Source organism: Vibrio tapetis subsp. tapetis (assembly GCF_900233005.1).
GTDB classification, from domain to species: domain Bacteria; phylum Pseudomonadota; class Gammaproteobacteria; order Enterobacterales; family Vibrionaceae; genus Vibrio; species Vibrio tapetis.
Genome location: NZ_LT960612.1, coordinates 980,415 through 1,095,757 on the forward strand (window position 1 = coordinate 980,415; position 115,343 = coordinate 1,095,757).

A 115,343-nucleotide genomic window follows, 5' to 3' on the forward strand; every position below is an offset into this window, starting at 1 on the left:
TGATTTTATTAGCAAACCGTTTCAGTTTCCTGAACTAGAAGCTCGCTTAACAGCCTTGATCAAGCGTTACAGAGGACAAGTAGCGCAGACGCTGTTGAGCTTTGGTGAACTTTCTATTGATCAAAAAACGCATCAAGTTAAACGAGCAGGTTGCCCCATCGTTGTTGCTCCAGCCTTGTATCAAATACTACTTACCTTAGTGAAGGCGCAGGGGGAAATCGTCTCCCGAGATGTGTTGATTCATCTGCTATGGGGAGAAGACATTCCCGATAAGGATGTGTTGCGTAGCCATATTTATTTACTAAGGAACGTGCTCGATAAACCGTTTGAGCACTCAATGTTAGTGACGGTGCCAAAATATGGTTTCAGGCTGGTGAAATCATGATGTGGTTGAAAGGGCATTATCTAGAACGCGGCAGCAATTCCATAAAAGATGTTAAGTCGAGGTTGCTGACGACTTTTTCTGTCATCGCTCTTTCTTCTTCATTTTTGGTGTTTTTGATTTTTTCTTTGTATTTGGTTTACAACGAGGATGTACAAATTCAGCAACACTTGAAAAGTTTTAAGCAGGTAGCCATTGAGTACTACTCTCTGAATAAGACGGATTCCGCTCAGATTAGCCCCAACATTATGGCCTTTTATACGGCTGAATCATTGCCTACTGCCTTAAAATCGGAGTTACCTTACGACGTAAACGTCGTGACTCGCTTTCGTGCGTTTTCTGAAGGTGGTTTTATGGTATACCACACAAATTTCGTTGACGACTCGGGAGAAGAACGCGCTTTATATTTGAGTGTAGGGTCAAGAGATCTGGATTTTGGTGATGACAATTGGGATACATTATTACTCACAGCAATGACGCTGATGTTATTGTTGATCGCCTTTTTACGGTTTTCGTTACAACGTATGTTTGACGGGGTCATGTCACCTATATCTAATCTTAGCAGTCAGCTTGCGAATCAAACCGCACATAGTTTTTCGGTTCCACATTGGGCGATTGACGAAGTTAAATTGTTGTCAGAGCGATTGAATGATTATAACCAAATGAAAGATCGTCTGATGAAACAAGAGCGTATGTTTGCCAATTATGCGAGTCACGAGTTAAAGACGCCCATTGCTATTGTATTGGGCGCGGCTAACTTGCAAGGCATGAAGGACGATCAAGACTTTCAGCTTAAACAGCGGAATCGAATTATTAATGCAGCAACAGGTATGCAAGATACGGTCGAAGTGTTGCTCAATATTGTGAAGCAAGAAAATGCTCACGACACAAGCTCCTCGTATCCTTATTCAGCCGGTAATATTCTGTTAGATAAATCAATCAGTAAACTGGCACAGGGCGTGACGTTTACTCTTGATATCGCCGATAGTACCCGGTTGAACCTGCCGTACACAGTGACGAATATCTTGCTGAAGAACTTAGTTGAAAACGCAATTCGCTTCACACAGTCTGGACACGTTCGCGTTTCTATAGCGCCTGATTTAATTGAAGTGTGTGATAGTGGCATTGGGCTACACGAATTGAGCGAGCAGGATACCGAACATGGACTCGGGCTGCTCATTGTTCGCCGTTTATGTGACAGTTATGGTTGGTCGTTTTCGTTAGAGAATCGGGAGCAAGGTGGCTGTGTGGCGCAGTTGGTACGATCAAACCCGGAGACAACAAATCCCACCGTTTAGTCTTTGCAATCCTACGATGATGGGCGATTAAGATAAGGTCAGTATTGCGTGGCTTGGGCGCTGGTAACGATTTCGATAATGCGACTTAAAGATGTTGGATAAATAAGCAATGTGGGCTACAAATTAGACCTAACGCCCGAAATTGTCATAATTTTTTAGTAACCTGAGTGTATAAGTTTGAGCTTTGGTTTACTCTAATGCCAGTTTGAGGTTTGGATGTATTGGGAGACAGTCATGTCCAATGAGTGGGGCGACTACGCAGAAACGTGGGAGCAGAACCCTGCCACCGCGGTATTCGCAGAGCGTGCATTTAATGAGTTAAACAAACTTGTTAGTTTGAAAGGATTAAAAGTTCTCGATTTTGGGTGTGGCACCGGATTGCTGGCTCAACAATTATCACCGATAGTGAAAGAAATCGTAGCGCTGGATACGTCAGAGCAAATGATTGAGCAGCTAGACGCAAAAGAACTGCCTAACGTAGAACCGGTCGTCGATAGCCTAAGCCGGGGCCTTGTGGCGTATCATCCTGCGTTCCGCAGTCAGTTTGATTTGATTGTTGCCTCTTCCGTATGTGGTTTCGTTGACAACTTCGATGAAATTGCCAAGGTAGCAAACTCGCTGCTTAATGAAGGTGGGCTGTTTGTTCACTGGGATTGGCTTGCTGAAAATGACAAAGCGGGTGGCCTAACAGTCAAACGTGCTAAGAAAGCCCTTGATGGAGCATTATTTAGTGCTGTGGATGTGAATACACCATTTAGCGTAGAGATGGAACACGGAGCACAGACTGTATTAATGGGTGTTGCTCAAAAGTAGTGAGTTTCTCTTTAATCATGAGTAAAAGGCGAGTAAATGGCTCGCTTTTTTGTTTGCCCAGCGAAGCTGGCAAACCCATTAGGCTGAAAGAAGCCTAAATCACCCTGATTGAGGGGAAGATAATCCGAATCGCAAGGGCGTTGCTGGTCAACGGCAGGGTTTGAAGGAAGCGATAGGAAGTTAACAGTACACAACGAAAGTGAACCTGATTCGGCAATTTAGGTGGGTAAGCGTGCAAAATAGCGTGAAGCCCGATACTCAATCAGACCTAGATTGTGCTTGAGGGTGGCATTGTTAACAGGGAGCCAGTGCAGTAACTGGGGAAGCCTGACACCACATCCGAGCAAACGTCGGAAGCATAAACTCAAGGCGAGAGCCAAGATCTATGTTGGTGCGAGGTGGCAGATGAATCCGTAGTAGTGAGTAAAGCTCGGCCGGTGAAGCCCAGTAATGGTGTGGAGGATAAAACTGAGCTGACCATCAGTAACACGTCTGATGGGACAACATTTTGCCAAAAGCAATCTGGTGTTGCGAAGGGATGAAGTACATTTTAAGTCTGTGATGAGCAGATGTTTTTTTTTTCAGTGGTATACAAGTTGATTAGCTATCGAGGTATTCCGTCTCGGTCTTTGTGAAAGCAAAGCACTGAAGCGAGAAACCGTACAAGGGAGTAACTCTGACTCACTCTAGTAAATTGCCATTGAGCTAGAAGGCTAGAGAGTGGAGTGAAATACACCAACACTGTGAGAGAGCATTTGTCCCCACACGGCACACAATCTAAAGGAAAAAGTTGAGAGTTTACTACAGTTTATATGGTCACTTGCTCCACAAAGAGCGACTCTATAAAGGATTTAAAAAAGTGTGGAAAGCGAAAGGCGCGGCCGGAATAGATAGGCAGAGCCTAAGCGACTACGCCCAAAATCTGAGTGATAACCTAGATCAACTTCTTCTGGAACTCAAAACCAAGCGATACACCCCTCAACCCGTCAGACGGGTAGAAATACCGAAAGATGATGGTGGGGTGCGATTACTTGGGATCCCAACAGTACGGGATAGAGTTGTCCAACAAGCTCTAAATGATCTATTAACCCCAATCTTCGAAGAGCAGTTTCACCCATCCAGCTTTGGGTATAGACCGAATCGAAGTTGTCACGATGCTATAAACAAAGCGACGATGTTCATCCGTCGATACGGAATGCAACACGTCGTAGATATGGACTTATCGAAGTGCTTCGATAAGCTCGATCATGAGCTTATTCTAAAAAGCATTAAGAAACGAGTCACAGACAGTAGCGTACTGGAGCTCATCAAACAGTTCCTGAAAAGTGGCGTAATAGTTGATGGAGAGTGGCAGCATACCGAGATAGGTAGTCCGCAAGGTGGAGTAATAAGCCCACTGATAGCGAACATCTATCTGGATGCGTTTGATCAAGAGATGCGAAAGCGAGGACATCGAATAGTCCGTTATGCCGACGACATACTGATCTTCTGTCGCAGCCGTAAAGGTGCAGAAAATGCGCAAGTACAGGCAACGAAGGTCCTGGAAAAACAGCTCAAGTTAACGGTGAACGAAACCAAATCACACATAGCGCACAGCGGCGAAGGTGTGAAATTCCTTGGAATAGAAATCGGTAGCCATTATAGCCGTATTCAGCCAAAGAAAATGTCGACGTTCAAAGGAAAGTTGAAGCGAGTGACAAGACGCAATGGCGGTAAGCCATTGTTAGAAGTCATTAAACAACTGAATCCACTTCTGAGAGGGTTCAGCCAGTACTTTCGAATAGCGAATGCCAACAGGGAGTTTAAGAAACTGGCCGCGTGGTTAAGGCGAAGACTTCGCAGCGTCCAATTACGATTATGGAAAAAACCGACCCGACTCCACCGCAGGCTAAGACAGCTAGGTTACGAAGGGTCATTCAGGTATATCTGTATGGATAGTTGGAGAAATGCTGCGAGTCCATTAGCCAGTTACTCGATGCCAAATCAATGGTTTAACGACCTTGGATTAGTGAATCTTGAACACGTTAGGACAGGATATGTGTTCAGCCATTATGCTGAATGGAAATGTGCATGAGCCGTATACGAGGTCCGTACGTACGGTTCTGTGAGAGGGATGAGGCGGAGACGCCTCACCCTACTCGATGTTGCCTGTTAACTAGAGTTCAAGGCCATATCTTTGGTATAAATTGGCCATAAAGCCATCTCGATGCATGCTGATCATTGCAAGTTTCAATCGTAGTATTTTGTGTTCACTAATCTTAAGATTACAGGCTAAGCCGCCGAGTGAAGTATAAAATACTAACTTAGGCTTTAGCATCAGTTGGTCAGTGAGCATGTAGTGTTCAGCGTTGATGAGCTCAGATGCCCATAGCTCTATTCTATTCTTCTGTAACTTCCAAAAGCTTTGTTGATTGGTTGAAGACATTTCTACTTGAAAGCCATGACTAATCAAGTATTCACTAATGCCCGCCCCTCGGTAACTGCCTACGACATACGGTTTCGCGTCTTCCATTGTTTTGATTTCAATATTGTTATCCGGGTGCGCAAACAAACCAAAACGCGACACCAACACAGGACTTATCCATTGAAAGCGTGCTTCTCTCTCTTGAGAGCGGGCAAGGGGAATGATGCACTGGGTGTTATTACGCTCTACCGACAACAAGGCTCGCTTTAATGGCACAAACTTAAGTTCGTAGTTGATGTTGGTTCGGCTGAACATTTCATGAACAATATCCACCAAGAGGCCAGTGATCGCATCGCCCTTTTTTATGGCAAAAGGAGGGGCTTCATAGGTGAGTACTTGGATCGTCGTCGCGCCGCTACAAGGATATACAATCATGGTAAGCAGAAGGGTGAGGGCTTTCCAATTAACGCCAAGCATTGATAGATTCCTCGAATGTCTTGGTGATGCCTTTTACGGCTTTATCATTGCGTGGTTTTGGTGAACCTGGCTGGTTTAACCAGTATTCAGCTCCCCTTATTTCATTAAGCTTTGGGCTGCATGAGTGTGAATTGCTGATGGATAATGACAGTAAGTGATTGTCGACATCATAGGCAAAATTGTCTAACCCATCTTGTGTGGTGACGCCCCCTTCGATTATTTTTGAAATGTGTTGCCACCACATATTCGAAAGCCCCGGATAATCGGGTACGTTTGTGCCGGTTGGTGTCCAGATATCTCGGCCTGAGCTTCGATAAAATTCCACTAGGCCGCCTAGAAAAGGAGCCTGTTCAGTCATAAATACCGAATCAATATCTGATTTTCTGATCGGAGTTAGGCCAACTAGCGTTTTACGCAGTGAGACCGTTTTTGATACGACGAATTGAGCATAAAGCCAGGCCGCTTGCTGTCGTTTTAGTGGCGTGTTTTTGAGGAGTGTCCACGCGCCCGTATCTTGATATCCAGATTTCATTCCTTTTTGCCAATATTTTCCCAAAGGAGAGGGGGCAACGCGCCATTTTGGCGTTCCGTCGAGATTCACAACAGGTAGGCTAGGGTGAGTTAAATCAGAAACAAACGCGGTATACCAAAAAATTTGCTGAGCAATCACGCCTTTCGCGGGCCATTCGCCTGCTTGGCTAAAGTTTAGAGTAACGGCTTCTTCTGGGGCGTATTGTAACCATTCAATATACTTATCAATAGCGTAGACAGCGGCTGGGCTGTTGAGTGCTCCACCTCTAGAAATGCTGGCTCCAGAAGGTCGGCAACCAGTGACTCTGATCCCCCATTCATCAACGGGAACGCCATTGGGTAGCCCTTTGTCGCCAACACCTGCCATTGATAACCATGCATCGGACAATCGCCAACCGAGAGATGGGTCGGTTTTGGCATAGTCCATATGGCCATAAATCCGTTGTCCGTCGATCTCGGCAATGTCTTCTGAAAAAAAGGCGGCGATGTCTTCATAGGCCTGCCAGTTTTGAGGTACACCGAGTTCGTAACCGTAGATTTCTCTAAACCTATCTTGAAAATCTTTGCGGCTAAACCAGTCGTGACGATACCAATAAAGGTTCGCAAATTGTTGATCCGGAAGTTGGTAGAGCTCACCATCTGGAGCGGTAGTAAATTTTAGGCCGATAAAGTCGTCGAGATCTAGCGTCGGTGAGGTGACAGATTTGCCTTCATTCGCCATAAATTGAGTTAAGGAAACGACGTTTTCTGAGCGAAAGTGAGTCCCAATTAAATCGCTGTCGTTGATGTAAGCATCGTATAGATTTTGTTTGGTAATTTGTTGAGCCTCGAGTTTCTTAAGAACATCGTCTTCACCCGTTAGTTCATGGATTACTTTTATTCCCGTTATGTCATAGAAGGATTTGGCCAACACGCTGGCCTCATACCAATGAGTGGTAATACGCTCTGAAGTGACTCTGATTTCTAGTCCTTTAAAGGGTTCTGCTGCTTTGGCAAACCAGCGTAATTCTTGTCTTTGTTCTTCTCTAGATAAGGTTGACGGGTAGAATTCATTTAACCAAGGTTCAATAGCGGTATCGTTCGCAAAAAGTGCAAATGGACTGAATGCGAAAGCTACCGCAAAGAATTGGCGCGCTCCAAACATCAACGGTTTACCTCTAAGATCTGATAACATTAACTATGGCTCAGATATGTGAATTTGCCAATATGCGGTGCTTATCTGATGTCGCTCGTTTCTCGAAATACTATTGAGGTCGTATCGTTGGTAATGTTTGCGTGATGAACTTATTGGCGAATACAGAGGGTAACAAGAAGCGATGAAACTAACCTTGTGGTAGCCTTTTTAACGTCGCAGGCACAATGAGCTTATGCACAGGGGCCACAAAGAACATATACACTTTACCAAAGGTGTTCTTTACATGAACAACGCTGCTTGCATGAAGAGTGGCGGTGTCTCCGTTCGGGTCAATGAAAAACGAGAGTCTTACGTCTAAGTGCTTGTCCCTGTCTTCGAGGATCACTTCTTCATGATTGAGTGAGTAGATGGAAAAGATCCCGAGTTGATCTCCAACTTGATATTCATTGCTTGGTTTATCGACACTAAAGTCAGCCATTTTTCCGAGATGTTTTAGCCCAAGTCTAGAAACAATCTGATTTCGCAATGTCATCAGCCTATTGACCCAGCTTGGGGTTTCTTGTGCCATTCGCATGTAAAGCTCTAACGCCGATTGACCTTCGTAATGGATATTCACGTGATGAGTATCAGAAAAATAAGCATTTTCAGTGAGTTTACTGATCATTGTGTTCTCAGGAATTGCCATAATACGTCCTTTGTATGTACTTCCTATTGTTATTGTGAGGCTATGTCTGACTTTAGAAAGTGAATGGTAATGAATTAAGTACATCAAATATTAGCATTTGAGCATTAACTAAAAAACAAATTAAATGATAATTATTTGCATTGTTAGACTTGAACGTTATGATTCACCACATGAATTAATTCAGCCTTCCTAGTGCTCTTGTTTTATTGAAGATGGGCGTACGATAAGAGGGCCAATAGTGACTATGTTTAAAAAATCATTAATTATCATGAGCTGTGCTTTGGTTAGTTTCTCAAGTGCAGCTAAATTAGAGTTGGTTGCAGAGTATCAAGACTGGCAGCGCTTTGAAGCGAAGAGCTTTGACGGAAAAAATACGGTTATGCTTGGGGTTGCGGAGCCTAGTCAATCAGATCATACCGAAACTATTGCACTTCGTTGTACCACCGAGGGGGTCAATCTGTTGTTTTTCCATTCTGTCAGTCGTGATGAACTTGGCTATGAGGTAAAAGCACAAATCGATTCGAATGCCTCGTTTACAATGGATGTCTGGATTAAGGGATCGACTCATTGGGCGACAGTGCCAGATGAGCACCTCAAACAGTTCCAAACTGGTAGTCAGCTTAATATTGAATTGTTAGGGGATGCTAGTAATGATGGGGTAACACTATCACTCAAAGGATTTGCAAAAATGCACCAAGTGTTAGTCCCGACCTGTATTGAGTGACTTAGGATAAGACAATCTACTTAAAAGGATCGTAAGTGGAATCAGCAAAAATATGGAAAAGCGAGCACTTTTCAGGGATTGAATTGTTGTCTGCCAGTTACAACAAATTTGAATTTGCCAAGCATTGGCATGATGAACTGGCAATTGGTTTGATCGAGGAAGGCGCCGAAGGGTTACTTTATCGTGGTCGGGACATTGTCGTGCCGAAAAATCACATTATTGCTATCAACCCTTCAGAGATTCATACGGGTTACGTAAGTTGTCATGAAGGCTGGCGTTATCGTATGTTTTATTTTGATTTGCATACGATTTACCAACAATTTGAGCAGTCCGGAATTCCAGTTGATCCGATTATAGATAAACCAGTAATAGATGATATCAATTTATTTTCCGAGCTTAAGCAGCTTCACATGGCGCTTGAAAATAGCAGCTTTAATCTGACCAAAGATTCATTGCTGGCCGTCGTACTCGAAAAATTGTTTACCCGTTATGGCTCAGTAAAAGCGAGCCGATGTTCAAGAAGTCACGACGACAAAAGTGCGCTTCAAACCAAAGAGTATCTGCTTGATAACTGGCAGTTGAATGTTTCGTTAGAAGAGTTAGAAGGAGAAACTGGCCGGTCGAAGTTTCAATTAATCAGAGCCTTCAAACTTGCCTATGGGATCACGCCCCATCAGTTTCTTCTTTTGGTTAAGGCTCAGAAAGCGAAATACTTGTTAGCCAAGGGAAACAGCTGTGTAGAAACATCGCTTACTTGTGGGTTTTACGATCAAAGTCACTTCAACAGAAACTTCAAACGGGCTTTTGGCATCACTCCCACAAACTACCTTTCTCGTTAATTTCAATTTTGTACAAGAGACTTAAAATACGATGAATTATTCTTCTTTCAACATGTTAGAGGAGAGAAAGTATGAGTCTATTTTTTGTTTGGTTAGGGGTTATGTTCCCACTGGTTTTTAGCCCAGGCCCTGCCAATATCATTTTTGCAGCATCCGGCGCGAGAGTCGGCGTTCGACAATCATTACCGCTTTTATTCGGAGTGGATCTTGTCTTTATAATCAAGTCGTTACTCATTGGGTTTGGATTAGGACAAGTTCTTCAAGGTTACCCAAATGTCATGAATGTGATGCAGTTTCTTGGCGCAAGCTATCTTATTTATATGGCTGTCTCCTTCTTAAAAAGTGCGAATAAAACGTCAGAAAGTGAGCAAAAAGTGTTTGGTTTCGTCGATGGTGTATTTGTGCAATTACTGAATAGCAAAGGCTGGTTAATGGTCTTGCTGATGTTTTCGCTTTTTAGTGAGCAGGCTCAGGATACCTTTGGAAACCAAGGGGTTTTTGTTTTAGTGCTCTGGCTTGCGTTACTGAATGTTTCGATGCATCTGCTATGGATTAAGATGGGTTTTTGGTTATCAAAAATCAGTAGTAGCCCGCAATATGCCAAGGGTTTGAATTGTTTTTATGCCAGTTGTTTGCTTTTGGTGTCATTTGGCTTAATCATAAATAATCCAATGTGGCTTTGATTTAAGAGCCCAAATGATGTGGATTTGAAACGCATCTATCGATCTAAGCGTGGTTAAACATGGTCGCACAAGAATGCCGATAGGGTTCATTGTGCGCCAGTATTAAAAAGGAAGTGGCAGATTGGGACGTAGCATTCCGATCAGACAATATTGCTAAGTTCTCCTCCTTCTCAAAAAAACAGCAAAGAAAATGAGAATCATTTGTAAGTGAGGGTGGGTTTATTTATGCTCTCACCACGAATTGATCAGAATAAGAATGAACACAATGAGTGGGCAACCGTTTTATGAGCACCTTTTTGAGCACTCAGTACAAGTGACTCCGTACTTGAAAGGGGCCATTAATTTCTCACCTAATGAGACGTTAGCCGGATCCACTATCCACGTTGATCTTCCTAGTTCCGAATGCATTCGTGAGCTTTATGAAAGTTTGAAGCGTTCTCACCCGGAAGCAGGGGCGCCATACTGGCTCACTCGGACATGGACTTTGCTTTGCTGGCAACCCGTCTATGTAGCATTCATTGCGATCTATGCGTGTCGGGGCCTACCACCACTTTCTACAATGGGTCAGCAGGTTCATCCTAACTTTGTAGCCGGATATCAGTTTGACTCTGATCACTACACGCAAGGTAGTGAACAAGAACTGATCTTACAAGCTGGTCGGGAGCTCGGTATTCTGTTCGAATATTACCAAAAAGAGATGAGTGAGTGGGTTCGGATTCGGCCGGGCTTTACTCGTCATCTTATCGCTGACGGGATACTCGGCTGTCTGGTTAAATTGAGCCAATTTTCTTCCAACTTACCCAAAGACTATCTGTTTGAACAAGCTAAACAATGGTTGATTGCCTGCAACTTACCAGAAAAGCTGATGGCTTCTTTGACTTACAACGAAGAATCAAAGCAGCTCAGCCTAGTGCGAACGAGTTGCTGTTTGGTGATTAAATGTAACGGCAGGAAGTTGTGCTTAGACTGCCCACGGCACCCAGACAATAAACGTTAAGGCAGCCCGCTTGTTTTGGTTGTTTCGGTATTTTCTGATAAGTAGCCAGTAGCAAGAATGAGAACAGAAAACGCGATGCATAGGTAGATAGGGTAAAGTGGGCTAAGCGTTGACGTAAATGCCAGCAGTGATGCTAGTCCATATCCTATGGTATGAGACATAGAAATGTAACCGGCGACGGTAGCTGGAGCATCGTTATGTTTTTCCGTTGCCGATGATGTGTAGGCGGGAACAAGTAGCGCTGCGCCAACAGAGGTCACAGCCATCGCAATTCCAAACCCCCAGATGCTAGGTAACAAGAAAAGCGCAAATCCTACGACCAAAAATATCCCACCAAAGCGATACATAACAAAGGGCGTTAACTTCTTCTTTTTTATCACCAAAGCCTGAGTGATGAACGTACACGCTGCACTTATCGTCAGCAATAGGCCAATGCCGTTGCTTAATTGTCCCGTAGACCAGCTCGTTACCGCTAAAATCAGTGGAGAAAAACTGTACTGAAGTAAGGCGATTGCGGCGCACAGCAATAGACCACTCATTAAGAAAGGCGCTAGCGTTCTTTGGGGAAGCCAAGGTGTTGGCAACGTTTGATCTTGAGGTGCACCGTTCTTGTTAGGTGCGGGCAATAATAGTGTGGTGGCTAACGCAATACAGGGCAGCAGGATCATAATGATCAAAGGTGCGAACGGCGAGATCTTGAGTGCCAAGAGAGAAATGATTGGCCCAACTAAGCGACCAGCACTTAAGCCGATACTGATTGACGTAATTGCTTGAATACGGGCTTTATCACCACAAAGAAGGATCGCCCAATGCTGGCTTGCAGGAACCATCCCCGAAACCGTGCAGCCATAGATAATTCGAGCAACGATTAGCCCTATGAAGCATAGAAAGTAAGAAGCTTCGCCATTTTTACTGGTGATCGCAAACCAGCACAGCAATGAAAAGCTGACCGCCATGCCAATAAGAGCCTGAATGATCACCTTTTTGGGGCCATGCTTGTCACTATAGCGCCCCCATAAGGGGGCTGATGGTAAAAACAGCACGCTGCCTATCGCGATGAAAATTGACCAAGTGGGCAAACTGAATGCCGAATGTTCAACAAGAAAAGGCAAAGAGATCAGTAGGCCGTTTTGGCCGATTCCCATCAATGCGGAAACCAGGCTGATGGCGATTAAGTGAAACCGTTTATTTTTTATAACTGACATAGGTTGTGGGTGCTACAAAGTGTAAGAAAGCTCATTTATGATTATTTTAGGGTAATGATAAGCTTATTGATTATGTGAATTATTATCATTATAATTTTAATGTGGTAACATTAACGTCTATTAGCCGATAACTCAACTTCATATTTGATATGTACCAGCTTACCAATACATCTTTCGATATCGACGGCAAGACGATTCTTGCTCCGACGAACCTGACGTTTGAACCAAACCAGATAACGACCTTACTGGGTCATAATGGCTGTGGGAAATCCACATTGGTTAAGCTGTTAAGTCGACAAAATACGCCGACTCAAGGCCAAGTATTCTTCGATAATCAGTTAGTTTCTTCGTACAGTCATCTTGAGTTTGCGCATCGTGTTGCTTACTTGCCACAACACCCACCCATCACTGATGGTGTGACGGTTAGAGAGTTGGCGTGCTTTGGTCGGTATCCTTGGAAAGGGGCTTTTGGGCGTTACAGTAAAAATGATTACGCCATTGTCGATGACGCCATTGAAAAAGTAGGCCTAAGCGCGTTCGCGAATCGATTTGTCGCAACTTTGTCGGGCGGTGAAAGACAAAGAGCTTGGGTTGCGATGTTACTGGCTCAACAAAGCCAATGCATTTTGCTTGATGAGCCGACTTCCGCATTGGATGTGGCTCACCAACACGAATTGTTAGCATTAATCCGAGATCTCAATCAGTCACTAGGCTTAACGGTCATCATGGTGCTTCATGATGTCAACATGGCCGCCAAATTCAGCGATCAGTTGGTTGCGCTTCATTCCGGAAATGTGATTGCCTCTGGCACCCCGAAAGAAATGATGACCCCCGACACGCTGATGCAAATCTACGGTATGGAACTCGCTCTATTTGAGCACCCCAAAACTGGGCAACCGATTAGCTACATCTCCTAAATCCACACTCTTAAATCAAAAGGAATTTGTTGTGAATAAGCTTATTACGGCGCTGTGTGCCGTGTTCACTTTCAATGCTTATGCGCTTGAGGTAACACATGAAATGGGCACGGTTTCTTTCGATACGACGCCACAAAAAGTGGTGGCGTTAGACTGGGCTCTCACCGAAACCGTGTTGAGCCTTGGGGTTGAACTTGAGGGCGTTGCAGACGCAAAAGGTTATCAACAATGGGTTGTTGAGCCTGCGCTCGATGCTGGCGTCATCGATGTGGGTTCTCGACGTGAGCCAAATCTTGAATTGCTGACAGAGCTTAAGCCAGATGTAATCTTAATTAGCGCCCATATGGCGGCTGCATATAATCAACTAAACAGCATTGCTCCTGTTCTGGTGTTTAGTATCTACAGTGAAAAGAAACAGCCGTTAGAATCAGCCAAATCAGTCACTTTATCGTTAGGTAAACTGTTCAACAAAGAGAAGCAAGCCGAACAAGTGATTGCACTAACCAATCAGCGCCTGAAAGACAATGGCGCGAAAGTGCGAGCATCAGAAACGTCCAACAAACCACTGTTGTTTGCCCGTTTTATTAATGATAAAACTCTGCGTATTCACAGCCAAGGCTCCTTAGCTCAAGCCACTGTTGATATTATGGGGCTTAAAAATGACTGGCAAGAACCAACAAATTTATGGGGCTTTAGCGCCGCTGGAACCGAGAAGTTGGCGGAGCACCAACAGACAAACGTGATGATTTTTGGCCCCCTTAAAGATGAACAACGTGAGCAGTTGACTCAGTCACCATTATGGCAGCTTATGGAGTTTACTCGTACGGACTCGGTCTATGAGCTTCCTGCTATTTGGACTTTTGGTGGACTTATCGCTGCGCAAAGATTCAGTGATCACATAGCACAACAACTTACCGGACAAATCACAAAATAATAATGACAACCTCATCGCTCTCAATCCCATCATCTGGGCGGGTCAATTTAAAAACAGCAGCGCTATTATGCGCTGCTGTTTTGGTCATCGGCTCATTACTTCATATTACGGCACCTTACTCTCAAGGGATTGGGCTCATTTGGGATACCCTTTTTCATTTCGACGGGTCAAATTATCAACATCTCATTACTCAGTTAACCTATTTACCTAGGCTGACCGTGGCCTTAATTTGTGGCTTTGCATTAGCGGTAGCCGGGTGTGTGATGCAGTTCGTACTGCGTAACCCTATTGCATCACCGACGACCTTGGGCGTTTCTGCCGGGGCCGAGCTTGGCATGGTATTGGGCATTCTATTGTTGCCTGCCAACGTGATTATTCCCGGGTTTGTTCCTGCTTTTATTGGAGGCTGCCTTGCTACCGGCTTGGTCTTTGTCTTGAGTTCGGCAAGAGGTTTTTCTCCTTTACACATGGTGCTTGCAGGCATGGTGGTTAGCTTATTTTTGGGGTCGTTAAATACCATGTTGCTTATGCTGCATGAACAACGCTTAACTAGCCTCTTTGTTTGGGGGGCGGGGGCTCTGAACCAGAATGATTGGTCGAGTACTCAGGTTTTACTGCCGTTGGTTTTTGTTCCTACAGCTTTACTGCTGGTGCTGCAGCGTCCGTTAGCGGCGTTACAGTTTGGTGATAACGTCGCCACGTCACTTGGCGTCAATATTAAACAAGTGAAACTGTTGTGTTTATCATTGGCTATTTTTATTACCGCCGCCGTGGTCAGTGAAGTGGGTTTGATTGGCTTTGTTGGTATTGTTGCGCCAGCCATTGCTAGGATGTTGGGCGCGCGAACTTTGGCGAAACAAATCATGATCAGTGGTTGTGTAGGCAGCCTAATGCTATTGCTGGTCGATTTGGTGATTCAGCCATTTTCCGGTGTTGGGGGTGAGCTGTTACCGACCGGAGCAATGACCGCACTGCTAGGGGCGCCATTCCTCTTGTGGTTGCTCCAAAGAACAAAGCTGCATTCAGATTTAAAAAGTCGCACGGAGCACACAGAGCAATACAAATGTGTTGATGCACCCAAAGTACTTATTGCTATGTCAGCACTGCTTGGGGTTGTGTCTGTCCTTGCCGTGACGTTGGGCAAGAATCAATACGGATGGAGTCTGGATCTTAACCAGCATTTATTTGACTTGCGTATACCACGCGTCATGGTCGCGTTGCTCGCCGGTGTGGGGCTTGCGTTTGCAGGCACAATCATTCAACGAATTTCAAATAACCCAATGGCAAGCCCAGAAATTTTAGGGATTAGCTCTGGTGCTGCGTTGGCCTTGGTTCTGGGCACCATGTTTGGCACAGCTGTTGGCCGAGAGCAGCAAATGTTGCTCGGCACGTGTGGCGCGGTGGTGGTCACCGCGTTGGTGTGGTTAATGGGCAGGAAACACAATTTCGCCCCGACACAAACCTTGTTAACCGGTATCGCATTGAGCGCTGGCTTAGACGCTGTGCTTCGAATTGTAATGAGTTCGGGAAATGACAATGCGACCGCGTTGTTGACTTGGCTCTCTGGTTCAACTTACTTAGTGGCTAACCAAGATGTGGTCTTGTTGGCGATAGGCGTTACCATTGTGGGGGCGCTCGCCCTGTCTTTACACCGCTGGATTGAGCTTATTGGATTAGGTGACGTTACAACGACCAGCATTGGCATGAACACCACCGCGGTGCGTTTGGTGTTGCTTTTGTTAGTCGCAGCGCTCACCACATTGTGTACTATTGTTATCGGCCCTCTGAGTTTTATTGGCTTGTTAGCTCCTCATATAGCCCGCTCACTTCATCAATATCGAGCCATTCCGCAAATGCTCACAGCCGCCTTGTTAGGAGCCATCATCATAGTCGCGGCAGACTGGATTGGTCGAACCTTGTGGTTTCCTTGGCAATTCCCAGCAGGGTTATTGGCATCGTTGATCGGTGGCGGTTACTTCTTATACCTCATGAGGCGTTAAGCCTTGGCGATCGTTGTATTGATACCTGCGTTTATTGTGTTTTCATGGCAAAAACACAATGTATAGCAATGCACAGCGTTTGTGTTTACCATGGGGTTAAGAGCAATAACTATATTTAAGAATTTCATGGACATGACCGCAATTACCCAACTTCAACAAGATCTGTTATTCAAGGTTGTTGCCAGGCTGAAAGCAGAAAATGCCAGCGCCGGAAGCAGCTTGAACGAGTCCTCATTAGCGCAAGAATTTGAAGTGTCTAGAACACCGTTACGAGCGATGTTAACTCACTTATCTGCACAGGGTATTTGTAAGGCCGTTCCGTATAAAGGCTTTGTTTTGCAGGTTAATGCTGCCGACATCAACATTGAAAGTGGCGGCAGTAATGAGCAAGCTCGCCAAGAGCAGTTGTATCTACGCGTGCTGATGGATCTATTTTTTGGAGAACTTGGTGCGTCATTTTCTGAAAAAGACCTACAACAACGTTATCAAGCTAATCGAGGGGAAATACAGAGTGTATTGCGTCTGTTAGAAAGCGATGCCATTTTTCGCCGCAGTCCAGGCTACAAGTGGCAACTCGACGGTGTGTTGAACACACAGGAAAGACACGCAGAGAGTTACCGATGTCGGTTAATCTTTGAGCCCGCAGGCTTACTAGAGCCCACTTGGAAGCTAGATCTCGTCAAACTTGAACATTGTCGAGATAGGCACATAAAGGCAATAGCCGAGCCGGAGTCCGTTACTGCAAGTCAACTGTTTAGCTTGAGCGCCGACTTCCATGAACTTCTGGCAAGCTGTTCGGGAAACCGATTCCTATTGGGTGTGATGCAGCAGCAAAATCGCCTTAGAAAAGCGACGGACTTAGTTTCAATGCACATTCAGTCGTCGGTGAGTCGTTCTTGCCAACGTCGGTTAGACATCATGGAATTGGTGTTTGATGGCGATAATCAAGCCGCTGCAACCAAATTGGCAGAGTTGCTCGAAAATGACATCCGAGTGATGAAACGCACCTATAAGGATGTGATGAATATTTCACAGCAACAACGTGAGAGCCTCATTAATAGTATTGCTGAAAAGTTAAATTAGTCTTAGTCAGTCAAGCGCTAGAAGCAGCCGAAATCAGGCTGCTTTCTTTCTCTCCAAGATCATTCGTTGATTTACTTTCTTTTAAAGAACATCACGTACCTTTAAATTAATTCTTTATAAACAATTGTTTATTATCATATAGCCCTCTTCGAATACCGCTCCAAAATCTATAACTCTGGCTTTATAAAATAAAACTGTATTTTCATATTGTTTTTTCGATACGAAAAAGCAATAATAATGATTCTTATTTAGAATAAGATTAAAGCAAAGTCTCTCAGAGCGATATCCAAACCATTGACGAGGTGCCTCGCACGCTAATGGGGTAGGTATTTAAAGTTAGAGCACAATCAAATGGTGTTGTGCCGCCTTTTATTGATCAATATAGAGAATAAAATGAAAACCGAAAAAGGACGTTTCAAGCTATCCACTGTTGCCCTCGCCGTTGCCGCAGTAAGCACTGTATTCACAGCTCAAGCGCAAGAGTCGGTATCTGAAGACAAAATGGTGGTCGTCTCTAGCCGAACTCCTAAAGCCATCAGTGATATACCTGGCACAGTCTGGTACATCGACTCTGAAAAAATCGAACAAGAATACCGTGGTGGCAAGTCATTGGGAGAAATTCTTGCTGCAACGATCCCGTCTTTGGACATTAGCAGCGGTGGACGCACCAACTACGGCCAGAACTTACGTGGTCGAAAAATGTTGGTTATGATTGATGGTGTGTCACTGCAATCATCTCGCCAAATTAGCCGTCATTTAGATTCAATTGACCCATTTAACATTGAGCGTGTTGAAGTCTTGTCCGGCGCGACCTCTATTTACGGTGCAGGTGCGTCTGGTGGTGTGATTAATATCATTACCAAAAAAGCACAAAGCGATGATTTAGAGTTTGAGTCATTTGTTGGTGGTACGTCTGGGTTTAACTCCAGCGAAGATCTGGACTATAAAATCGGTCAGTCGATTGCGGGTGGCAACGAGCGTGTTCAAGCGCGTACATCGATTGTGTATACCGAAAACCAAGGTTTCTTTGATGCCAATGGCACCATTGTTACCCCTGATATTTCGCAAGGTTCGCTGCAATTTAACAAAACCGTTGATTTCCTGACGACGGTCGGCGTTAATGTTTCGGATACGAAAAAGCTGAGCTTTTTGGCGCAATACTACGACAGCCAACAAGATTCTCCATATGGGCTTTATATTGTGGGTCGTAACTTTGTGGATGTTCGTAAAGGGTTTGATTCCGATCGTGAACACGGAACAGAGCGAATCATGCTGAGTGCGTCATACGTGGATGAAGAGTTCCTTGGACACCAACTGATTGCCGAAGCGTCTTATCGTAAAGAAGACCAAACTTACACACCTTATTTCCAATCTTCTGGTCAGCAAATTACCGATGTCATTTCGTTAAAAGCAGCGCTTGCTAAAAACTTTGATAAGTTAAGCATCGTTTACGGTGTGGATGCGTATCAAGACAACCTTGATAGCAATCAAGCGCTTTATGATCCAACAATTGCCAATAACTCCGGTAATTTAACCAACAGGATCTATGCGAAAACTGGGCGCTATCCAGGTATTAGCGTGAGTTCCGTTGCTAGCTTTATTCAAGCTGATTACGCGCTTACAGATGATTGGTCTGTTGAAGGTGGGGTTCGCTACCAATACATGACGAATAAGATCGATGACTTTGTCGGTTATACGCAACAGAAGAACATCGCAAAGGGAAGTGGAAAAACCGCAGACGCCGTTCCCGGTGGTGAGACCAGCTATAGCGTTGGTTTATTTAACTTAGGCACGATTTATCATTTGAATAGTGATTCACAAGTGTGGGCTAATTTCTCCCAAGGTTTTGATCTTGCGGATCCGGCCAAATACTATGGCCAAGGGAGTTACACGCTCGTTGGCGATCATTGGAAACTCAACGACAGCATCAACGTAAAAGACTCGAAGATGTCGGGCATTAAAACCAACAGTTTCGAGCTGGGTTACCGTCTTGATTCTGGTGATTTAAGTGTGCAGTCCGCGGCTTATTACTCTCAATCTGATAAGTCTGTAGAGTACGATAAAAATACATTACTTATTAAAGAAATTGACGCTAAGAAACGCGTTTACGGCGTAGAGGCTATGGCGTCTTACTGGGTGAATAATAACATTCAGGTGGGGGCATCGGGTCATTACGTTATTTCTGAAGTCAAAGGGGATAGCGGCTGGGAAGATTTCACAGCAGGCAAGGCAAGTACGTCAAAAGCGAGTGCGTGGGCTGGTTGGTCTGATTCAGATCTTGCCGTCAAGTTACAAAGCCAGACGATGTTCAGTTATGAAGATGCCGCTAAGAAAAAATTGGATGGCTATACGGTTTTCGACTTGGTCGGAAGTTACCAATTACCTGTGGGCAGTTTAGGTTTCGGTATTCAAAACTTGTTTAATCAAGATTACACCACCATTTGGGGTCAGCGTGCTCAAATCGTTTACGCTGCTCACTATGACGCGGCAGCATACGATTATAAAGGCCGTGGCCGAACCTATACGTTGAACTATCAGGTTAAGTACTAAGAATACGCAGTAAAATGTAGACGAACAGAAAAGACACAAAACCCACCGATGCTGGTGGGTTTTGTTGTTTTAGGCCTTTTTATTAATGTTCACCACTGAATACACCACCAGAGCCATGCCGAGCCCATGCCAGATGGTGAAAGCTTCACCCAGCAGGGTGATGGCAAATAAGGCGGTGACCGCAGGCCCTATGTTGCTCGTTAGACTTAACACGGATGGCGTTAAACGTGCCATCGCCGCTGCGACAAAGTAGGAAGGCAATACCGTACAGAACAGACCGATTGCGATGCCCATCCAAATTAACTCAGTAGACATGTCGGTAAATTGCACGCCTTTTATTTGGTATTGAGCCATGATCACTATACCGGCACTGCCCATTCCAACGCTGGTAAATAATTGCGGCCCTATATTGCCGATGACTTTTTTGCTCAGCACAAGGTAAACGGCAAACACTAACGCAGAGCCAATCGCCATAATGCTCCCTAGCCACACCTGATAACCAAATGAGCTGAAATCATGCAACACGATCATGGCAACACCCGCATAACCAAGCGAAATAGACGCGAACGTACCTTTCCGTGGTGTTTCTTTCATGACTATCCAACTAATGAATACCACGAAAGAAGGAAACAAGAAGATCAACAGTCGCTCTAATTGTGCTGAGATGTATTCAAGCGCCAAAATATCGAGTAATGAGGCAAAGTAGTAGCCTAAAATACCAACAAGTGCAGCTTGCCAACCGTATTGTTGCAGTTTGTTTCGGTGGCCTATGTCTTTACACAGCCAAAGCAAAATTGCGACATAGAGGGGGAGGGACGACGCGGCGCGAAGACTCATTATCGTTGTAGCGTCACCACCTGCGGCATAGGCGAGCTTGACCAGTACCGGTTTGATGGAAAACAGCATGGTGCCGATCAAGGCGTAGATGATCCCTGTTCGATAATCGGATGATTCTTGTGAGGTTGCCGTTGTGTCGTTCATTTATTACTTCCTTGAATGTATTTATTTTACTGGGTTCAAGGCTGTGAGATAAACGAAGTCCGGCTGTTCACTCACAGCCGGGTAGGAGTCACTCTACCGACTGATGGGCATAAGGAGGAGTAGCCAGAGTTGTAGAGGTTGAACGTTCATAGGTGACTCTTTTTGGTGATGAATTTTTACACTAATGGATTGTAACGGATGAAGCAACCACTATTTTTGGCATCATCATGCGATTAAAATTGCTAGGAATGGATACGTTGTTTTGCATGCTATCGGCTTATTTTATCGATCCATTTGTCTGTGGGTTGTCTTGTGACAAATAGGTATGCCAGACTCTACTGGCATTTCTACGGGTCAAAGACTTAACCGATAACCCAATCGGTAAGTTCTTCTTTAGCTGGCATTTTTTTATCAATTTGTCTACCCGTAGCGCAGTGGTAAGCCAAGCCTGCGAGTTGATTTTTAAACACACTTTTCATCATTGGTCGCATTAAAAATTGCCCCAATAACCAGCCTAACGGTCCAGCTTTTACTTCAAATTCCGTGCTCATGAATAATTCACTTTGCTTGTCATCGATGGCTGTCACTTTTATTTCAGCTTGCATGCTTTTTAGTGGCAGCGTGTAATCTGAAAGTCGCAGTGCGATCTTTTCGTTTTGTCGGTATTCGATGATTTCTTCAACGAGGCTAGATCCATCATGAAAGGTGCACTTTCGCTTGGTTCCAAGCCCTGATGTAATGTCGCCAATGATAGGAGAAGATTGAATGGTTGCGGCGAAACGCTCGACGCTGCTGAAATCGTCTAGCACCTGCCAAATTTTGTCGGCGGGTAAGTTAACTGTGATGGTTTTTTCCGTGTAATGTGCCATGTTGATATTCCTTTGTTTATGAGTGATGCGGTGTTAGTCGGCGGTTAAGCCTTTGATAATGACCTCAATCGAGCTTGTAAGATCTCGCTTAAAGTCTGGTCTGAGGGCTTGAAATTCTTCAAGCTGATAAATTTTTAAAAGTGCTTCATTGTGGGAGCCTGCTGCCCAAGAGTTTGCGGTGTCTGCATAACTCAGAGTTAAGAATTTAAACGCCTTTTCTCCTGCTATTTTTGGGTAGATTCTTGTGATCTCTTCGGCCAGTTGGAAAAGCAGTGCCATGGATAATCGCTTAAATTCAAGCAGTTGATCATAGGCGCTGTTTTTTTCAAGTGAGGTGAACATCAAGGGGGTTAGATCTAAAAACCTTGGATGTGCAACCAGAGTATTAACCCAATGAGATGCGAAAGTTTCTGGCTCTGCATTGGTCGTTAATGTTTTTAAACTTGTCATACAGTCTGTAAACCAATCATTAAAAAGCTCTGCGAATATGGATAAGAATATTTCGTCTTTCGAGCTGAAATAACGGTACATATTTGATTTCGTGAACCCTGCTTCCGCAGCAATATTATTAAAGCTGACGCCGTCATAGCCGTTTTGTTTAAAAAGCGTGAAAGCAGCCTGCGTGATGGCTTCTCGTCTTTGGTGTTTGGTTTCGTCGGTTCTTGCTCTTTGCCAGTTCATTATTGTAAGTGTCCAGTGGTCTCTTATTGTTAATTTAAGAGACCGATGGTCTTTTGTCAATGATGAATTAGAAATTTAGTGGGTATAAAGTACGCTTGTTAAAACTAGTTATGTGCCGTAAATTAGAAAAAACAATAATATCTCTATTATTATCAATGTATTAATTGCTCTTGGTTAATGAGGACGAAGGTTCTTGGTTATTGTTGTTATATGTCTAAAGGAATAAACGACGGTCTATGGTGGAGGGCTAGGATGAACGTAGAATGCATTAATAAAGGGTTGGATCAACACGGATACATTGCGAATACTTGCTCTGTCGAGCATATTCAAACCGAATTTAAGGGCGTACTAGGTGCCGTGATCAAGACGTTATTGGCGGAATTTACGGGGGAAATCCATAGTATTTATCTGTATGGCAGTATTGCTCGTGGAACGGCGGTAAAAAATCGTTCTGATATGGATATCTCCGTGGTATTTCTTCGCCCGTTGACCGACGAAAATAAACGAAAGCTTGCTGTGATTTCTGCACGCATTCCAGAGCAATATTCCATCATCACTAAACTCGATTTGGATCCAGGGCATAAAATGGAAGTGCTCCAGCCCCAAGAGAAGTACCGTTGGCAATTCTGGCTTAAACACTGCTGCTGTTGCATCTGGGGTGACGATTTGTCGAAAGAATTTACACTTCTTAAGCCAAACATCAAGATTGCGTTCGCATTGAATTCTGATTTGGAATCATGGGTGAATAGCATCCATTGCGATGCCTTTGAGTCGACGTCCGATCAACGAGGAAAAATCATCGCTAAGAAGATCTTGCGAACGGCTTATTACTTGATCGCAGAGCAAGATCGCAGTTGGTATGTTGACTTAAATCAGTGCGGTGAGGTAGCGATACGCTATTACCCAGAAAGCGTAGAGCACATTCACCAAGCGTTGGCGCTTTGCCAGTCTGATGAGGCATCGCTTGCCCAAGGGATGGCGTTATATCAAGCATTTGGCCAAAAGCTGGCTCTGATTATGAAAAATGCTAACTAGCAACTAGCAACTAGCAACTAGTATTTAGCGGTTAGTAAAAGAGTCGCGGCATCAAAGCAGCGTCGATTGCTGCTGCTTTGATCTTTGCGCTTTGATTTTGGTGCTCGATGGCAGACTATCTACTCAATTAATGTCTTTATAACCTGAAAAACGCCAGCATCGCGATTACTTGGAGCACCAAAGCGCGCATGTTGTTTAACGCCTTCGTGTGCGTTTTCCATCGCATAGGAGTGGTAACTCGCTTTTAGCATCTCTACATCATTGAAGTAATCGCCAAAGCTCATGGTGTGCTCATAATCAAACCCCAACGATGTTTGCAAATGTTTAATGGCTGCCCCTTTTGACGCTTCAGCGTTCATGACATCGAGCCAGATCTTGGCGCTGATCACTACTTGATGGATTTGCCCGAATTTTTCATTAATGCTTGGGTGTACGTGTTCAGCTGAACCCTCAAAATGACAAATGGCCACTTTAATGAAATCGTCGTCTACCGAGATCAAGTCTTCTACGTATTGGCGGCGGTGGTAATACTTAGATATTTCGGCTAATGCTTGCGGATCTTGCGTTTCAATGTATGCAGACTTCTTACCACACAAGACAATATGAGCGCCTTTAACGAGTCGGGCTTGTTCGACGATGTCATAAATAGCACTTTTTTCTAGCTCACAGCTGTACAGTTCTTTACCTTGGTGCATGACTAAGGTGCCGTTATTCTGCAATAAACATCATCTCGTCTTTGAGCGGTGAAAATGTCTCTAGCAAACTATGATATTGACGCCCAGAAGCGGCGGCGAAGATGATGCCTTGTTGCTTCAGTTTTGGGTAAATCTCGAAGAATTCAGGGTTGAGTTGGCTGTGTTCGTCTAATAATGTGCCATCCATGTCGGCGGCAATGAACTTGATGGTGTGTTGCGACATTTAATCACTCTCTAAACAAAGGCCATTCCATTGTTTGAATAGCCAGCAGCAAAGATCACATAGTAACGACACTGACAAAAATTGCCATCATCAAGAATTCACGCCAAGCAGAGCACTTGTCGCTAGAAGAAAGTAAAAGGGTAAGTTTAGGCTGGGGGTTAAGTCGTGCAAAGCGCTACTTTATGCCCAGTGACCTATAGAGTAAATTAAAGAAGTAACTCAACAAACCGTTCAAAAGGAAAAAAGATGATTTTTACTACGACAGAAAATATTCCAAATCGTGAAATTGAAGCAATTCTCGGTGTGGTCACCGGAAATGTAGTTCAATCAAAGCATGTTGGTCGAGACATTATGGCTGGTTTGAAAAGTATCGTAGGTGGTGAATTAAAAGGGTATACGGAAATGCTTGGAGAGGCGAGGGATACTGCTATTCAACGACTTGTATCTGACGCTACCGATTTGGGAGCCGACGCGATAGTGGGTATTCGGTTTTCAACGAGTGCAATAACGGATGGTTCATCAGAAATCATGGCTTTCGGAACTGCGGTAAAATTACGAACTTAATGTAAACATCCCTTTCGTAGTGACACTCAATTTCTCAATTTGCCAAAAGAAACAGGCACCGATTTAAGATGCCTGTTTTGATTTGCGTTGCCTATCTAGTTTATCTTTACTAGAAGAAGCCTAGCGGGTTGACGTCGTAGCTGATTAATAGGTTTTTAGTATTTTGATAATGATCTAACATCATTTTGTGGGTTTCTCGGCCGATACCTGATTTTTTGTACCCGCCAAATGCGGCGTGTGCAGGGTAGGCGTGGTAACAGTTTATCCAGATTCGGCCCGCTTCAATATTGCGGCCCATACGATAAGCAAGGTTAGCATCTCGAGTCCACAGCCCTGCGCCTAATCCGTATTCGGTATCATTGGCAATGGCGAGCGCTTCTGCTTCATCTTTAAAAGTAGTGACGGCGATAACGGGGCCAAAAATTTCTTCTTGGAAAACGCGCATCTTGTTGTTGCCTTCAAGCACGGTTGGTTGAATGTAGAAACCACTGCCAAGCTCTTCAGGTTGTTGTGCAACTTCACCACCAGTCAGTACTTTTGCTCCTTCTTTACGTCCGATTTCTAGGTAGCTTAAGATCTTATCAAACTGCTCTTTAGAAGCTTGAGCCCCAACTTGGGTTTCAGTATCTAACGGGTTACCTTGTTTGATGGTTTGCGCACGTTCTATGACCTTAGCGATAAACTTATCGTAAATGGACTCATGAACCAAAACGCGAGATGGGCAAGTGCATACCTCTCCTTGGTTAAAGAATGCCAGTAACATGCCTTCAATACATTTACTCAGGTATTCGTCTTCATGATCAAATACGTCTGGGAAGTAGATGTTTGGTGATTTACCACCAAGTTCAACGGTAGATGGAATTAAACTTTCTGCCGCGCATTTCAGGATGTGGTGACCAATCTCAGTCGAACCCGTAAAGGCCAGTTTAGCAATACGGTTGCTGGTGGCGAGAGCTTGGCCAGCTTCACTACCAAAACCATTGACCACATTGAGTACGCCTGCAGGAATCAGATCGCCGATTTTTTCCATTAGAACTAAAATAGAGACAGGCGTTTGCTCAGCAGGTTTCAGAACAACACAGCAGCCAGCGGCAAGCGCCGGAGCGAGTTTCCATGCGGCCATGAGCATAGGGAAGTTCCATGGAATAATTTGCCCGACCACGCCAACGGGTTCAGGGAAGTGATAGCTTGCGGTATTTACGTCTAGCTCTGCTGCGCTGCCCTCTTGGGCACGAATACAACCTGCGAAATAACGGAAGTGATCAACGACTAGAGGTAAGTCAGCGGCCAGTGTTTCTCTTACTGGTTTCCCGTTTTCCCATGTTTCTGCTACGGCGAGCTCTTCTAGGTTTTCTTCAATACGGTCGGCAATTTTTAACAAGATGTTAGAGCGCTCAGTCACGCTGGTTGCGGCCCAACTAGCGCGAACGGCATGAGCTGCGTCTAATGCCAGTTCAATATCAGCTTCAGTTGAGCGCGCAACTTGGCAAAATGCTTCGCCATTAACCGGAGAGCTATTGCTAAAGTATTCTCCACCGCTTGGTTTTACCCATTCCCCACCAATGTAGTTATCGTAGTGAGATTTGAAATTAATCACGGCGTTGTCTTTACCTGGTTGCGCATAAATCATGTTGAATTCCTTCCTTTTTTGAATCCCAAGCTCATTGGTATCAGAGTGATCCCCTGAACGAGTCGTTGTTATCGAATATGTTTAAGTAATTTGTTTAAAACGCACATAACGTCTTGTTCCAAAGACATAGGGAATAACGCAAGTCACAGGCCAAGATGAAAAGATTGATGTTAATAAAATGTAAATATATGATTACAAAATGGTAAGTTTTGTCAGAGGCTGATGGCGACTAGCAGTACTTGTTGTTCATCCATGTTCAAGTGTTCCAAAGTGGCACACTTGAACTGTGACAATATGGAGCAGTTATGCAATTACGAAACGTGCAATCTAACAACTGGCTAACGACATCTTGGGATCGAAGCAGCGAGGCTGGGCTAAAGCGTCGTTGCTTGCCTGAAGACATTCGCCTGTCTTCATCACTTCTGAAACAGAGGTGTTATCAGTCGACCAACCTCATTAAAGCGGTTGAGCACTTAGCTTTACCTCTGTTTAATCAAATGTTTGCTAGAACCGATAGCCGTTTGATCTTAACGGATATAGAAGGGGTGATCCTGGCGAGTTGGGGGCAAGAGACCTTTCGCGAAAAACTGACGGCTATTGCGCTCAGTACCGGTTCTTGCTGGCAAGAGCAACTCAAAGGAACCAATGCAATTGGAACCGCCATAGTAGAAGCTAAGCCTGTGAGTATATTGGGCGAACAGCATTTCATACATCAGCATCGTTTTATCAGTTGCTCTGCGAGCCCGATCTTTGATCATCAAGGGCACATGTTAGGTGTGTTGGATGTGACGAGTGAGCAGTTAGAACATGAACTGTCCGTTCAAGTTCTGGTACAAAATATGGTTCAGCTTATTGAAAATCAGTTACTTAACTACATTCCTAACGGTTCTATTCGAGTTGATCTTGCTTGCGAGAAATCATTATTGAACAGTGGATGGCAAGGCACATTGATTGCCGATGAATCAGGTCAAATATTGGCGCAGAACCGAGTCGCGTGTCAGCTACTGGAGCAGTCCTCAGTATTAGGTGTCTCCATTGATGAATTATTTAAAAACAGAAGAGTGGACACCCCCTTTGTGTTTGAAAAGAAAGTTCTTGGGGCGACACACGTGACGAAAAAGCGGACATTGCAAACCAGTTGCGATTTGCATTTTGGAGACGCCCAAATAGAACAGTCGTGGCAACAAGCAAACCGAGTGATTGATAAAGGAGTAAGCTTATTGATCCTCGGTGAAACAGGGGTTGGAAAAGGCGAGTTCGTAAAAGCACTGCACAAGCAAAGCCTGAGAAAATCATCGCCATTGGTTGCGGTTAATTGCGGGTCGTTGCCTAAAGATCTGATTGAGACCGAACTGTTTGGCTATGCGCCAGGCGCATTTACGGGCGCAAATGCAAAAGGCTACCAAGGAAAGATCCGCCAAGCCGATAAAGGGATTCTGTTTTTAGATGAAATAGCAGACATGCCGCTCGACGCCCAATGCCGTTTGCTGCATGTACTGCAAGACAAAGTTGTCGCGCCGGTGGGGTCGAATCAAACCTTTACCGTAGATTGTCAAATCATTGCGGCTACGCATAAAAATTTACCTGAATTGGTTAAACAAGGTGCGTTTAGGGAAGATCTTTACTATCGCTTAAACGGTTTGATTTTTACTTTACCAAGCTTAAACCAGAGGCAAGATAAGCGGGCACTAATTGAAGCTATTCACAAAAAACATCAGCAGCAACAACAAAGAATATCCCCAAGCTTAATGAAAAAACTTGAGCAATATTCATGGCCGGGCAACGTTCGAGAACTCGACAACGTAATTAAGGTCGCGAGTTTACTGTCTTCCGACGAATCGGTTCTGATGTTTGAACATATCCCTACTCATCTTGCTGAGGATATTTTAGGAGAGCCAGGCCTTAACCCTGCAAAAGAGCCTTCTACTGGCGCTGCACATACCGATGAAGTGAACTTAAAAACCACAGTGGAAGAAAACGTATTGCAAACCTATCTCGCAAATAAGAGAAATATCAGTAAGACGTCACGCATATTAGGTATTAGCCGTAACACGTTATACAGAAAGCTAAGATCGATTGGCGGGATCTTATCTGAATAACTGATTATAAAAATGGATTACTCAGCTTAATAACGCTTCTTTGGTTCAAACCTAGCCTTTCTATACATTCGCCGTAGTGAGCATCAAAAGTGGCTTGTATATGTTGTTCGGTGCAACGACGTTTAAGCTCTTTCGCCAATGCAGGATTGGCAGGATTAACGTAATAAACGAGTGGCATTGGGTACTGCAGCATGACGTTAGGCGCAATCACGATATCGGGATACTGCGCAGAAAATTGAGAAAGAATAGATTCGATTTCATTTGCGCCGAGAGAGATATAATCACACCGACCTTCAGATAAGTGACACATCATACTCGCCAGATCGCCTTGTTCTAGTACATTACAACCATTATGGCGAAATAGGTCTGCATCTGCCCATGTAGCCGGAACACCTGAGCATAGTTGGGTAAATTGTTCTCGCGTGATTAATGGGTTTATTAGTGCGTTCTGCTTCTTTGATATGAGCAATAACCGTTTTCCAAGCAAACCTTGAGCAAGCGGTTGCTCAATTTTAATCACGTTACGATGTTCAAATTTGGGATTGCCAGCAACGGTGACAAAGACATCAACGCCTGTTGTGAAGATCTTACTTTCATCTTCAGCTATTGGGTAATCCGTGGTGTCGTTAATCAGGGCTACCCCTTTATCGAATAATGAACAAGTAAGATCCCATTCATAGGCTTGTCGAGCTTCCGATTTGTTGCCATTCCAAAAGTGTACCGTGTCCACTGCGTTATCCTGCATAAAAATCAACCTAATCAGGGTGTCACGAAGTGAATCTCAATGAAAGCGCTTTCTATGTATTCCAGTAAATTACGTGGTGATTGTTCGATTTTGATAAATGAATCTGTTTATTTACTTAATAAACAATAGGTTAATTATAATGATGTGTTTTTGTCTATATAGGATAGATAAATTGTTTGCTCCGTATTACGATGGAATTACTGGCTAACATTCTGTTATCTAGTGCTATTTTTGACTGGTGAGACGATTGGCTTAGAGTGGTATTTCGCTAATATGAATTGCCGTTGTGACTCGCATCATAGTTTGCGTAATCGTTTAACTAGAGCTAAGTCATTGATATATATTGAGTCAGTCAATTCGTCTTTTAGCTGATGCAGCTGTTTAACTTACTGAAAATTAAAGATAAGTATCTAAATTACCCTAATGTTATAGGAACTTGTGATCATCGTATGACTTTTAGATAAACCGCCTTGTCGGACCTGGATTCCTTACATATTATCCCAAAAAGAAAGCGCTTTCTTTCTAAAATTGCTGCCGGAAGAGAGCGCTTATTTCAATCGCTGATTAAGGACAATATGATGCAAAAGAAGAGCAAAATAAGCTTGATGGTAATGGGTGTGATGTTAGCGGCTTCTAGCCAAGCTGCTGAGATCAAGCAAGGGGGCACTCTAACGGTTCCAATTATCAATACTGGTTTTGTTGAGAACTACAACCCATACACAACCAAAGACTTATTGCATGGGATCATGTTCGAGCCGTTACTTGTATTTAACAATATGACCGGTGAGACAGATTTTCGATTGGCTGAGTCATACCAATATTCAGATGATTTAAAAACAATCACATTAGTACTTCGCGATGGTGTGAAATGGTCTGATGGCTCAAAACTAACCGCAGACGATGTGGTATACAGTTTTCTTCTTACTAAAGACGCTCCAGCGTTTGATCAGAAAGGCATTTGGTCTGGTAAAAACCTAGCAGAAGTTAAAGCAACCGATGAACGTACCGTTGTATTTGAACTAAACGAAGCGGACTCGACGTTTGTTTGGAACCTAGAGCGTTACCACATCGTACCAAAACACATTTGGGACAAAGTAGAGAACCTCACTACTTTTACGAATCCTAACCCAGTGGGCAGCGGCCCAATGACCACAGTCAAATACCTAAAGCCACAACAAATGGAACTGTGTCGTAACCCGCATTACTACATCGAAAATCGTCCATACCTTGATTGTGTCAATCTACGTTCGTACAACGACAACTCTCAAATACAGCCAGCACTTATTAAAGGTGAAATCGATTGGGGTTCTAATTTCATCGCTGATGTTGAAAGTACGTTTGTTGGTGCAGATAAAGATAACAACCATTTTTGGTATCCAGCCAACGATGCTATCCACCTTTATGTGAATACGAAAGTCGCTCCGTTTGATGATCTTAAAGTGCGTCAAGCGCTATCGATGGCACTCGATCGCGACATGATCGTAGACGTTGCGGCGTATGGCTACCCTACAGCTAACTTCAACGCTGGTGGTATCGGTGAGCTTTATAAGCAGTCTATCAACCAAGATATCAGTGATAAATACAAATCCATCACAACGTACAACCCAGAAAAAGCCAAAGCAATGCTAAAAGAAGCGGGCTTAGTTGACCGTAATGGCGATGGTTTCCGTGACGGTGCAGATGGCAAAACGGTTGAATTTGATATCGAAGTCGTGAATGGCTGGACAGATTGGATTCAAGTGGTGCAAATGGTGACCGAATACTTCGAAGAAGTGGGCATCAAAGCAAACGTGAAAACGGTCGATTGGGCAGTTTACGACAGTAACTTGAAAAAGAGTGATTACACCATGTCGATCAACTGGTCGATGGTAGCGACAAACCCAATTCTGGCTTACCAAGAGTACTTCTCTACGTCTCGCATCGGTAAAACTTGGCATGCTGGTCACGGTGTTCACTCAGAAGCAATCGACGACTTGATTGATAGCTTTGGTAAGACGGGTGATAAGCAAACTCAGCAAAAAATCCTAGATGAACTGCAAGAGTTTTCGGCTCAGAACATGCCGTTTATTCCATTGTTCTCCAACCCAACGTGGTTCCAATACAGCAATAAGAAAATTGTTGGTTGGCCGAGTGAGAAAGACCCATACGTTCAGCCAGTTTGGTACGACGGAGGCAAACGCGTCATCATTTTGAACAACTTGCACCTTAAATAAGTGCATCTTAAGTAGTTGACTAAAAAGAGCCGCAGTGAGGCTGACACTGTTTTACTGCGGTATCTAAGGATTTGTTATGTCGTTTATTTTTCGCCGATTTGGCTTTTATTTTACTGCGTTTTTAATCGCAATCTCCTTCAATTTCATGTTACCGCGGTTAATGCCGGGTGACCCTGTAGATGCTTTATTTGCGGCAGCTCAAGGCCGTATGGATCCCGCGCAAATGGATGCGGTTCGTGAAATGTACGGTTTCCTTGATGGCAATGTCTTTGAGCAATACCTTGCTTACATCAAAAGTGTGTTTACGTTGGAGCTTGGCCCAAGCGTGCTGATGTTCCCGATTGATGTCTCTGAAGTGATTGCAATGGCACTACCGTGGACTATGTTTCTAGCGCTCGGTTCACTCATTGTTGCTTTGATCATTGGGGTCAGTATCGGTACTTACGCTTCTTACAATCGTGATGGTTGGTTCGGTAAAGTCGTGCCGCCTATCTTGGCCTTTGTGAGTAACTTTCCTTACATCGTTACTGCGCTACTGCTGTTTTACGTCTTTGGTTTGAAACTTGATTTGCTGCCTTTGGCGTACACTTATGACCCATCTTTAGAACCTGCTTTTAGTTGGGAGTTTATCTCTAGCGTAGCAAAACACGCCATTCTCCCTGTTGGTTCGATGATGCTCGTCGGGATCTCTACTTGGGTGTTCAATATGCGTAACGCCATGATCAATGTATTAGGTGAAGATTACGTCACCATGGCTGAAGCGAAAGGACTAAGCAATTACCGTGTCATGTCTCGATATGCAGGCCGAAATGCAATTCTTCCTGTCGCGACAGCGATTGCCATGGCGATTGGTTTCTCGTTCGCAGGTTCAATCATGACTGAGGTGGTGTTTAACTACCAAGGGCTTGGCAACATTCTGCTAAAAGGCATTGTGGCTCGTGATTATCCGCTTATCCAAGCCATCTTGCTTATTCTTGTTACTGCCGTTCTTACGGCGAACTTCATTGCTGACCTGCTGTACGTATGGTTAGACCCTCGAATCTCAAATTAGGGCTGACTCATGGAAAAGATAATGAATACCGAACTTGTGATTGAACAACAAAAGCCCATGGTGAAAGTGAAGGCGTTTTTTAGCAAATTGTATGCTTTCTTCTATGGGAACCCGCCAGCCATTATTGGTGGCTTTTTACTCACGGTTGTATTGGCTGGGGCGTTATTTGCCCCTGTGCTTTCAACTCACAATCCAGAAAAACGAGTCGCAAGACCGCACGTTGCTCCTAGTGCCGAACACATTATGGGAACGACACGCAGTGGCCGCGACGTTTATAGCCAAGTATTGCATGGAGCGAGAAAATCGCTCAGCGTCGCCATCTTTGCGGGTGCGATTGCAATGACACTAGCGGTACTTGTAGGCGTATCGTCAGGTTATTTTGGTGGAAAAATTGATGAACGTCTTAACTTCTTAACCAACGTATTTTTGGTTTTTCCGCAGCTCCCCTTATTGATCGTACTCGCCGCATTTTTAGGCCAAGTCGGATCGTTAGTGATTACCATTTTACTCGGGGTCACGTCATGGCCTTGGGGGGCAAGGGTAATACGTGCTCAGACCATGGCGATTCGAAGCAAAGAGTTCATTATTTCTGCTGAGGTAATGGGAGAGTCTAAATGGCGCATCATCTTAGTTGAAATTCTGCCTAACCTTGTCTCTATCGTATTTGGTGGCTTTCTTGGCGCGGTGCTTTACGCCATGGGAGCAGAAGCAGGACTCGGCATTCTCGGTTTGGGCGATGCAACTGAAGTGAGTTGGGGCTCTATGCTGTACTGGGCACAAACCTCTTCAGCACTTTATACCGGAGCATGGTGGGAAATGATGGTGCCTGCCATTGCGTTGGCGATTACCGGTGGTGCATTGGCTTTGATCAACATGTCTATCGACCAAGTAAGTAACCCGAAACTGCGTACTGGCCCTCACATGAAATTGTGGCGCCAACTTAAAAAACAAGCTGATAAGCGTCGAGGTCTATGATGAGCAATCTACTAGAAATTAATAACCTCTGTGTCGACTACGTTTCACCAAATGGTGTGGCTCGTGCAGTAAACAACGTGAGTTTAAGTATCGCTCCGGGCGAAACACTGGGCATTGCTGGTGAATCTGGATGTGGGAAAAGCACCCTAGCTTTTGCTATCTCTCGTTTGCATAAAGCGCCAGCACTGATTTCTGAAGGGGAAATTTTATACAAAGGTGAAGACGTTCTGAAAATGAACGATAAGCAGCTACGTAATTTCCGTTGGAATGATGTATCGGTGGTGTTTCAAAGTGCCATGAACTCATTAAACCCAGTGATCACCATTGGTGAGCAACTAACAGATGTGATCATCGCTCATAAGAAAATATCGCAGAAGCAAGCAGACGAGCGTGCCATCGAGTTATTGAACATTGTCGGTATTCATGGCGATCGCCTGAACAGCTTCCCACATCAACTTAGTGGCGGTATGCGTCAACGTGTGGTTATCGCTATCGCGTTAGCGCTAGAACCGAAACTGATTATTATGGATGAGCCCACCACGGCACTGGATGTGGTGGTTGAGCGAGAGATCCTAAATGAACTGTATGATTTGAAAACCAAGTTTGGCTTTTCAATTTTATTCATCAGCCATGACTTGAGCTTGATGGGCGAAATCGCTGACCGCATCGGCGTTATGTACGCTGGCAACCTTATTGAACTGGGCGATGCGAAGGAAGTGTTTGGTAAGCCGCAGCACCCATACACGAAAGGCTTGATTGCCTCTTTCCCGACGATTCATGGTCCGAAAGAGCGTTTGTATGGCATTCCCGGAAATCCTGTCAATTTATTAGAAATCCCACAAGGGTGTAATTTTCAAGCTCGTTGTACTGAGTGCTTCAAACCCTGCACCAGTGCGGAACCAAGGTTACAAATGACCAATCCTGGCCATCAAGTATCGTGTCATCTGACTGAAGAGGTAGCGTCATGTTAGCTAACAATGAAAAAGAAGTCATTCTGTCGGTTGATAATTTGGTGAAGGATTTCCCTGTTGGGTCATCTTCTAAAAAGAACCTGATGCGTGCGGTTAACGATGTTTCATTTGAGCTCAGAAAAGGCGAGGCATTAGCTATCGTTGGCGAGTCTGGTTCAGGAAAAAGTACCGGTGCGCGTATTTTAACTCGCATCTTCGAACACACAGAAGGTGATATTGAATTTAAGGGGCAACCGCTAAAACAATACATTGAAAAAAACGGTGAGCTTGAATATGCCCGTCAGGTACAAATGATTTTTCAAGACCCGTTTGGCTCGCTAAACCCGGTCCATACGATTTATCACCATATCGCAAGACCGTTACTGATACATAAGCGTGCAGATAAACACTCAGTGCCACGTTTAGTGTATGAATTACTTGAGCTAGTCGGCTTGTCACCGGTTAAGGAAACAGCAGAAAAGTTCCCACATGAACTGAGCGGGGGACAAAGACAGCGTGTTGCGATTGCTCGCGCTATTGCAGTAGATCCGGAAGTTATCTTGGCCGATGAGCCAATTTCTATGCTTGATGTGTCGGTACGTTTAGGCATCTTGAACTTGATGTCCGATCTAAAAGATAAGCATGGCATTTCGTTTATGTACATTACTCACGACATTGCGACAGCGCGATACTTTGCGGAGAAAACTGCGGTGATGTACGTCGGGCACATGGTGGAGTGGGGCGCAAGTGATAGCGTGACACAAAACCCACAGCATCCGTATTCACAATTACTTCTCTCTGCTGTTCCTGAAGTCGGCAAAAGTGGCCGCCGTGATTTGGCTGTGAAAAAGGGCGAGATCCCTATGTGGAAGCCAGATAGTGTCGGTTGCCCATTCGCGACTCGTTGTCCTAAGGCAAGTGAGGTATGTGAACAAACCATGCCTAATACCGTAAAAGTATCTGATGAGCACTTTGTACGCTGCCATAACATGTAATTAATTATTTAGCGCTCCAAGAAAGCGCTTTCTTGAGGTTTTATCATGCACCATACACACAAGGTAACTGGCGGCTTCACCGAAATGGGTGATGATCGTTATTATAAAATTGAAAATGTCGATTCAATGGCACCATTCTTTATCAGTGTTGTTTCTTCGAGCGATCACTGGTTGTTTATTTCATCGACCGGTTGTTTGTCTGCTGGGCGTATTCGTCCGGAAAATGCCCTGTTTCCATATCGCTCTGTTGACCATATTCACGAGAGTGCTGAAAACACCGGTTCCAAAACTGTATTTCGCGTACCAACCAAAGCAGGAGTGGTCAACTGGGAACCGTTCAATCCTCAACATGATGGCATCTATAATTTACAGAGAAACTTGTACAAAAATGTAGTGGGTGACAAAGTCTTGTTTGAAGAGATTAACCACACTCTGCAATTGCGCTTTTGCTACAGCTGGTCTACGAGTGAGCAGTTTGGTTTTATTCGACGCAGTGAGTTGACGGATCTATCGAGCGTGAGTCGCTCTATAGAAATGTTAGATGGTATACAAAATATCTTACCACCAGGCGCTCCATTACCTGCGTTACAAACACGTAGTGCATTAGTGGACGCGTATAAGTGGAACGAACGAGTTGAACATAGCTCATTGGCACTGTACAGCATGTACGCTATGTTGAGTGACAAAGCGGCACCGGCGGAATCGTTACTTGCAACCAGTGTATTCAGTCTTGGGTGTGACAGTGCCAATATCTTACTTTCGTCGGGTCAATTGCAAGCATTTAGGCAAGGTAAGCCTGTTCAAGCTGAGCCACTAACCAAAGGGCTTCGTGGTTCATACCTAATCAATAAAACCGTTGATCTCAAAGCGGATCAAAGTGCTAGCTGGTACATAGTGGCGGATATTGATAAGAGTCATTCTGATATTGCTCGTTTTATGCTTCAGCCGTGCAATGAAATAGACATAGAGCGCAGTATTACGGCCAATAAACAAGAGCTTATCAGCTTAATGTCTGGCGCTGATGCTTGGCAGTTGACCAATAAAGAAGAAACCTGCGTCCACCATTACGCTAACGTACTTTTCAATAATATGCGTGGTGGTGTGTTTGTTGATGGTTATCAGCTGGATATTCAAGACGTTCGAAAAACCATTACACACTCAAATAGCGTTGTAGCAAAAAGGCACCAAACGTTTTTTGACCAACTTGAAAATAAGTTAAGTCATCAAGAATTAATTGCCTTAGCAAAATTACAAGATGACCCTCAATTGCTGCGCCTATGCTATGAGTACTTGCCGCTCACATTTGGCCGTCGTCATGGTGATCCAAGCCGCCCTTGGAACCATTACGAGATTAAGGTCAAAGATGAAAATGGTGACAGACTGCTTTCTTACCAAGGCAACTGGCGTGATATTTTCCAAAATTGGGAAGCCAGTGCATTAAGTTATCCGGAGTTTATCTCCTCATTCATTGCTAAGTTTACTAATGCCTCAACCATCGATGGTTACAACCCGTATCGCATCACTAAAGATGGCATTGATTGGGAGATATTAGACCCAGAAGACCCGTGGAGTAATATCGGCTACTGGGGCGATCACCAGATCATATATTTGCTTAAATTCTTAGAGTTAGCGAATAACTACCAACAGACCGAACTCATTAAGTTACTAAACCAAGATTGCTTTAGTTACGCCAACGTTCCTTATGAGCTTTGTGACGAAAAAGGCTTGTTTGCGAACCCGAAAGATACCGTCAGCTTTAATGGAAACACTCAAAAAAGAGTGGAACAAAAAGTAGATGAGATCGGCAGTGATGGACGTTTGATCTTAGATAGCGATGGTGAGGTTTACCTCGTTAACCTAACAGAAAAACTGTTGGTTCCTTTGCTTTCAAAGTTAAGTAACTTAGTGCTAGACGGTGGTATTTGGCTAAATACACAAAGACCTGAATGGAATGATGCGAATAATGCGATAGTCGGCAACGGTCTCTCCATGGTTACGCTCTATTACATGCGTCGTTATGTGGCCTTCATGCAAGAGCTATTGTGTAAAGCGCCGTCTACTGTGTCTTTATCTACCGATGTCCTCGACTGGTTAACGAGTACGATGAAAATTCTGGAATCAGCAGCCAAAGAGATCAGACAAAACACAGTGACTCGCCAAACTCGCCGCGCAATTTTGACGCGGTTAGAAAAAGCGGCGAGTGATTATCGTCAACGAGTTTATAGGACTGGCGGGTTTAGCGGGAAGACTCAGGTTGAGCTGGGTGCCATTACTGAGTTAATGGATGTGAGCCTAACGGTGCTAGATGACACCATTGCAAACAATAAGCGTGAAGACGGTCTGTTTAATGCTTATAACATCATTAATTACTCTGCTGAAAACCTAGAAGTGAGTGAATTGTACCCAATGCTTGAAGGGCAAGTTGCCATTTTGAGTGCTGGTGTATTGCAGCCCAAGCAAGCGGTAACGCTATTAGAGCGTCTATTTGCAAGCGAGATGTATCGTGACGATCAGCAAAGTTTCATGCTTTACCCAGATAGAAACTTAGCCCCTTTTATTAATAAAAATAGTATCCCGTCGGAACGTCTTGTGGACAACGAGCTTATTCAATTGATGCTGGCTAAAGGTGATACTCGCGTTGTCAATATGGATGTAAATGGTAGCTATCACTTCAACCCATCCTTTGAGAATAGTGAGGCATTGGACTCAGTATTAGCTAAGTTGGAATACAGCTGCGCTACTGATGAAGCAAAACAGCAGATCCGCGATACGTATGAAATGGTCTTTACTCATAAAGAGTTTACCGGGCGTTCTGGCACCATGTTTGGTTATGAAGGTTTAGGCAGCATCTACTGGCACATGGTTTCTAAGTTGTTGCTAGCGGTACAAGAAAACTACCACACCGCGTACACACTCGACTCAAATAGTGAAGAAACGCGTAAGTTGGCTGAATTCTATTACCGAGTTCGTGAAGGCATTGGGTTCAACAAAACGCCTCAAAACTATGGCGCATTTCCAACTGATCCGTATTCGCATACACCAAAGCAGTCAGGCGCTCAGCAACCAGGCATGACGGGGCAAGTTAAAGAGGAGATCTTAACGCGTTTCCGTGAGCTGGGCCTGTATGTTCATGACGGTGTTATTGCTATTAACCCTTCCTTGTTAAAACAAGACGAGTTTTTGGACTCTTCCCAGTCATTCAAATTTGAGAATGTAGCTGGAGAATCTCAGAGCCTTTGGGTTAGCGAAGATGGTATTGCGTTTACCTATTGTCAGGTTCCATTCATCTATCAATTGACTGACGATAACGCGATGTTAATAGCGGTGGAATACGTGAATGGAGATACTGAGGTGCGTTGCGGTGCTGAGTTATCAGGGGCGGAAAGCCAAGCGATTTTTGCCAGAAGTGGAATCATTAAGCGGGTTAGAGTTCATGTACCTGTGAATCATTTGCTGTAAGTCTCAGTGAAAAATTAGCTTTCGAAAGACGTTATAGGCCCATTCGACTAAGGTGGGCTTTCTCTCTGTCTTAGCTTTAATGCATCGATGGCTCACAAACCGGAATTATCAAAATTAAAGGATTAAGAAGTATGAGGACGAAACAGAGTTTGTTATTGCACGCTTCCACTTTAACGGTGTTAGGGGTGCTTTCAGGTTGCAGTGCGACTACCGAAGACAGCATGAGTACCACTGAGCTGGTTCAAACCAAAAAGCCAGTATTATTGACCAATTCGCCAGTAACACCGAGTGCCGACTGGCAATTGGTATGGAGTGATGAATTCGATGGAGATACTCTCAATAAACGCAATTGGAGCCTAGAAGAAAACTGTTGGGGCGGTGGTAACAACGAGCAGCAGTGTTATACCGATAGCCCACGAAATGCATTTGTAAAAGATGGCAACTTGCACATTGTAGCCATAAGGGAAAATCATACAGGGCCAGATAATGCAGAAGGAAAAACTGGCGGTGCAGTTAAAACTTTACCATACACCTCGGCAAGGCTGCGTACGTTAGATAAACGAGATAATAAATATGGTCGATTTGAAATCCGAGCCAAGCTCCCTTCAGGGCAGGGTACATGGCCTGCCATTTGGATGTTGCCAACGGAATATAAATACGGGACTTGGGCTGCGTCAGGTGAAATTGACATCATGGAAGCGGTTAACTTAAAAACGCAGTCAGACGTACAAAACACACAAGAAGGTGATGAAGAAGCTCGCGTTTACGGAAGCCTTCATTTTGGTAAGGCGTGGCCGAACAACGTATATAGCGGGCAAGGTGCCGTTTTACCTGAAGGGATAAACCCTGCAGACGACTTTCATACCTATGCCATTGAATGGGAAGAAGGTGAGATCCGTTGGTATGTCGATAACCTTCACTACGCAACCCAAACTCAAGATGGATGGTATAGCCAATATGAGGCTGATGGCGAATTGGTGAATGCAAAAGGCGCAGCGCCATTTGATGAAAAATTCCATTTGTTATTGAACCTAGCGGTTGGAGGATCTTGGGCGGCGAACGCAAATCAGAAAGGAATCGACGAAGATATATTCCCACAAACCATGCTGGTGGACTCAGTTAAAGTATACCGCTGCTCGTTGGATCGCTGGAAAGGCAAAGGTTGTGCAAGCCGCTCTGAACAAGCAAAGTTAGTTGAAGGGCACCAAGCCCCTGCAATTTTAGCGGCAGACGACAGCTACGCAGACGGACCAACATTAGACATCTTTACCGATGCCCTTAATAGCAGCTTGGCTTACGCTAGCTACGATCCTGTAGACATCGTTGAGCATAAAGAACGAGAAGAAGCAGGAGGTGGCACGGTGCTGCAAGTAACTAAAAAAAATGGTTCGGGTAATATCTATTTCCGTTCACCGGTGACCGACGTGAGCCATTGGCGTGAATCCGGTATGCTGGTATTTGATATTCAAGTTGAAAGTATGGGTGACAGTGCTGAGCTACTGATCAAAATGGACAGTGGTTGGCCAAAAACCAGCGACTACACCGTTCCACTGCCAACGTTAGGTGAATGGGGCACGGTTCGTATTTCAATCGATGATATTTTAAGCAGTGATAACCGTTTTGAAGGCGGCAATCAAGCAGATCCGAAAGCCATTAGTAACCTTTTAGTATTTGAACCACAAGGTGCGATGAGTTTTAAGCTTGATAACATTCGTTTCGAAAAGTAGTACTTATCTGCTTTAGTTCTGTTAGCCCCTTTCATTAAGGGGCTATATTTCATATTTGAATAAAAAACGACAAATTTAAACAAAATTACAATATCCGTTAATAATTGATTAACTTATTGACGTTCCTCACGGTGATTATTTGAAGAAACCGTTATAGTCCTGCTCCGTTTTTATAACTCCTTGTTTGAATGAACTGCACCTCGTTACGCCGAATGATGATCATTGCCAGCTTATTTAGTTGGATGTTGATTGCATTAATGCCTGTGATTAATGCGCATGGTCAATCGGCTGGAGTATGGGCAACACTCTGTACTGCAAATGGGTTTGAGCGTGTTCTTGTTCGTGATGCGGTGACGAGTCCTTCATCAGAAACGTCGTCTTTAGAGACAAGTAATAACCATAACGGACCGTCTTGCCCTGCGAGTCAGTTTTCGTATCACCATGATTTTGCCATTCAACCTGCGTCGAGATTGGGCCAAGCATGCTTGATTAAGGCTCGTGGTGATCAGCCAGTTCTTCAATCTAGTTATCGTAAATTCCGTTTCCCTCGTGCGCCACCTATCGTTGCTTCCTTCGCTTAATTCACATTAGTAAATGATTTACTCAATTCAAAGCTGCGTGCTTTGCTGCTGTTTTTTATTCAAAAAACAGCATGCCTGTACGCCATAAAAGGAAAATTCGATGTCTGATTCATCAAAGACACTCGCTACGGAAGCTCAACAGTTAAAATCTCGCTACTTTCTAACTTGGCGTTGGCATTTTTATGCCGGGTTATTTGTTATCCCTTTCATGTTGATGCTGAGCCTTACCGGCTTAGTTATGCTGTTCGACCAGGAAATAGAAGAGCTCCGCTATGGCGATGTGATTCAAATTCATGCACAAGAAAAACAGCAACCGTTAACGGTTTCTGCTCAATTAGAGGCAGTGAAACAAGCGTTCTCCTCACATACTGTGACTCAGTTTATCCCTGCCCAGTCTGCAGACGTTGCTAATCGTTTCTCGATTAAAAACTCAGAGGGGGTAACCTTGTTTGTCACGGTCGATCAATATAGCGGTGAGGTGTTAGGAACGATAGATCGCAGCGACAGTTGGTATCGACTTGCGAATGATATTCACGGAACATTGTTAATTGGTGATTGGGGCGATCATTTAGTCGAAGTTGCGGCCAGTTTAAGTATTTTGCTATTGGTGACTGGTATTTATCTGTGGTTACCACTGGACAATGCTCGTAGGACGGGCTTTTTGAAACTAAGAACCCATGCTGGACTTCGAATTTTAATGCGTGATCTTCATGCTAATTTAGGCGGAATACTGTCTCTTGTGTTGTTGTTCTTTATTCTGTCGGGGCTAGCATGGGCGGGTGTTTGGGGTGGTAAGTTCGTTCAACCATGGAGCAGTTTCCCTGCACAAAAATGGGCAGACGTACCGCTTTCAACCTTAACACACCAGTCACTGAATCATGGTCAGGAAGAGGAGCTTCCTTGGAATTTAGAACAAACTCCGCTGCCCGCATCCAATCATGACCACAGTAAAATGGACGATGGCGATCATTCTGTTATGGCCTCTATTCACAATATCGACCAAGTTGTGCTAACGATCCAACAGTTAGGTTATGGCAATTTTAAACTGCACTTTCCCCGCAGTGAGACGGGCGTATTTACTGCGTCTGCTAATACCATGAGTGGAGACATAATCAACCCAACTCAAGACCGTACGACACACATTGACCAATACTCTGGTGAGGTATTGGCTGATGTAACATGGCAAGATTATGGGGTGGTCGCGAAAATGATGGCTGCAGGAATAGCATTGCACCAAGGTGACATCAGTATTGTGAACAAGCTACTCAATACACTGTTCTGCCTGATGTTTATTTTGATTTCAATTACGGGTGCCGTTATGTGGTGGATAAGACGTCCTAAGCAGAGCAAAGCGCTTGGAGCACCCGCTCGCTTTGCTCACAACGGTGTATGGAAAGCGGCACTAATCACATTGGTGTTTATTTGTCTTGCGTTCCCACTTGCAGGGGGAAGCATTGTGGCGGTGTTGTTACTTGATTGGCTGCTGTTCAGCCGATTTAAAATGCTAACACTGGTGCTTAAGAACTGAGCGATGTTCTATCTGGTACGGTAGTTTTCGTGGTTTTATCGGCTATGTGCCCGTTTCTTAATCCAGATTAAGGAATAGAACACATTTAGAAGGCAACATCCGCCTGCAAAGAACAGCCATGCTAGTAGTGTGGCTGTTCTTTTTCATGTCGCTATCACACCAGAAGATCGCGCTAACATTGATTGTAAGAGGATTGGCCTTGAGTACTTTGTTTACACAAACCCGTATTGGCAATATGACACTGAAAAACCGTTTTATCCGAAGCGCTACGTGGGAAAACATGGCAACAGAAGAGGGTCGCATGACCGATCAACTGTATGACATTTATGAGGAGCTAGCAAAAGGAGAAGTGGGTTTAATCGTAACGGGTTATGCGAACATCGTAGAAGAAGAAAAGCCGAATGCAGGCATGATGGGCATGTATAACGACTCCTTCATTGCTGAGTACCAAAAACTGACAGACTTGGTTCATCGCTACGATTCAAAGATTGCTATGCAGCTTGCCTATGGTGGAACCAAAACCACCTACAACGTGGGTGAACGCGTGATTTTCGCACCAAGTGATGTGTGTGAAATTGGTACGCAAACTCAAGGCAAAGCGATGACTCAAAGCGACATTGATTACATTGTTGAAGCCTTTGCGTTGGCAAGTAAACGCGCTCAGCTTTCAGGTTTTGATGGGGTAGAAATTCACGCGGCTCATACTTATCTTATTAATCAGTTTCTCAGCCCATATTACAATCAACGTAACGATCAATATGGTGGTAGCTTAGACAATCGTATGAGGTTTTTACTTGAAATCTACCGAGAGATCAGAAAACAAGTGGGAGATGATTTTCCTATTCTCGTTAAGCTTACCGCTTCTGAATTCTTTGAGGGTGGGCTCACGTTTGATGAAACCCGCCTTATTTGTAAAAAGCTAGAAGAGATCGGTGTCGACGCGATCATTATATCGGGCAATATACACGGAAAAGCCAATGCAATGATCGGACAATCCTACGACGGTTATACCCTTCAAGAAGAAGGTTATTTTCATGAATATGGTGATGTAATCAGCCAAGACGTGAGTGTACCTGTTATTACTGTCGGTGGGCTAAGTGATATTGATGCGATTGAAAACATTGCGCAGAACACAGGTATTGAATACTTTGCACTGTCACGTCCTCTATTAGCTGAGCCTCAATTGATTAAGCGTTGGAAAGAGGGGAGTGATGCCCCGGTTGATTGTGAGCGATGCTCAAAATGTCGTACCAAACGAGGCAATTTCTGTGTGGTGTATAAAAAGAGAAGAAAAATTAGCGCGTGATTTGATAAAGATTGCCACTGTCGGTAATAAAGAAAATATTTCCGTCTGGTGTGGTTTCGATGTCTCTGATGCGTTCGTTTAATTCTTCAAACAAACGATCTTCAGCGGCCGCTTGATAGGGGTGTTTTTCATTTTTATCGGTCTGATTTTTTGTTACGTCGATTGTGATGACATTAATGTGAGTGAGCTTCAAGGCACCAGCGAGAAGCTTGCCGTTTAACTCAGGAAATTTTTCTCCTCGGTATAAGACTAAACTGCTTGGGGCAATGGACGGTATATAAACCTTAACAGGGGATTCAATGCCGTCTTTTTCTTCCGCTTCCCCTACGCGAATCGGCCCCCAGTATTCTTTTCCATGGGAGGTCACAGGCCAGCCATAGTTAGCGCCTTTTATAATACGGTTAATTTCATCACCACCGCGGGGGCCATGTTCAATTGACCATAATTGCTGGCTGTCAAAATCAAAAAATAAACCTTGCGGGTTACGATGCCCGTAACTCCAAATCTCATTTAGAGCGGAACTGTTTGTAACGTATGGGTTATCTTGAGGCACGCTACCATCAAGGTTTAAGCGTAAAATTGAACCGGCATGAGTTAACGTATTTTGGCCGTTTTCTCGCTCGCCTCTGTCGCCGATTGAGAAATAAAGATGGCCGGCATCAAAGGTAATACGGCTGCCAAAATGACGGCTGGTATCGGTGCGTGATTTCGAAATAAATACGTCTTGCCAGTCGGTTATCTTCTGGTTTTGATACTGCGCTGTCGCAAGGGTAGTGACACCGTCGCCGTCGACTGATTTGCTGTAGGTGAAGTACAGTGTGTGGTTGTCTTTTGGGGAAAGGGTGATATCAAGCAACCCTCCTTGGCCATTGACCCAGACATCGGGGGCTTTGAATAAAGTGTGCCGAGTGCCTGTTGCCAGGTTTATGTGTTTGACCTCGCCCCCTTTTTGGGTCACCAGCATGGTCTCTGAATTGATATAGGTGAGCCCCCAAGGGGCATCTAAATCGCTCGTGATTTTCTTTGCTTGCAACGCATAGGCAGAGTTTGCGCTTACGCAAGTAAGAGTTAATAAGCCGAATTGCAGTAACTTTCTCATCACTTTTCCTGTGTTTGTGAAATACCGAACAGGTTACTTAATTAAGTTAGCATCAAAATCGTCGGTATCAACCTGGAGCCCGAGCAAATCTATTTGCTGTTGTAATTGTTGGATGTTCGTCTCGAGTTCAGGAAGGGTCAAGGTGTTGTTATCAAGCGAATAAACCAACTTTAAGCTGTGGTAGTAAAAGTGCAGAACAACGATGGCATCCCGATCATTCTTGCTCGCTTGCTGTTTGATGGTTTTGACTCGTCGGTATATACGGTTTTGTAACGCTTTTAAGCGCCAAACATAATAGACTTCTTCAAAATAGGGGGTGTGTTTTAAGTAAGAAAGAGCGATACCACAAACGAGAGCAGCACCGATGACACCTATGAGGTTTAAATGGAAGTTTCCTGTCGATTCACCCGATGCTGATGTGGCACCAAACAAAGCAATGAGTATGCTTCCAAAAGCAATGGCAAGTATTGCCAAAGCGCCGACCAGAACAACGGTAATTAAATTCAGGCGCTTTTTATAAGTCGTTTTGTCTACATTGATAAGTTTCATGGATTCAATATTTTAGCGAGTAATAATCCCATGATAACTCAAGCGCATAAATTCCGACTACTTATCGCGGCCAAAACTAGATGTGACGATGGTTAATTTGCAGTAGTACCTAATTTGCAGTAGTACCTAATTTGCAGTAGTACCTAATTTGCGATGGTGCTAGACAGTTTGCTAATGATCGACTCGCGTCGAATATCGAGAATCTCTTCAATCAGCTTCTCTTGCGCCTTAATGCCAAAGTGGGTTGCGTAGCGTTTTATCTTGAGGATCTCGCACGGTTGAAGCTTATAGACTTCTTTCTTCAAAAACACCTCGACTTCATTTTTGATGAATCCTTTATCACTTAAAAGCCTAGCGATAACTTTATCTAGGTGATGATTTTTCTTAGCCATGGGTCTGTACTTATCCTTTGTATTCGCCGTTAAAAAGGTTTTTCTAGCTTTTGGGCGATAAGATATAGAGTCAATATGACAGGCGGGTTACTGAATGAGGAGTGTGGTGTAATTATTTGCTATGTGAGGGTAGAACAAAGATAAATTAATAAGGAGCAATGCGGTGTTGCTCCTTGATGACCCATGCTAAGCGAGGCTTTTCACTGATCCGCGTTTAATCAGTGTTGGGTTCAGTTTAGTGGTAATGCCTACTGTACCTTGCCCCTTAATAATATTAAGTACGCCTTTGGCGGCCTCTGTTGCCATTTCTGACTTAGGGTAATTTACCGTTGTTAAACTCGGGCTCATGTAGGCGCTGTGGCTATCGTTATCGAAACCAACGATTGAAATGTCGTCACCGACTTTAAGCCCGCGCTCATGACAGACTCCGTATGCCGCCATGGCGATGTTGTCATTCATACAAAATAGAGCGGTCAAGTTGGGGGCGCGATCGAGTAATCTGCTGATTGTTTCGTGGTTACCATTGTGATCAAACCGTCCTTCAATGACATAGTTTGGATCATAGTTCACACCGTACTTGCTTAATGCACTGCGATATCCTTGCAAGCGATCTCGGCTATCGTTTTTGCTTAACTGGCCAGTTATACAGCCTATATGCTGATGTCCGCTTTCAATCAAGTGCTCGATGGCAATCACTGCGCCAAATTCATTGTCTACGCAAATGCAGCGGTCAGCGATTTCAGGAATATAACGGTTCATTAGAATGGTTGCTGGGGTCTTCTGTGTAATCGCTAGGATATCGCTATCACTTAACATATCGGCAGTCAGCACCAAGCCATCCACTTTTTTCGAACTAAGAAACCGCAAAGACTCTTGCTCTTCTTCATAACGTTCTTGGCCACTGGTGATAATAAGGTGGTAGTTGTCCTTACGGACAATGTTCTCAACCGTATGCATGAGCGGACCATAGAAAGGCCCGTCTAAAGTGCCGACTAACATCCCAATGCTATAAGAGCGGTTTGATGCCAATGCCTGAGCAAATGCGTTGGGTTGATAACCGAGTGCTTCTATAGCGTCAAACACTTTTTGACGGTTTGCTTCTTTGACCGACGCATGTCCGTTTAATGCTCTAGACACAGTAGATTGTGAAACCTTAGCAAATTCAGCAACTTCTTTAATTGTAATCAAACCTTGTTTCCTACCGAGCAATGTAAAAGCAGCCTCTATGTTAACGTTATAAAGCCCACTCGGGGAGCGCTTTACTGAAGATATGAAGCAATTAAATGAAAAAGTGGTTAGCCGTCACATTTACAAGCTGACTCATTGAACTATCCAGACTAAATGTGAAGTCATACAAAGAAAGCGCTTTCTTTGGTGATGGTGTTCACGGTTTATTCAAATGGGCGATTATATACTCAGCTTCACGGTTAAGGGATGAATAAAGCCGACAGATAAAGGGAATTTCTCAGTTTAATCCGCTGCCTTCCTGTTTTGTCACCTCGTCTTCTAGTCGAATATTTTAATTATAAAAGAAAGCGCTTTCTTTTTGGCGCAAATAACATGGAGTTAATATGAAGATTTCCAAAGTATCTTTGGCGTGCTTGCTAGCCCTTTCTACTCAGGCAACACAGGTAATGGCAGAAACTGAAGACGGGTTTGAATTTCACGGCTATTTCCGAGCAGGGGTGTTGGTGAGCGCTGAAAATGACTTTAAACGAGCAAAGTTTCCAGCATCAAAAGAGCGTTTGGGCCGATTGGGTATAGAGTCGGATAATCACTTTGAGCTGGCATTGCAGAAAAATTTTAGCATGGATAACGGCCAAAAAATCCGCATCAAAACTCGTGCCGGTGCTGATAATAGCCAATCTGCGATGAACCAATTGGGTGCTAATGCTGATGCTGCTAATTCTCAAATTGGTCTAATGGAAACATTTGTAGAGTTTGAAGGTGTTCTGAGTGATACAGGCGTACTTTGGGCTGGTAAACGCTTTTACGGTAAAGATAACTACATTTTCATGACCGATTTCTTCTATACCGATATGTCTGGCACGGGTGTTGGCATTGAAGGTGTCGAGTTAGGTGGAAACAAGTGGGATTTCGCCTACATAGGCAGTGATAATTCTCAAGATACTGCGAACTTTTGGAGCGATGAAAACAACCTGATGCATGCGTTCCATACCAGCGTAAACTTTGGCACCTTTGAAGTGCACGGCATGGCAAAACATCTTCCTGATAATATTGTGGGTGGTGAAACTTACGCGAGCAGTGGCGCTGAAGTAACGGGTATTTACCATTCAGAGTCAGTATTTGGTTTGTCTGATAAAGGGTTTACAAAATACATTGCACAAGCAGGTAAAGGTCTAGGTTCAGGCCAGTTATTGGGTGGCACGCTCACTACTTATAACGCATATAAGCCGGGTAACGGCGCGCTTGAAGGGCCATCGAAAATGAAGAAAGTTCAATCAGGAGACACGTCTGCTCGTGCCTTAATATGGGGCGGTTACTTCTTCGAAAATGGTGTAAATGTGTTCCACTCTATCCAAGGTCAGTATAACGACATGGAAGACGGAGCGACAGATTACTGGACATCGGCAATGGTACGTCCGTCATTCCCAGTGGTAGAAAACTTCTTCATCGCAACGGAATTTGGTTATCAGTACAACAACTGGAAAGACGCAAGTGGTTCTGGTGACAATGCAACACAATACAAAGCAACCATCGCACCGACCATTATTGTACCAACGGGTATGGGGCCGGCGCCTGAGATTCGATTCATGGCTACGTACTTAGATGGCGATAAACGTGACAAAGATTTCATTGTAGGCATTCAAGCTGATATGTGGTGGTAATTTAGGGATTCTTTATGCGGGGGAGCATTAAGATGTTTGGCAGCCAGTGATGGCTGCCTTTTTTCGTTTGCCGAGGAGAAGAGATGGAATATCGCTCGCAATCTAATAATTAACCAAAGTAATCGCTATTCAATAGCAAGAAAACAGAACAAACAAGCCTTATTATGAATCACGTTTATAGAGTAAGAGTCCGTTATGGAAACATGCCCATACTTTGCCGATTGGCCAAAAATTAATATCAAAAAAGACCCGAAAATAGAGCAGACAATTGCGGAAATACTGGCGCAAATGACTCTGGAAGAAAAAATAGGCCAAATGATTCAGCCTAATCTAAGAGACGTTACCCCGGAAGAAGCAAAAGACTATAAGCTTGGTTCTATTTTAAACGGAGGAGGCGCTTGGCCAAATGAAAATAAACATGCGAGTGCACAGTGTTGGGCCAACAAAGCAGACGAGTTCTGGCTCGCTGTTGAAAACGCATTTTCAGAACGTCCATTTCGAATTCCATTTATGTGGGCGACCGATGCGGTACATGGCCATAACAATGTGTTTGGAGCAACGGTATTTCCTCACAATATAGGGCTTGGTGCTGCCCGCGATAGTGGACTTGTTCGTAAAATTGGCGAAATTACCGCCCGAGAGATTGTCGCAACAGGCTTGGATTGGACATTCGCACCGACTGTTGCCACGCCTCGAAATTTGCGTTGGGGGCGAGTGTATGAAGGCTACTCCGAAGATCCGACCATTGCTTATCATTATGCGGAACAAATGGTATTGGGCTTACAAGGTAACTTACAAGAACTTAAAACGGATTTAAAAGTGCTTTCTAACGTTAAGCACTGGCTGGGAGACGGCGGAACGATTAATGGTGTCGATCGTGGAGTGAATGGCTATTCTGAGGAACTACTTCGTAATATTCACGGCCCCGGATACTTTAGTGGCTTACAAGCTGGGGCACAGGTGGTGATGTCATCCTTTAACAGTTGGCGAAACGAGGCCAATTATGACCATTCAATTACCGATGTTGATTATAATCATAAAATTCATGGTAGTAAGTACTTGCTAACCGATGTTCTAAAGAAAAATATGGGATTTGATGGTGTTGTAGTAACAGACTGGCATGGCCATGCTGAAATAAGTAAGTGCTCTGACGGTGATGCAACTTATGCGATAAATGCCGGTAACGATGTACTGATGGTTCCAGTTAGGGAACACTGGAAAAATGTCTGGCAGCAAACCTTGTTTGATGTAAGAAATGGCGGCATTCCAATGACACGTATCGATGATGCTGTAACGAGAATTTTGAGAATTAAATCTCGTGCTGGCTTGTGGGAAAAGGTTCAACCAAGTAAACGTCGATTAGCCGGAGATTCCACCGTATTGGGATCTGATGAGCATCGATCTGTGGCACGTGAAGCGGTACGAAAATCGTTGGTTTTGTTAAAAAACGACAATAACCTGCTCCCTTTAGCTGCCAATCAAAAAGTGTGGTTAACAGGCAGCGCTGCAGATGATTTACAAAAACAAGCAGGGGGCTGGAATTTGACGTGGCAAGGTGATGAAAATTCAGTCTCTGATTTCCCTGGTGCTACAACGTTAAAAATGGCTCTGGAATTGGAAATGCCTAACCTTAAATTCGATCCTAATCAACAAGGCGATTATCAGGCAGGAGATGTGGCCATTGTGGTATTTGGCGAAGATCCATATGCAGAAATGATGGGAGATATAAAAACGTGGCAAAGCTTAGAATATTCTAGTTTGAAACGCAGCTACGCTAAGGATTGTGCTCTTATTGAAGCGCTCAATTCAAAAGGAGTAAAGGTCGTTTCGGTGTTCTTTAGTGGCAGACCTTTGTATCTTAATAAAGAAATAGACTTGTCTGATGCATTTGTTGCGGCGTGGTTACCTGGGAGCGAAGGTTTAGGGATCACTGATGTGTTGGTTGGAGATCCAGTAGTCGAACAACCACTGGGAGTAACGGATGAGTGTTACAAATTGAAAGTAACACCACGATTTGATTTCCAGGGTAAGTTGTCATTCAGTTGGCCAAATAAAATGCGCAGTGATGCGGTAAACGCCATTCCATCTCACGTGCCAGATTATGTACTGCCGACTCAAGAACAAGATCCAGAGGGAGAGCATAAACCACTATTTGACCTAGGTTACGGCCTAACGTATCAAGATAATGTCCAGGTGTACCTTGAGTTGGACAAAGGTGAAGTTGATGATACAGCGCAGAATAAACCACTTGAACTGTATGGAATAAAAGCAAACGTTGGCGACTATCAACTTAAGCTCAGAGACGGTGAACATATCATGGGGATAGACGTTTCTCGTAATAACCCGCTCATTCTTAAAAGTGTTGAGACTGCACCTTATAATTACCAACAACAGCAAGATGCAATTCGTTGGGTGTGTCATGATGGTGGGGGTGAGTTATATCTTCAGTCGAATGATTGCAGCGTAGATAACTTATCTGGATTTTCAAATGGACTGAAATTTGATATTAAGATCATCAATTATAATGCTGAAATTTTGGTTGGAGTTTCAGATGGAATGGGAACGGGTATCGACATTAGTGACTTAATTGATGCAAATCTAATAGAGAGTGGCGAGTTTCAAACTATTGAACTTCCTATGAGTGCGTTTGGGAAGCAGGATATGCGTTACATTGAACATTATGCTTGCGCAATCTCGCCCTTTTAAGGGCGAGTCAAGCAAGAGGTAACTAGTCTTTTCTCTGACTTAAAGCGCGTGACGTTTTTACGGCGCTTTCACTTGGTGGTGTACTTTGGTTTTCGATGTACTGTTTAACAACGTCCAAACTCGCACCACCACATGACACAACACAATAGCTAGGCGACCAAAAGTGATTACCCCAAAGCATTGTCTTTATGCGCTCCCAATACTCGCGCCTTAGCATGTATGACGATTTCCCTTTCAGCTTACCAACCAAGTTCGATACAGCTACCTTCGGGTGAATAGACACCATCAAGTGAACGTGATCATGTTCACCACCGAACTCTAATAGTTCACAATCCATTTGCTTACACGTTTCCTTCATTATTTCTTTGGTTCTATCCAACATCTCTTTGGTGAAAACACCTCTACGATATTTAGTAACAAAGACTAGGTGCGCATTGTTCTTAAAAAGGCAGCTTCTGCCTGTTCTCCATTCGTACATATTAACCATAGACTTGATTGACAATTTACCATTAAGTGTAATAATATTCGCTGCGAATGACAACCAATGGAACTATCATGCTAACTGGCATCAAGCTACGCGCTAACCCTACACCAAAATCAAAAACTGGTACTAAGCCAGTGGATGGGCTGTGCGCGTAGTATTTGGAATGCCAAAGTCGATGAAGAAAGGTATTACCGTACTTTTGCGCGTAAGTATTATCCAATTGGCACTTATGCCCCTATTGATCAGAAAGCATCGCAGTTCAAATCTAAAGAGCTATCACCTTGGCTCTATCAGTGTCCTAGCCAGATAATCCGCAACAGTGCTGTTAACTGGTATCAGACTTACCAAAAGTTCATGAAAGGCGCGTGTGGGAGACCTAAGCGCAAACCTAAGACTGATCGCGGAAGTATCTACCTTACTCGTGAAGTGTTCCGCTTCGACCGTTGCGAAGATGGCAATTTACGCCTATTTATCGGTACGAAGACCAATAATATTGGTTACTTATCTTTTAAGGCTCATAGTAAGTTCGAGATCCCAAACTCGCTTTATGTGCGCAAAGAGCGTGGTCAATATTATGTGTCTTTCTGCTATGGGAACGGCAAGGATGAGTCAGAGCTACCTAGCAATGCTGAACACTTAGCATTCCTGCAAGGCTCAACAAAAGAATATCTGGAAGAACACACCATTGGCGTAGACCGTGGTGTGGCTATCCCTGTACACGCTGGCTCTATGACGTTCGACTTTTCTGACGAAGAAGGCGATAACCAGAAAAAGAACATGACCAAAGCTGATCGCTACATTAAGCGATTACAACGCAAATTGGCGCGTCAAACTAAAGGCTCAAATCGCAGAAATAAAACCAAGTACCGCATTGCTACGCACCACGCTAAAAAGGCGAATATCCGTAACGATTTCGCCCACAAGACAAGCCGCGAGCTTGTCGATAGCAAAGCAAAGGTTATTGTGTTCGAGGCTTTACGAACCTCAAGTATGACGCGCAAGCCAAAGGCAAAGCAGGACGAACAAGGCCGATATGTGTCAAACAGAGCCAAGCAAAAGGCAGGGCTAAACAAGTCCATCTTAAACGTTGGTTGGCACATCATAGAAACGTACACCAAATACAAGGCTTACCAAGCAGGAAAAGCCGTATTCAAAGTAAATCCAGCCTACACCAGTCAGGAGTGCGCCAAGTGCGGTCACACTCACCCCGACAACCGAGACTCACAAGAACTATTTGTGTGCGGTAACTGTGGAAATTCTGACAATGCAGATAACAACGCATCACTGGTCATTAAGAAACGGGCAATTAATCTAATATTAGACACTGGAACGGTGTTGTCTGGCGATGGGGTTCTAAGAACCAAGTCAGATAGTGGACGTGGAGGCAATCGTAAGACTAGCCGAGCCAAAAGCTCGACTAGCGGTGTCCAACGAAGCGTCAAAAAAGAAAAGTTAGCGGCTTAGGTTGTTATCTTAGAAGCTCGCTGCTTTAGCTGCGAGTAGTTCACACTCCTTTTGTCATAGGCAGTCGACAGGCCTTAGAGTGTGTGATTGGAAATATATCGTGGTATTGATAGCTTTGACGATTAGAAAAGATGATGAAAAATGTAATTAGATCTATTAGGCATCAATAATTAGGAGAGAATTTGACCATTAAATGTATCAGCTGGCAGCAAGCTCTGCCAGTTAGGCACCAAGTACTCTGGCCGACGAAGGCTCCAGATTTTTGCAAAATCGAAGGGGATGAATTGGCGTATTACTATGGTTATTTTGTAAAAAATCAATTGGTTGCTGTAGCATCTATTTATCTCGATGGAAATAAAGCTCGTCTCAGAAAATTTGCGACCTTAAGTGCCTATCAATCACAAGGGATTGGGACGAAGTTGATCTCTCATATTCTTAAGGAACTTAATTCTTCGGATGTAACAACATTTTGGTGCGATGCGAGAGCCAGCGCTGTCGGGTTTTATCAACGACTTGGGTTCATCGTGGAAGGAGAACTCTTTTATAAAGAACAGGTTTCTTATTATAAAATGTCTCGGCGCATTTAAAATGGTATTATTTTTTGTTTCAGGCGCTCATGTAATTAAATATGAGCGTTTTATGTTTTTGATTTTACTAATATATAGTTGAATGAATGTCACATAATTATTCAAAGTTATTAAATTTGTAAAATTAATAAATTAGATGCTTATTCAAAAATAATAGAGACCCTTCTCAGTATTACGCTAATTATTTGACTCAGAGTCATAATGTTAGATTTTCCGTGTCGTATTTCCATCAAAATCGAGCGATCTTAATTAGGTGGTTAAATAAACCTCGTTTTTCATTGGAAGAATTAAAGCGAACTACGGAGCAATTTATGAAAAAGACAGCCCCAAAAACACGGATTGCCAGTGCAATTGCTGCACTGTTATTTTCAGCTATTTCACCCTCCATTCACGCAGCACCAACACACGATAAAGTAGTGATAGGCTATCTAACACAGTGGGAAGCATGGAAAGGCTCCGACTCTGGTTTTAGTGTTAAAGGTGAAGCTACGCATCTTAATGTCGACATGGACATATATTCCATTCTTAACTTCTCTTTTTTCGGTGTCGCGAAAGATGGCTCGTTACACAGTGGTGATTATCGAAACAAGAATATATATCAAGAAGGCTCGGTTCAAGAGCCTGCCGAGCTTATTAATACTGGCGTTTACGATAGCTGGGAACTGCACATTCTTTGGGGGGAATTAGAATATCTATGGGAATATCCTGGCAATGAACCCTGGCAAGCGGAGCAGTTAAAAAAGGTTCAAGAGCAGGGCTTCATTGCCTATAACGGGGGCTGGAAGCATGAACCAAGTGGTATTTCAGGCGGCTTCCCTATGCCACTAAAAAAAGCGGGTGGCGCACCAGGATTGATTGACCTTGCTCATCAAAAAGGCGTCAAAGTCATGGCGTCGATCGGCGGTTGGAGTATGTCCAAACACATGCCAGAAATGGCGGCAGATCCGGTCAAAAAAGCCCGCTTCTTAGCCGACGTTGATCGTTTGATAGCATTGGGTTTTGACGGCATTGATATTGATTGGGAATACCCAGGTTACGGGGGCATGAACTTCCAAGGTTCGCCAGAAGATTACGCTAACTTTGAACAGCTTATGGAAGACATCAGAGAACGCATTGGTGATGACAAGCTGATCACTGCAGCCTTTTCGGCCTCTACCGCTAAGTTAGAAGGGTATAATTGGGCTCGACTTTCCCGTTCTATGGACTATTTCAACATGATGACTTATGACCTTAATGGCGGTTGGTCTAATGTTGCCGGGCATAATGCTCCTTTGTATCCTTACCCTGAAGAAGAATATCAAGGATTAAACTTAGAGCATTTACGCACTTGGATGTCGGCTCAGGGAATTGCTTCGAATAAGATTAACTTCGGCGCGGCGTTTTATGGCCGAGGGGTACAGACCTCAGAAAGTACTGCGTATGTGGGGGCACCAACAGATAAGCGCTTAGTGAAGTTTACAGTAGATGGCCCGACCGAATCTGCGGTTGATATTGATAACTGGGTGAAGTTTGAAGGGCAACCAAGTTACAACTATATCGTGCAGCAAAGTGGTTGGTCACATCAATGGGATGTTAACGCTCAAGTCCCTTATGCGGTGAAAGGTAAGTATTTCTTAAGTTATGACGATGTTCCGTCAATTGAAAAGAAAGCTCAGTATATCGTTGATAATGATCTGGCGGGTGTGATTGTCTGGCAAGTCGCAGGAGATATTAAGTGTGAAGGTTCGTTTGTTAGCTACGGTAGCAAGCTTAAGCAATGTACCAATTTAAGTTCACCACTGGCCGAAGCGATAGACAAGGTGTTTAACCAAGGAAGTACGCCAAATGAAGCACCGGTATTGACGGTACCGTCTACTCAACAGGCTGAATCAGGTCAAACGATTACCTTTAATGTGTCAGCGACCGATACAGATGGCGACAGCTTGAGTTTCAGTGCGACGGGAGCGACGGTTACGGATCTTGGGGCGGGTAACGCGCAAGTCACTTACTCGGCACCAGCGACGGTTCAGGATAAACAAGTAAGTGTTGTGGTGACCGTTTCTGACGGACGAGCACAATCCACTAAGACCGTGGTGGTCAATGTGAAAGGGACTGGGGTTGCGGAGAATCACCCTCCAGTGATCACTGTTCCAACGACTGCAAACGTGAAAGCGGGTGAGTCTGTCACTCTTGCTATTACAGCTTCGGATGCAGACGCAGACACTTTAACGTTCAGCGCGAGTCAAGGTACTTTGGTGTAAACAGGAAATCAAGCCAGCTTAACCTTTGATGCACCGGCATCAGACAGCGATAGCACGGTTACGATTTCAGTAACGGTAACGGATGGGCAAGCTTCGGATAGCGGCACTGTGACCATCAGTGTTAAAGGCCAAAGCGGCGGCGGTGAAACGACGTGGGATGCCAGTCAAGTCTATGTTGGCGGTGTACCGTAGTACACAACGGAACACAATACACGGCTAAGTGGTGGACTCAGGGGAATGAACCTGGCACCAATGACGTGTGGGAAGCATTCGACGATGGTAGCGTGCAAGGATGGAATGCAAGTAAAGCCTATGTTGGTGGTACGCAAGTGACTCATCAGGGGGTTACTTATAAGGCAAAATGGTGGACTCAGGGAAATGAGCCGGGTCAATCTGATGTTTGGGAGCCAATTAGCTAACGATTGACAATATTCGTCAACATGATCCGGGCTGTAATAAAACACCGAGCAGCTCAATCCCCTTATTACGAAAAGGTAATAAGGGGATTTTTTATGCACGGTACGTAACTGTAGGTTAAGGGATTACATGTAACTGACTGTAAGGATATAACCATATTAAGGTCATGATTGTGAAATATATTGGTGGCAGAATGAGACGGAATATAAAAATAAATCCTATAAGAAACAATGACAAGTACCCAATAGATAGGTGGCGATTATGTTTGAACGTTTTATCAGTACGTGGTTGAAATCGACAAATAAGGTCACGATGAAACTGGTGTTTTCTAGTCAGTATATGCAGTTACCTAACATGTCAAACCAACAGTTTATTGCCAATCAATCGGCTTTGGCTCCTAGTTACGATTGGTATTCAAGTAAACAGACGGTTGACTCTGACCTGTTTGAAAATGGAGGGCATTTTGCACTCACACATGAAAATAGGTTCGTGAATCAATTGTGGTTGCAGAATTTAGAAACTTGGCTAGAAGGTGAGCGTCTGCCCGTCATTATGTCGAATTGTCACGATACGATTAATACGAATATAGAACCGATTGCAAAGAAAGGCAGTGTGGGGGTCATTAGTATTGGTCGAGATTTTCACATGTCTGTTGATTCGAAGCTACAGACGGGATCGGCGTATCATCGAGTTTTGAGTCAGTATGATCAATTGCAATTTTTGGGCTTGGGTATTGATGAAGATAAACTCAGTGCGTCCGAGCTTGAATACGCGGAAGACATGAATTGCTATTGGTTGACAAAAGCAGAGTGCAACCTGCGCTATCGTCATCAAATCAAAGAACAGTTGTATAGTTTCGGTGCCAAAGTAGAGCAGTTAGTGATAGATATCGATCTCGCGTCAATCATTGCACATTACCGAAATCAAACCACCGTCGGTATTGATTTACCCTGGTTGCTTCAGGTGCTTCGATATTGCATTTCATCAGGTAAATTAAAGTTGGTGCAGCTGGTGGGGGATAGAGAATATTTGGTGTACTCAAAACAAGTGTTGACACTATTAGAAACAATGTTGACGAGTGATGCCCCAACGGTTCAATCTGAGTGGCCTTTGATCGCCCCGCCTCTCGCTCGGTAGGGATCCAGTTCGGTAGAGATTTGTTAGAATCAATCGACAGGAAAAAATGGGTATTCTATTAGGAATACCCATTATGGTGACACAATTTTGATTGGCTAAGTTGCCGACTTATACTACTTTCCAAGGACCCCATTGGCCACTTTGTTCAGGATCATCACCTTGGGTATACCATTTCGCTTCATAGGTAACGCCATTGATAACGACTTGATCACCGCCATTATAGACTTTTGACGCACTCCACCCATTAGGTGTTGGATCTGGGTTTGGACCAGGCCCTGGATCTGGGGTGATCGTGTCAACCACTCGAACTTCTGGCCAGTTAGCATGAGACTCGTAAAAATTGGTCACACACTTTTCATAGTCTCCAGGAACAAGCGCTGAATAGGCGGTTTGAAAACCAACCAATTCACATTCAAAAGAGGCGCCTTCTGGCCTGTCAGCGTAGTATTTCCAGTTACCGTCCCAATTGGTGTAAAGCACGTCAGTGGCACCATTAAGGTTCAAGCTGCCGTAAGGGGTCTGCTGCCAGCATGTATTGGTTTCATCGGCTTCGATTGGGATTTGGTAATGGTTAGATAATCCTTCCCAATAACGAATTCGGTTAACGGGTTGCCCCTTTGTTTTGTTTTGCTCACCACATTCAATGCCGCCATTAATGACGTTGATGGTCGTACCAAATCCGTAACCGATATTGGCCTGTATTTCTCGCTGTGATGGTGCCCAAGTTCTGTCTATGACGTGTAGCATAGCTGGTTTAGGCGCTTGTGGTGTCAGGAAAAACCAGATGGCCGATGCAAGGTTTAGCCAAGAATCGGCGACTAAACCGGGCTCGTTTAACAATACTGTGGCGTCGCCATCAAACATGACCTCAGAGAATGCGCCGTAGTTAAAGTGGTAAGACAGTTGCTTGGCACCACGACCAAAATAGCCTTGGTTTGCAGCGCACGGCCAGCGTTTGTTTTGCCAGTCATTTTGCCCGCAGCCAGTCGTATAGCCCGGTTGACCTTCCGACCAGCCCATTTCACGAACATGAACAAGAGCCTGCTGCCACTCTTCAAGCCCTAGCGGGTTATCCCAAGTATTGTCGATGGCAATATGACCCCCTGTTTCTTGAGCGAAGTGAGCAAATGCTGTGACAATGGATTTTTTACAAATGGCGTCTGAATCGCGTCCATCCGTGTAATCTCCACAGAAAGCAGGAAACTTACCTATAGCGCGAAGGAAGCGAGTATAAGTGTATTCAGGGGCTGCCATATGGGTAAGAAAATCCCATTGAGCTTGTGGGAAGACGCGTTCAACTCGTTTGACGTTAACCGGATTACTCGCTAAACCAGCATCAATGGCTTCAACGACTGTGTTAGAGCGAGTTTCGAGTGCTTTTGCCCAAATAGCGTACATTGGGTCACTGGTTTTTGAGGCTTCAAGTGCTTGAATTTCAGCTCGTGAAACAATGTAACCCGTTGGGTTAAGAGGATCTGGCTGTGGGTTCATGGTGGCTGCGTTAGTGGCAAAACTACAACCAATGAGTACAGGAATAAGGCCAACTTTTAACATGATTTAACTCCTTGTTTATCTTATATGCGATCCGCAAATCACGGCGTATAAATGAAACAGTGTTATGTCAAAAATTATCCTAGTCGTGCTGTTAGCAAACATACAACGGCGTTGGTTGAGGTTTTGTCAGCATGCGGCGCGATTCAAATCTTATTTGGTAACGGCGTGTTGGCTCATGGCTGTGGTGCGATATTGCTACAAACTAAGTTAGCGAGTGACGAAAGCAGATTTTTAAACTGTGAGAACTCGTTATCAATCTATCGAGCACTTACATTGAAGTGTAAACGTATCAACTATTTACGTAATAAATCAAGAAAATGGTGATGTATAACCTTTACACCGCAACTTATGTAATGGTTTATTTTGTGTAAACGTTTCCACAAATTGTGATGTGAACGCCAGTTTACCGCTTAACGAGCTGCTAGTATTTATCCATTGAAGCAAGATTGGTTCATCGGTGGGAGCGAATAGTGACAACTATCATCGAAAAATGGCTAACTTAACGAAATGAGAATATTGAATGTCGCAGAGCAAATTTGACCCACTTGATCACCCTCATCGAAGATACAATCCGCTAACTGGCCAGTGGATCCTTGTGTCTCCGCATCGTGCGAAACGTCCTTGGAGTGGGCAAGATGAAACACCAAACACTGAAACACTAGCGTCATATGAGCCTGAGTGTTTCCTTTGCCCTAGTAACACTCGGGTTTCCGGTGATGAAAATCCTGACTATGACGGAACGTATGTATTTGGTAATGACTTTGCCGCGTTAATGCCAGACTCTCCTGCAGCCCCTGAATCAAATAATCCTTTGTTTAAAGCCCAAGGTGTACGAGGTCTTAGTCGTGTGATCTGCTTTTCTCCTGATCACAGTAAAACGCTACCAGAGCTTCCTTTGGGGGGCATCCGCAATGTCATTGATACATGGAGCGAGCAAATTGAAGAGTTGGGTAAAGATTACCTGTGGGTTCAGGCGTTTGAAAACAAAGGCGAAACGATGGGGTGCTCACAACCACACCCGCACGGTCAGATTTGGGCAAACAGTTTTTTACCTAATGAAATTGAAAGAAAAGACAGTAACTTAAGAGATTACTATCAGAAATATGGTAGTAACTTGTTGGTGGACTATGCCAATCAGGAGTCGTCTGACGGGGCTCGTACTGTTGTTGAAACGGAGCATTGGATTGCAGTCGTGCCGTACTGGGCTGCGTGGCCTTTCGAAACTATGTTGTTACCAAAAGTGCATATTCGCCGTATGAGTGAGCTGTCAGAAGCGCAACGAGATGATCTCGCAGTGGCGATTAAGAAACTGACCAGTCGCTACGACAACTTATTTGAGTGCTCCTTCCCGTATTCGATGGGGTGGCATTATGCGCCATTCTTTGAACAAGGGACAGATATCGAATATTGGCAATTACACGCGCTGTTTTACCCTCCTTTATTGCGTTCTGCGTCGATTCGTAAATTTATGGTTGGCTATGAAATGTTAGCTGAGTCGCAACGCGATCTTACTGCGGAACAAGCTGCTCAACGGTTGAGAGATGTGAGTGATGTTCATTATAAAGAACAGCAGTAAGCAAATAATGCATTGGGTTATGAAAGAAAATTGGATTACGAGATAAACATTGGGCGAAAAGAACCAAGAAATTTAAGGAAACACGCATGATAGATTTGATCAGAAATGTTAAAGCATCATTTGAAACGGCTTTTGGCTATGAAGCGAGCCACGTCGTTCAAGCTCCGGGGCGAGTCAATTTAATCGGTGAACATACTGATTACAACGATGGGTTTGTATTGCCTTGCGCGATCAATTATCAAACCGTTGTTGCTGCTTCAAAACGAACAGACTCCCTGGTTCGTATCGTTGCGGTAGATTTTGATGAAGAGACCGATCAATTCGATTTGAATCAAGATATTGCATTTTCACCTGATAAAATGTGGTCAAACTATATTCGCGGCGTTGTTAAATGCTTACAAGAACGTGGCTTGGTATTTTCTGGTGCTGATATCTCTGTTAGTGGCAACGTTCCCCAAGGGGCTGGTTTAAGTTCGTCTGCTGCGTTAGAAGTGGTGATTGGCCAAACCTTTAAAGTACTGTTCGATTTAGACATCAGCCAGACAGACATCGCGCTGAATGGGCAACAGGCTGAAAATGAGTTTGTTGGCTGTAAGTGCGGAATTATGGATCAACTTATTTCAGCGCAAGGTCAGGCTAACCATGCATTGCTGATTGATTGCCGAAGCCTCGAAACAAAAGCGGTATCAATGCCAGAAGACATGGCTATCGTTATCATTAATTCTAATAAAAAGCGCGGCCTTGTTGATAGTGAATACAATGCTCGTCGCCAACAATGTGAAGAAGGCGCACGTGCTTTTGGGGTGAAAGCCTTACGCGATGTGACGATAGAACAATTTTCACAACGTGAAAGTGAGTTGGATGTTCAGGTTGCCATGCGAGCGCGTCATGTGATAACTGAAAATACGAGGACTCTCGAAGCTTGCGAAGCGCTTGTCGCTCACGATATGAAGCGTTTGGGAGAGTTAATGGCACAATCACATGCCTCCATGCGTGATGACTTTGAAATTACGGTGCCGGAAGTAGATGCGTTAGTCGATATGGTAAAAAATGTGATTGGTGATAAAGGCGGCGTACGCATGACAGGCGGTGGCTTTGGTGGTTGCATTGTTGCGGTTATACCGCCAAGTTTGGTCGCCGAAGTTACGGCAACGGTTGAAGATAAGTACCAAGCGATAACCGGCCTAAAAGAATCGATTTATATCTGCCACGCTACATCGGGGGCAGGAGAAGTCGAATAAGCTTGGTTTCAATAATGAAGCTTTCTATTTTTAGTAACAAAAGGGTCATACTGTTTATCTGAGATCCACGCTCTGACAGGGAGCGTGACGGGCAACAGATTCAGTATGGCTCCTTCCTTGCTGGGTAACGTTGCCCAATGGCCTCGCTTTTTCTTCTCTTCAATTCAATTCAATTTGCGTTTTATGCCGCATTTATCGGTCAAATTTTTTTTTATACTGAAGATCATTCGATTGAGAGGTATGCCGATGTTAAATGAAAACCACGCTTTTATTTTAGATTTCCCAGAACTCAAATTAGACATTGTCCAACTCAACCACGACGATCCAACGTTTAAAGCTGATCTCCAAGAATACCACCTGCTTGATTACAATATTCGTGAATTAGAAGTATCAGGTAGCCCTATTGACGATGAAAGTATGCATGATCTCAAAGTTAAGAGAATGGAGCTAAAAGACACGCTTTATAAGCAGCTTACTAAGCATCACGACGAAGCGGAAAGTTAATTCAGTTTGGGGCATTTTCATAAATCGCTAATTGTGGCCAGCGCTAATTGTGAGCACCAATTAGCGATTTATGGTAGAGCTTGCTTATTGGTTAAATAACACTGGAAAATGCGGGAGCTGTCGATTGCATCAACAGTATTCCAAAGGCTGCAACTAAGATCCCACCCACGAGTTTGAACACCTGAGGTAAGTTACTTCTTACCGGTTTCGTTGAGTGCTTCATATACCCCAAGACCACTTTTTTACCACTTAATGTCATCAATGCGATGCATGATGTTGTGATACAGGTGCCAATGGCCATGATCAGTGCACTGACAATACCGACCCAATATAAGCCGACCATGTTAGCGAACAATAGAATCATAATGGCCCCTGTGCAGGGTCTTAGCCCAATAGCCAAAATAATGGCTGCTTTTTCTCTATAGCTGGAGTCTGTGCACGATCCATTCTGAGTGTTTGATGCTTGTTGCTGGAGGCCTTTTTCTCTCTTAACGAATACAAGCTTACGCAGTGCTTTGTAGCAAAGAGTGAACCCCAGTAAAGCAACACAAAAGTAACTCAATTTCATCACCACTTCTGCGTGTGAATGTATCTCTCTCATAGAGGATTGAAATACGGCGAGCAAAGTCGTGACCAATGCAATCGCGACAACGGCTTGTAAAATGGACGATAGCACGGTTATGTAAAGGCTACTTTTTGCGTTACTAGGTTGGGTCATCAAGTAGGTAGCAACAATGACCTTTCCGTGTCCTGGCCCCATAGAGTGCAATATCCCATAGCCAAAGCTCACTACAATAAATGTCGACCAAGCGTGACTCTTATTTTCTTGAATATCGTACAATAAATCGCTTAACTGGCTATTTAGATCTCGCTGCCAGTGGATCGCCTGCAAAAGCAATTCTGGCCAGTAATGCCATAATATATACGTTAGAAAGATGACAATGACAGTCATTAACCGCAGTACGATTGAGTTAGGCTCGTTTTTGGTGTCACAATTCATACTTATTCTCCGCAAGTGAGGTAAGCGTGTTGGGTAAATAATTGACCAAGTGCATTGTCTGGATCGGCATCAATAGGTAGAGCGAGTGCGTAGGCCATTTGCTCGGAACATGGCGTAGGTTCAACTAAATCAATTTGGCAGTGCGCTTGTAGAGCTGGGCTTAAAGACAGAGATTGTTCTCCTTTCCAGCTCATATCGACGTAATAACTAGGTTCGAAAATCATCAACTTTAGCCGGTTGCCAAATACTGACTTGGGTTCAGCTAAGGGGAGATTAAATGTCAGAGTAAATTTTCCTCTGTGCTGGGTAAGTTCGGCATCGAAAACCTCTTTGTAGCGTATCGGTGAATCACCGTCGAAAAAATAGGTAAAGTAATGGTCTTGTAGCATATTCCTGACAATAGACTGCGCTAGATTCTTGAGTGTTTTTTCTTTGTTTTCTGGGGACATGTCTTCGCCATCGATCATGTATGCAGAAGTCATTGCATCGAATGTCCATTCCATCGAAAAGCCCGTCACGACATCATCTATTCCGTTGACTCGAGTGTTCATTTCGATCCAAGAGTGGGGATGGGCGGCAGATAAACCAGAGAAAACCAAGCAGGTACTGGTGAGAAGGCTAAGTAACAATACCTTGAAGGTGCGATAAGAGTGCGAACGCATGTCGGTTCCAAAAGATGTTTTATATGGAACCTTGAAGAGTAAGATATCAATTATAAAATAACAAGATTAATTGTTATGTTATCACACAAACATGACCTGGTTATGTGGTTCTAATTTCGTTTTCGCAAAAGCTTAATGGGGCGGCACTTAGCCTTTTACCTTGATTAAGATAAGTCGTACACGCCACCCTTAAAATGGAAGTGAAGTTCTTTATTTCACCATTTCGTGCGATAACTTCTCGGTAAATCCGAGTAAGAAACAACCCGATGGTGAGGCTATCTTCTCGAGCGATGGTTTCTAGAATTTGCCAAAATACGCCTTCTAATCGAATACTGGTGACAACACCATCGAGTCGAATTGATCGTGTTTTGAGTTCAAATAGCTCATCCTCGACGCCTGAATAGATCTCGCACATTGGTCTCGTCCTTTTCATTAGATTTAAGACATAATAAGGGAATATAGCTGTATGTCGAAAATTACTGTGAATTATGTTATTAAATATTTGTGTTTAAAAACAGTATATTAAATGTTTCATTGGTCGTTGTGATAAAAGGTTTTGTTGATTTTATGAAATGACTCGCATCTTCGGTCTCCTTGTTACTTATCTTGCATAGAAAGACTTACTATCTCGCGAGTGTCGCACGAACATGACTAGATATGGTGTAAATCAAAGATGACATCTCGAGTACTAAAGGTCGTTACATTAGTAGAGCAAAAGCTGCCATACAGCTGGGCACTTGATGACTTAGCTGCGAAGGTGTCTGTTTCAAAATGGCATTTACAAAGAGAGTTCAAAGCGAACACGGGCATGTCGATAGGCCAGTATGCAAGAACGCGTCGGCTTGGCATGGCTGCTTATGAAATCGCGAATACCGAGAAGCGCATTATCGATGTCGCGATGGATTTTGATTTCGAGTCTCAAGAAGCCTTTGCTCGTGCGTTTAAACGTCAATACGGCATATCCCCTAAACACTTGAAACTTCAACCTACCTGGGCTAACAATTTATTTTCTCGGCCAATTTGCCAAGACTATATAGATTGCTTCCATTATTGCTCTGCTAATCCACCTACGATCGTGGACTTCCCCGATACGCATTTTTATGGCTTGTACGACTATTTTGAAGCGATTCGATTCGATAGTGAGAGTTTTCTTAGTCAGTTAAGAGGACTGTGGGACAAGTTTTTGGCCTATATTCCGGACGATGATAGGGGAGATTGGGCTGAGTATTATTCAGTAGAGACCTTCGAGCGAGGTTCTCACCAAATGCAGAAGTTTACCATGATGGCGGCTCGGACTCGTTCATTTAGTCCCGAAGTTGAATCAATAAGCTTTATGCCAGCTCATCAAAGGTTGCGGTTTTCGGTACCGAAACCTGAATTGACGGAATATTTTCTGGAATATTTATATTACGTGTATATGCCGCAATCTAAACGGAGTGTTATGAAATTGCCAGTGCTGTGGCAGATGGATCTGGATGGCAATCTATGTGGTTTGTACGCTTTGGAATATGCGGATGAGCAAACCTTGCCTAAGTCAATCGTATCGATTTTGCCTGATCTCGTGTGTAAACCGACGAAAGAAATGAGCGCAATAAGACATGATGTCAGCATCGACTTACGGGAAACAGGGTTAAGAATCAAAAACTTGCTCCGACGGTGGGAAGCAGACTTTGACTCGAATTCAGACATCATCGTTGGCGATTATTCAGGGAAGGAGTTTAAAGTTGATCATCAGTTCATTAGTCACTTTGTTGTCAATGAAGGGCTGAGTGAGCAAAACAAGAATATGATCAACGTTGCGAAAAATCATTACTTGCAAGTCGAATTAGTAGGCACTGTTATCGAGTTAGCAGAAGCGGTGGATTATATCTTGTTCGCTTACATGGATGCTTCTGCTTATTACTCTAGTGCTGGTTGCGAATGGTTGTGTGATATAGAAAAAGTGCACAGTACTTACCGTGTTACGGCACTTTTTCCTGTCAAGAAACGTTAATTCACTGAAGTTTTCGCAGACGCCACACGTACTTTTCTTGCTAGCCATAGTTGATGTAGTTTGGCTGGGATCCACAACGTGCTGGCAAATAGAATGAGTAGCCAGTCATAGTGAGCTTCGCCGCGAGAGAAGTACAAAGTCGGAGCTGCGAAGAAAATCAGCAACGATTGCCACGCAAATACTTGTAACGAATGTTTGCCAATAAATGAAAAGAACGGCAAGTTGAGGGCATTCGGGTATCGGTTTATCAGCGCACCAATCAAATAGACCCACACAAATAAATGTACAACTCTTAACCAACCCATTTCAGGCTTGTCTGCAAGAGGATAGGTGATGCCTTGATGAAGTCCATATTGCCCCAACACACTATGATGAACTAGGGCCATAATGAAGGCGATACTAGCAATAGTCGCAACTAATAGCTTAGATGGATACCAGTTGATCGGTTGGTGGCGATGGAAATAGCCAATGGTTACCCCTACAACAAAAATGAATTGCCACGCAAAGAAATCAAAATACCCTAAGCTGGCGGTTAGGTTGGGTGATAGCGATTGATATAAAGGCTCTACAAGAGCAATAGTAATGTGTCCACTACTGGCCCAAACTACACCGCTGATAGCGAGAGCTAACCACCATAAATTACGGCGTAACCCTGCAAGAATCAGCGGTAAAAACAACATTAACAGGACGTATAATGGCAAGATATCCAGATATGCTGGGCGGTTGAGCAACAATAAAGAAAGCCAGGCACTATGGAGCGGCTCGTGAACAAAGTTAGCGTTAATGAATAGGGCGCTATCAAGGTAGCTCGGTTCTACTTGCATCATGCACCAGCCGTAAGGTACGAGAATCGCCAAGACGATGATATGGTATTTGTAAATGGTGAAGGCGCGCCACCAAGCTTTGCGTCTAGAAGCGTTTTCGGTGAGTTTATTCGAACTGTACACCATCCCTGCGAGTAAGCCGGAGAGAAGGATGAACCCTTCTGCTGCACCGACTTGCCCGAACGGTTGTAGGGTAAAATACTGTAACTTGGTTTGACCAACACTCATCCAAACTAGATGATTGATGGTCATTAAAAATAATAGAATGCCTCTAATTCCGTCTAATGATCCTTGTCTTTTCATATTAACTCCTTATGGTTAACGCAAGGATAATTCAACAGGAAAATAAAGATCTGACAGAAAGTGCACCTGTATTACTTGTTTTTAGATCAATTTGATTTGATCCACAGCTTATAGAAATCACTATAACCGGTCTTTCCTATCTGGATACCGCTGACTTCTTTGGCACTTGTAACGCTTTCTTGTCCCCAAAAAAGAGGCAACACCGTGCAGTTTTTTCTGAGGCTCTTAAGTAGTTTTTCAAGCTGAGATTTTATATCACCGTGACTAAGGGTGTGCTGAACGTTGCTAACATGATGTTCTAATGCTTCCTCATTAAATGCGAACCGCATGGCCGAGCCGGTTAGCAGCCAGTCATAGAAGCCAAACTCTGTAGGCTGCTCGACGAGGTCCTCGACGAAAAATAGGTCAGCCTGCTCTCTCATAATTTGCGGCCTGCTAGCATCGGATAATTCAACGGTACTGATTGTTAGCCCGGTCTCTTCAATAACACCGATTAGCCACTGAGTTAGTTTGTCTAAGTAATCTATCGTCCATTTGGGATGGGTTAACACGATATGACCTTCGAGTTGTGGAACAGGGTGATGCTCGCTGTGTCCATCTTCATTACTCACTAAGCACGTTGGCTTGAGGTCACAATGGCCTTTAAATTCATAGCGTTTATGTTCGATATAGTTAAACAGTGCTTGCCACGTTCCGAGCGGTACAGGATTTTCTTGTCTGTGATTCACCGATAAGTAAGAGAAGGCTTGAATAAGGTGGCTTTCGGTTTCACTTTCTTGCTTGTTATAACGAATATGTTTGCTTAACTCTTCGCCTTGGTGTGACAAGGTGATTTTTTGTAGTAATGCACGTTTAGAAAAGTAGTTTTGGTGTTTAGTCAGGACTAATTTATCGTTATCCCAATGCTCTAAGCTAAATGGTCCAGAGCCTATGGCTGCGCAACGCTGGTCGTTGTGATCTATTGTCCGCTTTGCATAAATAGAGGCATTTGCGATTGCCAAACAGTATACGAACAAGGGGTTAGGTCGTTCCAAACGAATGACAATAGCGCCCTTGCTAGCGTCGAAGCTCACCTCTTCTATTTGATTAAATAGTCCCTTGACGGGGCCATCTTCTTCTTTAATGTTAACTAGGCTATGTATCACGTCTTCAACAGTCAAAATGAGACCGTCGTGGCAGCGAATGTCAGGTCTTAGCCATAAATATATGCACGCATCAACAACTTCGTACTCACAGGCCAAGTGGGTTCTGATTTCTCCACTAGAATCGATTTTGAGCAAGGTGTCGTACAAACTTCGTATTACTTGTAATTCAGAAAATCGGTAAGTTTTTGCAGGGTGCAGTTGATTTACCCAAGGGTACTGGCTAATGATGAGAGCGTTACGTTCTTCTTGGCTGCGAGTTGCTTGCTCCATCGCTTGGTTGAGAGCACTCGCTGCGACGGCTTGGTAAGTTTCCACTAACTTACCTATTTGATCAAAATTTCCTGATTTCAGCTCTTTTTCAATTGTTTTGAATACAGCTTGGTGTAATGAGATCGTTATCTTGAGTGTGCTTGCTTTTCCTCTGCCGATACCGGGTTTCCAGTAAATCCAACCGAGATTATTGAGCATCTTAAGTATATTGGATGTGTTACGGCGAGAAGTGGAAAACGCGCATTCTAAATCGTCAAGGCTAGTAGAGTATATATGCGCCTGGTTGTATTTCTTTAGTAATTGATTTAGTCGGCGAAGACATGTTTCGGTCATAATTGAGCTCTGCCATTTTTAGGCTTATTTGGCTTTTAGTTACTCGAGTTAGCAACAAAGCACTTTATATATTAGATGGTGTTTATGTAAAGCAAGCTTGAAAATAAATAAAAAGGCGAAACATAAAAGTGTTCTACTTTTATTATAACTAAAATATTTCAATCAAACGGAGTAAATGTAGCAATATTTTCAAATAATTAGGTTAACAATAAGGTGATAAGGCTGATTAAATCAGGTTAATTTAATTTCGTAATACTAATGATTATTCTTTTTATATACATTTTCATTATGATTGTAACTTGTTTAATTGATTCCTGTTTTTCCATTCTGTATATGTTTCAATAAATAGAATGTGGATGAGCGACACCCACACTCTATGCCCGTCAATTAATCTTGCTTTGGGATAGTGGTAAAGATCGTCCATTCATCTTTGACGTTCCCTTTATGCCCTACAACGGTTGCTGTGACGCGTCGATTTCCCGCGTGGGTCGCTTCATCAGATCCTAAGCGACTTAAGACTGTATCGCCATAGCCGACAATCTTTACACGTTGTTCATCGATGCCAAACCCAATTAACGTGTCACGAACACTATTAGCCCGACGAATTGACAGTTCTAGATTGTGAGCAGCGCCGCCGACTCTGCTTGCGTAACCTTGTATTTCTACAGACGTTGATGAATAGATCTCCAAAAAATTAGCAAGCCCTTTGATTTGTTGCTCAAACCCTCTTTCAATCTTATCTGAATCATTATTGAACAAAATTTTAAGCTGATATGTTTCCTCTGATTCGACGTAGGCTTCACACCCATCGTTGTCGACTTCTGCACCCGTTGGCGTTTGCAAGCATAAGTCGGAGCATTGATTACCCCATCGTTGTCATCATCATTTAAATCGGCAATTTGTACGGCACTTGGTGTTGGAATATAGTCAATCTCATTTGCGATGGCGCTTGTGGCAAGGCAAATACTGATCAGGGAAGTCGTGTGTAGGGCTAATTTGTTATACATGATTAATATTCTTCCTTTTGATTCCATTGTTTAGGAATGTCGACTCTTAGTGCGCTCAATAACATGCCTGTAGACGTTAGAATTCGGTACTTTGCGTATTGTTCTGCGTAGTGTGCTTCGACGTAGCCTTTTCGTGATTCGAACAGCTCGTTTTCCGTATTGAGTAAATCGAGTAGTGTTCGTTTACCTATTCGATATTGTTTCTCGTAAGCGATGACTGTGTCTGATGCCGCATCAACATGCTGCGACAAGAATATTTTTTGCTGAGAGGTCAAATCTAATGCACTCCATGCCAACTGCAGCCCTTCATCTACATTGCGAAAAGCACTCGCCCTTAGATCTTTCGCTTTGTTGATTTGGTAAGCATTTTTATCAATGTTGGCAGAATCACTGCCACCGTTGTATAGATTGTACCGAAGACGCAACATTGCAGAGAGTTCATCGCTGCTACCTTCAATACCTCCGGCATCATCCCTCCAGGTTTGTGCTGCTTCAAATGAAATAGCTGGAAAGTTATTGCCCTTGGATTGTTGGTACTGAAAGTTTGCAGACTCTACATCGGCCTGAGCTATCTTGATTACTGGGTGATTCTCATGTGCGAGCGCTATGGCTTGCTCTAAGTCTGTTGGAACAAAGTTCTGATCAACCTTAGGAAATACTAATGATTGAGGATGCTGCCCAACCAAACGTATGTACATTGTTTGTGCATCGCGCAGATTATTCTTTGCCGCTAAAACATTACTGTTTGCTTTCGCTAAACGAGCTTTTACTTGTGTTAAGTCCGCTGTTGAACCGATACCTGAATCTGTTCGTCTTTTTATATCTTTATAGATTTTTCTATGAGTGCTTAGATTGCTTTCAGACAGTGCTAATACTTCAGTTGACTTCAAGATTTCCAAATATACTTGAGTAACTTCTAATGAAGTGTTTTGTGCTGTGGTTAATAGTTGATAGCGTACTGATTCGGCATCCGCAGTGGTTCGATTAATATCATTTAATGTTTTTGAACCATCCCAAATGAGTTGAGATAAAGTCAGTGACGCATCTTTTCTTGTTAAATCAGTAGATTTTCTCGATGTTGAATCCGCTGGGTTAATGTGCTCATATCCAACGCCAGCATCAAGGTTGATGTCGGGTTTATACGCTCCGGACGAGATATCTATCGTATGTTTAGAGCTCATGTATTCATTGAAGGCACTCTTGATCTGAGGGTTGGTTGCCAACGTTATAGATACGGCTTGCTCTAAGGTTTGCGCATTGTTTGATAGGGAAATCAATAGCCCACAAAGCAATACACTAAGAGAAGAAAACTTCACTGGATGTCTCCAAATATAAAATAATAAATTTATTATTAAGCTCTAATTTCTAGGGGGTTAAATCACCTAAGGTTAATTCTTTTTGGGAATTAAGTTTTAATTACTTGCTGCGAGGTAAGTAATTATTTAAGTACGAGCCTAATTAGATTCGGTGTTGCCTTATTAAAATATGTTTTTATGAGGAAGATTTAAACGAATTTAAAACATGAAATTTATTTAACCCAAAAGTGCATGTTTTAAGTGGTGGACTTAATGATAAATTACGCGTTATTCAAATAATGATTATTTAATAGACGCTAAATATTTATATTTAGCGATTTTTAGTTTTATTTTGGTTCTACCGGGGTACAAGATTTTGATCAAAAAAACAGAATTAGCTTTAAAAACAGTTGTTGTTATCGGGTTGGACGGAAACATTAAAGTTTTGGAGCAAGGAGAGATTCTGTATCCTGGGGAAGTCATTGTTGAGACTCTCGCTGATCAAACCTTTGTCGGAGCCGAAGTTGTTCAAGATGAAGGTAGTACGAATATATCGTCCGACATTGCCGCTATTATAGATGCATTACAATCGGGAGAGGATCCAACCCAACTGGGGGAAGAGTTTGCGTCCGCTGCAGGTGCAGAGAGTGGATCGAGCTTAACGACTTCAGGCACGATAGAGCGAACTGGAGCAGAAGTACTAGCAAGTACATTTTTTGAAACATCCGGTTTTCCTGTAGCACAGCAAAGCGCTTTGTTTGATTTGTTTCGTGGGGAAATAACAAACACTGAAATCGGTGCAACTCCCGCTATTGTAAAACCAAGTATTAATGGCGGTGATCAAGGCAAAGTCGTAGAAGACGAAATTTTGTTAACGGGCGGGAAACTAGACGTAATTGATCGTAACCCAAATGAAGCGGTATTTAATACTCAAACTGATGTCGCTGATGGTAACTACGGTTCCTTTAGCATTGATAGGAACGGTAATTGGACATATCAGCTAAATAATGATCACGTTGATATTCAATCATTGAATTCCGATAGTGACCCGATTGTTCGTACCATTACCGTATCCTCTGTCGATGGCACGACCCACGACGTGACGGTCACCATCACAGGCACCGACGATAAAGCCGAACTTACACCGAGCTCGCCAAATGACGATGCAGGCGCAGTGCAAGAAGACGTGACGTTAACGACATCAGGCAACCTGAACGTGGTTGATCCAGACGCAGGTGAAGCCGTCTTCATCACTCAAACTAACGTGACCGATGGCAACTACGGCTCGTTCAGCATCAATGAAACAGGCGAGTGGACATACACACTCAACAACACTCATGCAGACGTACAAGCGCTAGACGCCGACAGCAAGCCAATTGTTCGCACGATCACAGTATCCTCTGCCGATGGCACGACCCACGACGTGACCGTGACCATCACAGGCACCGACGACAAAGCGGTGATCACACCAAACAGCCCGGCGGATGATGCCGGTGCGGTGCAAGAAGACGTGACGTTAACGACATCAGGTAACCTGAACGTGGTCGACCCAGACGCAGGCGAAGCGGTGTTCGTTGAGCAAACCAACGTGGCCGATGGCAATTACGGCTCGTTCAGCATTGACGAAACAGGCGAGTGGACATACACACTCAATAACACTCATGCAGACGTACAAGCGCTAGACGCCGACAGTAAGCCAATTGTTCGAACTATCACCGTATCTTCGGCCGATGGCACGACCCATGATGTGACGGTCACTATCACAGGTACCGATGACAAAGCGGTGATCACACCAAACACCCCGACGGATGATGCTGGCGCAGTGCGAGAAGACGTGACGTTGACCACTTCTGGCAACCTGAACGTGGTTGACCCAGACGCAGGCGAAGCCGTGTTCGTTGAGCAAACCAATGTGGCCGATGGCAACTACGGCTCGTTCAGCATCGATGAAACTGGCGAGTGGACATACACGCTTAACAACACTCATGCAGACGTACAAGCGCTAGACACCGACAGCAAGCCAATCGTTCGTACTATTACCGTATCTTCGGCTGATGGCACCACTCACGACGTGACGGTCACCATCACAGGTACCGACGACAAAGCGGTGATCACACCAAACAGCTCAACGGATGATGCTGGTGCAGTACAAGAAGACGTGACGCTGACCACTTCTGGCAACCTGAACGTGGTTGACCCAGATGCAGGCGAAGCCGTCTTCATTACTCAAACCAACGTCGCTGATGGCAACTACGGCTCATTCAGCATCGATGAAACTGGCGAGTGGACATACACGCTCAACAACGACCATGCGGATGTTCAAGCGCTCGACGTCGACAGCAAGCCAATCGTTCGTACTATTACCGTATCTTCGGCTGATGGCACCACTCACGACGTGACGGTCACCATCACAGGTACTGACGATAAAGCGGTGATCACACCAAACAGCCCGACGGATGATGCCGGTGCAGTGCAAGAAGACGTGACGCTGACCACTTCTGGCAACTTGAACGTGGTTGACCCAGACGCAGGCGAAGCCGTGTTCATCACTCAAACCAATGTGGTCGATGGTAACTACGGGACGTTCAGCATCGATGAAACAGGCGAGTGGACATACACACTCAACAACACTCATGCAGACGTACAAGCGCTAGACGCCGACAGCAAGCCAATTGTTCGTATTATCACCGTATCTTCTGCTGATGGCACCACTCACGACGTGACGGTCACCATCACAGGCACCGACGACAAAGCGGTGATCACACCAAACAGCCCGGCGGATGATGCTGGCGCAGTGCAAGAAGACGTGACGCTAACGACATCAGGCAACCTGAACGTGGTTGACCCAGATGCAGGCGAAGCCGTGTTCATCACTCAAACCAATGTGGCCGATGGCAACTACGGTTCGTTCAGCATCGATGAAACAGGCGAGTGGACATACACGCTAAACAACGCTCATGCAGACGTTCAAGCTTTGGATGCCGACAGCAAGCCAATCGTTCGTACTATTACTGTTTTGTCAGCCGACGGCACGACGCACGAAGTGAAAGTAACCATCACAGGCACCGACGACAAAGCGGTGATCACACCAAACACCCCGACGGATGATGCCGGTGCAGTGCAAGAAGACGTGACGCTGACCACTTCTGGCAACTTGAACGTGGTTGACCCAGACGCAGGCGAAGCCGTCTTCATCACTCAAACCAACGTCGCTGATGGCAACTACGGCTCGTTCAGCATCGATGAAACTGGCGAGTGGACATACACGCTTAACAACACTCATGCAGACGTACAAGCGCTAGACGCCGACAGCAAGCCAATCGTTCGAACGATCACCGTATCTTCGGCCGATGGCACGACCCATGACGTGACGGTAACTATCACGGGTACTGACGATAAAGCGGTGATCACACCAAACAGCTCAACGGATGATGCTGGTGCAGTACAAGAAGACGTGACGCTGACCACTTCTGGCAATCTGAACGTAGTTGACCCAGATGCAGGCGAAGCCGTGTTCGTTGAGCAAACCAATGTCTCCGATGGCAACTACGGCTCGTTCAGCATCGATGAAACAGGCGAGTGGACATACAAACTCAACAATACTCATGCAGACGTACAAGCGCTAGACGCCGACAGCAAGCCAATCGTTCGAACGATCACCGTATCTTCGGCCGATGGCACTACGCACGACGTGACGGTAACTATCACGGGGACTGACGATAAAGCGGTGATCACACCAAACAGCTCAACTGATGATGCTGGTGCAGTACAAGAAGACGTGACGCTGACCACTTCTGGCAACCTGAACGTGGTTGATCCAGACGCAGGCGAAGCCGTGTTCATCACTCAAACCAACGTCGCCGATGGCAACTACGGTTCGTTCAGCATCGATGACACAGGCGAGTGGACATACACGCTAAACAATACTCATGCAGACGTTCAAGCTTTGGATGCAGACAGCAAGCCAATTGTTCGTACTATTACTGTTTCGTCAGCAGACGGCACAACGCACGAAGTGAAAGTAACCATCACAGGTACCGACGATAAAGCGGTGATCACACCAAACAGCCCGACGGATGATGCAGGCGCAGTACAAGAAGACGTGACGCTGACCACTTCTGGCAACCTGAATGTGGTTGACCCAGACGCAGGCGAAGCCGTATTCATCACTCAAACCAACGTCGCCGATGGTAACTACGGCTCGTTCAGCATCGATGAAACAGGCGAGTGGACATACACGCTCAATAACACTCATGCAGACGTACAAGCGCTAGACGCTGACAGCAAGCCAATTATTCGTACTATTACCGTTGCTTCGGCCGATGGCACGACTCATGAAGTGACGGTCACCATCACAGGCACTGACGATAAAGCGGTGATCACACCAAACAGCCCGACGGATGATTCAGGCGCAGTGCAAGAAGACGTGACGCTAACGACATCAGGCAACCTGAACGTGGTTGATCCAGACGCAGGCGAAGCGGTCTTCATCACTCAAACCAACGTTGCCGATGGTAATTACGGCACGTTCAGCATCGATGAAACAGGCGAGTGGACATACACGCTAAACAACGCTCATGCAGACGTTCAAGCTTTGGATGCCGACAGCAAGCCAATCGTTCGTACTATTACTGTTTCGTCAGCCGACGGCACGACGCACGAAGTGAAAGTAACCATCACAGGCACCGACGACAAAGCCGTGATCACACCAAACACCCCGGCGGATGATGCAGGCGCAGTGCAAGAAGACGTGACGTTGACCACTTCTGGCAACCTAAATGTGGTTGACCCAGACGCAGGTGAAGCCGTGTTCGTTGAACAAACCAATGTGGCCGATGGCAACTACGGTTCATTCAGTATCGATGAAACTGGCGAGTGGATATACACACTCAACAACACTCATGCAGACGTACAAGCTTTGGACGCCGACAGCAAGCCGATTGTTCGTACTATTACCGTATCTTCTGCCGATGGAACGACTCACGACGTGACCGTAACCATCACAGGCACCGACGACAAAGCCGTGATCACCCCGAGCTCGCCAAATGACGATGCAGGTGCAGTGCAAGAAGACGTGACGCTAACGACATCAGGTAACCTGAACGTGGTCGACCCAGACGCAGGCGAAGCCGTGTTCATTGAGCAAACCAACGTCGCCGATGGCAACTACGGCTCATTCAGCATCGATGAAACTGGCGAGTGGACATACACGCTTAACAACACTCATGCAGACGTACAAGCGCTAGACGCCGACAGCAAGCCAATTGTTCGAACGATCACCGTATCTTCTGCCGATGGCACGACTCACGACGTGACGGTCACTATTACAGGTACCGATGACAAAGCGGTGATCACACCAAACACCCCGGCGGATGACGCCGGCGCAGTACAAGAAGACGTGACGCTGACCACTTCTGGTAACCTGAACGTGGTTGACCCAGACGCAGGCGAAGCCGTATTCATCACTCAAACCAACGTCGCCGATGGCAACTACGGCTCATTCAGTATCGATGAAACTGGCGAGTGGACATACACGCTTAACAACACTCATGCAGACGTACAAGCGCTAGACGCCGACAGCAAGCCAATTGTTCGAACGATCACCGTATCTTCTGCCGATGGCTCGACCCATGACGTGACGGTCACTATTACAGGTACCGACGACAAAGCCGTGATCACACCAAACACCCCGGCGGATGATGCTGGCGCAGTGCAAGAAGACGTGACGCTGACCACTTCTGGCAACCTGAATGTGGTTGACCCAGACGCAGGCGAAGCCGTATTCATTACTCAAACCAACGTCGCTGATGGCAACTACGGCTCGTTCAGCATCGATGACACAGGCGAGTGGACATACACGCTTAACAACGCTCATGCAGACGTACAAGCGCTAGACGCCGACAGCAAGCCAATCGTTCGTACTATTACCGTATCTTCGGCTGATGGCACCACTCACGACGTGACGGTCACCATCACAGGTACCGACGACAAAGCGGTGATCACACCAAACAGCCCGACGGATGATGCTGGCGCAGTGCAAGAAGATGTGACGCTAACGACATCAGGCAACCTGAACGTGGTTGACCCAGATGCAGGCGAAGCCGTATTCATTACTCAAACCAACGTCGCTGATGGCAACTACGGCTCGTTCAGCATCGATGAAACTGGCGAGTGGACATACACGCTTAACAATACTCATGCAGACGTACAAGCTTTGGATGCCGACAGCAAGCCAATCGTTCGAACGATCACCGTATCTTCTGCCGATGGCACGACCCATGAAGTGACGGTCACGATCACAGGCACCGACGACAAAGCCGTGATCACACCAAACACCCCGGCGGATGATGCCGGTGCAGTGCAAGAAGACGTGACGCTGACCACTTCTGGCAACTTGAACGTGGTTGACCCAGACGCAGGCGAAGCCGTGTTCATCACTCAAACCAACGTCGCCGATGGCAACTACGGCTCGTTCAGCATTGACGAAACAGGCGAGTGGACATACAAACTCAACAATAATCACGCAGATGTTCAAGCACTCGACGCCGACAGCAAGCCAATCGTTCGAACTATCACCGTTTCGTCAGCAGATGGCACGACGCACGAAGTAAAAGTAACCATTAAGGGTTCGGATGATAAGCCAGAATTCATCAGTGGTGCGAACGACGCAAAAGGACTGAACGCACAGGGGCAAGCGGATGCTGATACGTACCAATTCGAAGTGAATGAGAACAGTGCTGGTGCAGAAGTTGGCACAGTAAAAGCGTTTGATAATGATAACGGTGACACTCTGTCTTATGTGTTAACCAACCATACCGATCTGTTTGAAATTGATAGCGTCAGTGGCGTAGTTAGCCTCAAGTCTGGTGTATCGCTCGATCATGAAAGCACGCCGAGCTATCAACTTGATGTAGAAGTTGTCGATTCAGATGGCTTGAAAGACACAGCGAAAGTAGACGTAGTCGTGAAAGACATCAACGAAGCCCCTATTGCCGTTGATGATCAGGGATTGACTACTGAAACAAAAACTCTAGATGCGAGTAACTGGGATAGCCATAAGGATATCCAAGTCAGCTATTACGTAATCGATACCAAAACAGGTGCAAAAACCGCAGACGCGACAAAGGCGGATTACGATGGCGATGGTGGTACCAGTAAGTTTGGCGTTAATTCGGGTCTAGATACCGGAACCGATCAAGTCAAAAACAAGCAAATAGGCTACGACGACGCGACAGAACAAAGTGAAGCGGTACGATTTAGCTTTGCTGAAGGCCAACTTGCCAATCACGCAGAAGTTGAATTGAAAAATCTGTGGACGGATACCAAGCACGGCAGTTGGGAACCGGGCATAGAACGCGGTACGTGGAAAGCCTACTATCAGGGTGAAGTGATCGCTAGTGGTGTATTTGAAGGTACTGGCAGTGGTTCCCCGATGGTTGTCGTTGATGCGAATGGACGATACTTCGATAGCATTGAAATGTCGGCGCTCAGCTATAAAGATGGTGTGGTTGATCCGAAAGGTTCTGAATATTTCATTACTGAAGTAAAAGCGAACCTAACTTCGTTTGATGACGCCTACCACACCCATGGTACGGGCACACTAGCGCTCGACGTACTGGCTAATGACAGCGATCCAGAAAATGACAAAATAACCATTGTTGACTATCCAAAAGATGGCTACTTAACCTTACAAGATGGCAAGTTAGTCTTTGATTCTGAAAAATATCTGAATACATTGCCTGTCGATCAGCGAGATATCCAAGCTGGCGCGGTGCGTCATGTTAAGTTTGACTACACGATACAAGACGAACATGGTCTACAGGACACTGCATCCGTAACCGTAACCATTATTGGTGAAGCCATTTCTCTGGATGATTCGCAAGTAACATTGTCGGAATCTGACTTGAGTACAGGGCAGCCAGTTCAGGCGGAGGGTGATCTTTCTGCGGATATTGGTTCGGCTAGCGACGCCACCTATCAGTTTGGTGAAAATCAAACGCTGTCTGGAATTACTTCAGAAGGTAAGGCTGTTCAATTTGAAGTCAGCAGTGATAAGGCGACGTTAACTGGGTTTGTTGGACAAGGCGCAGACCGTGTCGAAGTCTTAAAGGCAACATTAAATTCCGATACAGGGCATTACAAAGTTGAACAGTCGGCACCGATCGATCATCCAGATCAAGGGGCTGACACACTGACGTTACCAGTCAACATCGCAGTTAATGTAGGAACACAAACAGACACCGCGACATTGAACCTTAATGTCATCGACTCCGTCCCGACGGCGAATAATCAACATCATGTCATCAATGATGTTGAACCACAAAACAACAGCTTGATCATTGCATTAGATGCCTCTGGTTCTATGAAAGATGTCGTCAAAAATGCTGATGGACAGGACGTAACTCGATGGGATTTAGCAAGAAATGCCATTAAAGACATGTTCGAAAAATACGATGATCTCGGTGATGTTAAGCTCAAAATAGCCACTCACAGTGGTTATCCTTCTGGGAAAGTGTCGGGTTGGATTGAATCTGTTGATGATATCGATACATTCTTTGATTCAGTTCGTCCTGCGGGTTGGACGCCTTACTCTCAAGCGATCAATCAAGTTAATGACGTGCTCAATGAGCAAGAAAGCCAAGATGAAATCGCTGGCACAACTAGCCAGTTGTATTTCATCTCTGATGGTAGCCCATCAGATTTTAATAATTGGACTAATCAAACTGATCAATTTTATATCAAAGCCCGTACGGATCTGATGAAGAATATGCAGGCCGATGACTTTGACAGCGACCAACGCTATCAAGACTTGCTCAATGGTCGCGTAACGCCAACCAAAGCGGAAGAGCAACTTATTCTTGAACAGGCGATGGAAAGCGGCATCACGGCAAACGGCCATGCGTTTAATAATATTTGGTCTATAGGCATTGGTGCCGGAGCGTCTTTGGAATACTTAACGCCAATTGCGACCGACAAAGGTTCTGCGATTGTGGTCGAAGATGATGCCAATATTGGAGATGTACTTGCCAAGACCATTTCAGGGCAGCTGCAAAGCACCATTAGTCCCTCGCATCAAGGTGAAGTTGAACAGGTACGCAGCATTTCTGTAGGCGATGACGTTTACCATTTTGATAAAGATTCTGGTCATGTGCTCAAGACGGATCAATTTGGTATTCAGCATCAGTTTGAGGAAGGCTCGCTAGCTAAGTTACCAACAGAACATGGTTTTCTAACGATCAATTTTGAAAATGGCTGGTACGACTACAAGGCATCGAATGTTTCTGGGCATCAGAAAGAAACTTTCAAAGTCATTGTCGTCGATTCTGATGGCGATACAGCCAACAGTGAAATCGTTATCGACATTCGTGACCGAGCGCCTGAAATCATCAGTCCAACGGATTCAGACCAAGTCCATGGTACAGATGCGACGGGAGCCCCAACTGACGATCAAATCAGCTTTAATGTGAACGAGAAAGAAACGGGCATTCTCGTTGGAAAAATTGACGCATATGACCCAGACGGTAACGATACTGTCAGCTACAAAATTGTCAGTGGGGACGAAAATAAATTCGAAATAAACCAGCGTACTGGTGAAATCTGGTTGCGTGATGGAGAAGAGCTCGATTACGACGCGCAAAAGCAATACCAATTGACTGTTGAAGCCTCAGACGGGCAAGACACTGATACAACCAATGTGACGCTCAATACGGTGGAAAACAGTGCGCCAACGACAGCGCCAGTTCAAGGGTTTGCCGAAGTTGAAGATCAACCGATCAATAAGTTAACGGTGGTGTTCGACTTTTCAAGCAGTATGACGCGAACGTTTGACGGATCAAATACGGTTCGTGGTAATAGTAATCCCGATGAGATTTTGGCACCTCGTGAAGAGTCTCGCGCTTATAAAGCAGCTGAAGCTTTGCACGATATGGTAGAAAAACTCATAGCGGAAGGCGGCAACTCGAATACCTATGTTCGATTGGTGAAATTTGCGGGTGAGGCTGAAGTTGCTGGTTGGTATGAACTTAAAGATCTTGAATACATGACTCGACCCCCGGAACTGGCTGGGCTTGATCCCGCTAGCATGGACTATAAATCGAAGGTTAACAGCTATGTCAATGACTGGTGTTGGGTAGACAGCCGAGGCTTGAACACCGACTACAGCGAAGCCTTGGATACCGTGATGGGCAAAATGGATAACCCAAGTTTTCCTTGGCAAGATGGCCTTGATGAAAATGGTAAATTTGATTGGGACTTACACCTAAACGAACAGCCAGTAGAGAGTAAAGACACCGTATTCTTTATTTCTGATGGAGCGCCAAATCCTAAAGATGGCACACCACCCACCGATGCGTTATATCAGCGTTGGGCTGAATATGTGAAAGCGAACGATGCCAAAGTCTATGGGATTGGCATTGCAAGTTCAGATGACGCTAAGGTAGCAGAAGCGATGGATAAGCTGAGTCACGAAGTGATTTACGCGGATTCAGGTGAGAACCTAGGTCAATATTTAAATCATATATCACCGACACCGATTGCAGGTGAGCTGTTGGCTGGTGCCAGTGATGTTGATGGTGATTCACTGACTATTTTACTAAACGACGGCGATTTCGCACTGTTAAACGCCGAAGGAACTGGCGTTGATGCTAATCATGAATTAGTGACTCAGGCGGGCATGTTAGAAGGTTCGTATCAAATAGAAACGGCCTTTGGTACTCTGGCAATTGAATCCAATGGTAGCTACCGATTTACTCAAGATAAGGACTTTAGCCTAAATGATGGCGAGCAAACACATTTAAACTTTTCATTTAAAGTGAGCGATGGCAAGGGAGGGGTGACTGACAACCTATTTACCCTGACATTGACGGGAGAAGGTTCAGAGAAGGTCAACTCAGACTCAAGACATCATGTAATGGGTGATGACGACAATAATTCTTTACTGGGTACTGATGGCGCGGATGTGTTATTTGGTCAAGGTGGAGAAGACTCACTGCACGGTGGAACGGGCAACGATATTCTTATCGGAGGTGACGCCAATGATATACTCAATGGCGGTCTCGGAGATGACATCTTGACAGGTGGCAGCGGGCAAGACGTATTCGTTTTTGACCGAGCTTCGCTGAGTGACTCTGAGTCTACTGATGTCATTACAGACTTTAAATTTGGTCAAGATAAGCTCGATGTGAGCGATATTCTTTCGAATGATGCATCGAAGTCTCCGATGGATAATTTGCTTGCGCATGTTGAAGCAACGTACGATGGCGATGACCAAATAGCAATTAAGATCACCTCTGATTCGGGGCAGATCGATAACATTGAAATGAACAATCTGGATCTCTCTGGGCTTGATATCTCAGCGACGTCATCTTCACATGACATTGTTGACCAGCTGTTCCAACAACAAGCGTTTAAAGTTGATTAATGAACTCATTTTGAACGTTCAAAAGGTTAAATTAAGGCCAAAATCAAATAGGGATTTTGGCCTTAATCATTGGAGATCTATCTTTAACACGTGCCCAATTCGCGATTGAAACGGGCTAGTTATGTTTCAAAAACGCGACAATCTCCTCTGCTGCCTGTTCTGGTGACTTAGTGCTGGTATCAACCACTAAATCGTAATCGATATTCTGATGGACAAGAGGGTATTCATAGGCGGCTAAACCGATGGCTCTGTCGCCTCGATCTTTTTCTCGTTGATTCGCCACGTTAAGCTCGCAATGCACGCCAATCTTAATGACATGATATGGCTCTAATAGCGCAAGTAAGGCGTCTATCTCTTGCTTATCAATCCAAGCGTTATCAATGATTAGGCGGCAGTTTGCTTGGATTAAACCCGGAAGACATAAGTGATAGCCTTTGACTAAGTTTGCGTAATCGTAGCCATCTCTTGTGATCGGCGCACCTTGTATCATGGCTTGTAAATCGGTGGGTGGTAAAGCATACAAAACGCTATCAATGCTGAAGTTCAAGTACTGAGTTTTTAGCGTTTCTTGCAAAATCTTTGCGACACTGGTTTTTCCACTACTGCCGGTTCCGTTAAGTAAAATGACGTCGGGATACATGTGCTGCTCCATCAAATTAAGAACCGTTATCTTAGATGAACAACCTTATTCAAAATCAGGGTAAAGATTTATTTTCGGCGCGCTTCACAGAACAAATTGTAATGTAAACCATCTATCATTCTGAATATTATGAGATTTTAAAATCAGAGACAATGAAACCTTGTGCTGTTGCGGTTGTGATGATGCGTTGTCTAACAATTCCTTGCTTGATAATCCTGCGTAACTCATCTACATTGCCTGCCGCCCCAAGGGCACACCCTAAAATGCATCCACGCTATCCTGCCTCCTTTGGTGCATTTATATTGGTGTTCTAAGTACTATGCCTAACTCGAATACATCTAAATCTGGATTCTTGACCGAATCAGGATCTCTTTTACAACTTTCTATTCCAATCATTTTTACCCAACTGGCTACCCAAGCAATGGGCTTTGTGGACACGACAATGGCCGGCCAAGTTAGCCCTGTCGATCTTGCTGCTATCGCGCTAGGTGCCAGCCTATGGATCCCGGTTTCACTACTGTTACGCGGAATCATAATGGCGTTAACACCGGTTGTTGCGTTTCATCGTGGTGCTAGAGACTTTCAGAAAATATCCATTGAATTGTTCCAAATGATCTGGATAGCGACAGCGGTCAGTACGCTATTAATCGTGTACTTACTGCAAGCCGAAAATATTCTTAATGCCATAGGAGTGGCACCAGAAATTGTCCCTATCGCGAGCGATTATGCGGTTGCCTTGACCTTTGGCGTTCCTGGTATTGCGCTGTTCTATGTGCTGAATGGTTTTTGTGAGGGCATGAATAACACTCGTGCACCGATGATCATCTCGGTAATTGGTTTACTGATAAACATACCCACGAATTACATACTGATTTATGGTGAATTTGGCTTACCAGCGATGGGCGCAGTAGGTTGTGGAGTCGCGACCAGTTTGGTGTTTTGGTTGATGTCTTTCATGCTCATTAGCTACATAAAGTCACACCATCACTATAAAAAAGTGATTGATACTAGTGATATAAAGCCAAGAAAAGACGAGATTGTACATATGCTCAAACTAGGATTCCCTATTGGTTTGAACATAGCGATCTGTGGCAGCATTTTTGCTGTGATTGCGTTGCTTATTGGCCGAATAGGTGCCGAAAACGTCGCTGCAGCCCAAATTGCTTTGAACATATCAAGTATGACTTACATGATCCCGATGAGTCTGTCATTTGGTATTACCATACGAGTTGGGCATGCGTTAGGTGCAAAAGATAACCGAGGAGCGGTTCATCGAAGTCACGTCGGAATCATTGTTGCCGTATTGCTGTCGTTGATTTCGGTGAGCGGGCTTTTACTCTTCCCTGAGTGGCTAATCGGTCTATATACGTCTGATCCTGTCATCGCTTCAACGGCGAGTTTGCTGCTTGTATACACTGCTGTATATCAAGTTAGCGACGCTATTCAAACGTCGGCCAATGGTGCACTTCGAGGTTACAAAGATACTAAAATACCGATGATCTTCGCAGTATTTGCATATTGGGGCGTCGCATTGCCTTTGGGTATTATCTTAGGGATGTCGGATCTCGCAGGTCCTGCAATGGGAGAGGTTGGCTTTTGGATTGGTATTATCTCGGGTCTCACGGTGGCGGCATTGTTTATGTTGATCCGCTTGAGGTTTGTGATTAAATCTCATGCGTATGCGTATGCGTATGCGTATGCGTCTGCGTTAGGCAGCGAAAACCAAGTATCCGCTACTTAGGCATCGTTAATGTTTGACGTTCTTTGAATTAAAGGAAGCTCGAGAGTGCTTCCTTTTTTTGTTTGCCCAGCGAAGCTGGCAAACCCATTAGGCTGAAAGAAGCCTAAATCACCCTGATTGAGGGGAAGATAATCCGAATCGCAAGGGCGTTGCTGGCCAACGGCAGGGTTTGAAGGAAGCGATAGGAAGTTAACAGTACACAACGAAAGTGAACCTGATTCGGCAATTTAGGTGGGTAAGCGTGCAAAATAGCGTGAAGCCCGATACTCAATCAGACCTAGATTGTGCTTGAGGGTGGCATTGTTAACAGGGAGCCAGTGCAGTAACTGGGGAAGCCTGACACCACATCCGAGCAAACGTCGGAAGCATAAACTCAAGGCGAGAGCCAAGATCTATGTTGGTGCGAGGTGGCAGATGAATCCGTAGTAGTGAGTAAAGCTCGGCCGGTGAAGCCCAGTAATGGTGTGGAGGATAAAACTGAGCTGACCATCAGTAACACGTCTGATGGGACAACATTTTGCCAAAAGCAATCTGGTGTTGCGAAGGGATGAAGTACATTTTAAGTCTGTGATGAGCAGATGTTTTTTTTTTCAGTGGTATACAAGTTGATTAGCTATCGAGGTATTCCGTCTCGGTCTTTGTGAAAGCAAAGCACTGAAGCGAGAAACCGTACAAGGGAGTAACTCTGACTCACTCTAGTAAATTGCCATTGAGCTAGAAGGCTAGAGAGTGGAGTGAAATACACCAACACTGTGAGAGAGCATTTGTCCCCACACGGCACACAATCTAAAGGAAAAAGTTGAGAGTTTACTACAGTTTATATGGTCACTTGCTCCACAAAGAGCGACTCTATAAAGGATTTAAAAAAGTGTGGAAAGCGAAAGGCGCGGCCGGAATAGATAGGCAGAGCCTAAGCGATTACGCCCAAAATCTGAGTGATAACCTAGATCAACTTCTTCTGGAACTCAAAACCAAGCGATACACCCCTCAACCCGTCAGACGGGTAGAAATACCGAAAGATGATGGTGGGGTGCGATTACTTGGGATCCCAACAGTACGGGATAGAGTTGTCCAACAAGCTCTAAATGATCTATTAACCCCAATCTTCGAAGAGCAGTTTCACCCATCCAGCTTTGGGTATAGACCGAATCGAAGTTGTCACGATGCTATAAACAAAGCGACGATGTTCATCCGTCGATACGGAATGCAACACGTCGTAGATATGGACTTATCGAAGTGCTTCGATAAGCTCGACCACGAGCTTATTCTAAAAAGCATTAAGAAACGAGTCACAGACAGTAGCGTACTGGAGCTCATCAAACAGTTCCTGAAAAGTGGCGTAATGGTTGATGGAGAGTGGCAGCATACCGAGATAGGTAGTCCGCAAGGTGGAGTAATAAGCCCACTGATAGCGAACATCTATCTGGATGCGTTTGATCAAGAGATGCGAAAGCGAGGACATCGAATAGTCCGTTATGCCGACGACATACTGATCTTCTGTCGCAGCCGTAAAGGTGCAGAAAATGCGCAAGTACAGGCAACGAAGGTCCTGGAAAAACAGCTCAAGTTAACGGTGAACGAAACCAAATCACACATAGCGCACAGCGGCGAAGGTGTGAAATTCCTTGGAATAGAAATCGGTAGCCATTATAGCCGTATTCAGCCAAAGAAAATGTCGACGTTCAAAGGAAAGTTGAAGCGAGTGACAAGACGCAATGGCGGTAAGCCATTGTTAGAAGTCATTAAACAACTGAATCCACTTCTGAGAGGGTTCAGCCAGTACTTTCGAATAGCGAATGCCAACAGGGAGTTTAAGAAACTGGCCGCGTGGTTAAGGCGAAGACTTCGCAGCGTCCAACTACGATTATGGAAAAAACCGACCCGACTCCACCGCAGGCTAAGACAGCTAGGTTACGAAGGGTCATTCAGGTATATCTGTATGGATAGTTGGAGAAATGCTGCGAGTCCATTAGCCAGTTACTCGATGCCAAATCAATGGTTTAACGACCTTGGATTAGTGAATCTTGAACACGTTAGGACAGGATATGTGTTCAGCCATTATGCTGAATGGAAATGTGCATGAGCCGTATACGAGGTCCGTACGTACGGTTCTGTGAGAGGGATGAGGCGGAGACGCCTCACCCTACTCGATGATCTAGCGGAGCGGTAAAGTGGCCATATGTTCAATTGAGTATTAAGAAATTATTAATATGAGAAATTGCTCTAATAAGGCAGTTGCACAAAAAGGTGATCTAGATCTACTATAGGTTCCACAGGTGATGGGGTTCCACCTACTTAACCGCCAATTTGGCTGATGACTCCTACAGAAACGAAAACAGGTGTATCTGTTGGTGTAGCAATGTAGATTGCTTATCGTTCTGTGGGAATAACGCCACAACCACACTTGTTTTCCTTACCATAGGAAAGCAGCATGCAATACTCTTCAGATATTCAATCCATGTGCCCAATTCAGCGGGGCGATTTACATCTCTCTGCGCCAATTCCAGTCGAAGGTCGAATGGTTCGTCCAACGGATGTGATCGCTATTTCGGGCTTAAGTCATGGGGTTGGCACTTGTGCTCCTCAGCAAGGTGCAGCCAAAATTACGCTTAACGTCAAGCAAGGTCTTATTGAAGAAGCGCTTATTGAAACAATTGGGTGCTCAGGTATGACGCATTCCGCAGCCATGGCCTCAGAAATCTTGCCTGGAAAAACGATTCTAGAAGCACTAAACACAGATTTGGTGTGTGATGCAATCAATGTCGCGATGAGAGAAATCTTCCTGCAGTTTGTATACGGTCGTACCCAATCCGCATTTTCTGAAGATGGATTAGAAATTGGTGCAGGGTTAGAAGACTTAGGTAAAACCGTAAGAAGCCAAGTTGGTACAAGCTATTCCACACGCCTTAAAGGAGCGCGTTATATGGAATTAGCGGAAGGTTATGTCACCGAGTTAGCGTTAGATGAAGACGATGAAATTATCGGATATGAATATTTGAACCTAGGAAAAATGATGGCTCTGATTGGTCAAGGGGAATCGGCCGAAAGTGCCATGGCCGAGGCAAAAGGAACATACGGTCGTTTCGATGAAGCCGTTAAAACCATTAACCCACGTCACGCGTAATCAGAGGCTCTATTATGAACAATCAAGCGATCCAAATTCTAAAAGACATGAATTTTTGTACCATAGAACAGGCATACCAATACTGTTTATCTAACGGCATTGATGCTAAAAAAATGGTGCTCGATACACAGCCCATTGCGTTTGATAATGCATGTGACGCGTATACCTTGGGTACGGCTCTCGCGCTCTTCCGACACAATCAAAATGCTGAATCTGCGGCATTAAGTATTGGTGAGGGCCTGCAGGCATTTTGTAAACCAGGCAGTGTTGCTGCTCAAAGGCGTGTTGGACTAGGTCATGGGGCTCTTGCTGCCCGTTTGCTAAATGAAGAAACAAAGTGTTTTGCGTTTTTAGCGGGTCATGAGTCATTTGCAGCCGCCGAAGGGGCAATAAAAATTGCACTGAACGCCAATAAATCACGTAAAACACCCATAAAAGTGATCCTAAATGGATTGGGTAAAGATGCCGCTTACCTTATCTCTCGCATAAATGGTTTTACTTATGTAAGAACTGAATACGATTATGAAACTGGGGAGCTAAACGAAGTCAGTCGTAAACGTTTTTCGAAAAGTTTACGTGGCGACATTCTCTGTTACGGGGCTGATGATGTCAGAGAAGGCGTGGCAATCATGCACAGAGAAGACGTTGATGTGAGTATAACGGGTAACTCGACTAACCCTACTCGATTTCAACACCCTGTTGCAGGTACGTATAAATTAGAAAGGCTCAATCAAGGAAAATCGTACTTTTCAGTGGCTTCAGGAGGGGGGACTGGCCGTACACTTCATCCCGATAATGTAGCAGCAGGCCCTGCTTCGTATGGTTTGACGGATACGATGGGCAGAATGCATGCAGATGCCCAGTTTGCTGGCAGCTCCTCTGTACCTGCGCATGTTGCCATGATGGGCTTCATTGGAATGGGCAACAACCCTATGGTAGGCGCAACGGTAGCACTTGCTGTTGCGGTAGAGCAACAAGAACAGCATGAAGTGGCTTAATGGCACTGGTTAAGGTAGACATTAAGTTCAATAGAAGATTTACATTGTAAATTTCCTCAGGAATGTCCGTAATTCAAACAACTTGTGATTTAAAAGGGGAAATGTAAAGGTTTGATTATTACTCTTTTATTGTTTTCCAATGTTATGCATACTAAAACCAACCAAAAATGCTAAAAAATATTCATATCCGAGATTTTTTAGCCCCCTATAATTGGTTACCTAATCCCACGTCTAGTCAACGTGGGATTTTTTATTATCTCACTTAACTTGATTCCTAAAAGAGCGCTCAGCCTTGGTGCGGCTTTGTCTAAGAGATTATTTAGGTAATCTATAATTGATGAAAAGCACTTTCTTTTAGAAACGAGTAAAGTGCAGGTAAAGTACAAAGAGAGGTTGCTGATGAATCCACTATTGAATCATCCCCGAATCGTTTGACGCGATGTGTTCTGAGCGTGAACATATCGCCACTGTTACTGTCAGTTTATTAATTGGCATAACGTTCCGTGGCAAAAGTTTAAATCTATACAGAGAATCTTGTCATGAAAGAAAAACATTGGTCTAAATTCCAGTTACTGCATGAAGTGGTAACGAACGAAAACATCACCGTTAAAGGTAAACACAGTTACTACAGTGATTGCTGGGACAACGGGTTCGAAGAGTCGGTGGTTCGCTATCTTCATGGAGATAAAATAAGCCGCGAGTGGGAACCAAGGTGGGAGATCGACAAACTCCATATTGGTGATTACGTCTGTATTGGTGCAGAGGTCGTCATCCTCATGGGAGGTAACCATACTCACCGAGCGGATTGGTTTTGTTTATACCCATTTATGGATGTGATCGACCAAGCGTACGTTTCTAAAGGGGATACGCACATACATGATGGCGCTTGGCTAGGAATGCGAGCGATGATCATGCCGGGCGTTACTATTGGTGAGGGAGCGATCATAGCGGCAAACAGCGTGGTTACAAAAGACGTTGCACCTTATAGTATCGTTGGTGGAAGCCCTGCAAAGCTGGTCAAGCACCGTTTCGATGAAGAGACAGTACAACAGCTGCTTTCGATGAATATCTACGATTGGCCCGAGGCCAAATTTGAGGCGTTAAAACCTTACTTGTGTGATTCGAATTTGAGTCAATTAGCCAGTGCAGTAGAAGCCTACGATCAGGTTGCTAAGTAATCATTTTAAAACCATGGTGGTTAGTGTCACCATGGTTTTTTTATATCATTATTGTTTCGCTTAACCTTTGGGTGCTAGCTCATTTAACAAGAAGCGCATCACTGGACCTTGCTGCGCGTTCGCTTTCCAAATAAGATCGATAACGCTGTGCATATTGGTTTTTTTAAACTCAGGGTTGAACTCAATCAAAGTACCGAGCGCGAGTTTTTCCAAAGACATCTGTTTAGGCAAAAATGCCCAGCCAATTCCTTGCTCTACTAGGCGAACCATGTCGTCTTGATCGGATGCCGTCCAAATATCTTGAGAAATTTTCCCTGTCGCACTTAATAGCGGGTTAATCATCATGCTGTCACAAGCTATTTGTCTTTTTGATATCAAGGTTTCGTTGTCAACTTCGTCCATATCGGCGAGTTCTGAGTCTGGGCTACAAACACAAATCCACTCTACTTGTTCTATGGCGATGAACTCCAGATTATCGGGTATGCCTTTATGAGTAATATGTAGCCCGAGATTTACCTCTTCACTGAGTAACAAGCTGGTTATTTGTTCGTTGTTATATTTCGCTATGTGAATTTGAGTATACGGAAACTGCTGAGCCAGCTTTTCCAAAGTCGAATCAATCACATCAAATGGCACCAACGGGTCGATCGCAATTTTAAGTTCGCCCTCCACCTCATTCACTACTTCTTGAGCGTAGCTTTGAATTCGTTCCGCTTGACGTATTAATACCTTGGCTTGGGCGTACAAACGCTCACCTTGTGGTGTTAGGGTCGGGTATTTTGTGCTTCTATCAAACAAAGTTACGCCGAGATCCAGTTCCAGATTGTTAACTCCGATACTGACCGAGCTTTGGCTTTTGCCAAGGTGCCTTGCGGCTGCAGAGAAAGAGCCTTTTTCGGCAGCTGCAACAAATGCAGCCAATTGATCCATGTTGAGCATTGGTCCACCTATTCGATAACCCGTTAGATACTAATTCGATCTATTAAAGCTCATTTGTGATGATTAAGCCATACAAGATATCCATGAAAGAGAGCATTATTATGAAAAAGACACTTCTAGCAGTACTTATCTGTGCGACAAGCGCAACAACAATGGCACAGGAAGCGCCTAAAGAAGACATCAATTATGGAGATCCAACAGCAAGTTTCAGCACTGTCGGTGTGAGTGGTACTGACCGTGCAGGCCAAGTGAATATGATGTATGGAGCAGGCTCCAATATCTTCCAACTTGATCTTGGCTATGATGCAAAAGTGAACAAAGTAGAAGATCGCTTTAATTACCGCGGTCGCTATTTCCATGTAACCGATGGCTTAGGGTATTCTGTTGATGTGTTGGGTGGTGTTAACAACACAACGGTACTCGGTGGTTTAATATACAAAATGCCGGTTTCTGAGAGGGTGACGGTATTCCCAATGTTGTCTGCAGGTTATTCCGCGACTAAAGATGGCAAAAACAATTCAGGTATGGCGAAAGACAGCGGTCTAGCACAAGCCGGTGTGTATGCGATGTATGCGTTTGATGATGGGCACTGGCTATATGCAAACCCTAAAACGACGTATCATGTTGAAGGTAAGCAGTTTGTCAATCAGATTGAAGTGGGCGGCGGTTTGATGACTTCAGATGTGACGTCTGTTGGTTTCAAGCTAGAGCACACTACCGACATGAAAGCCAATAGCAACAATAAGCTAGGGGTAGACCAAAAAGCCGACACCGTCGCTTGGTTGCAAGCTAACTACTACTTTTAAGTAAGTTTAATACCTTTGATAACAAAAAATCCCAGCAATTAACTTGCCGGGATTTTTGCTATTTACTTCCTATTTAGCCTTTAGCCTCTAATGATCTAAATACAAATAATTCTGCCAACTTTTCATTCTAATCAATACTTTACGCATGATAGACACATGAGTGAAGCTATCAGAATAAATGGCGATTTCAGCATTGCTACCCATAGGTAAATGGTATTTCGATAAATCATCCGTGATACGAAGTTTTACCATAGTACGGCCATTACTGCGTAAAGCATTGGTAGTAAGCAAGCTACCTGACGCTTGTATTTGGCCTTCACCAATAGCGGGAATGACTTCTACGATTTCACCTGTAAAGACTCGGCCAGGCAATGCTCGGAATAAAAATTCTGCTTGAAAACCCGGCTGTAATCGCTGTAAAGAATTCTGGCGAAATGCACCAACATAGAACTTGTCTTCAGTATGAACAAACGTCATGACTGGACGCAGTGGAATGGGAACGGCCATCATACCTGGGCGAAGAGCCAACTGAGTGACATAGCCATCGGTTGGCGCTCTAACAGTGGTTTCGTCAAAGTTAAACTGAGCTTGCTCTAGTTCGGCTTTTCTTTGTGCAACTGTGGTGTTTTCACCGTCGATTTCAGAAGTAAACGCTAATTCCGCTTGTTTGGTGTTGGCGATGGCCGCTTCCAAACCCGCTTGAGCCGCTTTATAAGCTTGACGACGAGTATCTACTTGTTGCTCGGTAAACGCGCCTTTAGCGAAGCCTTTTTCGTATCTTGCGAACTCGCGTTTGGCTTTATCTCGATCCGCTTCTGCTTTGATTGATCCCGCTTGCGCCTCTTTAAATTGAGACTCTAACTGCAATGCTCCTTGTTCTGCCGCGACTAACGCTGCTTTCTTGCGGATTAACTCAGCTTTAAATGGTGTTGGATCGATCTTGAAAAGAATATCTCCTTCTTTCATCGGCGTATTCGGTTGCGCATTCACCTCGATCACTTTGCCTTTAACACTCGGCACGATTGGAGTGGTAGTGTAATACTGCCCACCGAGTTGAGTGAACGGATGGTTGTAGTTCATCAGTAGAATTAGAGTACCAATGAGAACGACACCACCGAGTACGGCAGTGGGGACTGTCCATTTGTTTAACGGGATCTTGAAGATTTTAAATACAGCAATACACAGTGCGGCGTAGGTGAGAATGAGTAATAGATCCATTATTTCTCTCCTTCAGATGTATTCTGAGTTTCAACCACTAGAGAGTCAGTTGACAGCGTTTTTGCTGCTTGTAACGTCTGTACTTGCTCTTCCAAGTTTTTTACTTGGTCAATCAATACGTCGACACGATGGTGAATATCATGTTGCTCTTCTTCTAATTTATGAAAGCCCCAGCCACGTTCTTTACGCCAGAGTGTTGCCCAAATCCAAAGAAACGGCCAAATAGCATGCAAAGTGAATAAGCTGACCCAGCCGGAGACGTGAATAGCATCTTGATGGGGGTGATCGCGTTCTTTGGCAATTTCGTAAGGAATATCGTGAATAACGATGATGCCGTAAAAAATAACGAGGGCGACAAAGATCAGTAGCGCGAGGGCAAAGTAATCTAGAAACATAATTCGTCCTTGATTGATTATGATTAAAGATAGATTAGCAATACTTTATCTATTTGAAAAATAGTAATTTACGCTATGACACATTAATCATTTTCTTCCTGCTGGTTGTATCTGATTTGGCTTCAGTGCCTATTGCTTAAGTTCGTCACACTTTATACAGTGATAAAAAAGTGAGGTGGTGATGTATTTAGGTGAATTGGCTGCGGTATCAGCAGCGATAGTATGGGCAGTAGCAACGTGGATATATAGCCAGTTTAGTCATCAATTTACGGCGTTACAGCTCAATATCGTAAAAGGGACGATTGCTTCTGCGATGATGCTGGTGGTCATGCCATTTCTGTCAATGCCAACGATGTCGATTAACTCTGATCACCTGATGATATTGGCTATTTCAGGGGTTATTGGCATCGCAATAGGTGACAGTGCCTATTTTGCGGCTCTCAAGCGTATTGGTGCAAATAAAACACTCTTGCTCGAGTCCTTGGCTCCGCCGTTGTCGGGTGTTCTTGCTTTACTCGTTCTTGGCGCGAGTTTGAGTTTGCAAAGTTGGTTGGGTGTCCTCATTACCACTTTGGCAGTGACGTTTGTTATGTTTAAACCCAACACGATTGGTGAAAAGACTTCTGCATCCGGTATTGGTTTTGGCTTGTTGGCTAGCGTGTGCCAAGCAACAGGTGTGGTTATCTCACATTATGCACTGGTAGCGGGTGATATAGCGCCGCTTTTAGGTGCGTTAATTCGTCTTGCTGTTGGTGTTATCACCGTAATGATTTGTATCCCTTTTCTAGAGAAAAAACCTTACTCTAAGCTCGCAAGCAACGCCAGAAGCTTAACAAAGCGATCTCGCTATATATTGCTGTTGGCTATTTTTGTGGGCACTTTTTTGGCGCTATGGTTACAGCAAATCGCTCTCAAGCACGCAAATCCTGCGGTCGCTCAGACCCTTATCGCAACAAGTCCGCTGTTTATTTTATTCATTTACTACTGGAAAGGTGAGCCGATAGGGAAAAGTGCCTTATTGGGTACGCTGGCGGCCATCGGTGGTATCTCCTTGTTCTTTCTTTAAGAATGAACGGATTGATTGTGTTAACGAACCTTGACTGAACTTACATTATTTGAAGTAACAATTTGTTAACATCGTGACGACTGATTCATCTGTCATGGATGGCAAGAGACTTAAATAATGGAGTGAATGATGTTGAAAGAAGAGTTTGAAAAGGTGTTTCCTTGTATCACGGAGATTAAAGTCGCGTGGGGCGAAATGGATGCATTGAATCATGTTAATAACGCGGTCTATTTTCGATATTTTGAAATTGCGCGATTAGAATATTTCAATGAAGTTCAATTAATGGAATCAATGCACGAAACCAATATTGGTCCGGTGCTTGGATCGACAAATGCGAAATATTTCTTGCCTGTAACCTATCCAGATACCTTACACATCGGCACACGTGTGACCAATATCGCCGATGATCGCTTTGATATGGAGTATCAGGTGTTTAGTTCAAAGTTGGGCAAAGTCGTTACTAAAGGTGAGGCCCAAGTGGTTATGTTTGACTTTAACACTCATCAAAAAGCGACACTATCGGAACGGTTAAAACGTGAAATGTCGGAAATGGAAGCGATGTCTCCTTGCTGACTTTGTTCTGCCACTTTAAGAGAAATACCTGTGTTTAATCAGTAATCTTACCAAACAATATTGTCATGTTTTTGGTGCTAATCTGGCGGCGAAATCGTTGCCAGATTGGTTTTATTTGTAGCTTAAATAGCCAAATAATTTAAACCATTGGATTAACGTGGTCTTACTTATACCCCTTATTCTATCTAGCTCTCTTCTCTTTTTATACGCCAAAATCTTAGCTCAAACTGGCACCATTTTAATGACGTCACCCCATGATGCGTTCGGTAATTCAGTGATTTATTAGCGAAATATCTGCATGCATATCGAAGATTGTTTCTTGAACATATCGGAATAAGAACCTAGCTTTATTAACATTGGTATAACAACTTCATGTTGAACAGGGAACGATCATGGGAGGGAACACCTTTTGAGAAGATCAGGATCTTTATGGCTAATAGCTGCGTTTTATTCTCCAACTGGATGGAGTGATAGCCAGTTCAATATGACGAAAGGCGTTACAGAAATCAGTGCTCAAGTGTATGAGCTACATATGTTGATTTTCTACATATGCGTAGCCATTGCAGTTGTTGTGTTTGGTGTCATGTTTTATTCAATCTTTAAGCACAGAAAGTCTCAAGGTGCCGTGGCTGCTAATTTTCATGAAAGCACCAAAGTAGAGATCATTTGGACTGTTATTCCAGTCATCATCCTCATTGCTATGGCCATCCCAGCAACCACAACACTCATTGCAATGGAAGATACCAGTGAATCTGATATTACGATTAAGGTGACAGGGTCACAGTGGAAGTGGCATTACAGTTATTTTGGCGAGGATGTTGAGTTTTATAGCTTCATGACAACCAGCGCTGAGCAGATCGAAGGACAAGAAATCAAAGGTGCGAATTACCTACTTGAAGTTGATAACCCCTTGGTTTTACCAATCAATAAAAAAATCCGCTTTCTTTTCACCTCTGATGACGTGATTCACTCATGGTGGGTTCCTGACTTTGCCGTTAAAAAAGACACCGTACCCGGTTTCATTAATGAGTCGTGGACCAAAATAGATGAACCAGGTGTGTATCGTGGTCAATGTGCAGAGTTGTGTGGTCGAAACCACGGTTTCATGCCCGTTGTGGTGCATGCTATGGAGGAAGGGAAGTTTAACGAATGGTTAGCAGAGCAAAAAGTGTTAGCACAGGAAAAAAAATTGGCTGAACAACAAGCACTTGCAAGTACTCGTAGCATGGAAGAGCTCATGGTTTTAGGTGAAAAGGTTTACCTTGATCGTTGCAGTGTATGCCATCAGCCGAATGGACTTGGTTTGGCGGGGGTATTCCCTGCGTTGAAAGACAGCCCTGTCGCGTTAGGAGACATTAATAAACACATTGATGTGATCGCGAATGGTGTATCGGGGACGGCGATGCAGGCGTTTGCTAATCAATTAAGCGATGAAGAAATAGCGGCCGTCGTGACTTACGAAAGGAATGCGTGGGGCAACAATACCAATGATGTGGTGCAAGCCTCCGATGTTAATCAACTGGGTAGTGAGGATGCGCAATGAGTGAGACGAATGAGAATCTAACCAATCACAGCGCAGAATCCACCTATGACGGCGGGACAGACCATGATCGCGGGATAGACATTGACAGCGAGCATCATGGGGCGCCGAAAGGGATCGGTCGCTGGCTCTATTCCACTAATCATAAAGACATAGGAACACTGTATCTTTGGTTTAGCTTCAGTATGTTTTTGATTGGCGGCTTGTTCGCTATGCTTATTCGGGTCGAGTTATTTCAGCCAGGCTTACAGTTCATCGAACCCAATTTGTTTAATCAGATGACGACCATGCACGGTTTGATTATGGTGTTTGGTGCGGTAATGCCTGCCTTTGTCGGGTTAGCCAACTGGATGATTCCGCTTATGATCGGTGCGCCAGATATGGCATTACCTCGGATGAATAACCTAAGCTTTTGGATTCTCCCCTTTGCTTTTTTAATCTTGCTCAGTTCATTGTTTATGGAAGGGGGCGGCCCTAACTTTGGTTGGACCTTCTATGCGCCGCTGTCGACGACTTACGCTCCAGATAGTACCGCGCTGTTTGTGTTCAGCGTACACATCATGGGGATCAGCTCGATCATGGGTGCAATTAACGTGATCGTGACCATATTCAATATGCGTGCTCCCGGCATGACCTTAATGAAAATGCCAATGTTCGTTTGGACTTGGTTGATTACCGCATTTTTGCTCATCGCGGTGATGCCCGTTTTAGCCGGGGCGGTGACCATGATCTTAACGGATAAGTACTTTGGCACCAGTTTCTTTGATGCTGCTGGTGGCGGCGATCCGGTGATGTTCCAACACATTTTCTGGTTCTTTGGGCATCCAGAAGTGTACATCATGATATTGCCGTCTTTTGGCATCATTTCGGCGATTGTTCCTGCATTCAGCGGTAAGAAGTTGTTTGGTTATCATTCCATGGTGTACGCAACGTGCAGTATCGCTCTGCTGTCTTTTTTGGTTTGGGCGCATCACATGTTTACCACAGGTATGCCCGTGTTTGCTGAGCTGTTTTTTATGTATTGCACCATGTTGATTTCAGTTCCAACCGGAGTGAAAGTATTTAATTGGGTCGCGACGATGTGGCGAGGCTCATTAACCTTCGAAACACCAATGCTGTTTTCTATCGCCTTTATTGTTCTGTTCACGATAGGTGGCTTTTCCGGCTTAATGCTGGCGATTGTCCCTGCTGATTTCCAGTATCACGATACCTATTTCGTGGTGGCTCACTTCCATTATGTTTTGGTGTCTGGTGCTGTATTTTCCATTATGGCCGCGGCTTATTATTGGCTGCCGAAATGGACGGGACATATGTATGACCAACGTCTGAGTTTGTGGCATTTCTGGTGTTCTGTCATCTCAGTCAACGTGCTGTTTTTTCCTATGCATTTCTTGGGTTTGGCTGGCATGCCAAGACGTATTCCTGACTATGCGATCCAGTTTGCTGACGTGAACCAAATTGTTTCTATTGGCGGATTTGCGTTTGGGCTGTCGCAACTGATTTTCTTATGGCTTGTTATCAAATGCGTACGTGGTGGAGAAAAAGCGCCCGCGAAAGTTTGGGAGGGGGCAGAAGGTTTAGAGTGGACAGTTGCAAGCCCTGCGCCTCACCATACGTTTGAAACGCCTCCGAAAATCGAGAATTAGGAGCGTTTATGAGTGACATTAATCAAGCAAATAAAACCCTAACCAAATGGCTGTTGTTGGCCGTTGTGGGCATGTTTGGTTTTGGTTTTGCTCTTATTCCTTTGTACGACATCATGTGTGAGCAGTTAGGGATTAACGGAAAAACAAGCAGCAATGCGGTTGAAACGCCAACCGGAATGCAAGTAGATGAAAGTCGTTTGATTAAAGTGCAGTTCATTGCTCAGGTAGATTCAGACATTCCATGGGAATTTGGTCCAATACAGGCGGAAATGTTGGTGCACCCAGGGGAAGTCATTCAAACGGCGTATCGCGCTTTTAATACTGCGACGAAGGATCTAACCGGGCAAGCCGTTCCTTCTGTTTCTCCGGGATTGGCCGCCAGTTATTTCAATAAAATTGAGTGTTTTTGTTTTAACCAACAGCCTCTTGCGGGCCAAAGTGCCGCTGAGCTACCCGTTATTTTCTATATAGAACCTGATATTCCAGAAAGCATTCATACGTTGACGCTTTCTTATACTCTTTTCCAATTCAAAGAGAATACGGCTACCGAACCTACGGAATCTGTTTCGAACAGCATTACAAACGACAAATTGGCTTATCAGGGCCTAACGCCAGAGCATGCGCAAGAGCAAGGAGCGTCACAATGAGTACCCAACCTTCAACCTATTATGTTCCTTCCCATAGCGTTTGGCCATTAGTGGGCGCGATAGCTTTGTTTTTTATCGCTGTAGGGGCGGGCGTGACAGTGCAGAGCTTAGAAAGCGGCAGTGTTTTCGGCAAAATGATGCTGTTTGCAGGAGTGGGGATTTTCTTGTTCATGTTTATAGGCTGGATGAGGAATGTGATTCAAGAATCCATGGCGGGGCTTTATTCACGACAATTGGATATCTCTTTTCGACAGGGCATGAGCTGGTTTATTTTCTCTGAAGTGATGTTTTTTGCGGCGTTTTTCGGTGCGCTGTTTTATGCACGTATGATTGCTGTTCATTGGCTTGCGGGTGGCGATAATAATGCAATGACCAATGCTGTGCTGTGGCCCGGATTTGAAGAAATGTGGCCGTTGACCATCACACCTAGCGGTCAAACTACGCAGGCAATGGGCTGGCAAGGCTTACCACTGTTTAACACCATTATCTTGATTACCTCGTCGATTACTTTACACATGGCTCACACCAGCCTGGAAAAAAATCATCGAACGGCATTGGTGGTGTGGTTAGAGCTGACCATTATTCTTGCCGTGACTTTTTTATATTACCAAGGCCAAGAATACATACATGCCTATCAGGATTTGGGTTTAACGCTTCAATCCGGAGTGTATGGGAATACCTTTTTCTTGCTCACTGGCTTTCATGGCATGCATGTATTTTTAGGGACGGTGTTTTTGATAGTACTGCTGGCACGTATAGCGTGTGACCATTTTAATCCGAAAAATCACTTTGCTTTTCAAGCTGGCAGTTGGTACTGGCACTTTGTAGACGTGGTCTGGCTGACTCTGTTTATTTTCGTTTATGTGCTTTGATGGGGGAAGGGGAAGTACTAAAAGCTAAGTGCTAAAAGCGAAGTGGTAGAAGCTAAAAGCGGAGCGCTAAAAAGCTAAGTAGTAAGTGTTGAGTGGAGTTTATAAAGTCGACGCACCTGAAGCTAAAACGAACACGCTCTTCCACTTAGCTTTTAGTACCTAGCTTTTAGTACTTCTAATAAGGCCTTGGGTTTGGGGTTATCCAGCCAAAATTGAGGGCGACCAATAGTAGGACAATAACAAACGCAGAGTACATCAAGCGACGGCCTAGGAAATGGCTGGTCGGTTTATCACTGTTGCCTTTCATCATGGCAACGAGAGCTCGACCTAAGTTAAGGATAACAATTAGCAGCATGCAGACCAGAATCAATTTAAACCAAGACATTTCAATAATTGCTCCATGGAGAGTGATGTTGACGCGTGTGTGGTTTTGGGTGGCGTTTGTATTAACTGTGGTGGTGTTTTCTATTTTGATCAAGTTAGGGCTGTGGCAACTTGATCGATCTGCGCAAAAATCCGTGATGGAACAACAATTAGAAGAAAGACAAAATCAAGCCGCAATGCCACTGACTCAACTATCAGAACTGCCTATCGACTCTAATATCACGGGCGTAATTGGTGTCGCTCATGTAGAGCCAATGCCCGATCAAATCGTGTTATTGGATAATCAAACCTTTAATGGCAAAGTCGGTTATCTGGCTTATCAATTAGCGGTGGTTACGGCGCAACTAAATCCGCCACTTTACGTGCTACTCGAACTCGGGTTTGTTGACGCGCCTCTAAGCCGCAATGAATTACCTAAAATTGCTGTTTTAAGAAACAAGCAACAAGTATCTGGTCGAATGTATCGGCGGGAAACCAATCCAATTAGCCATCAATTACATGCGGAACCGGGCTGGCCCAAACGTATTCAAAACCTGAACTTACCTGAATTGGCGATGTTGCTAGAGGAGGAGAGTGCAGATTTGAAAAGTCGCGCTTCATTCACACTCATGCCTTGGGCGATGCAGATTCAAAATATTGAGAACTGGCCATATGAACAGCCATGGAAACCCGTCAGCATGAGCGCCGATAAACATATGGGCTACGCCGTGCAGTGGTTTGCGATGGCCAGCGTATTTCTTATCATTATGTTAACCCTTTTTCTACGTAGCCTTCGCCAAGTGACTTTATTGGTGGGCTCTAAAACTCAAGCAGAACTCGGTGTTAGCGCAGGATCGGTTAATCCCACAGGAGATCACCATGAATAATACGGTTTTAAGAGGACGTTTAATGCTGATTGCTTTGGTGGTGGTCTTTGCATTACCGGCATTAGCGGCAAAAGTTATTTTGACCATGAACTGGTATCAGCCAGGGGTAACCAATCAAGGGCAATTAGTACAACCGAGCGTATCAACAGCGGATTTCGCCATACCACAATTAGAGGAAAAACAGTGGAGGCTTGCATACGTACTGCCAAATGAATGCACTGAACTTTGCCAACAGCAATTGCATTTGTTGCAGCAAAGCCATGTTTCATTGGGGAAATATCAAACCAGAGTGAGGCCGACAATATTGGCTTCTAAGAGCAGTGATACTAGCCAGTTAGCTCGTTATGATTTTGCGCGTATCAGCGTGGATGAGAAATTAATCCACCGCTTTCCAGAGCAAGAGTTTGTGATTATCGACCCATTGGGTCAGTTTGTTATGCATTACCCAAAATTAGACGACCCAAGTTTACTCATCTCCCAGAGTAAAGGCATGTTAGCCGATTTTCGTAAACTGCTGAAACTCTCTCGTGTCGGTTAGGGGTTAGCCAATTGATGGAATGCAAGTAAGGAGGCTGTTATGAAGTCACTGCTGTCGTTGAATTTACTGATTAAATTGTGCGTATTGCTCACTATGGTGGTCATCGTACTTGGCGCGTACACAAGGTTGTCGGACGCAGGGTTAGGCTGCCCAGACTGGCCAGGGTGTTATGGTCATTTGTTGGTGCCTGAACAAGCCAGTGAATTAAGCGCAGCGAAGGCCTTGTATCCCGAATTAACGGTAGAGCCGCATAAAGCGTGGCTGGAAATGATTCATCGATATTGCGCTGCAAGTTTGGGGTTCATTATTTGTGTGATCGCAATGTGGAGTGCAAAAGAGAAAGGACAACTACAAATACTGCCTTCCGCCTTAGTATTGCTGGTTATCGCACAAGGGGCATTAGGAATGTGGACGGTGACATTAAAGCTGTTACCAGTTGTTGTTATGTTGCATCTCATCGGCGGTTTTACTTTATTAAGCCTGTTGTATTTGCTTCATTGCCAACAAGTCAGAACACTGCGGGTTAATACTAACGAATCACAACATCTAGAGAACCGTGACGAAAATAGGGGCGTTTTCCCTAGAAAATTAGCCATTTTGAGCATCGTTGTCTTGCTTGGTCAAATCTTACTAGGTGGGTGGACATCGTCCAATTACGCGGCACTTATGTGTACCAGTCTTCCTATATGCCAAGGAGATTGGCTATCTCAGCTTAATTTTACTCAAGCCTTTGATTTACTGCAAAGTGGGCATGATAACTATGAATTTGGCGTGCTTGATTACTCCGCCAGAATGACGATACATGTCTCCCATCGGTTCGGGGCAATTCTAACGACAGCGGTACTGCTTGGATTGATATCGCAATTATGGAGCCATCCTTTAGCGTCATTAAGAGGGCCGGGAAGAGTGCTACTGTTGCTACTTATTGGCCAAATCGCGTTAGGCATTAGTAACGTATTATACCAACTTCCTCTATCTGTGGCGGTTGCTCATAACTTGGGCGCTGCTTTGTTGCTACTGTGTTTGGTTCGTATTAATTACGTTTTATCTATTCAAACGGTGAAAATTAAACATTCTCAGCCAATGATGAGCACTGGAGGCGAATCATGATCGATAAATCATCTTCTCAAACCGCGTCATTATCAAATACGGACGCTTCATTTCAATGGCAAGATTACTATCGGTTAACAAAACCAAAAGTGGTCGCATTGATGTTGCTTACTGCGTTAGTGGGCATGGCATTGTCTTCTAATCAAGCTTTACCTTGGTTAAGTGTGACGGCGGGTCTCGTCGGGATTGGCTTAATGGCAGCAAGTGCGGCGGCCTTTAATCACCTGATTGATCGCAGAATTGACGCCGTGATGGCAAGAACGTATAAGCGCCCTTTGCCGTCAGGGAATGTAAAAGCCGTTAACGCGTTCTTGTTTGCTGTTGCCATCGGGGCATTGGGTTTTGCTATTTTGTATTTATGGACGAACCCTTTGACTGCGTGGCTCACATTTGCAAGCTTACTTGGGTATGCGGTGGTTTATACCTTGTACTTAAAACGCGCGACACCTCAAAACATTGTGATCGCAGGGATCGCAGGGGCAATGCCACCATTACTCGGTTGGACGGCTATAACGGGGGAGCTGCACTCGCATGCGTGGTTATTGGTGATGATTATTTTCATTTGGACGCCGCCACACTTTTGGGCGTTGGCCATTCATCGTAAAGATGACTACGCAAAAGCAGACATTCCCATGTTGCCTGTGACTCACGGCGTTGAATATACCAAAACCAGCATTTTGCTCTATACCATCTTAGTGGCCATCGCATGCTTATTTCCGGTTTTGGTCGGCATGAGCGGGCAGTTTTACATGGTGGTCTCTACGGTACTAAGTGCAGGGTTTATCTATAAAGCGTGGCAACTTAAGTTTCATGATAGACCTGGTTATGCAATGGGGGTGTTTAAATACTCCATCTATCAGTTGATGTGGCTTTTCGCAGCACTGCTGGTGGATCATTATTGGTTCTAGATGGGGAAGATGACTAGGTAGCACTAAGCATAATAACGAAGCGAGCCGCTAAATTTATCACGGCTCGCTTTTTTACGTCTGCTATCGTTCAACTTTCGGAGGATAAATAGAGTAGGCGGTGACTTGCCCTGCCACAATGGCCGAAAACATAAATAAGGCCGACAAGCCAATGCTCGGGATAGGTAAAATAGATTGCTCAAACACAGATTGACTGGCACTGATTAACACGCGGCTACCCGGAACCAAGATGATAATGCCTTGAAGAATGTATATTGCGCCAGTCAGGTTCATTTTTTTAGCAACCCAAGTACCGTACAAAGTAATGAGGACGGTTGTTACCCAAGTGCCTACCACCCATCCACTGTCTAGCCCTAGATAGAATGGCCCCCACATGCCTAAAACGGCAACAGGAAGCCCCAATAGTATGTCCATTGGTCGGGCATTAAAGATGATGCCGATAGACACCGACAGTAAAAACAAACCAATGACATGTAAAAACGTCGGAACTTCATTGAGGTAGCTGGTATCTGGCGCATGACCCCATACGGACTCGCCGATATTCAGCCCAATCACAATACCGACAAAGAGCTTTATCAAGGTGAGCGCGCTTTGACCTAACAAGCTAGTGCCAGATACGAGATCGTTAAAGGCGAGACATTCTAATGCGTTGGCGATAGAGAGCCCGGGCACAAACAAAATCACAGCAGCAATGCAGATGGTCCAAACGGGAATAGGTAACCCCGTACTGGCTACAAATGCCACCAAAATTCCCGTAATGAGCGAGGAAATAAATTCAACGGCAATGCTTCGGCGTCCTTTGCAAATCAGCTGACAAACCCAAACCATGAAGCCCAAAAATATCGAGAATAATACCGCTTCCATCGTGCTGCCAACCAGCATGAGGTATGCCGGTGGAATACCCATATTTGCCAGTGCGACCACCCATTTTGGGTAACCTACAGGTTCGTCAACGGCTTCGTGGCTCGGCTGATTAATGCGAATAATGGTGTTAGCGAGCAATGCAAGGTTGATTGAAGCCGGCTTCAAACGCTTCATCACCACGGCGTTGTTATCATCAGGGAATTGGTAGTTGATGGTGGTCGGTGTTGCTTGAATCATCACCTCAACATTGTGCTTAGACGCGTAATGTTGAGTGTATTTTTCCACTTTGTAAGGCGCGCAACCGCTGCGATGAAGCTTGTCGCCAATCTCAACAATTTTCTTAATTCGATATTCTGAAGGCATAGGAAAAATAAGGTGGGTCTATAGTGTCGCAAAGGTAACAAACAACAGCTTTACTGACAAAATAAGTAATGCGATTTAGTCGGTAAGTTCACGAACTAAGAAATATGGAAATACTCTGATTGACAGCGGGAAGGAGTTAAATGGAGGAAATGACGTATTGTTCGATATCGGAACATAATAATTGTCAATATCATCATTACTATCCTAGTGTTAACATAATAATAACAAAGACTAATGGTTGAATCACAGTATGGGGATTAATATGAGGTCGTGTTTTAAGTGGGTTAGAGATGGTCTCCTAGGTACTGCAGTCTTAATCAGTTTTTCCGTTTTATCATTTAATGATCTAACCATTTACACCGAAGAGTTTCCTCCTTATAACTTTACTGAAAACGGAGAGCTAAGGGGCATCACCGTCGATCTGCTACTTGAAGCCACTAAACGAGTTGGTAAGCCTATTGAAGCCGATGATATTAAAGTACATCCGTGGGCGCGCTCATATCGACGAGTTCAAGTAGAACCCAACACGATGCTGTTTTCCATGGCGCACATTCCCAGTAGAGAGAAGTTGTTTAAATGGGTTGGACCCATTGGCCAAACTCGTGTGGTGTTGCTGGCGAAAAAGAACAGAGGCATCAATATTAGCGAACCAAGTCAATTGCTCAACTATAAAATTGGCACAATCAGAGACGACGTGGCACAGAAGTTGGTTGAACAAAGTGGAGTCGATGCCGAGACAATAGAGCATACATCGACAACAACATCGCTCGCAAAAATGCTCGATCTTGGTCGTATCGATTTATGGGCCTATGAGGAAAATGCGGCTCTGTGGGTTATGGAGCAATCCGGGCTTGATAGCCGAGACTTTGAACCCGTATATGTTCTGATGGAGCTGGATATGTACTTTGCGCTCAACCGAGGTACGGAGCAAAGTACCGTAGATGAATTGCAAAAAGCGATTGAAGATGTGATGAGAATTAAAGTAGATACAGGCCGAAGCGACTTTCAAGATATTTTTGCACACTACTTGCCCGAAGGTAGCTAAAAGCTTGCCAATATCAAGATGCGGCAGAACCAAGTGCTATTGGCCTGCCATACATAAATTTTACCTGCTCAAAGCATCGCTTATACGTCAACAATAACAACGTTGACACCCGCCTCTCTAAGAGATTCAAGTACCGTTTCATCAGCGAGGTTATCGGTGATGAGAGTATCTAGCTGATTTGCGGCTGCGAGTACTTTTCCGCTATGTTTTCCTATTTTACTGCTGTCTACTAGCGCGACTAATCTGTCGCCATATTCCAACAGTTTTTTTTCTGCCATGTAGACCAATAGATCTGAAGTATGAACTCCAGATTTAGAAACACCTGCGCCAGTAAAGAAAATAAAGCGGCTTTTAGTATCGTCGCTGGCTTCAGGGTCGGGCGATATGGTGATTTGTCGCTCTGGTAAATACTGCCCACCTAATATGATGATATTTTGGTGATCTTGCTGGATCAGTTGGCATGCCAGCGGCATAAAATTCGTAACCACTTGCACATCACGTCCTGCTAGGTGATCAGCCATTAAGAATGTTGTGTTACTACCACTGATCACGACGCTGTCATGCTCATCACACATCATTGCTGCAGCTTCTGCGATAGCTTCTTTACGATCGTACCCTTCTATATCTTTTTCGCTAGGAATAAAGCTGACCGGTGTTTGCCTTATTTGCTCCGAGTCTGCATCGATGGCTTCGGCCCCATTTCTGATCTTTATCAGCCTTCCTTCTCTTCCAAGTTTCGTAATATCTCGTCTTGCAGTAGATAGAGATATATCCAGCATGCTGACGTAGTCATTGGTTGAGATAAATCGGTGACTGACTAAATGTTCCAATAACCGTCTATGACGTTGAGATTCATTCATTTTTATTCTCTCCTGAACTTTTCTTGATTTATTTTGACCCCTTTTGACCGAAAAAGCAATTCAAGATTGACAATGGCTATAATTGACCTCTTTTGACGCATAAATTGTGACTAATGACACGTTTGTGACCATAAAAAGATCAAAATGACTTTACGTGACCGATTATGGTCGGTTATGGTTGTTTTGCGCCGAGAGAGTTCACTAGGAGTCAATATGAAGTATCAAGCCGTTGTGTTGGATTTAGATGGAACATTACTAAATGACCAAAATCAGATAAATGAAGTGAATCAAGCTGCTGTAAAACTAGCCATTAAAGAGGGCTATAAAGTAACGCTCGCGAGTGGAAGGCCACATCAGATGATGTTGCCTTACGCAAAGAGTTTAAACATTCAAGAGCCTCTAGTTTGTTGCAACGGTGCTTACTTATTTGATGTGACAACCAATTTGAAAATTGATGCATTGGCGATTAGCAAAATGAAACTCGTTAAATTGCTTCAACTGCTTAACGATGGGCAATTTGACTTCACTCTTTACGCTGAAAACGGAATTTTCGCTCAGCGTGAATCGCAGCATATTGCGGGTATCTTGACGCAAGGTTGCGAATTAGCTGTGGATTTGAATGTTCAGCTTATCTCTGACCTAGATTCATTGGTTAGTGCGGCCGGAGCGGTGTTCAAAATATTAGTACCAAATCAAGACAACGCATTACTAGCCGAACTTAGAAATACCTTGTCGACACAGTTTCAAGCTGACTTATCAACACCCAACAAATTGGATATCACTGCGAAAACCGCCAGTAAAGGCCGAGCACTTCAAACTTGGTTAAAGCGTTGTGATATCTCTTCTCATTTCACGGTGGCTTTTGGCGACGGGGACAACGATTCATCCATGCTTAATAGCGTTGGAGAACCCGTTGCTATGGCGAATGCCAGCCCACGTCTTAAGGGCATCGCCAATGTCATTATTACTGATAATAACGGTTGTGGTATCGGTCAGTACCTTCGCTTGATTATTCAAGAAGGTCAGCGTTTTCACAATCACTCGTATAGCTAATAAGGAAAAATCATGAAAAAAGTAAAAATCGCCGCAGGTCTTGCACACGTTGATTACGGTCATATTGCAGACGTCGTTAAAGAAGTTTCCGATGCGGGTGCTGACTACATTCACTGTGATGCAGCCGATATGCATGACTTGAAAAATTTACAGCTAATGGGTGGTCACCAGATCGTTGAAGGCATTCGTCCGTACACTGAAAAACCAATTGAAGTACACGCTTACTTTAAAGATTGCGACCGTCTTTTCATTGAAAAAATCGCAGCGGCTGGTGCAGACATGCTTATCTTGCCTGCGGAGCATTTCATTGGCGCACCACTTTGTTACATCATTAAATACTGTAAAGACATGAACATGAAGTTTGGTCTAACAGTGGGCGCTCTAACGCCAGTGTCGTTTGTAAAAGAATCTATTTACTACTTGGATCGACTACATATTGTTATTCACGGCATCAACGATGACGACGATGAATGGCTATGGCGTGAATCTGCTATCGCGATGATCCGTGAAGCGCGTCAGTTGATTAACGAACGTAACCCTAACTGTGAACTGTGTGTAGACGGCGGCATTCGTAATCACAATATCGAACTGCTTCTAAACGAAGACATCGATGTAATGGTTGCGTCAACCAATATCTTCGGCCACGAAGATGGCATTACTGCCGGTGTACGTGATTTCAGAGCGGCTATCGACCAGCTAGAAAACAAAGCGGAAACAGCGACAAAAGCGAAAGTTGAAGCTGAAACGGCATAACTTCAATCATCACTTTTGGCGCTGAGCTGCTCCCCCCTAATGCTCGCAGTAAGGCGCCAATATTAAAGGAAATAGGTATGACATCATTTAATCATTATCAACCGACTCAGCTGACATTTGGTGCTGGGAAAATTGAACAAATCGGCCAACTTGTTGCTCGATATGGTCAACGCTGTTTGGTTGTGTCTGAGCCTGTGTTTGCAGCTGTAGAACCTGCTTATCAACGTATTTTTGCTTTGCTCGAACAAAGTGGAGTCGACGTCGTACATTTTGATGGTGTAGTACCTAACCCACCAACCGAAGTGGTTGAACTGGGGAGGCAAGCAGCGATAGACGGTCAATGTGATGTGGTTTTAGCGATTGGTGGAGGCTCATCCATTGATACTGCAAAAATTATTTCTGCGACAACAAAAACGGAACGTATTGATTGGCCGCATTGGTTTAACAGTTACGACAAGCCGTTTGGTGAAATAGAAGCGCTTCCTGCTGAAGTTTTGCCTCTAATCGCCGTGCCAACAACATCTGGAACCGGTTCTCAAGTTACGCATGCTGCCGTCATTACAGACCAAGCACAACACGCAAAACTAACCCTATTTCATCCAGAGTTTTACCCGCTTGAAGCCGTGATAGATCCCGAGCTGATGCTCACCTTGCCTGCACGAATGACAGCCATGACAGGGTTTGATGCATTTTCGCATGCATTTGAATCATTTACGGGCGCTATGCCATCTCCTTTTGTCGACAACCTTGCGTTGCAAGCGATGAAATTGGTAGTGGATAACCTACCTAATGTAGTGAAAAACGGACTGGATTTGGATGGAAGATGCCAACTAGCCGTGGCCGACACTTTAGGTGGTATTTCATTGGCCAATGGTGGCGCGGGGGCACCGCATCCATTGGGTGAAATCCTTGGTGGTAAAAATACATCGTTACCACACGGCCTGACTTTGGCCATTGTTTATCCAGCTTATGTACAGATTCAATGGCGTAAACAACCAGAGCGATTTGCACAAGTTGCCGAACTGTTTGGTGCCGTGGGAAGTGCTGAAGAGAAAGCACAAGCATTAGCCGGACACCTTGTTCAATTCTTATCGGAAATCGGCTTAGAAAGTAATCTGACGCAAGTTGGCATTACCGAGCAAGACGTACTCGATTTAGAACCCGCATTTTGTTTCGATTTACCGTTAACCAGCGCTGAAGAGATGAAGAAAGTGCTTCACGCGAGCTTAGTTTAAATCGAATAAAACAGGAGGCACGACCATGGAAAAATCAATGAATCAATTGAGTAACGGCTGTAATGAAATGGAAAGAGAGGATTCATTACAAGCAAACACTAAAGCGGTCATTTTTGATTTCGATGGTCTCCTTGTCGACACTGAAACTTGTATGTACGAAGCCTGGGAAGCTTTGTTGTCATCGTATCAAGTCTCGGTATCGCAACTCCAGGTTGCTGGCCTAGTAGGGTGCTCAGCGCCAGCAACCGACCTCTATAACCTCTACCGTCAGGCTTCAGGGTTATCAATCAGTAATGAAGAAATTGTTGAGCAGGTACTTCGTATTGCTTACCAGCGGATTGAAACCATTACTGAGCGCGAAGGTGTATTGGATTACCTGCAACAGGCTCGTAAGTTAGGCTTTAACATTGCGTTAGCCACCAGTTCAGAACAATCACATTACTTACCAATATTAGAACGTCTTCAATTAACTCATTTTTTTGACCACTTTGTTGGCGCAGAAGACATCGCTAAAGAAAGACGTAAACCCCAGCCAGATGTTTACTTACAAGCTCTAAGTTTACTCGGTGTTTCTGCCAGTCAAGCTATCGCCTTTGAGGACTCACCTCCCGGAGTAACGGCAGCTCGAGCGGCAGGGATACGGACAGTCGCCGTTTCAAACACATTAACGCGGCATTTAGATTTATCCGAAGCTGATGTCGTCCTTAGCTCAATGACCGACATGCCCCTTATCCCTTTAATTCATCACTTATCAGAGAAGTCATCATGAACAAATTAGAACAACTGAAGCAGTTTACGACCGTTGTAGCTGATACAGGCGATATTGAGGCGATTGATGCATTCCAACCTCAGGATGCAACCACAAACCCATCTTTGGTACTCAAAGCGGCGGAAATGCCGCAATACGATCACCTAATTCAAGATGCTATTACATGGGCTAAACAGCAAAGTACGCAACGAGACCAACAAGTCATTGATGCGGCAGATAAGCTTGCGGTCAACATTGGCCTTGAAATACTAAAAACCGTTCCGGGCAAAATTTCGACCGAAGTCGATGCTCGTTTGTCTTTTGATAAAGAATCAAGCTTGAGCAAAGCACGTAAATTAATCGCGATGTATAACCACGCTGGTATCGAAAACGACCGAATCCTGATTAAGCTGGCCTCTACGTGGGAAGGCATTCAAGCGGCAAAAGTATTAGAGCAAGAAGGCATTAACTGTAACTTGACGTTGTTGTTTAATTTCGCACAAGCAAAAGCGTGTGCTGAAGCGGGCGTATTTCTAATTTCCCCGTTCGTTGGTCGTATATTGGATTGGTTCCGCAGTAATACGGACAAGCAAGAGTACGCACCATTTGAAGACCCGGGCGTGGTTTCAGTGAGTGAAATTTACGATTACTACAAAGATCATGGTTACAAAACTGTGGTGATGGGCGCAAGTTTCCGTAATACCGATGAAGTATTGGCTCTTGCTGGTTGTGATCGTTTAACCATTGGCATTGCCTTGTTAGATGAGTTAGCAAGTTCAGAAGGTGATGTGACCGCAGCGCTTGAAGCACATAGAGACACAGTAAAGCCTGCACCTGAAGCAATGCTTGAAGCCGCGTTCCGTTGGGAAATGAATCAAGACCCAATGGCCACCGAGAAATTGTCTGAAGGCATTCGTAATTTTGCGGTTGACCAAGGCAAGCTTGAATCCATGTTAGCGGCACGTTTGTAGGAGCATGACCATGATTTTACGTTCAAAACTGGCTGATGCCGTTCGTGTGTTAAGTATGGATGCGGTGCAAAAAGCAGGCTCTGGTCACCCGGGAGCCCCTATGGGTATGGCTGACATTGCAGAAGTGCTTTGGCGCGATTTTTTAAAGCATAACCCAACCAATCCAAATTGGCCTGACCGAGACCGCTTCATTCTATCCAATGGTCACGGGTCAATGCTGATTTACAGCTTGCTTCATTTGACGGGTTACGAACTGTCAATGGACGATATTAAGTCGTTCCGTCAACTGCATAGTAAAACGGCAGGCCATCCAGAATACGGTTATGCGCCGGGTATCGAAACGACGACAGGTCCACTAGGGCAAGGCATTACTAACGGAGTTGGTATGGCGCTGGCCGAGAAAGTACTTGCTGAACAATTTAACCGCCCAAGCCACGATATTGTCGACCACCATACTTATGTTTTCATGGGTGATGGTTGCATGATGGAAGGCATTTCGCATGAAGCATGTTCGCTTGCTGGAACGTTAGGTTTAGGTAAGCTGGTTGCTTTTTGGGATGACAATGGCATTTCGATTGATGGAGACGTTGAAGGTTGGTTCTCTGACGATACGCCTAAACGCTTTGAAGCTTACGGCTGGCATGTTATCTCGGAGGTGGATGGTCATGATGCTGATGCCATTCATGCTGCGATTACCGCTGCAAAGAAAGAAACCAATAAACCGACGCTTATTTGCTGCAAAACCGTTATTGGCTTTGGTTCACCAAATAAAGCCGCTAGTCATGATTGCCATGGTTCACCATTAGGCGAAGAAGAAGTGGCGCTGGTTAGAAAGTCACTTGATTGGAATGCACCCGCATTTGAGATACCGACGGATATAGCCAAAGCGTGGGACAGAAAAGAGCAAGGTAAGCAGCATGAAGCACAGTGGCAAGCCCGTTTCGATGCTTATCAAAAAGCCTACCCTGAATTAGCAGCCGAATTTGAGCGTCGAGAAAAAGGAACCTTGCCTGAGAACTGGCAGGCGGTGAGTGAAGCGGTTATTAATAAATTGCAGGCCAACCCGCAAACTATTGCGACACGTAAAGCATCGCAAAACACCTTAGAAGCATTCGGTTCAATTTTGCCAGAATTCTTAGGCGGTTCAGCGGACTTAACGCCATCAAATTTGACGAACTGGTCCGGCTCAAAAACCATCAGCGCTGATGATGCATCAGGAAATTACTTAAGCTACGGCGTTCGCGAATTTGCGATGTCGGCCATGATGAATGGTATCGCGCTTCATGGTGGCTTTATCCCTTACGGCGGCACGTTCCTAATGTTCATGGAATACGCACGCAATGCACTTCGAATGGCCGCATTGATGAAGCAGCGCAGTATTTTCGTCTATACCCATGACTCGATTGGGCTAGGTGAGGATGGGCCAACACACCAACCTGTTGAACAAATTGCGTCATTACGCTTAACGCCGAACATGAGTACGTGGCGCCCGTGTGACCAAGTAGAAACAGCAGTGGCTTGGAAGTCTGCGATAGAGCGAACTGATGGCCCAACCTCACTTATTTTCTCTCGTCAGAATCTAGAGCAATTTGAGCGTAGCCCCGAGACGTTGGCAAATATAGCTAAGGGTGGTTATGTCCTTTCTGATTGTGATGGTGAACCAGAGCTTATCTTCATCGCAACAGGTTCTGAAGTGGCACTTGCTATGAGCGCTAGTGCAAAGCTATCAGCTCTAGGCAAGCGAGTTCGAGTGGTGTCAATGCCATCAACTGACTTATTTGATGCACAAGATAAAGCTTATCGCGATTTAGTATTGCCTTCAAATGTGACGGCTCGGATTGCGGTTGAAGCGGGCATCAGTGATTTCTGGTTTAAATATGTTGGTTTAAACGGCGATATCGTTGGTATGACAAGCTTTGGTGAGTCGGCGCCTGCAGAGCAGTTATTTGAAATGTTTGGGTTTACCGTAGATAACATTGTCGACCGTGCAAACACTTTACTTGAGGTGAGTGTATGACCCTGACGGCGCATTATTTTTCAAATGAAGATGTCGGCGATAACTATTTAACGACGGATGATTGCTTGAGAACCAAAGCCGCTAAAGTTGCGTTAACTCATGTGTTGGCCAACCTAAAATCGGATTCAATTATCGGTATTGGGACCGGGGCAACAGTCGAAGTTTTTGTTGAGCTGCTTGCGAGTAGCGGAGCAAAATTTTCCGCTTGTGTGTCTAGCTCCAATCGTTCGACCAAGGCGATAGAAAAACACAACTTACCATTGATAGAAATGAAGGAATGCAGCCAAGTTGACTTTTACATCGATGGTATTGATGAAGGGCTTAAAAATGGAACAACCATTAAAGGCGGCGGCGCAGCACTTGCTCGCGAAAAAGTGCTAGCGACACTGGCCAAAACCTTTATCACCATTGCTGATAGTGGCCGTAAGGTACAAGGATTAGGGCAATTCCCACTACCTATCGAGGTATTGCCTAGTGCGCAACTTGCGGCCACTCTCGCTTTTAGCCAAATGGGTGGTGCCGTGACATTACGAGCAGGCTGTGTGACCGATAACGGCAACATTATTCTTGATGTTACTGGGTTTGATATGACTGAACCAGAGCAGCTCGAAGTTGAGCTAAATTCGATTCCTGGTGTGGTTGAAAATGGCATCTTTGCAAACAGAAAAGCCGATTTAATGCTGTTTTCAGAGCAGCGTGGTGTGAACCTATTTTCACGAAATGAGAACTTGATTACAAATCTATCAATAGCTCTGTCAGAGCAAAGTCAATAAGGCGATAAACATGAAGGATTGCAACGTAACAAATCAGGTCGCAGGGTATCTTGAATACAACCAAGCAGCACTGTTATCCGACCTTGCTAAATTGGTTGCAATACCTTCGGTTCGCGATGAATCGACTCGTACGGAAAATGCCCCGTTTGGCGCAGCAATAAGACAGGCGTTTGATGCGCTGATCGCTATCGCAAAACGTGAGGGCTTTACAGTTCGAGACCATCAAGGATACGCACTGGATATTACTTATGGTGACGGCGAAGAAGAAATTGCTCTACTGCATCATATTGATGTGGTCTCCGAAGGTGATGTATCCAAATGGCGAACGCCGCCTTATCAATTGACGCAAGAAGGTGACTTGTTATTTGGTCGCGGTGTTACTGATAACAAAGGGCCGCTTGTCGCCAGCTTTTACATCTTGAAGATGATCAAAGAACTTA

88 protein-coding genes, 4 pseudogenes and 1 riboswitch (2 of these 93 cut by a window edge) are annotated in these 115,343 nt (G+C 44.5%); of the genes and pseudogenes, 62 read left to right on the plus strand and 30 right to left on the minus strand.

The window, feature by feature from the left end; all coding sequences use genetic code 11:
• The 4 genes from VTAP4600_RS21430 to ltrA (VTAP4600_RS21445) all read left to right on the plus strand — a co-directional run.
• Window positions 1–385, plus strand: the 3' portion of a protein-coding gene (locus VTAP4600_RS21430) for a response regulator transcription factor (RefSeq protein WP_102524783.1). Its footprint begins 299 nt before the window's first position; the window shows 385 of its 684 coding nt (coding positions 300–684); its start codon lies beyond the left edge, outside the window; the stop codon is at window positions 383–385.
• On the plus strand, window positions 382–1,680 hold the full coding sequence (locus tag VTAP4600_RS21435) for a sensor histidine kinase (protein WP_102524784.1): 1,299 nt from the start codon (window positions 382–384) through the stop codon (window positions 1,678–1,680). The genes VTAP4600_RS21430 and VTAP4600_RS21435 overlap by 4 nt, the downstream gene beginning before the upstream one ends.
• A gap of 234 nt (window positions 1,681–1,914) precedes the next feature.
• On the plus strand, window positions 1,915–2,493 hold the full coding sequence (locus VTAP4600_RS21440; RefSeq protein ID WP_102524785.1) for a class I SAM-dependent DNA methyltransferase: 579 nt from the start codon (window positions 1,915–1,917) through the stop codon (window positions 2,491–2,493).
• Window positions 2,494–3,283: 790 nt separating this feature from the next.
• A complete protein-coding gene (gene ltrA / locus VTAP4600_RS21445) occupies window positions 3,284–4,567 on the plus strand; it encodes a group II intron reverse transcriptase/maturase (protein ID WP_102524786.1) in 1,284 nt (427 codons plus the stop codon).
• Window positions 4,568–4,648: 81 nt separating this feature from the next.
• Here the strand turns inward: ltrA (VTAP4600_RS21445) and VTAP4600_RS21450 are convergent, their stop codons facing one another.
• The 3 genes from VTAP4600_RS21450 to VTAP4600_RS21460 form a co-directional block, all read right to left on the minus strand.
• Window positions 4,649–5,374 (minus strand): substrate-binding periplasmic protein, encoded by a 726-nt coding sequence (locus VTAP4600_RS21450; protein ID WP_102524787.1) that lies wholly within the window; start codon window positions 5,372–5,374, stop codon window positions 4,649–4,651.
• Window positions 5,361–7,049, minus strand: coding sequence for an ABC transporter substrate-binding protein (locus VTAP4600_RS21455; RefSeq protein ID WP_172443201.1), 1,689 nt, complete (start codon window positions 7,047–7,049; stop codon window positions 5,361–5,363). The genes VTAP4600_RS21450 and VTAP4600_RS21455 overlap by 14 nt, the downstream gene beginning before the upstream one ends.
• A 178-nt stretch (window positions 7,050–7,227) precedes the next feature.
• Window positions 7,228–7,725, minus strand: coding sequence for a DUF2867 domain-containing protein (locus VTAP4600_RS21460; RefSeq protein ID WP_102524789.1), 498 nt, complete (start codon window positions 7,723–7,725; stop codon window positions 7,228–7,230).
• A 244-nt stretch (window positions 7,726–7,969) separates the two neighbouring features.
• Here VTAP4600_RS21460 and VTAP4600_RS21465 point away from each other — a divergent pair, with 244 nt between their 5' ends.
• From VTAP4600_RS21465 to VTAP4600_RS21480, 4 genes are all read left to right on the plus strand, one after another.
• A complete protein-coding gene (locus VTAP4600_RS21465) occupies window positions 7,970–8,449 on the plus strand; it encodes a hypothetical protein (RefSeq protein ID WP_231897927.1) in 480 nt (159 codons plus the stop codon).
• 35 nt (window positions 8,450–8,484) lie between these two features.
• A complete protein-coding gene (locus VTAP4600_RS21470; RefSeq protein ID WP_102524790.1) occupies window positions 8,485–9,288 on the plus strand; it encodes a helix-turn-helix transcriptional regulator in 804 nt (267 codons plus the stop codon).
• Window positions 9,289–9,359: 71 nt separating this feature from the next.
• A complete protein-coding gene (locus VTAP4600_RS21475; RefSeq protein WP_102524791.1) occupies window positions 9,360–9,971 on the plus strand; it encodes a LysE family translocator in 612 nt (203 codons plus the stop codon).
• Between the two features lie 265 nt (window positions 9,972–10,236).
• The gene (locus VTAP4600_RS21480) at window positions 10,237–10,968 is read left to right on the plus strand and encodes a siderophore ferric iron reductase (RefSeq protein ID WP_102524792.1); all 732 of its coding nucleotides are present in this window, start codon (window positions 10,237–10,239) and stop codon (window positions 10,966–10,968) included.
• Here VTAP4600_RS21480 and VTAP4600_RS21485 read toward each other — a convergent pair.
• The gene (locus VTAP4600_RS21485; RefSeq protein ID WP_102524793.1) at window positions 10,965–12,173 is read right to left on the minus strand and encodes an MFS transporter; all 1,209 of its coding nucleotides are present in this window, start codon (window positions 12,171–12,173) and stop codon (window positions 10,965–10,967) included. The two genes, VTAP4600_RS21480 and VTAP4600_RS21485, sit on opposite strands and share 4 nt — an antisense overlap.
• A gap of 149 nt (window positions 12,174–12,322) precedes the next feature.
• Here VTAP4600_RS21485 and VTAP4600_RS21490 point away from each other — a divergent pair, with 149 nt between their 5' ends.
• From VTAP4600_RS21490 to VTAP4600_RS21510, 5 genes are all read left to right on the plus strand, one after another.
• Window positions 12,323–13,090: an ABC transporter ATP-binding protein gene (locus VTAP4600_RS21490; protein WP_102524794.1), complete on the plus strand. Its 768-nt coding sequence runs from the start codon at window positions 12,323–12,325 to the stop codon at window positions 13,088–13,090.
• A gap of 31 nt (window positions 13,091–13,121) precedes the next feature.
• The gene (locus VTAP4600_RS21495) at window positions 13,122–14,024 is read left to right on the plus strand and encodes an iron-siderophore ABC transporter substrate-binding protein (RefSeq protein ID WP_415239690.1); all 903 of its coding nucleotides are present in this window, start codon (window positions 13,122–13,124) and stop codon (window positions 14,022–14,024) included.
• Between the two features lie 2 nt (window positions 14,025–14,026).
• Window positions 14,027–16,024 (plus strand): Fe(3+)-hydroxamate ABC transporter permease FhuB, encoded by a 1,998-nt coding sequence (gene fhuB / locus VTAP4600_RS21500; RefSeq protein WP_102524795.1) that lies wholly within the window; start codon window positions 14,027–14,029, stop codon window positions 16,022–16,024.
• Window positions 16,025–16,150: 126 nt separating this feature from the next.
• Complete coding sequence (locus VTAP4600_RS21505) at window positions 16,151–17,107, plus strand: GntR family transcriptional regulator (RefSeq protein ID WP_102524796.1); 957 nt, start codon at window positions 16,151–16,153, stop codon at window positions 17,105–17,107.
• A gap of 393 nt (window positions 17,108–17,500) precedes the next feature.
• Window positions 17,501–19,657, plus strand: a complete 2,157-nt coding sequence (locus VTAP4600_RS21510) for a TonB-dependent receptor (RefSeq protein WP_102524797.1) — start codon at window positions 17,501–17,503, stop codon at window positions 19,655–19,657.
• Window positions 19,658–19,726: 69 nt separating this feature from the next.
• Here the strand turns inward: VTAP4600_RS21510 and VTAP4600_RS21515 are convergent, their stop codons facing one another.
• The 3 genes from VTAP4600_RS21515 to VTAP4600_RS21525 form a co-directional block, all read right to left on the minus strand.
• Window positions 19,727–20,638, minus strand: a complete 912-nt coding sequence (locus VTAP4600_RS21515) for a DMT family transporter (protein WP_102524798.1) — start codon at window positions 20,636–20,638, stop codon at window positions 19,727–19,729.
• 362 nt (window positions 20,639–21,000) lie between these two features.
• Window positions 21,001–21,507, minus strand: coding sequence for an SRPBCC family protein (locus tag VTAP4600_RS21520; RefSeq protein WP_102524799.1), 507 nt, complete (start codon window positions 21,505–21,507; stop codon window positions 21,001–21,003).
• Window positions 21,508–21,540: 33 nt separating this feature from the next.
• The gene (locus tag VTAP4600_RS21525) at window positions 21,541–22,188 is read right to left on the minus strand and encodes a TetR/AcrR family transcriptional regulator (RefSeq protein WP_102524800.1); all 648 of its coding nucleotides are present in this window, start codon (window positions 22,186–22,188) and stop codon (window positions 21,541–21,543) included.
• A 252-nt stretch (window positions 22,189–22,440) separates the two neighbouring features.
• On the opposite strand from VTAP4600_RS21525, the gene VTAP4600_RS21530 reads away from it, so the two are divergent.
• The gene (locus VTAP4600_RS21530; protein WP_172443202.1) at window positions 22,441–23,223 is read left to right on the plus strand and encodes a nucleotidyltransferase domain-containing protein; all 783 of its coding nucleotides are present in this window, start codon (window positions 22,441–22,443) and stop codon (window positions 23,221–23,223) included.
• A gap of 119 nt (window positions 23,224–23,342) precedes the next feature.
• Here VTAP4600_RS21530 and VTAP4600_RS21535 read toward each other — a convergent pair.
• Window positions 23,343–24,141 (minus strand): annotated as a pseudogene (locus VTAP4600_RS21535) (Cof-type HAD-IIB family hydrolase).
• 246 nt (window positions 24,142–24,387) lie between these two features.
• Between VTAP4600_RS21535 and VTAP4600_RS21540 the strand changes: the two are divergent.
• On the plus strand, window positions 24,388–24,705 hold the full coding sequence (locus VTAP4600_RS21540) for a heavy metal-binding domain-containing protein (protein ID WP_102524802.1): 318 nt from the start codon (window positions 24,388–24,390) through the stop codon (window positions 24,703–24,705).
• Between the two features lie 109 nt (window positions 24,706–24,814).
• Here the strand turns inward: VTAP4600_RS21540 and exaC are convergent, their stop codons facing one another.
• Complete coding sequence (gene exaC / locus VTAP4600_RS21545; protein ID WP_102524803.1) at window positions 24,815–26,335, minus strand: acetaldehyde dehydrogenase ExaC; 1,521 nt, start codon at window positions 26,333–26,335, stop codon at window positions 24,815–24,817.
• A gap of 305 nt (window positions 26,336–26,640) precedes the next feature.
• Between exaC and VTAP4600_RS21550 the strand changes: the two genes are divergently transcribed.
• On the plus strand, window positions 26,641–28,434 hold the full coding sequence (locus VTAP4600_RS21550) for a sigma-54-dependent Fis family transcriptional regulator (protein ID WP_102524804.1): 1,794 nt from the start codon (window positions 26,641–26,643) through the stop codon (window positions 28,432–28,434).
• A gap of 4 nt (window positions 28,435–28,438) precedes the next feature.
• Here VTAP4600_RS21550 and VTAP4600_RS21555 read toward each other — a convergent pair whose 3' ends face one another.
• A complete protein-coding gene (locus VTAP4600_RS21555) occupies window positions 28,439–29,179 on the minus strand; it encodes an ABC transporter substrate-binding protein (RefSeq protein ID WP_102524805.1) in 741 nt (246 codons plus the stop codon).
• A 578-nt stretch (window positions 29,180–29,757) separates the two neighbouring features.
• Between VTAP4600_RS21555 and VTAP4600_RS21560 the strand changes: the two genes are divergently transcribed.
• The 10 genes from VTAP4600_RS21560 to VTAP4600_RS21605 all read left to right on the plus strand — a co-directional run bounded on the left by VTAP4600_RS21560 (window position 29,758) and on the right by VTAP4600_RS21605 (window position 43,964).
• Window positions 29,758–31,392, plus strand: a complete 1,635-nt coding sequence (locus VTAP4600_RS21560) for an ABC transporter substrate-binding protein (RefSeq protein ID WP_102524806.1) — start codon at window positions 29,758–29,760, stop codon at window positions 31,390–31,392.
• A 76-nt stretch (window positions 31,393–31,468) separates the two neighbouring features.
• Entirely contained in the window at window positions 31,469–32,443 is a 975-nt protein-coding gene (locus tag VTAP4600_RS21565) for an ABC transporter permease (RefSeq protein ID WP_102524807.1), read from the plus strand.
• Between the two features lie 57 nt (window positions 32,444–32,500).
• Entirely contained in the window at window positions 32,501–33,418 is a 918-nt protein-coding gene (locus tag VTAP4600_RS21570; protein ID WP_231898001.1) for an ABC transporter permease, read from the plus strand.
• On the plus strand, window positions 33,418–34,389 hold the full coding sequence (locus VTAP4600_RS21575) for an ABC transporter ATP-binding protein (protein ID WP_102525487.1): 972 nt from the start codon (window positions 33,418–33,420) through the stop codon (window positions 34,387–34,389). Before VTAP4600_RS21570 ends, VTAP4600_RS21575 begins: the two co-directional genes overlap by 1 nt.
• Window positions 34,383–35,363, plus strand: a complete 981-nt coding sequence (locus VTAP4600_RS21580) for an ABC transporter ATP-binding protein (RefSeq protein WP_102524809.1) — start codon at window positions 34,383–34,385, stop codon at window positions 35,361–35,363. The genes VTAP4600_RS21575 and VTAP4600_RS21580 overlap by 7 nt, the downstream gene beginning before the upstream one ends.
• 45 nt (window positions 35,364–35,408) lie before the next feature.
• Complete coding sequence (locus VTAP4600_RS21585; RefSeq protein ID WP_102524810.1) at window positions 35,409–38,822, plus strand: 1,3-beta-D-glucan phosphorylase, GH149 family; 3,414 nt, start codon at window positions 35,409–35,411, stop codon at window positions 38,820–38,822.
• A gap of 131 nt (window positions 38,823–38,953) precedes the next feature.
• Window positions 38,954–40,549, plus strand: coding sequence for a glycoside hydrolase family 16 protein (locus VTAP4600_RS21590; protein ID WP_102524811.1), 1,596 nt, complete (start codon window positions 38,954–38,956; stop codon window positions 40,547–40,549).
• Window positions 40,550–40,761: 212 nt separating this feature from the next.
• A complete protein-coding gene (locus VTAP4600_RS21595) occupies window positions 40,762–41,130 on the plus strand; it encodes a hypothetical protein (protein WP_102524812.1) in 369 nt (122 codons plus the stop codon).
• 100 nt (window positions 41,131–41,230) lie between these two features.
• Entirely contained in the window at window positions 41,231–42,658 is a 1,428-nt protein-coding gene (locus tag VTAP4600_RS21600) for a PepSY-associated TM helix domain-containing protein (RefSeq protein ID WP_102524813.1), read from the plus strand.
• A 199-nt stretch (window positions 42,659–42,857) separates the two neighbouring features.
• The gene (locus VTAP4600_RS21605) at window positions 42,858–43,964 is read left to right on the plus strand and encodes an NADH:flavin oxidoreductase (RefSeq protein ID WP_102525488.1); all 1,107 of its coding nucleotides are present in this window, start codon (window positions 42,858–42,860) and stop codon (window positions 43,962–43,964) included.
• On the opposite strand, the gene VTAP4600_RS21610 is transcribed toward VTAP4600_RS21605, so the two are convergent.
• The 4 genes from VTAP4600_RS21610 to VTAP4600_RS21625 all read right to left on the minus strand — a co-directional run bounded on the left by VTAP4600_RS21610 (window position 43,954) and on the right by VTAP4600_RS21625 (window position 47,192).
• Complete coding sequence (locus VTAP4600_RS21610; protein ID WP_102524814.1) at window positions 43,954–45,063, minus strand: PQQ-dependent sugar dehydrogenase; 1,110 nt, start codon at window positions 45,061–45,063, stop codon at window positions 43,954–43,956. The genes VTAP4600_RS21605 and VTAP4600_RS21610 overlap by 11 nt on opposite strands.
• A 33-nt stretch (window positions 45,064–45,096) precedes the next feature.
• A complete protein-coding gene (locus VTAP4600_RS21615; protein WP_102524815.1) occupies window positions 45,097–45,612 on the minus strand; it encodes a DUF3087 family protein in 516 nt (171 codons plus the stop codon).
• A gap of 143 nt (window positions 45,613–45,755) precedes the next feature.
• The gene (locus VTAP4600_RS21620) at window positions 45,756–46,004 is read right to left on the minus strand and encodes a hypothetical protein (protein ID WP_102524816.1); all 249 of its coding nucleotides are present in this window, start codon (window positions 46,002–46,004) and stop codon (window positions 45,756–45,758) included.
• A 186-nt stretch (window positions 46,005–46,190) separates the two neighbouring features.
• A complete protein-coding gene (locus tag VTAP4600_RS21625; RefSeq protein WP_102524817.1) occupies window positions 46,191–47,192 on the minus strand; it encodes a LacI family DNA-binding transcriptional regulator in 1,002 nt (333 codons plus the stop codon).
• A gap of 383 nt (window positions 47,193–47,575) precedes the next feature.
• Here VTAP4600_RS21625 and VTAP4600_RS21630 point away from each other — a divergent pair, with 383 nt between their 5' ends.
• Window positions 47,576–48,853 carry a carbohydrate porin gene (locus VTAP4600_RS21630; RefSeq protein ID WP_102524818.1) on the plus strand — a complete coding sequence of 426 codons (1,278 nt, stop codon included), beginning with the start codon at window positions 47,576–47,578 and terminating at the stop codon, window positions 48,851–48,853.
• Between the two features lie 195 nt (window positions 48,854–49,048).
• Window positions 49,049–51,559, plus strand: a complete 2,511-nt coding sequence (locus VTAP4600_RS21635; RefSeq protein WP_102524819.1) for a glycoside hydrolase family 3 protein — start codon at window positions 49,049–49,051, stop codon at window positions 51,557–51,559.
• A 22-nt stretch (window positions 51,560–51,581) separates the two neighbouring features.
• Here the strand turns inward: VTAP4600_RS21635 and tnpA are convergent, their stop codons facing one another.
• Window positions 51,582–52,046, minus strand: a complete 465-nt coding sequence (gene tnpA, locus VTAP4600_RS21640) for an IS200/IS605 family transposase (RefSeq protein WP_102522283.1) — start codon at window positions 52,044–52,046, stop codon at window positions 51,582–51,584.
• 75 nt (window positions 52,047–52,121) lie between these two features.
• Between tnpA and VTAP4600_RS21645 the strand changes: the two genes are divergently transcribed.
• The 4 genes and pseudogenes from VTAP4600_RS21645 (at window position 52,122) to VTAP4600_RS21660 (ending at window position 57,888) form a co-directional block, all read left to right on the plus strand.
• A complete protein-coding gene (locus VTAP4600_RS21645) occupies window positions 52,122–53,507 on the plus strand; it encodes an RNA-guided endonuclease InsQ/TnpB family protein (RefSeq protein ID WP_462889674.1) in 1,386 nt (461 codons plus the stop codon).
• A gap of 182 nt (window positions 53,508–53,689) precedes the next feature.
• Window positions 53,690–54,094, plus strand: a complete 405-nt coding sequence (locus VTAP4600_RS21650; RefSeq protein ID WP_102524820.1) for a GNAT family N-acetyltransferase — start codon at window positions 53,690–53,692, stop codon at window positions 54,092–54,094.
• A gap of 311 nt (window positions 54,095–54,405) precedes the next feature.
• Window positions 54,406–56,753: pseudogene (locus tag VTAP4600_RS21655) on the plus strand (glycosyl hydrolase family 18 protein).
• 259 nt (window positions 56,754–57,012) lie between these two features.
• A complete protein-coding gene (locus VTAP4600_RS21660) occupies window positions 57,013–57,888 on the plus strand; it encodes an arginase family protein (protein WP_102524821.1) in 876 nt (291 codons plus the stop codon).
• A gap of 111 nt (window positions 57,889–57,999) precedes the next feature.
• Here VTAP4600_RS21660 and VTAP4600_RS21665 read toward each other — a convergent pair.
• A pseudogene (locus tag VTAP4600_RS21665) lies at window positions 58,000–59,442 on the minus strand (chitinase); the annotation flags it as partial.
• A 520-nt stretch (window positions 59,443–59,962) separates the two neighbouring features.
• Between VTAP4600_RS21665 and VTAP4600_RS21675 the strand changes: the two are divergent.
• The 3 genes from VTAP4600_RS21675 to VTAP4600_RS21685 all read left to right on the plus strand — a co-directional run bounded on the left by VTAP4600_RS21675 (window position 59,963) and on the right by VTAP4600_RS21685 (window position 62,763).
• Window positions 59,963–61,018, plus strand: a complete 1,056-nt coding sequence (locus VTAP4600_RS21675; protein WP_102524824.1) for a UDP-glucose--hexose-1-phosphate uridylyltransferase — start codon at window positions 59,963–59,965, stop codon at window positions 61,016–61,018.
• A gap of 86 nt (window positions 61,019–61,104) precedes the next feature.
• The gene (gene galK, locus VTAP4600_RS21680; protein WP_102524825.1) at window positions 61,105–62,259 is read left to right on the plus strand and encodes a galactokinase; all 1,155 of its coding nucleotides are present in this window, start codon (window positions 61,105–61,107) and stop codon (window positions 62,257–62,259) included.
• A gap of 246 nt (window positions 62,260–62,505) precedes the next feature.
• Window positions 62,506–62,763: an HP1242/YdcH family protein gene (locus VTAP4600_RS21685; RefSeq protein WP_102525489.1), complete on the plus strand. Its 258-nt coding sequence runs from the start codon at window positions 62,506–62,508 to the stop codon at window positions 62,761–62,763.
• Between the two features lie 91 nt (window positions 62,764–62,854).
• Here VTAP4600_RS21685 and VTAP4600_RS21690 read toward each other — a convergent pair whose 3' ends face one another.
• The 3 genes from VTAP4600_RS21690 to VTAP4600_RS21700 form a co-directional block, all read right to left on the minus strand.
• Window positions 62,855–63,763, minus strand: coding sequence for a nickel/cobalt transporter (locus VTAP4600_RS21690; protein ID WP_102524826.1), 909 nt, complete (start codon window positions 63,761–63,763; stop codon window positions 62,855–62,857).
• A 2-nt stretch (window positions 63,764–63,765) separates the two neighbouring features.
• Window positions 63,766–64,425, minus strand: a complete 660-nt coding sequence (locus VTAP4600_RS21695) for a DUF1007 family protein (RefSeq protein ID WP_102524827.1) — start codon at window positions 64,423–64,425, stop codon at window positions 63,766–63,768.
• A gap of 100 nt (window positions 64,426–64,525) precedes the next feature.
• Window positions 64,526–64,840: a ribbon-helix-helix domain-containing protein gene (locus VTAP4600_RS21700; RefSeq protein WP_102524828.1), complete on the minus strand. Its 315-nt coding sequence runs from the start codon at window positions 64,838–64,840 to the stop codon at window positions 64,526–64,528.
• A gap of 258 nt (window positions 64,841–65,098) precedes the next feature.
• Between VTAP4600_RS21700 and VTAP4600_RS21705 the strand changes: the two genes are divergently transcribed.
• The gene (locus tag VTAP4600_RS21705) at window positions 65,099–66,418 is read left to right on the plus strand and encodes a helix-turn-helix transcriptional regulator (protein ID WP_102524829.1); all 1,320 of its coding nucleotides are present in this window, start codon (window positions 65,099–65,101) and stop codon (window positions 66,416–66,418) included.
• Here VTAP4600_RS21705 and opgC read toward each other — a convergent pair.
• The 4 genes and pseudogenes from opgC to VTAP4600_RS21725 all read right to left on the minus strand — a co-directional run bounded on the left by opgC (window position 66,415) and on the right by VTAP4600_RS21725 (window position 71,616).
• Window positions 66,415–67,545, minus strand: coding sequence for an OpgC domain-containing protein (opgC, locus tag VTAP4600_RS21710; RefSeq protein WP_102524830.1), 1,131 nt, complete (start codon window positions 67,543–67,545; stop codon window positions 66,415–66,417). The two genes, VTAP4600_RS21705 and opgC, sit on opposite strands and share 4 nt — an antisense overlap.
• Before the next feature lie 86 nt (window positions 67,546–67,631).
• Window positions 67,632–69,293, minus strand: a complete 1,662-nt coding sequence (locus VTAP4600_RS21715; protein ID WP_102524831.1) for an ABC transporter substrate-binding protein — start codon at window positions 69,291–69,293, stop codon at window positions 67,632–67,634.
• A 387-nt stretch (window positions 69,294–69,680) separates the two neighbouring features.
• Window positions 69,681–70,300, minus strand: a pseudogene (locus tag VTAP4600_RS21720) (OmpA family protein).
• A 2-nt stretch (window positions 70,301–70,302) separates the two neighbouring features.
• Window positions 70,303–71,616, minus strand: a complete 1,314-nt coding sequence (locus tag VTAP4600_RS21725) for a TolC family outer membrane protein (protein ID WP_102524832.1) — start codon at window positions 71,614–71,616, stop codon at window positions 70,303–70,305.
• A gap of 355 nt (window positions 71,617–71,971) precedes the next feature.
• Here VTAP4600_RS21725 and VTAP4600_RS21740 point away from each other — a divergent pair, with 355 nt between their 5' ends.
• Window positions 71,972–83,014, plus strand: coding sequence for a VCBS domain-containing protein (locus VTAP4600_RS21740; protein ID WP_172443203.1), 11,043 nt, complete (start codon window positions 71,972–71,974; stop codon window positions 83,012–83,014).
• 115 nt (window positions 83,015–83,129) lie between these two features.
• Here VTAP4600_RS21740 and VTAP4600_RS21745 read toward each other — a convergent pair whose 3' ends face one another.
• A complete protein-coding gene (locus tag VTAP4600_RS21745; RefSeq protein WP_102524833.1) occupies window positions 83,130–83,654 on the minus strand; it encodes a chloramphenicol phosphotransferase CPT family protein in 525 nt (174 codons plus the stop codon).
• A gap of 319 nt (window positions 83,655–83,973) precedes the next feature.
• Between VTAP4600_RS21745 and VTAP4600_RS21750 the strand changes: the two genes are divergently transcribed.
• From VTAP4600_RS21750 to VTAP4600_RS21770, 5 genes are all read left to right on the plus strand, one after another.
• Window positions 83,974–85,395, plus strand: a complete 1,422-nt coding sequence (locus VTAP4600_RS21750) for an MATE family efflux transporter (RefSeq protein ID WP_102524834.1) — start codon at window positions 83,974–83,976, stop codon at window positions 85,393–85,395.
• Between the two features lie 799 nt (window positions 85,396–86,194).
• A complete protein-coding gene (ltrA, locus tag VTAP4600_RS21755) occupies window positions 86,195–87,478 on the plus strand; it encodes a group II intron reverse transcriptase/maturase (RefSeq protein WP_102521018.1) in 1,284 nt (427 codons plus the stop codon).
• 183 nt (window positions 87,479–87,661) lie between these two features.
• Window positions 87,662–87,726: riboswitch (Fluoride riboswitch) on the plus strand.
• A gap of 100 nt (window positions 87,727–87,826) precedes the next feature.
• Window positions 87,827–88,519 (plus strand): iron-sulfur cluster assembly scaffold protein, encoded by a 693-nt coding sequence (locus VTAP4600_RS21760; RefSeq protein WP_102524835.1) that lies wholly within the window; start codon window positions 87,827–87,829, stop codon window positions 88,517–88,519.
• A 14-nt stretch (window positions 88,520–88,533) separates the two neighbouring features.
• A complete protein-coding gene (locus VTAP4600_RS21765) occupies window positions 88,534–89,517 on the plus strand; it encodes a GGGtGRT protein (protein ID WP_102524836.1) in 984 nt (327 codons plus the stop codon).
• 539 nt (window positions 89,518–90,056) lie between these two features.
• A complete protein-coding gene (locus VTAP4600_RS21770) occupies window positions 90,057–90,695 on the plus strand; it encodes a CatB-related O-acetyltransferase (RefSeq protein ID WP_102524837.1) in 639 nt (212 codons plus the stop codon).
• A 60-nt stretch (window positions 90,696–90,755) separates the two neighbouring features.
• Here VTAP4600_RS21770 and VTAP4600_RS21775 read toward each other — a convergent pair whose 3' ends face one another.
• Window positions 90,756–91,634 carry a LysR family transcriptional regulator gene (locus VTAP4600_RS21775; protein ID WP_102524838.1) on the minus strand — a complete coding sequence of 293 codons (879 nt, stop codon included), beginning with the start codon at window positions 91,632–91,634 and terminating at the stop codon, window positions 90,756–90,758.
• Window positions 91,635–91,735: 101 nt separating this feature from the next.
• On the opposite strand from VTAP4600_RS21775, the gene VTAP4600_RS21780 reads away from it, so the two are divergent.
• The gene (locus tag VTAP4600_RS21780) at window positions 91,736–92,440 is read left to right on the plus strand and encodes a hypothetical protein (RefSeq protein ID WP_102524839.1); all 705 of its coding nucleotides are present in this window, start codon (window positions 91,736–91,738) and stop codon (window positions 92,438–92,440) included.
• A gap of 87 nt (window positions 92,441–92,527) precedes the next feature.
• Here the strand turns inward: VTAP4600_RS21780 and VTAP4600_RS21785 are convergent, their stop codons facing one another.
• Together VTAP4600_RS21785 and VTAP4600_RS21790 are read right to left on the minus strand one after the other, a co-directional pair.
• A complete protein-coding gene (locus VTAP4600_RS21785) occupies window positions 92,528–93,658 on the minus strand; it encodes an HlyD family secretion protein (RefSeq protein ID WP_102524840.1) in 1,131 nt (376 codons plus the stop codon).
• Window positions 93,658–94,053 carry a DUF3302 domain-containing protein gene (locus VTAP4600_RS21790; protein ID WP_102524841.1) on the minus strand — a complete coding sequence of 132 codons (396 nt, stop codon included), beginning with the start codon at window positions 94,051–94,053 and terminating at the stop codon, window positions 93,658–93,660. The genes VTAP4600_RS21785 and VTAP4600_RS21790 overlap by 1 nt, the downstream gene beginning before the upstream one ends.
• Before the next feature lie 181 nt (window positions 94,054–94,234).
• On the opposite strand from VTAP4600_RS21790, the gene VTAP4600_RS21795 reads away from it, so the two are divergent.
• The 6 genes from VTAP4600_RS21795 to VTAP4600_RS21820 all read left to right on the plus strand — a co-directional run bounded on the left by VTAP4600_RS21795 (window position 94,235) and on the right by VTAP4600_RS21820 (window position 100,397).
• On the plus strand, window positions 94,235–95,119 hold the full coding sequence (locus VTAP4600_RS21795) for a DMT family transporter (RefSeq protein ID WP_102524842.1): 885 nt from the start codon (window positions 94,235–94,237) through the stop codon (window positions 95,117–95,119).
• A 129-nt stretch (window positions 95,120–95,248) separates the two neighbouring features.
• A complete protein-coding gene (locus VTAP4600_RS21800; protein ID WP_102524843.1) occupies window positions 95,249–95,692 on the plus strand; it encodes an acyl-CoA thioesterase in 444 nt (147 codons plus the stop codon).
• A 436-nt stretch (window positions 95,693–96,128) separates the two neighbouring features.
• A complete protein-coding gene (coxB, locus tag VTAP4600_RS21805) occupies window positions 96,129–97,235 on the plus strand; it encodes a cytochrome c oxidase subunit II (protein WP_231898003.1) in 1,107 nt (368 codons plus the stop codon).
• A gap of 74 nt (window positions 97,236–97,309) precedes the next feature.
• Complete coding sequence (gene ctaD, locus VTAP4600_RS21810; protein ID WP_331813014.1) at window positions 97,310–98,878, plus strand: cytochrome c oxidase subunit I; 1,569 nt, start codon at window positions 97,310–97,312, stop codon at window positions 98,876–98,878.
• 8 nt (window positions 98,879–98,886) lie between these two features.
• Window positions 98,887–99,525 carry a cytochrome c oxidase assembly protein gene (locus tag VTAP4600_RS21815; RefSeq protein WP_102524846.1) on the plus strand — a complete coding sequence of 213 codons (639 nt, stop codon included), beginning with the start codon at window positions 98,887–98,889 and terminating at the stop codon, window positions 99,523–99,525.
• A complete protein-coding gene (locus tag VTAP4600_RS21820) occupies window positions 99,522–100,397 on the plus strand; it encodes a cytochrome c oxidase subunit 3 (RefSeq protein WP_102524847.1) in 876 nt (291 codons plus the stop codon). Before VTAP4600_RS21815 ends, VTAP4600_RS21820 begins: the two co-directional genes overlap by 4 nt.
• 175 nt (window positions 100,398–100,572) lie before the next feature.
• On the opposite strand, the gene VTAP4600_RS21825 is transcribed toward VTAP4600_RS21820, so the two are convergent.
• Window positions 100,573–100,782 carry a DUF2909 domain-containing protein gene (locus VTAP4600_RS21825; RefSeq protein WP_102524848.1) on the minus strand — a complete coding sequence of 70 codons (210 nt, stop codon included), beginning with the start codon at window positions 100,780–100,782 and terminating at the stop codon, window positions 100,573–100,575.
• 25 nt (window positions 100,783–100,807) lie between these two features.
• Between VTAP4600_RS21825 and VTAP4600_RS21830 the strand changes: the two genes are divergently transcribed.
• The 4 genes from VTAP4600_RS21830 to cyoE are packed head-to-tail and all read left to right on the plus strand — an operon-like array spanning window position 100,808 to window position 104,203.
• Window positions 100,808–101,647, plus strand: a complete 840-nt coding sequence (locus VTAP4600_RS21830) for an SURF1 family protein (RefSeq protein ID WP_172443204.1) — start codon at window positions 100,808–100,810, stop codon at window positions 101,645–101,647.
• The gene (locus tag VTAP4600_RS21835) at window positions 101,640–102,185 is read left to right on the plus strand and encodes a redox-active disulfide-containing membrane protein (RefSeq protein ID WP_102524850.1); all 546 of its coding nucleotides are present in this window, start codon (window positions 101,640–101,642) and stop codon (window positions 102,183–102,185) included. Before VTAP4600_RS21830 ends, VTAP4600_RS21835 begins: the two co-directional genes overlap by 8 nt.
• A 39-nt stretch (window positions 102,186–102,224) precedes the next feature.
• Window positions 102,225–103,295: a COX15/CtaA family protein gene (locus tag VTAP4600_RS21840; protein ID WP_231897930.1), complete on the plus strand. Its 1,071-nt coding sequence runs from the start codon at window positions 102,225–102,227 to the stop codon at window positions 103,293–103,295.
• Entirely contained in the window at window positions 103,292–104,203 is a 912-nt protein-coding gene (cyoE, locus tag VTAP4600_RS21845) for a heme o synthase (protein ID WP_102524851.1), read from the plus strand. Before VTAP4600_RS21840 ends, cyoE begins: the two co-directional genes overlap by 4 nt.
• A gap of 81 nt (window positions 104,204–104,284) precedes the next feature.
• Here the strand turns inward: cyoE and VTAP4600_RS21850 are convergent, their stop codons facing one another.
• Complete coding sequence (locus VTAP4600_RS21850) at window positions 104,285–105,448, minus strand: threonine/serine exporter family protein (protein WP_102524852.1); 1,164 nt, start codon at window positions 105,446–105,448, stop codon at window positions 104,285–104,287.
• A 262-nt stretch (window positions 105,449–105,710) separates the two neighbouring features.
• Between VTAP4600_RS21850 and VTAP4600_RS21855 the strand changes: the two genes are divergently transcribed.
• The gene (locus tag VTAP4600_RS21855; protein ID WP_172443205.1) at window positions 105,711–106,493 is read left to right on the plus strand and encodes a substrate-binding periplasmic protein; all 783 of its coding nucleotides are present in this window, start codon (window positions 105,711–105,713) and stop codon (window positions 106,491–106,493) included.
• Between the two features lie 80 nt (window positions 106,494–106,573).
• Here VTAP4600_RS21855 and ulaR read toward each other — a convergent pair whose 3' ends face one another.
• Window positions 106,574–107,353 carry an HTH-type transcriptional regulator UlaR gene (ulaR, locus tag VTAP4600_RS21860; protein ID WP_102524854.1) on the minus strand — a complete coding sequence of 260 codons (780 nt, stop codon included), beginning with the start codon at window positions 107,351–107,353 and terminating at the stop codon, window positions 106,574–106,576.
• A gap of 213 nt (window positions 107,354–107,566) precedes the next feature.
• Here ulaR and VTAP4600_RS21865 point away from each other — a divergent pair, with 213 nt between their 5' ends.
• The 8 genes from VTAP4600_RS21865 to VTAP4600_RS21900 all read left to right on the plus strand — a co-directional run.
• Window positions 107,567–108,406: an HAD family hydrolase gene (locus VTAP4600_RS21865; protein WP_102524855.1), complete on the plus strand. Its 840-nt coding sequence runs from the start codon at window positions 107,567–107,569 to the stop codon at window positions 108,404–108,406.
• A 12-nt stretch (window positions 108,407–108,418) separates the two neighbouring features.
• The gene (locus VTAP4600_RS21870; protein WP_102524856.1) at window positions 108,419–109,159 is read left to right on the plus strand and encodes a ribulose-phosphate 3-epimerase; all 741 of its coding nucleotides are present in this window, start codon (window positions 108,419–108,421) and stop codon (window positions 109,157–109,159) included.
• A 77-nt stretch (window positions 109,160–109,236) separates the two neighbouring features.
• Complete coding sequence (locus VTAP4600_RS21875; RefSeq protein WP_102524857.1) at window positions 109,237–110,394, plus strand: iron-containing alcohol dehydrogenase; 1,158 nt, start codon at window positions 109,237–109,239, stop codon at window positions 110,392–110,394.
• A gap of 25 nt (window positions 110,395–110,419) precedes the next feature.
• Window positions 110,420–111,163: an HAD family hydrolase gene (locus VTAP4600_RS21880; RefSeq protein WP_102524858.1), complete on the plus strand. Its 744-nt coding sequence runs from the start codon at window positions 110,420–110,422 to the stop codon at window positions 111,161–111,163.
• Complete coding sequence (gene tal / locus VTAP4600_RS21885; RefSeq protein WP_102524859.1) at window positions 111,160–112,113, plus strand: transaldolase; 954 nt, start codon at window positions 111,160–111,162, stop codon at window positions 112,111–112,113. The genes VTAP4600_RS21880 and tal overlap by 4 nt, the downstream gene beginning before the upstream one ends.
• Before the next feature lie 10 nt (window positions 112,114–112,123).
• Window positions 112,124–114,130 (plus strand): transketolase, encoded by a 2,007-nt coding sequence (gene tkt / locus VTAP4600_RS21890; protein WP_102524860.1) that lies wholly within the window; start codon window positions 112,124–112,126, stop codon window positions 114,128–114,130.
• Window positions 114,127–114,903, plus strand: a complete 777-nt coding sequence (rpiA, locus tag VTAP4600_RS21895; RefSeq protein WP_102524861.1) for a ribose-5-phosphate isomerase RpiA — start codon at window positions 114,127–114,129, stop codon at window positions 114,901–114,903. The genes tkt and rpiA overlap by 4 nt, the downstream gene beginning before the upstream one ends.
• 10 nt (window positions 114,904–114,913) lie before the next feature.
• On the plus strand, window positions 114,914–115,343 hold the beginning of the coding sequence (locus VTAP4600_RS21900; RefSeq protein ID WP_102524862.1) for a Sapep family Mn(2+)-dependent dipeptidase. 974 nt of this gene lie beyond the right edge of the window; the window shows 430 of its 1,404 coding nt (coding positions 1–430); it begins with the start codon at window positions 114,914–114,916; the stop codon falls past the right edge of the window.

Bases quoted from the DNA above. Each gene is read 5' to 3' on its own strand.
- VTAP4600_RS21565 (WP_102524807.1), top strand. From the start codon at position 31,469: ATGTCGTTTATTTTTCGCCGATTTGGCTTTTATTTTACTGCGTTTTTA.
- VTAP4600_RS21635 (WP_102524819.1), top strand. From the start codon at position 49,049: ATGGAAACATGCCCATACTTTGCCGATTGGCCAAAAATTAATATCAAA.
- VTAP4600_RS21705 (WP_102524829.1), top strand. From the start codon at position 65,099: ATGACATCTCGAGTACTAAAGGTCGTTACATTAGTAGAGCAAAAGCTG.
- VTAP4600_RS21825 (WP_102524848.1), bottom strand. From the start codon at position 100,782: ATGTCTTGGTTTAAATTGATTCTGGTCTGCATGCTGCTAATTGTTATC.
- VTAP4600_RS21560 (WP_102524806.1), top strand. From the start codon at position 29,758: ATGCAAAAGAAGAGCAAAATAAGCTTGATGGTAATGGGTGTGATGTTA.
- tkt (WP_102524860.1), top strand. From the start codon at position 112,124: ATGATTTTACGTTCAAAACTGGCTGATGCCGTTCGTGTGTTAAGTATG.
- VTAP4600_RS21630 (WP_102524818.1), top strand. From the start codon at position 47,576: ATGAAGATTTCCAAAGTATCTTTGGCGTGCTTGCTAGCCCTTTCTACT.
- VTAP4600_RS21520 (WP_102524799.1), bottom strand. From the start codon at position 21,507: ATGGCACATTACACGGAAAAAACCATCACAGTTAACTTACCCGCCGAC.
- VTAP4600_RS21770 (WP_102524837.1), top strand. From the start codon at position 90,057: ATGAAAGAAAAACATTGGTCTAAATTCCAGTTACTGCATGAAGTGGTA.
- VTAP4600_RS21675 (WP_102524824.1), top strand. From the start codon at position 59,963: ATGTCGCAGAGCAAATTTGACCCACTTGATCACCCTCATCGAAGATAC.
- opgC (WP_102524830.1), bottom strand. From the start codon at position 67,545: ATGAAAAGACAAGGATCATTAGACGGAATTAGAGGCATTCTATTATTT.
- VTAP4600_RS21685 (WP_102525489.1), top strand. From the start codon at position 62,506: ATGTTAAATGAAAACCACGCTTTTATTTTAGATTTCCCAGAACTCAAA.
- galK (WP_102524825.1), top strand. From the start codon at position 61,105: ATGATAGATTTGATCAGAAATGTTAAAGCATCATTTGAAACGGCTTTT.
- VTAP4600_RS21700 (WP_102524828.1), bottom strand. From the start codon at position 64,840: ATGTGCGAGATCTATTCAGGCGTCGAGGATGAGCTATTTGAACTCAAA.
- VTAP4600_RS21610 (WP_102524814.1), bottom strand. From the start codon at position 45,063: ATGAGAAAGTTACTGCAATTCGGCTTATTAACTCTTACTTGCGTAAGC.
- VTAP4600_RS21855 (WP_172443205.1), top strand. From the start codon at position 105,711: ATGAGGTCGTGTTTTAAGTGGGTTAGAGATGGTCTCCTAGGTACTGCA.
- VTAP4600_RS21790 (WP_102524841.1), bottom strand. From the start codon at position 94,053: ATGTTTCTAGATTACTTTGCCCTCGCGCTACTGATCTTTGTCGCCCTC.
- VTAP4600_RS21870 (WP_102524856.1), top strand. From the start codon at position 108,419: ATGAAAAAAGTAAAAATCGCCGCAGGTCTTGCACACGTTGATTACGGT.
- VTAP4600_RS21490 (WP_102524794.1), top strand. From the start codon at position 12,323: ATGTACCAGCTTACCAATACATCTTTCGATATCGACGGCAAGACGATT.
- VTAP4600_RS21850 (WP_102524852.1), bottom strand. From the start codon at position 105,448: ATGCCTTCAGAATATCGAATTAAGAAAATTGTTGAGATTGGCGACAAG.
- VTAP4600_RS21660 (WP_102524821.1), top strand. From the start codon at position 57,013: ATGTTTGAACGTTTTATCAGTACGTGGTTGAAATCGACAAATAAGGTC.
- VTAP4600_RS21595 (WP_102524812.1), top strand. From the start codon at position 40,762: ATGATGATCATTGCCAGCTTATTTAGTTGGATGTTGATTGCATTAATG.
- VTAP4600_RS21615 (WP_102524815.1), bottom strand. From the start codon at position 45,612: ATGAAACTTATCAATGTAGACAAAACGACTTATAAAAAGCGCCTGAAT.
- VTAP4600_RS21760 (WP_102524835.1), top strand. From the start codon at position 87,827: ATGCAATACTCTTCAGATATTCAATCCATGTGCCCAATTCAGCGGGGC.
- VTAP4600_RS21745 (WP_102524833.1), bottom strand. From the start codon at position 83,654: ATGTATCCCGACGTCATTTTACTTAACGGAACCGGCAGTAGTGGAAAA.
- VTAP4600_RS21505 (WP_102524796.1), top strand. From the start codon at position 16,151: ATGGACATGACCGCAATTACCCAACTTCAACAAGATCTGTTATTCAAG.
- VTAP4600_RS21800 (WP_102524843.1), top strand. From the start codon at position 95,249: ATGTTGAAAGAAGAGTTTGAAAAGGTGTTTCCTTGTATCACGGAGATT.
- VTAP4600_RS21515 (WP_102524798.1), bottom strand. From the start codon at position 20,638: ATGAACGACACAACGGCAACCTCACAAGAATCATCCGATTATCGAACA.
- VTAP4600_RS21525 (WP_102524800.1), bottom strand. From the start codon at position 22,188: ATGAACTGGCAAAGAGCAAGAACCGACGAAACCAAACACCAAAGACGA.
- VTAP4600_RS21820 (WP_102524847.1), top strand. From the start codon at position 99,522: ATGAGTACCCAACCTTCAACCTATTATGTTCCTTCCCATAGCGTTTGG.
- VTAP4600_RS21575 (WP_102525487.1), top strand. From the start codon at position 33,418: ATGAGCAATCTACTAGAAATTAATAACCTCTGTGTCGACTACGTTTCA.
- ulaR (WP_102524854.1), bottom strand. From the start codon at position 107,353: ATGAATGAATCTCAACGTCATAGACGGTTATTGGAACATTTAGTCAGT.
- VTAP4600_RS21880 (WP_102524858.1), top strand. From the start codon at position 110,420: ATGGAAAAATCAATGAATCAATTGAGTAACGGCTGTAATGAAATGGAA.
- VTAP4600_RS21830 (WP_172443204.1), top strand. From the start codon at position 100,808: ATGTTGACGCGTGTGTGGTTTTGGGTGGCGTTTGTATTAACTGTGGTG.
- VTAP4600_RS21485 (WP_102524793.1), bottom strand. From the start codon at position 12,173: ATGTCAGTTATAAAAAATAAACGGTTTCACTTAATCGCCATCAGCCTG.
- VTAP4600_RS21750 (WP_102524834.1), top strand. From the start codon at position 83,974: ATGCCTAACTCGAATACATCTAAATCTGGATTCTTGACCGAATCAGGA.
- VTAP4600_RS21715 (WP_102524831.1), bottom strand. From the start codon at position 69,293: ATGACCGAAACATGTCTTCGCCGACTAAATCAATTACTAAAGAAATAC.
- VTAP4600_RS21455 (WP_172443201.1), bottom strand. From the start codon at position 7,049: ATGTTTGGAGCGCGCCAATTCTTTGCGGTAGCTTTCGCATTCAGTCCA.
- VTAP4600_RS21480 (WP_102524792.1), top strand. From the start codon at position 10,237: ATGAGTGGGCAACCGTTTTATGAGCACCTTTTTGAGCACTCAGTACAA.
- VTAP4600_RS21585 (WP_102524810.1), top strand. From the start codon at position 35,409: ATGCACCATACACACAAGGTAACTGGCGGCTTCACCGAAATGGGTGAT.
- VTAP4600_RS21555 (WP_102524805.1), bottom strand. From the start codon at position 29,179: ATGCAGGATAACGCAGTGGACACGGTACACTTTTGGAATGGCAACAAA.
- VTAP4600_RS21440 (WP_102524785.1), top strand. From the start codon at position 1,915: ATGTCCAATGAGTGGGGCGACTACGCAGAAACGTGGGAGCAGAACCCT.
- VTAP4600_RS21550 (WP_102524804.1), top strand. From the start codon at position 26,641: ATGCAATTACGAAACGTGCAATCTAACAACTGGCTAACGACATCTTGG.
- VTAP4600_RS21590 (WP_102524811.1), top strand. From the start codon at position 38,954: ATGAGGACGAAACAGAGTTTGTTATTGCACGCTTCCACTTTAACGGTG.
- VTAP4600_RS21570 (WP_231898001.1), top strand. From the start codon at position 32,501: ATGGTGAAAGTGAAGGCGTTTTTTAGCAAATTGTATGCTTTCTTCTAT.
- VTAP4600_RS21835 (WP_102524850.1), top strand. From the start codon at position 101,640: ATGAATAATACGGTTTTAAGAGGACGTTTAATGCTGATTGCTTTGGTG.
- VTAP4600_RS21460 (WP_102524789.1), bottom strand. From the start codon at position 7,725: ATGGCAATTCCTGAGAACACAATGATCAGTAAACTCACTGAAAATGCT.
- VTAP4600_RS21620 (WP_102524816.1), bottom strand. From the start codon at position 46,004: ATGGCTAAGAAAAATCATCACCTAGATAAAGTTATCGCTAGGCTTTTA.
- VTAP4600_RS21465 (WP_231897927.1), top strand. From the start codon at position 7,970: ATGTTTAAAAAATCATTAATTATCATGAGCTGTGCTTTGGTTAGTTTC.
- VTAP4600_RS21765 (WP_102524836.1), top strand. From the start codon at position 88,534: ATGAACAATCAAGCGATCCAAATTCTAAAAGACATGAATTTTTGTACC.
- VTAP4600_RS21450 (WP_102524787.1), bottom strand. From the start codon at position 5,374: ATGCTTGGCGTTAATTGGAAAGCCCTCACCCTTCTGCTTACCATGATT.
- VTAP4600_RS21510 (WP_102524797.1), top strand. From the start codon at position 17,501: ATGAAAACCGAAAAAGGACGTTTCAAGCTATCCACTGTTGCCCTCGCC.
- VTAP4600_RS21775 (WP_102524838.1), bottom strand. From the start codon at position 91,634: ATGCTCAACATGGATCAATTGGCTGCATTTGTTGCAGCTGCCGAAAAA.
- VTAP4600_RS21435 (WP_102524784.1), top strand. From the start codon at position 382: ATGATGTGGTTGAAAGGGCATTATCTAGAACGCGGCAGCAATTCCATA.
- cyoE (WP_102524851.1), top strand. From the start codon at position 103,292: ATGATCGATAAATCATCTTCTCAAACCGCGTCATTATCAAATACGGAC.
- VTAP4600_RS21785 (WP_102524840.1), bottom strand. From the start codon at position 93,658: ATGGATCTATTACTCATTCTCACCTACGCCGCACTGTGTATTGCTGTA.
- VTAP4600_RS21780 (WP_102524839.1), top strand. From the start codon at position 91,736: ATGAAAAAGACACTTCTAGCAGTACTTATCTGTGCGACAAGCGCAACA.
- VTAP4600_RS21690 (WP_102524826.1), bottom strand. From the start codon at position 63,763: ATGAATTGTGACACCAAAAACGAGCCTAACTCAATCGTACTGCGGTTA.
- VTAP4600_RS21875 (WP_102524857.1), top strand. From the start codon at position 109,237: ATGACATCATTTAATCATTATCAACCGACTCAGCTGACATTTGGTGCT.
- VTAP4600_RS21865 (WP_102524855.1), top strand. From the start codon at position 107,567: ATGAAGTATCAAGCCGTTGTGTTGGATTTAGATGGAACATTACTAAAT.
- VTAP4600_RS21540 (WP_102524802.1), top strand. From the start codon at position 24,388: ATGATTTTTACTACGACAGAAAATATTCCAAATCGTGAAATTGAAGCA.
- VTAP4600_RS21695 (WP_102524827.1), bottom strand. From the start codon at position 64,425: ATGCGTTCGCACTCTTATCGCACCTTCAAGGTATTGTTACTTAGCCTT.
- tnpA (WP_102522283.1), bottom strand. From the start codon at position 52,046: ATGGTTAATATGTACGAATGGAGAACAGGCAGAAGCTGCCTTTTTAAG.
- fhuB (WP_102524795.1), top strand. From the start codon at position 14,027: ATGACAACCTCATCGCTCTCAATCCCATCATCTGGGCGGGTCAATTTA.
- VTAP4600_RS21475 (WP_102524791.1), top strand. From the start codon at position 9,360: ATGAGTCTATTTTTTGTTTGGTTAGGGGTTATGTTCCCACTGGTTTTT.
- VTAP4600_RS21580 (WP_102524809.1), top strand. From the start codon at position 34,383: ATGTTAGCTAACAATGAAAAAGAAGTCATTCTGTCGGTTGATAATTTG.
- VTAP4600_RS21530 (WP_172443202.1), top strand. From the start codon at position 22,441: ATGAACGTAGAATGCATTAATAAAGGGTTGGATCAACACGGATACATT.
- tal (WP_102524859.1), top strand. From the start codon at position 111,160: ATGAACAAATTAGAACAACTGAAGCAGTTTACGACCGTTGTAGCTGAT.
- VTAP4600_RS21795 (WP_102524842.1), top strand. From the start codon at position 94,235: ATGTATTTAGGTGAATTGGCTGCGGTATCAGCAGCGATAGTATGGGCA.
- exaC (WP_102524803.1), bottom strand. From the start codon at position 26,335: ATGATTTATGCGCAACCAGGTAAAGACAACGCCGTGATTAATTTCAAA.
- rpiA (WP_102524861.1), top strand. From the start codon at position 114,127: ATGACCCTGACGGCGCATTATTTTTCAAATGAAGATGTCGGCGATAAC.
- VTAP4600_RS21600 (WP_102524813.1), top strand. From the start codon at position 41,231: ATGTCTGATTCATCAAAGACACTCGCTACGGAAGCTCAACAGTTAAAA.
- VTAP4600_RS21840 (WP_231897930.1), top strand. From the start codon at position 102,225: ATGAAGTCACTGCTGTCGTTGAATTTACTGATTAAATTGTGCGTATTG.
- VTAP4600_RS21815 (WP_102524846.1), top strand. From the start codon at position 98,887: ATGAGTGACATTAATCAAGCAAATAAAACCCTAACCAAATGGCTGTTG.